The organism is Streptomyces sp. NBC_01450 (assembly GCF_036227505.1).
Taxonomy (GTDB): domain Bacteria; phylum Actinomycetota; class Actinomycetes; order Streptomycetales; family Streptomycetaceae; genus Streptomyces.
Window position 1 is genome coordinate 4329999 of the sequence record NZ_CP109480.1, and the last position, 113579, is coordinate 4443577.

A 113579-nucleotide genomic window follows, 5' to 3' on the forward strand; every position below is an offset into this window, starting at 1 on the left:
GAAGCTCTCACACGGCTTCACCAGACTCTGGCCGACGATCGCCTTCTGCGTCTTCGCGCTCGGCAGCTTCGGTCTGCTGACCCTCGCCCTGCGGAAGCTCGACGTCGGCCCGGCGTACGCGGTGTGGACCGGCATCGGCGCGGCGGGCACCGCCATCTACGGCATGGTCTTCCTCGGCGACCTGGTGTCGACGCTCAAGATCGTCTCCATCAGCTTCGTCATCATCGGCGTCATCGGCCTCCAGCTCTCGGGCTCCGCCCACTGAGGCGTCCCTTCAGGGGCGCGGGGAACCGCGCGACCAGCCACAACGACGCCGCGCCCGCCGACGCACGCTCCCCGGCACCCCGGCACCCCGGTAGACGAGTCATCTCCACTGCCGCGGCAACGCACCCCGCACCAGCTCCGTCACCCCGCCCTCCCCCGGCGGAGCCGCCACACACGACAGCGACAACCGCACCACCAGCTCACAGGCCCCGGCCAACTCACCCACGTCCGCCCTCATCGCCCCGGGCCCGGACAACGCCGCGACGGCCCGATCCCGTACGAGGGCCACGAAGTCGGCCGGCGAGGGCAACGGACCGTCCGCCCTGCGCTGCGCGGGTACCACGGACGACGACGGCACCGCAGAGAGCGTGGGCGACGGCAGCCGCTCGCTCCAGCACCCGGTCAGCATGGCCCGTACGAGCGCGTTGCCCCGAGCCGCCGACATGGTCCACTCGGCGGTCGCGACCAGCCGCTCGCGCGCGTCCGCGTGGGCGGCCAGCGCGCGCTCGACACCGGCGAGATAGCCGTCGGCCTCCCGCCGTACGAGGGCGCGGGCCAGCCCTTCCTTGCTTCCGAACTCGTTGTAGAGCGTCTGGCGGGACACACCGGCCACGGCGGCGACGTCGACCATCCGCACCGTGGACCACGGGCGGTGTGCGAGCGCCGTATAGGCGGCATCCAGAAGGGATTCCCGCGCTGCAGGCATCTTTCGCCTCCCTGGGGGCGAGCGGGCGGCACTGCAGCTCAGATTTGACGCGCGCAGGGGCACTGTCAAGGGTTTGCGGCGGCGTCGAGGGGCGTACGTCGTCCCCCGCACGCCGCGATGATCAACCGGGCCGTACGACCCGCGCCCCGAGGCGCCCCGAGCCCCATGCCCGTACCTATGCTCGTGCCTATGCCCGTGCCCGATGATCCCCCGGGCCGTATGGCTGTGGCGCGAGTGGGCCATATACGGTGCAGTCATGCCCGACTATCGCGATGACCTGCGCCTGGCCCATGTCCTGGCGGACGCCGCCGACGCGGCGACGATGGACCGGTTCAAGGCGCTCGACCTCAAGGTCGAGACCAAGCCGGACATGACGCCGGTGAGCGAGGCGGACAAGGCCGCCGAGGAGCTGATCCGGGGTCATCTCCAGCGGGCACGGCCGCGCGACGCGGTCCTCGGCGAGGAGTACGGCATCGAGGGCACGGGCCCTCGCCGCTGGGTGATCGACCCGATCGACGGCACCAAGAACTACGTCCGCGGGGTGCCCGTCTGGGCCACGCTGATCTCCCTGATGGAGGCGGGCGAGGGCGGCTACCAGCCGGTGGTCGGGGTGGTCTCCGCGCCCGCGCTGGGCCGCCGCTGGTGGGCGGCGAAGGGGCACGGCGCGTTCACCGGCCGCAGCCTGTCCTCGGCCACCCGCCTGAAGGTCTCCCAGGTCTCGCGGATGGCCGACGCGTCCTTCGCGTACTCCTCGCTCTCCGGCTGGGAGGACCAGGGCCGCCTCGACGGCTTCCTGGACCTGACGAAGGCGGTCTGGCGCACGCGCGGGTACGGCGACTTCTGGCCGTACATGATGGTCGCGGAGGGCTCGGTGGACATCTGCGCGGAGCCCGAACTGTCGCTGTGGGACATGGCGGCGAACGCGATCGTGGTGACCGAGGCGGGCGGATCCTTCACCGGCCTCGACGGCCGCCCGGGCCCGCACAGCGGCAACGCGGCCGCGTCGAACGGCACCCTCCACGACGAGCTGCTGGGTTATCTGAACCAGCGGTACTGAGCGGACGAGGTGCCGGGGCTTCTGAACCAGGCGGTACTGAAGAGCCGATGGTGCGCCCTTGTGACCCATGGGCGCCCCCGAAACCATCGCACGCCCTCTTGTTGACCCTCCCTTTAACTGCGACCCTGAGAGTCCCCCCACTTGTGAACTTGTGAATCGCTTCTCTTGGCGCTTCACCAAGGAGGTGGCTCCAGCCCATGCTCGTCCGCGACGCCATGAGCACGGTGGTCCTGACCATCGGCCCGGCACACACTCTCCGCCAGGCGGCCTGCCTGATGTCCTCCCGCCGCGTAGGCGCGGCCGTCGTCCACGACGAGGACTCCTCCGGCCTCGGCATCCTCACCGAACGCGACATCCTCAACTCGATCGCCCTCGGCCAGAACCCCGACACCGAGACCGCAGGCACCCACACCACCACCGACGTCGTCTTCGCCGCTCCCGGCTGGACCCTGGAGGAGGCCGCGGCGGCGATGGCGCACGGTGGCTTCCGACACCTGATCGTGCTCGACGGCCGAGGCCCGGTCGGCATCGTCTCGGTCCGCGACATCATCCGCTGCTGGGCTCCCAAGCGGCAGCGGGTGCCCGCGTAGACCCCCCAGGCGCCGTTTCCGAGACACCGCTCCCCGGGTGCCGCTCCCGGGGCCGGGCCCGCACATGCCGACGGGCCGGATCCCCTCATCACTCAGAGGGATCCGGCCCACCGCCCACGACAAGCGATCCAGTGCTGGTTGTCAGCCGCGCAGGGCCTGGACCGCGGCCTCCAGCCGCTTGCCGAAGTCTTCGTCAGCCTGACGGAAGTTGTTGATCGCACGCTCGGCGATGTCGTCACGGGAGACCTTGGCGATGAAACCCGCCAGGTTCTCGATCAGACGTGCCCGCTCGTCCTGCGACATCAGGCGGTACAGATTGCCCGCCTGCACGAAATCGTCGTCCTCGGAGTGGGACGGCGCCTCGGTGTCACCGGTGTGGCCGGTCACCGCGATCGGCTGCCACAGCGGCCGGTCCGTCTGGAACGGGCCGCCGAAGCTGTTCGGCTCGTAGTTCTTCGCGCCCTTGTGGCGACCGTCGTACAGGGAGCCGTCACGGGAGTTGGTGCGCGCCACGGTGGCGTGCGGGCGGTTCACCGGCAGGTGGTCGGCGTTGATGCCGACGCGGTAGCGGTGCGCGTCTCCGTACGCGAAGAGCCGCCCTTGGAGCATCTTGTCGGGCGAGGGCCCGATACCCGGCACGAAGTGCGCCGGCGAGAAGATGCTCTGCTCGACCTCGGCGAAGATGTTCTCCGGGTTGCGGTTGAGCTCCAGCTTGCCGATCTCGATCGGCGGGTAGTCCTCGTGCGGCCACACCTTGGTGAGGTCGAACGGATTGAAGCGGTAGTCGGCCGCCTCGGCCGCCGGCATGATCTGCACCTGCACGGTCCAGGACGGGAACTCGCCGCGCTCGATGGCCTCGCGCAGATCGCGCTGGTGGGAGTCCGGGTCCTCACCGGCGAGCTTGCCGGCCTCTTCCGGGGTGAGGTTCTTGATGCCCTGGTCGGTCTTGAAGTGGTACTTGACCCAGAAGACCTCGCCGGCCTCGTTGTTCCACTGGTACGTGTGCGAGCCGTACCCGTTGAGATGCCGGTAGGAGGCCGGAATCCCCCGGTCACCGAAGAGCCAGGTCACCTGGTGCGTGCTCTCGGGACTGAGGCCCCAGAAATCCCACACATTGTCGGCCTCCTGCGAACCGGTGTACGGGTCGCGCTTCTGCGTGTGGATGAAGTCGGGGAACTTGATGGCGTCCTTGATGAAGAACACCGGGGTGTTGTTGCCGACGAGGTCGTAGTTGCCCTCCTCGGTGTAGAACTTCAGCGCGAAGCCGCGGGGGTCACGGACCGCGTCCGCGGAGCCGAGGTTGCCGGCCACCGTCGAGAACCGCAGGAAGGTCTCGGTCTGCTTGCCCACCTCGGAGAGGAACCCGGCACGGGTGTACCGGGTGACATCCGCGGTGACCGTGAAGGTGCCGTAGGCGGCGGCGCCACGGGCGTGCACGACGCGCTCCGGGATGCGCTCGCGGTTGAAGTGGGCGAGCTTCTCGAGAAGCAGCTGGTCCTGAACGAGCACCGGGCCGCCGACGCCCGCGGTCTCGCTGTTCTGGTTGTCGGCCACCGGCGCGCCGGCCTCCGTCGTAAGCGGTCCCTGCGTCACGTACGCCTCCTGCGTCATTCCGGACCGGTCCTACCCGGCCCTGCCCCCCTGGCCAATATCGAACTCGATCCTACAATGGACAATGTCTAAGTCAAGCACCCATCCAAATTCACACCTATTCAGAATCTGGTCCCCATGCTGTTAAGCTGGCCTGTATGAGTGACCTGTTGGAACGACTGCGCGGACGCGGATGGCGAATGACCGCGCAGCGGCGTGTCGTGGCCGAGGTCCTCGACGGCGATCACGTCCATCTGACGGCCGACGAGGTCCATGCGCGGGCCGTCGCCAAGCTGCCCGAGATCTCCCGGGCGACCGTCTACAACACGTTGGGCGAGCTGGTCTCGCTCGGCGAGGTGCTGGAAGTCGCGACGGACAAGCGCGCCAAGCGCTACGACCCGAACGCGCACCGTCCGCACCACCACCTGGTCTGCGCCCAGTGCGGCTCGATCCGCGACGTCCACCCGAGCGGCAACCCGCTCGCCGACCTCCCCGACTCGGAGCGCTTCGGCTTCACGGTCTCGGGTGTAGAGGTGACCTACCGGGGCCTGTGCCCCAACTGCGCGTCAGCCTGACCTACCTGAGCACCCGAAGCCCCGGCGTCCACGTGGACGCCGGGGCTTCGTACTACCGGTTCCCCGGTTCCCGAAAACGCCGAAGGGCCCAGATCTCAATGATCTGGGCCCTTCGCCTTCAAGTAGCGGGGACAGGATTTGAACCTGCGACCTCTGGGTTATGAGCCCAGCGAGCTACCGAGCTGCTCCACCCCGCGTCGATGAACTGAACATTACGTCACCCGGGTGGACCAGCGCAAATCACATAGCTCCTACCCCTCCGACACCCACCTGCGGAGTCTTGCGGGGGCTGGGGCGGAGCCCCACGGGAGACCGGGGAGGCCGACCCGCACGGGGTGCAGGGGCGCAGCCCCGCCGGGGTGCAGGGGCGGAGCCCCGCCGGGGGACCGGGGGCGGAGCCCCCGGGGATGGGACGGGTAGGGGCGGCGGGGGCGAGGACAAGTCGAGGCCAGCCCCCACCACCCACCATCACCAGCTCACGCGGACAACTCCTGCCGCAACGCATCCCGCAACCGAGCCGCCCGCTCAGCCACCTCCGCAGGCCCCAGCGCAACCGCCCGATCAGCCCACCGCTGCCCCTCCGCAAGCTCCCCCCGTCGCGCATACACGAGCGCAAGCCGAAGCGCCGCCCGCCCATGCCCCGCATCCGCCGCCCGCGTCCACCACAACGCGGCCTCCGGCTCGCTCCCCTCCCGAGCCAGCAGCAGCCCCAGATTGAAGGCCCCGTTCCGAGACCCGGCCTCCGCGGCCGACCGGTACCACCGAGCCGCCTCCACCACATCGCCCCGAGCCGCGGCGAGCATCCCGACCCGCACCTGCGCCCGCCGATGCCCCTGGGAGGCAGCCCGCTCGTACCACTCCTCGCACTCGCTCTTCTCCTGCGCCGGCTCCCCGAGCTCATGCGCGGGCGCCGGCGGCCGCCGAGCGTCGAGCACGGCGGCCAGCCGGTACGCGGCCTCCGCGCTGCCGCCCCCCGCCGCACACCTCAGATGCCGCTCCGCCTCCAGCTCGTTCCCGTCCCGCAGCCGCGCGATCCCGACCTGCAGCGCCGCCTCGGTGTGCCCGGCGGCAGCCGCCCGCTCGTACCACCGCAGCGCCGCCTCCTCGTCGTCCTCGGTCCCCCGCCCCGCATGCAGGATCCCGAGATTGAACGCGGCGTCCACGCTCCCGGCCTCTGCGGCCTTGGAGAACCACGGCTCGGCCCCGGCCGAGTCCCCGACCTGAAGCAGCAGGATCGCCAGCGCGTTCGCGGCCTCACGGTGCCCCGCGTACGCGGCCCGCCGGTACCACTGCTCGGCCTGCACGGTCCGCCCCTGCTCGGCACAGAGCAGCCCGAGGTTGTACGCGCCGTTCACATCACCGGCGTCCATGGCGGCCCGGTACCACCGCTCCGCGGTCTGCGTCTCACCGCGCTCGGCGTGCAGCGCCCCCAGTGCGTTCGCGGCGTTCCCGTCCCCGTCCTGGGCGGCCCGCAGCCACCACACGGCCGCGCTCTCCGTGTCCCCCGCGTCCCGCAGCAGGAACCCGAGCGCGCAGGCGGCCCGCGCCTCTCCGTCCTTGGCGGACGTCAGATACCAGCGTCCGGCCTCCTTGAGGTGCCCCCGCTTCTCCAGGATCGCCCCGAGGTGCAGCGCGGCCCGCCGGTGCCCTCGCGCGGCGGCCTGTCGGTACCACTGCTCGGCCTCTTCACCGGCGGCTCCTATGACCCCGATGACACCGTTGTCGCCCCTGCCCTCGCCCGCGTCCGCGGCTTTGCGGTCGAGCCTGCGCGCAAGCCGGTACGCGGCCTCGCGGTGCCCCCGCTCGGCGGCCGCCCGCATCCACTGCTCGGCGCCGACGTCACTGCGGTGCTCCAGCAGATCGGCGAGCGCGTACGCCCCGAGGGCATGCCCCTGCTCGGCGGACTGGCGCAGCCAGTACTCGGCGGCGGGCTCGTCGCCCCGCTCCCGGTGATAGCGCCCGAGCGCGTGCGCGGCGGCGGCGGACCCGGCGACGGCGGCGATCCGCCACCACCCGGCGGCCTCGTCGGCGTACCCGCGCTGGTGCAGGAGGACACCAAGGTTGTTGGCGGCCGCGCGGTCACCGGCAGCGGTGGCCGCGCGCAACTGAGGCTCGGCTCCGTCGAGATCACCGCGGCGCAGCAGCATCGCTCCGAGGACGCTCATCGCCTCGGTGTCGCCGGCCTCGGCGGCGAGCCGCTGACGTGCTTCCTCCGCAGCCTCGCCGGTTTCGTCCCGGTCTGAAGACTGCACAAAACGCCCTGTCTCCAACAGAGTTGCCTTGTCCCCCATAACGTCCATCGTCGCACCACCTGCAACCTGGGTACACCTGGTATACCGCAGTCAGTGAGGTCACTTCAGCGTTTTGTCGACATGCCCACAGAGAGACAAGTCAAACACAATTTTCCCAACTCCCCACGGATGGCGCAGTCTTCGGCGCGTCGCCCATGGTGGCCGCACGCACCCCGCGCACGCGTCCTTCTCAGGTCGTCATACGGGTGCAGTACACGTGTGCGCACACAGCGAAGGCCCGGATCCTGTGAGGATCCGGGCCTTCGCTTTTCAGTAGCGGGGACAGGATTTGAACCTGCGACCTCTGGGTTATGAGCCCAGCGAGCTACCGAGCTGCTCCACCCCGCGTCGTTGTGTTGCAACCGTACCACGGCGCGGAGGTGGGCTCTGACCAGCGGCTGATCCAGGAACCGGACCAGCCGCCGGACCACCCGTCGGGTCAGCCGCCGCCCGAGCTCGTACCGCCACTGGGGCTGCTGCTCGGACTACTGCTCGGACTGCTGCCGCCACTTGGACTCGGACTACTGCTCGGACTGCTGCCCTTGTCGCTGCTCTTGCTGCCGCCGCTGCCGGTGCCGGTGCTCTTGTCGGCCTTGGTCTGAGCGTCCTCGGCCCGCTTCAGCGCGTCCTGAAGATCCTTCTGCGCCTGGCCGTACGCCGTCCAGTCACCCTTCTTGAGGGCGTCCTGCCCCTGGTCGAAGGCCTTCTGTGCGTCGTTGAGCGCCTGCTGGACCGTCGGGTTGCTCGATGTCGGCGGTGGGGTGTTCCCCGTGTCCGCCGGTGGACTGGTCGTACTGTCCGTTCCGAAGATCTTGTTGAGCGCCTGGTCGAGCGTGTCCTCGAAGGCGGTGTTGCCTCCGTAGGTCACCAACACCTTGCGCAACAAGGGGTACTTGAGGTCGCCACCGCGTACGTAGACGGGCTCCACGTAGAGCAGTCCTCCGTCGAGCGGAACCGTCAGCAGATTGCCGTACTCGACTTCCGAGTCCCCACCCTTCAGAAGTCTGATCGACTCGGCGATGTCCTGTTGGGAGTTGAACTGGCTCTGGACCTGTTTGGGTCCGTCGACGGGTTCGCTCGTCGGCAGTTTCAGGATTCTGATCTTGCCGTAGTCACTGGTGCCCGCCTCGGAGTCGACCGACATGAAGGCGCTCAGGTTGTCCCGGCCGTTCGGAGTGAACGTCGTCGTCAGCGAGAACGTCTGCGCGTTCTGGTCGGGCATCTGCATGCTCAGGTAGTACGGCGGCACCGCGTTGCCCGACTTGTTGGTCGGGTCGTCGGGGACCTGCCACACCTCACTGCCGCTGAGGAACGTCTGCGCGTCCTTCACGTGGTAGCGGGTGAGCAGCTCGCGCTGGACCTTGAACAGGTCCTGCGGGTAGCGCAGATGGTCCATGAGCGACTGCGAGATGGCCGTCTTCGGCTCCACCGTGTTCGGGAACGCCTTCATCCAGGTCTTGAGGACCGGGTCCTTGGTGTCCCACTGGTAGAGCTTGACCTCGCCGGTGTACGCGTCGACGGTCGCCTTCACCGAGTTGCGGATGTAGTTGACCTGGTTCTGCTGGGCCACCACCGCGCGCTGATTGTTGGTCGCGGTGAGTGAGTCCGCCGTCGTGTCGCCCAGGGTGGTGCGCGAGGCGTACGGGTAGCCGTTGGTCGTGGTGTAGGCGTCGACGATCCACTGGATCTTGCCGTCGACCACGGCCGGGTAGGCGTCACCGTCGATGGTCAGCCAGGGGGCCACCGCCTCGACGCGGTCCTTGGGAGTGCGGTTGTAGAGGATCCGGGAACCCTCGCCGATCGCGCCCGAGTAGAGGATCTGCGGCTCGCCGAACGCCACGGCGTACGCGGCCCGGTTGACCGGGCTGGAGAGGCTGACCCCGCTCTCGCCCTTGTAGCTGGTGGTCTTCTCACCGCTGTCGTCGGAGTAGTCGATCTCCTTCTGGGGACCGCCGACGATCGAGTACTGCGTGGTCTTCTCGCCGTAGTAGACCCGCTGCTCGTACGTCCCCAGGTCGCCCTTGGACGGCAGGTCGGACTCGGTGAAGACGGGCCGGCCACCGGAGGTCGCCGTGGTGCCCTTGGCGGCCACCACGCCGTATCCGTGCGTGTAGCGGAAGTGGTCGTTGATCCAGTTGTTCTTCGGAATGCCGTCCAGGTTCAGCTCGCGCAGACCGATGACCGTGTCCTGGTCCTTGCCGTCCTTGCTGTACCGGTCGACGTCCAGGTTGGTCGGGAACGCGTAGTAGTTCTTCATCTGCTGCAGCTGCTGGAACGTCGGCGAGACGATGTTCGGGTCCAGCAGACGGATGCTCGCCGTGGTGTCGGCGTCGTCGCGCTGCTTGGTCTTGTCCTTGGTGTCGCTCTTGCCCGCGTACTCCGAGACCTGGGTGCCGTCGATGCCGTAGGCCTCGCGGGTCGCCTTCAGGTTCTTCTCGACGTACGGCGCTTCCTTGGCCTGCTCGTTCGGCTGGACCTGGAACTTCTGGACGATCGCCGGGTAGAGACCGCCGATGAGGATCGCCGAGAGCACCATCAGGCCGAAGCCGATGACGGGCAGCTGCCAGGTGCGCCGCCACAGGGTGGCGAAGAACAACAGCGCGCAGATGACGGCGATGCAGAACAGGATCGTCTTGGCGGGCAGGTACGCGTTGGCGTCGACGTACCTGAGACCCGTCCAGTTGCCGGTCGCCTTGAAGTCGCTGGACTTCACGGCCAGTCCGTAGCGGTCGAGCCAGTAGGCGACCGCCTTCAGGGCGACGAAGATGCCCAGCAGCACCGACAGGTGCCCGGTCGCCGCGGCCGTGGCGCGCGCGCCCGGGGAGGTGACCCTGAGCCCCCCGTAGAGGTAGTGCGTGAGCGCGGCGGCGATCAGCGAGAGCACGGCGGCGGCGAAGCCGAAGCCGAGCAGGAAGCGGTACCAGGGCAGGTCGAAGGCATAGAAGGAGACGTCGAGGTGGAACTGGGGGTCCTTCTGGTGGAAGGGGACCCCGTTCACCCACATCAGCCACGTACGCCACTGGCCCGACGCCGACGCGCCGGCGATCAGCCCCACCAGGGAGGTGATGCCGAGCAGCAGCCACCTCTTGTAGGGCGCGATCCCCATCCGGTACCGGTCGAGGCTCTGCTGCTCCATCGACATCGCGCTCAGCGGCGGTCGCAGCCGGTGCGCCAGCCAGATGTTCACGCCGACCGAGGCCGCCATGATCAGGCCGAAGACGAAGAAGAGCCCGATCTTGGTCCACAGGGTGGTCGTGAAGACGGACGAGTAGTGAACCGACCGATACCAGAGCCAGTCCGTCCAGAACCCCGCGAACATGACGAACGCCATGGCCAGCACAGCCAGCACGCCCAGTGTCATGAGCAGGGTCCGGGCACGCCGGGACGGTCGGCCCACTCTGATCCGTGGCCCCGTCGGGCCTCCGCCGCGGTCCGGCATCTGGAAAGCCAAGGTGCGCACCTCGAAGTTCGCTGTCGATCCGTCAGGTCCCCGCGAACGCGGACCATCCGTCAGGCTCCGTGATCGTGGGGCCTCATCTATGCAACTTACTCACGCTTTACTCGGTTCCCGGATCCGGGTACGAACGAGGCAGGATTGTGACCATGTCCAACACTCCCATGGCAGCGAGCCCCCTCACCCGGGCCGTACTCGAGATCGACGAGTACGCCTCCGGCCTCGGCTGGGACCAGCCCGCTCGCCTCTTCGCCCTCGTAGACACCGCGCGGCTGCGGGCCCAGGAGCCCGCCCTCGCGGCCCAGCTCGGCCTGCAGGACGCGCCCGAGACCACCGGCCTCACCCCCATCGAGCAGGACGAGATCCCTGCCGACAAGCCGCTGGACGAGTTCCTCGGCACCATCGCCTGGCCCGACGCCGTGGTCGGCTGCGCCCTCACCGTGGAGCGGCTGATGCTGCCGCCGTCCGCGGAGGCCTCCGTCCCGGAGGGCCTGAGCGACAAGAAGCTCGCCAAGTGGGTCGCCGAGCACCCGGACCGCCAGGAGGTCCGCATGACGGTCGGCGTCCTGCGTGACGGCACCCGCGACTCGGCGCTGCGTCTGCGCGAGAAGGACGCGCCGACCGAGGTCCTCACGGGCGCGGGCCTGGTGCCGGGCCTCGCGGAGGCCCTGTCGGCGACGTTCGCGGACTGACGTCCTCGTGTACGTGGATGGGGGCGCCCCGGACTTCCGGGGCGCCCCCATCGCGACGTACGGCCCATGCCTTGCGCCGTTGGTCCGTCCCTCAGCCCTTGGTGGTGCACTTCGGCAGGTCGGCGGTCTTGCCGGAGCTGATGTCCTTCAGGGCGTTCATCGCGTCGTCGATGGTGTTGACCTTGACGAGGGTGAGCCCCTGGGGGGTGTCCTTGGCGGCGGCCGCGCAGTTGTCCTTGGGCGTCAGGAAGTACTGGGCGCCCTTCTCGCGCGCACCGATCGTCTTCAGCTCGATGCCGCCGATCGGACCGATGGTCCCGTTGTCGTCGATGGTGCCGGTGCCGGCCACGAACTTGCCGCCGGTGAGGTTGCCCGGGGTCAGCTTGTCCACGATGCCGAGCGCGAACATCAGCCCGGCGCTGGGACCGCCGACGTCGGCGAGCTTGATGTCGATACTGAACGGGAACGTGTGATCGGTCCCGGCGGAGATGCCGACGATGGCGCGGGACGCGCCACTGTCGCTGGACTTCGCCGTGGTGATGGTCACATCCGTGGTCGCGGTGGCCGTCTTGCCCGCCTTCTCGGCGGCGGCCTGCTCCTTGGCGGGCACCACCGTGAAGACGACCTTCTCGCCGGGCTTGTGCTTGGTGACCAGCTTGGCGACGTCGTCGGGCGCCTTGACGGCCGTACCGTCGACGCTCTTGATGACGTCACCGGCGTGCAGCCGCCCCTCGGCCGGGGAGTCCTTGACGACGGTCGACACGATCACCCAGGACTTCACCGGGACGCCCAGCTCCTTCAGGGCGGCCACCTTGGCGCTCTCCTGGGACTGGCTGAACTCCTCGGCGTTCTCCTGCGTCGACTGCTGCTCGGTCTTGCCGTCCGGGTAGAGGGTGTCGTGCGGCACGACCTTGTTGTCATGCCCGAGCCACCCGTAAACGGCCTCTACAAGGTTCATGTTGTAGTCGGCGCTGGTGACCCGGACAGTGGTCATGTTCAGGTGCCCGGTGGTCGGGTACGTCTTGTGCCCGGAGATCTGCAGCACCGGCTCGCCGTCGTGGTCGCCCAGCGTGTTCACCGTCGGCCCCGGTGACATCTCCGAGTACGGCACTTTGATGAACACTCCCGCGCACAGGAGCGCGATCAGGATCAGAGTGGAGGCGAGCATCGTCGCGGTGCGGCGTGGCATGTCACGACAGTACGGGACGGTGCTGTCAGCGCACTGTCCGGGCCGTCCGTACGGGGCCGGGGCGGCCCCTCAGGGCCCCGGCCTCAGACCGCGTCGGAGTGCGACTTCTCCCCGCCACCGGGCCGCACCATGACGGCCTCGGACCGCTCCATGGCCGCACGGAAGCGCGCGTACCCCTCGAGCTCGATGCCGTCTCCCGCCGTCTTGCGGTTCCGGCCGGCCCAACTGCCCCACAGTCCTGCACCGATCGCGGCCAAAAGCGGAATCAGCAACCAGGCGAGCGACGCCATGCCGACCTCCCAACCCCACAAGCGACCGCAACTGACTGATCAGCAGATTAACCATCCGCCTTGTTAACGCTCACGCCCGGGGGTCGGTTACGCAACCGGAGCAAAGGTGAGAACTCGGTGAGGCCGGACTCACACGTCCGGCCGACTCCCTCAACAGGTTCCGACCCGCCCTCCCGTCGCCCGACCACCACCCCTCAACGACGGCGCTACGCGCCGACCCACTCCTCGGTGCCGTCGGAGAACTTCTGATGCTTCCAGATGGGCACCTCGTGCTTGAGGTCGTCGATCAGCTTGCGACACGCCTCGAAGGCCTCCCCGCGGTGCGGACACGACACCGCGACGATCACCGCGAGATCACCGACGGCCAGGTCACCGACCCGGTGCACGGCGGCCAGCGCCCGCACCGGATACTCGGCGACCACCTTCTCGGCGATCCGCCGCATCTCGGCCTCCGCACTGGGGTGACACGAATACCCCAGCCCGTCGACGTCGGCACCCCCGTCGTGGTTGCGCACGGTCCCCACGAAGAACGCGGTCCCCCCGGCGGCGTCGTCCCCGACGGCCCGGAAGACCTCATCCAAGGAGAGCGGTTCGTCCCGGATCGCCAACAACCGAATCGGATCCTGCGCGCCCTGCTCACCCGGATGCTCAAAGGTAGGTGCCATACGCCCATCGTGCCGCACCCCACGGCACCCACGAAATACGCCGATCACCCCGCACACGCGCGTGACCTTTCGGAGCCTCCTACAGAAGGCCGAAAGCCGTTCAGGCCTACGCGGGGGTCTGGGAGCGGAGCCCCCAGGACAGAGGCGCCCGCACCCGCACGTACCCGCCAAAAACTCAGATCCGCCGCCGAGCCTTCCGAGCCCGCCGAACCAACGCAGCCGTACCCAGAAGAGCGACCGTCGCCCCCGCGGCCCCCGCCGCCGTCGCGTCCTTCCGCCCCAGCCGCCGCCCAGCCACCGTGTGCCGCCCGGCAACCTCCTCCAGCAGCTCCGCGAGAACCTCCTCATTGGTCCACTGCGGCCGCCACCCGGCGTCATGCATCCGGCTCCCACTCACCACCCAGGGGTACATCGTGTACGCGAGATCCCCGGCGGGCGAAGGAGTGAGCCCAATCCGGTGAAGTCGCGCGGCGGCCCCCAGTGCGACGGCGGACGGCAGTTCCATTCGCCGGATCCCGCTGAGCTCCTCGACCTCCTCCTGCTCCAGCCACCCGTCGCACCCGACGGCCAGCTCCCCCTCCACCTTCTCCAGGACGGCGTACTCCAGAGCACTGCACAGATCCTCGACGTGGCAGAACTGCCAGGCAGGCCGTGACCCCGCCACCACAAGCAGCCGAGGAGACTCGAAGTACCTGGTCAGCGCGGTGTCGGTACCACCACCGACCAGGACCCCCGGCCGTACGACGGTGACATTGAGTCCCGGATGCGCGCGCGGCGCCCGCCGGGCGAGCCGCTCGATCTCCAGCAGGTCCCCGACCCCCGTGGCCTCGGCGGTCGCCCGCAGTTCGGCGTCTTCGGAGAGCGGCAGTTCGTTGTCCGGCAGCGCCCCGTAGACCATCGCGGAGGTGCACAGCACGACCCGATGCACCCCGGCCGCGGCGGCGGCCGTCAGCACGGTCTGCGTCCCCCGGACGTTGTACGCCGTGCGCGCCGCCGCGTCCGTCTCCAGGTCGAGGTCGAGCGCGAGATGCACCACGACGTCCGCCCCGCGCAGCTTCTCGGCGATCGCGGGGTCCCGGACGTCAAGAATCTGCCACTGGGCACCCTCGCACTCGCCGCGACGCTCGTCGATGGCGATGACCTGCTTGATCTCCTCGCTGGCGGCAAGCCGCTCGGTCAGCATCGCGCCCACGCCGGACGCGGCGCCGGTGACCGCGACGACGGGCCCGCGCAAGGGCGAGCTGGTTGAGTGGTTTCGCGCTGCGCGAACCTGTGGATCTGGGGAACTCACCGGGCGTCTCCAGCGGTTGTCTTCAGTAACGGACGCGCGTGACGCGTCCGTACCAGGTGGCATCCATCCTGCCGCAGGCCGAGAGTCGGCGAAGCACCGAGGCCCGATCGGGCTCGGGTGTCTACGCTGGGTGGTGTTGTCGGGCAGCCGCCGTCGGAACGAACCGGCGGCCTTACCAGCCGAGGAATCCCGTGAGTGACACCCCATTCGGATTCGGCCTTCCGCCGGAGGAGCCGGAGAACGGCGACGAGGGCAAGGAGAAGGACCAGCAGAGCGGCGGTGGTCAGGGACCGTTCGGTTTCGGGCTGCCCGGAGCCGGAGGCCCCGGCGCCGACAATCCGCTCGCAGCGATGTTCGGTTCCATGAACCCCAACGACCTGGGGGCCGCGTTCCAGCAGCTGGGCCAGATGCTCTCGTACGAGGGCGGCCCGGTGAACTGGGACATGGCCAAGCAGATCGCCCGCCAGACGGTCTCCCAGGGCACTTCTGACGGCACCAAGGACGCGAGCGTCGGCCCCGCCGAGCGCACCGCGGTTCAGGATGCCGTACGCCTGGCCGACCTGTGGCTGGACGACGCGACGTCCCTGCCGTCCGGCGCCGCCTCCGCCGTGGCCTGGAGCCGCGCGGAGTGGGTCGAGGCGACCCTTCCCGTGTGGAAGGAGCTCGTCGACCCGGTCGCCGAGCGGGTCGGCGCGGCGATGGGCGATGTCCTGCCGGAGGAGATGCAGGCCATGGCGGGCCCGCTCATCGGCATGATGCGCTCCATGGGCGGCGCCATGTTCGGCACACAGATCGGGCAGGCCGTCGGCGTACTCGCGGGCGAGGTCGTCGGCTCGACCGACATCGGGCTGCCGCTCGGCCCGGCCGGCAAGGCCGCGCTGCTGCCGCTGAACATCGCGTCGTTCGGCAAGGACCTGGGCGTCCCCCAGGAGGAGGTGCGGCTCTACCTCGCCCTGCGTGAGGCCGCCCACCAGCGTCTCTTCTCGCACGTACCGTGGCTGCGCTCGCACCTGTTCGGCGCGGTCGAGGGCTACGCGCGCGGGATCAAGGTCGACACGGCCAAGCTGGAGGACGTGGTCGGCCAGCTCGACCCGCAGAACCCGGAGCAGCTGCAGGACGCCCTCCAGCAGGGCATGTTCCAGCCGGAGGACACGCCGGAGCAGAAGGTCGCGCTGGCCCGTCTGGAGACGGCGCTCGCGCTCGTCGAGGGCTGGGTGGACGCGGTCGTACACGCGGCCGCGAAGCCGCGTCTGTCCTCCGCGGACGCGCTGCGCGAGACGCTGCGCCGCCGCCGTGCCACGGGCGGACCCGCCGAGCAGACGTTCGCCACACTGATCGGACTGGAGCTGCGCCCGCGCCGGCTGCGGGACGCCTCGCGCCTGTGGGCCTCGCTCACCGACGCGCGCGGTGTCGACGGCCGCGACGGCCTGTGGGCCCACCCGGACATGCTGCCGACCGCGTCCGACCTCGACGACCCGGACGGCTTCGTGCACCGTGAGCAGCTGGACTTCTCCGAGCTCGACAAGATGCTCGGCGAGGCGGCGAGCGGCTCCGCCGACAAGCCGAACCTGAAGAAGGACGACGCTCCCAAGGACGACGACAAGGGCGACGGCACCGAGTGACCCTCCACGACGACGCGGTCCTCGTACTGAAGAAGTACGAGGACCAGGAAGAGCTGCGCCAGGTCTACCTGGACCATCTGTCCGAGCACTCCGACGGCATGTGGAAGTCCTGTACGGCGGGGCACGTCACGGCGAGCGCGCTGGTCATCGACCCCGCTGGCGGCCGCGTCCTGCTGACACTGCACCGCAAACTGCGGATGTGGCTGCAGATGGGCGGGCACTGCGAGCCGGGCGATCCGACGCTGGAGGCGGCCGCCCTGCGGGAGGCGACCGAGGAGTCGGGGATCGAGGGTCTGACCCTGCTGCCGGGCGGCCCCGTGACGCTGGACCGGCATGCCATCCCGGCGCCCTGCAACTGGCACCTGGACGTCCAGTACGCCGCGCTCGCCCCGGCCGAGGCCCTGGCGGCGATCAGCGAGGAGTCCCTGGAGCTGCGCTGGTTCCCCTACGAGGAGGTCGCGGACGTGGCGGACGCCTCGGTCGTACGGCTCCTGGAAGCAACCCGCGCACGGCTCTCGGCCTGAGGCATGCGTAAGGGGCGGCCGCCATGGCGATCGCCCCTTACGTTTGTTTCCCGGACCGTCACCCGGTCACCTGACCGTCGCACGACCGACTGGCCGTAGGCCGGTCAGCTCCAGACGTTGCCCTGGTTCTGCGCCCGGGCCCCCTGCTGCCCCATGCCGTACTGGGCACGCAGCCCCTGGCCGATCACCGCGTTCTGCGGCGGCAGCAACTCGCTGGGCTGGACGAGCGCGAAGCCCTTGCCCAGGAAACTGAGCTCCCACCCCTCACCGGTGCTGCCGCGGCGCCGCCACACCCCGGAGGAGTGCGTCTGAGCCTGCATCTGGACGCGCAGGCCGGTGGACCAGGCGACGATCGCGTCGGCGTCACAGTTGACGTACTTGTCCGGCGTGACCTGCATCATCAGCGGCATCCCCGAGGTCATCAGGGCGACCTTGCCACGGCCGGTGATGTTGAGCTGGTACTTGCCGGAGCCGGAGATGCCGTACTGGCTGTCCACGGCGATGACCTCGTGGTGCAGCGAGGAGTCCATCGCCAGGACGTAGCTGCTGTCGACGGTCAGACCGTCCTGCTCCACGTCGACCACGTGCACGTGCTGGGCGAGATTGGCCAGATAGACCGTCCCCTGCCCGTGGCACCGCATCAGGTCGAGGCCCTCACCGGTGTACGCGCGCGCACGGTGCTGGCTGTTGTTCTGGTACTCGGCGTCGAACTCCACGAGCCCCTGGTACGCGACCATGGTGCCCTTGCGAGCGAGGATGTCGTCGTGACCCTCCATGACGACCCTCAGCATCTGCGAGTTCTGCAGGCTGTAGCGCTCCTGGGTCTGCTGCTCGTTGTAGCCGAAAAGCGGGCTCTGCATGATGTCGTGCTCCCCCTCAGCCCCGGATCCGGAGGCGGTCGGTGCTGTCCTCGCTGGGCTGGACGACGACGATGCCCTGCCCGGAGAACGCCATCTGGTACGCCTCGCCGCTGCCGCGTCCGATCAGCGACTGCGCCTTGAAGCTGCGCTTGCCCTTCACCTTGAGGTTCGGGGACCAGGCGACGAGCGCGTCCGGGTCGACGTACGTCTCGTCCTCGCCGCCGCCGCAGTCGACCACGATCGGCGTGCCGCGGGAGGTCAGTGCGACCCAGCCCTGGCCGGAGATCTTGGTGTTCCACAGGCCCTGTCCGGCGAACTTGGCGAGCCCCTTCACCCGCTCGACGCCCCAGGTGAGGTGCGCGTCGAAGGCGAGCAGATTGGTGGCGTTGACGGAGATCGCGTCCCCGTTGAGGTTGATCACGACGACGTTCGCCCCGTAGTCGGCCAAATAGAGCAGGCCGTCGCCGGTGCACTTCATGAGGGGCGCGCCCTCACCGGTCATCCAGTCCCGCGCGATCTGGCGTACCGCGGGCGGGTTGGGCTCGTACTGGACGAACCCCTCGTAGGCGACCATCGAGCCCACGCGCGCGAAGAGGTCGCTTCCGGTCTGCATGGCGACCTTCAGCATGTGGTTGCCGTGGTTTTCCATACGGGCGGTGACGGGTGCCGGGGCAAAGCCCGCGAGTGGCTGGTTCATGACGGGCTCCCTCAGACCTCGTACGGCTGGACGACGATGAAATTGCCGGGCGCGCCGCGGAACTGGAGGTTCACGCTCTCCCCGGTGTCGCCGGGGTAGGCGTTGCGGCGCATCCGTACCTGGCTGGACACGATCACCTGGGAGGCCGCGGACCAGGCGACGACGGCGTTGCAGTCGGCGAAGGTCGTCGGCGTCACGGGCAGCACGACGGGAGCGCCGTGCGTCTTCACGACGATCGTTCCGGTCCCCTGGAACTGCATGGTGAACAGCGCGCCTCCGGGGATGCCGTGCCCCTCGATGCGCCGGACCTCGTACTGGAGGGACTCGTCGAAGGCGAGGACGCTCTCCGCGGAGACACAGATCGCGTCGCCCTGGAGTTCGATGGGGTGCACGTGGGTGGCGTTCTCGGCGAGGAACACCTGCCCCTGGCCGGTACAGCGCATGAGCTGCATCTCCTGGCCGGTCGCGTTGCCCACGATCCGCCCGGCGAAGCCGGCGCCCTTGTAGCTGAAGTCGACCTTGCCCTGGTAGAGCACCATGCTGCCCTGGCGGGCCAGCACGGGCTGGCCGCCGATACCGAGGTCCACGCGGATGAGCTTCTTGTTCTGCTGGGTCCACCGCTGCCCGGTGGGCGTCTCCTTGTAGGCCCCCAGCGCGGCGGCCACACCGGCACCACTCTGCGGGGCGCCCTGCGGAACACCGTACGGGGAGGGCGCGCCGGGCTGACCCGGGTACTGACCGGGCGCCTGACCCGGAACCTGGCCGTACGGCTGCTGCTGGCCGTAGCCCGGAGGCGGACCGGGCGGACCAGGCGGACCGGGCGGCTGGACATACGGCGCGGGGCCCGGCGGCGGCACGGGGCCGCCCGGTGGGGTGTGCAGCGGGGCGATGATGGTCGGCGCGGCGTGCACCGAGGGTGTGGCGGGCTGCGGCGTGAACCCCTGTGCGGCGGGCTGCGGCGCGGGGACGGGAGCCGGAGCCGGGGCGCCGAACGCGGGGGGCGCGGTGGCCTGAGCGGGCGGAGCGAAGGACGGTGCGGCGGCGGCCTGCGGCTCCTGCGCGGCGGGCTGCTCCTCGGCGACCTCACCACCGAAGTTCTTGAGCAGCGCGTCGAGGCCGCCGTCGAAGCCCTGCCCCACGGCGGCGAACCGCCAGACGTCCTTCAGGTAGAAGTCGCCCAGCATCACGGCACGCTCGGTGGAGAACTCCGCACCGGTGAACGAATACCGGGCCACCTCCTCACCGCCCGCGACAACACGGAGGTACCCGGGGGCGATCTGCGACATCTGCCCGGCGCCGTCGATCGTCGCCGTGAACGACAGCTTCTGGATCTGCGCCGGGATCCGGTCGAGCGTGACGCGGAAGGACTCCGTGTCACCCGACTGGGCGCCAAGGAGCTGGATGGATTCTTCGGGTGTCTTCGGCTGGTTGAAGAAGACGAAGTACCGGTCGTCCGAGAGCCTTTCGTCGGCGTCCAGACCGAAGCAGCTGATGTCGAAGGTCAGTCCGGGACCGGTGATCTGCACACCTACGTACAGATCCGTGCCCGCGGTGAGGTCACTGATCCTGGCCTTGTGGCCGCGTTGGAATTCCCTGGCCATGCGTAACGACCGTCCCCCATCCCGAGTGCGATTGCGTCGCGTCAGGCTAACGGGAAACTCTGGGAGTGAACGCCGCCGGTACAGACCCGGTACACAATCGCCCCTCGGCGGGGACGGTGCGTCGCCGCCCGCCCGCTACTCGTCGCTCGCCACGGGCAGATGGGGCAGCCGTTCGGCCGCGACCACCCCTTCGAGATAGCCGCGGGCACGCTCCGTACGCGGATACGCCTCCAGCAGCCGCCAGAAACGGGGCCCGTGACCGGGCACCAGAAGGTGTGCGAGTTCGTGGACGAGGACGTAGTCGACGACGTACTCGGGCATGCCCTGCAGGCGGTGCGAAAGACGGATACTGCCCTCCGCCGGGGTGCACGAACCCCAGCGCGTGTTCTGATTGGTGACCCAGCGGACCGAGGCGGGGCGGGCCCGGCCGTCGAAGTACTGCTCCGACAGCCGCGCGGCGCGCTCGGTCAGCTCGGCGTCGCCGAGCACCCGTTTGCTCTCCTGGGCGGCCAGCTTGTCGAGCATGACGCTGACCCAGCGCTGTTCCTCCGCCTCGGACATACGGGCGGGGATGAGCACGACGGTGCGGTCGCCCTCGCGGTACGCGGAGACCGTTCTGCGCCGGCGCGCGCTCCTGCGAACCTCGATCGGGCTCGCCCCCGAGCCGCTTGGCGGCGGGCTCGTCGTGCTGCGCTGTGGTTTTGCGGCGCGGTGCAGTGGGTCGGCGGGCACGCCCCGACGTTACCCGCTGCACATGGGGGAAGTCCCGTCCCCTGGACGGTTCGATGCCGATCCGCACTCCGTGCGCTTGATTCATACGACGAACACCACCGCCTGTGGACAACTTTCGGCACGGTTCGGCCGCGCCGGGCATGCTGGCATTCGATCGGCGGACCCGGGACGGACCCCGCCGACACACGGGGATGCCCTATGGGTACGGGGGGTCGGTCATGCATCCGATGGTGAAGCCCGCGCTGCGGCGCGGCTGGCGGGATCTCAACACCGTGCAGTTCGGTATGGCACCCGCGCACGCGATGGTGCTGGGCCCGGTGGACACGGCGACAGGCAGCTTCCTCGACCTCCTCAACGGAACGCGCGGGCTGCCGCTCCTTCGCGACCTGGGACGCGCGATGGGCCTGCCCGACGGTCACGTCGACGCACTTGTGGAGCGGCTGGCCCGCTCCGGTCTGCTGGACGACGCGACCGGCGGTGGCCCGGCCGCGGACGCCCTGCGCGGGAAGAAGGCAGTCCTGGACCGGCTCCGTCCCGACCTCGCGTCCTTGTCCCTCGTCACCCGCTCGCCGGGCGACGCGATGAAGCATCTGGCCGCCCGCCACTCCCTGCGCGTGCAGGTGCGGGGCGCCGGCCGGGTGGGAGTCGTCCTGGCCTCTCTACTGGCCGGCGCGGGTGTGGGCCAGGTAGAGGTCCGCGACGTCGGCAGCGTCGAACCCTGGGACGTGGCACCGGGCGGACTGCCTCCGGCCTCCATCGGCGAGCGCCGGGAGGAAGCCGCCCGGCGGGCGGTGCGCCGAGCGGCGCCGGATCGCCCACCACGGCCCGCCGAAGGCGAGGAGCTCGGTTTCTCCCTGGTGATCCTCGCGCCCCGGGACGGCCTGGCGGTGCACGCCCCCGATCCCGCCACCGCCGAACCCCTGATCGCCTCCGGCACACCCCATCTGTACGCGGGAGTCGTGGAGGGAACGGGGGTCGTCGGCCCCTTGGTGCTGCCCGGTGAGACCGGCTGCGCGGGCTGTCTGGACCAGGAGCGCGTCGACCGGGATCCGACCTGGCCACGCCTGATCGCCCAGTGGCGCTCCGGCACCTCGCACCAGGTCCCGGCGTGCGACCTCGCTCTGGCGACCGGCATCGCGGGACTCGCGGCGGGACACGCGCTCGCCTTCCTCGACGGACGGCTCCCCTCCAGCGCCGGGGCACGCTGGGAGTCCTCCGCGCCGGGCTTCGACTGGCACGCGAAGCCGGTGTGGCCGCATCCCGCATGCCCGTGCGGCGCCGCGGAGAAAAGTAAGAAGGGGGAACGCGCCGCCGAGGACGGGCAACCGCACGAGACAATGGCGGGGCAACAGCCGCATGCGGCACGGCTGTCTGGGACTTGGAGGGCGCATGTCTGATCTTCCCCGGAAGGCGGTCACCCGTACTGCCAAACTCGCCGCGCTACCGCTCGGCTTCGCCGGGCGAGCGACCTGGGGGCTGGGCAAGAGGATCGGCGGGAAGTCCGCGGAGATCGTCGGCCGCGAGCTGCAGCAGCGCACGGCGGAGCAGCTCTTCAAGGTCCTCGGCGAGTTGAAGGGGGGTGCCATGAAGTTCGGGCAGGCACTGTCCGTCTTCGAGTCGGCACTGCCCGAGGAGGTCGCGGGGCCCTATCGCGCGGCACTGACGAAGCTCCAGGAGGCGGCGCCGCCGATGCCGACGCGCACGGTGCACTCCGTTCTGCGGGAGCGCCTCGGTGAGGACTGGTCCGAGCTGTTCCTGGAGTTCGAGGACAAGCCGTCCGCGGCGGCCTCTATCGGCCAGGTGCACCGGGCGGTGTGGCACGACGGACGCGAGGTCGCCGTCAAGGTGCAGTACCCGGGGGCGGGCGAGGCCCTGCTGTCCGATCTGACCCAGCTCAGCCGATTCGCCAGGCTCCTGGGTCCGCTGATCCCCGGCATGGACATCAAGCCGCTCATCACGGAGCTGCGCGACCGGGTGTCCGAGGAACTCGACTACGCACTGGAGGCAGAGGCCCAGCAGACGCATGCCACGGAGTTCACGGGCGATCCGGACGTGCTCGTCCCGGCGGTGGTCCACCAGTGCGACCAGGTCCTGGTGACCGAGTGGATCGACGGGATACCGCTGTCGGAGGTGATCACCGACGGCACCCAGGAGCAGCGGGACCGTGCGGGCCAGCTGCTGGCCCGGTTCCTCTTCTCGGGCCCCGCCCGCACCGGACTGCTGCACGCCGATCCGCACCCGGGCAACTTCCGTCTCCTGCCGGACGAGAAGAGCGGCTGGCGGTTGGGCGTCCTGGACTTCGGCACGGTCGACCGTCTTCCCGGCGGTCTGCCCTCGACGATCGGCTACTCCCTCCGGATGACTCTCGAGGGCGAGGCCGAAGCGGTCTACCAGTTGCTGCGTGAGGAGGGCTTCGTCAAGGAGTCCATAGAGCTCGAACCCGACGCGGTCATGGACTATCTCCTCCCGATCATCGAACCGGCCCAGGCCGACGAGTTCACCTTCACCCGCGGCTGGATGCGCAGTCAGGCCGCCCGCATCGCCGACCCCCGCTCCCCCGCCCACCAGCTGGGCAGGCTCCTCAACCTGCCACCGTCGTACCTCCTGATACACCGTGTGACCCTGAGCACCATCGGAGTCCTGTGCCAGCTCGGTGCGACGGTCCGGCTCCGTGACGAACTGGAGGAATGGCTGCCGGGTTTCGTACCGGGAGAGGACCCGACGGATGAGCTGCTGGACGAGGAGGGATCAGCGGCCGGAGCATGACTCGGGCCGCCTTCGAGCGGCGGACGTGGCGCGCCCGTGGCCTACCACCAGGCCGAGTCCAGCCGTCCCTCGATCGCCCTGAGGTTGCTGCGGGCGCAGTTGTCGCAGAAGTAGTGGTGGGTGCCGTTCTCCTTGGAGCAGGTCCACGTCAGCGGGGGGCCGTCGGCCGGGGCGCCACAGCGGGCGCACACGGTGCGCGGGGCCTCGGCCGTGTCGGGCCGCGGCATGGAGCCGGTGCTGTCACTGTCCCCGGGAAGACTCGTCACTCGGCGACGATAACGCCGTGGCCGTGGGTTCGCCCGGCACAACGCACCGCGGGGGCCGGTCCGTTCGGACCGACCCCCGCGAGGATCTGCTCACTGATACTGCCGCGACTGCCTTCGGCTAGTGCATGACCGCCATGGCCAGCGCGCGCCGGGCACGCAGGGAAGCGCGCTCGGCCCGACGCTGCATCCGACGGGCGGAGGCCAGGCGCGCGGCCAGGCGTTCCCGGTCGGCCTCGTGCAGTCGCTCGTGCATATGCGCACGAGCCAGGGCTTCTGGGATGAGTTGCATCTCGCGGGTCCTGTTCTGACGCGAGTCGTTCGCGCCGGTGGTGGTGAAGTCTGGGATGGCGGAGCCTGCGGGCTCGCTGGTGGACGGCTTCATCGGGGCCTGTTTCTTGGGGTCGTGCGTCAGGGGGCGATCGATCGTTCCTGCGGTGTTCATGCCGTGACCGGGTTCTTGCGCGGGCGGCCACGCGGCCGCTTCCGGGCCACGACAACACCCTGGACGAAGAGCTCGCCGCCCCAGACACCCCAGGGCTCGCGCCGCTCCTTGGCGCCGGCGAGGCAGGCCTCGATCAGCGGGCAGGTGCGGCAGAGGGACTTGGCGTACTCGACATCGGCCGGCGACTCGGCGAAGAAGACCTCCGGGTCGTAGGAGCGGCAGGGGACGGGTACGCCGAGGTTCTCGATGGCGTCGTCGAGCGCGGTGAGCGCAGTGAGCGGGATCAAGGTGGGGTCCTCCGTGAGGCCGGGCGGGGGGATCGTTTCGGAAGGCGGTACGGACGGGGCGTGCGCTTCGAGTTGCACGGTTCGTCTTCCTCGTCTGGTCGTGCCGGCCGGGTTGGCCGGTTGGCGGCTGGTACCGGGTTCTTTTCTTGTCCCGAGGCCCCTTCGCTCTGCCGTCCCCGATCGGGGACAAACAGAAGGGCCGCGGATCCCGGGTGGGGTTCCGCGGCCCTGAAGGCGCCGGCCTGATGGAGAATCAGGCTGGATCACTCCAGGGTTCAGGCCCACGGAAGGCCCACATCGTGTGGTGGTGCTTCGTCTGCTTCAGGGATCCGGCACCGGTTGCCGCGAAGGCATAGGCCTGGGCCTCTGCCACTACTGCCGCTTCCAGTGCCTTCATCGGTCGCTCATTGCGCTCACGGATGGGAAGAACCGCGAGAGACAGAGGGGAGGCCGGCCGGACGGCAGTGATGCCGGACAGACCGGTGCCCAGGTTCGAGACGCCGAGCAGGCACGTGGAGACGACCGAGCGATCGGTCACTTTGGCGGTGCTGATGGAGCTGATGTTGATGCTGATCACTGGAATCGCCTCCTCTCGGCGTCTTGGGGGACTGGGGGTGAGCCAGTCCGACGGCTATTAAGTACAGCACGGAACCAGGGCCTCGGAGAAGGCCGCTGCTGCCGTGGTTAAGAACCTATGGGGATTGCTGGGGCATGCGCAAACTATTTTTTCGACGAGTTTGCATCAGCCGCCCTCGCCACCGTCTGCAGGCTCTTGACCAGCGCAGATGGCCAGAACATCGGCCCCGAACCGGTTGAACTTGCGCACGCCGACCCCAGGGATCCGCGCCAGCTCACCCTCGTCGTCCGGCGCGGCCTCGGCGATCGCCATGAGTGTCTTGTCGGTGAAGACACAGAACGCGGGCTGCCCACTTCGCTGTGCCTGAACCGCCCGCCACTCGCGCAGCCGCTCGTAGAGGCCTTCGTCCATGTCGGAGGGGCAATCCTCACACCGCATCAGTTTCATCTCGCCGGCGTCGGTCAGCGTGCGGCCGCAGACCCGGCAGCGGGCCGGGGTCCGGCTCGTCCGCCGTACGACCGTGCCTCCACTGCTTCCGATGCCGCGCTCGATGCCTCCTGAACCGCCGCCGGCGCTGTGGCCCGCGGTGGCGACGGAGCCGGGGCGCAGTCCGTCGAGGAAGCGGCTGGGTCGGCGGTTGGGTCTGCCGCCGGGTGAGCGGGACAGGGCCCAGGAGACCAGGAGGTGTTCTCTGGCGCGGGTGACTCCGACGTAGAGGAGGCGGCGCTCTTCCTCGATCTGCTCGTCGGTCTTTGCGTAGGTGATCGGCATCATGCCCTCGGCGACGCCGACGAGGAAGACGACGTCCCACTCCAGCCCCTTGGCGGAGTGCAGGGAGGCGAGGGTGACGCCCTGGACCGTCGGGGCGTGCTGGGCGCTCGCGCGCTCGTCGAGCTCGGCCACCAGGTCGCCGAGGGTGGCGCCCTGTTGGGCGGCGGCGAAGTCCTGGGCGAGATGGACGAGGGCGGCCAGTGATTCCCAGCGCTCTCTGACGGCGCCGGATCCGGCCGGCGGTTGGCTGGTCCAGCCCTCGCCGGAGAGCACCGCGCGGACCTGGGAGGGCAGGTCGACGACGTCGTCGAGGAGGGAGTCATTGGCGCCGAAGCGGGCGGCCGCACGCAGGGCGGCGCCTGCTTTGCGCACCTCAGGGCGGTCGAAGAACCGCTCGGCGCCGCGCAGCTGATAGGGCACTCCGGCGTCGGCGAGGGCCTGTTCGTAGATCTCGGACTGGGAGTTCGTGCGAAAGAGGATGGCGATCTCGCCCGCGGGGATGCCGGAGGCGATGAGGTCGCGGATGCGGCGGGCGGCGCCCTCGGCCTCGGCGGGTTCGTCCGTGTATTCGGCGTAGACGGGCTCGGGACCCGGGGCGCGTTGGGAGATCAGTTCCAGGCGGTGGTCGGCGGCCCGGCCGCGAGCCTGGGAGAGAAGGCCGTTGGCGAGGTGCACCACCTGGGGTGAGGAGCGGTAGTCGCGGACGAGCTTGACGACGGTGGCTCCGGGGTGGCGGGTGCGGAAATCGAGAAGGTGGTCGGGAGTTGCACCGGTGAACGAATAGATCGTCTGGCTGGCGTCGCCGACGACGCAGAGGCTGTCGCGCTCGCCGAGCCACAGTTCCAGGAGTCGCTGCTGGAGGGGGCTGACGTCCTGGTACTCGTCGACCACGAAGTGCTGGTACTGGGAGCGGACCTGTTCGGCGATGTCGTGCCGGTCCTGGAGGATCGCGACGGTCAGCAGCAGGACGTCCTCGAAGTCGATGACGGCGCGGTCGCGCTTGAGGTCCTCGTACGTGGCGTAGAGCTGGGCGATCTCGGCCGGGTCACGGGGGGACTGACGGCCTGTCTTGGCCGCGACGGCCGCGTAGTCGGCGGGGACGGTCTGGGTGACCTTGGACCATTCGATCTCGGCGGTGACATCGCGCAGCTCTCCCCGGTCGAGGCGGATGCGGCAGGCGGCAGCCGCGTCAGCGACGAGCTGGATCTTGCGGTCGATGAGCCTGGGCAGGCTGCCACCGACTGCTTTCGGCCAGAAGTACCGGAGTTGGCGCAGGGCGGCGGAGTGGAAGGTGCGGGCCTGGACACCACCGGCGCCGAGCTGGCGGAGCCGGCCGCGCATCTCACCGGCGGCCCGGTTGGTGAAGGTGACGGCGAGCACACTGGAGGGCTGGAGGATCCCGGCACGCACCCCGTAGGCGATGCGATGGGTGATCGCTCGCGTCTTGCCCGTGCCGGCACCTGCCAGCACGCACACCGGACCGTGCAGGGCGGTGGCGACCTCGCGCTGCTCGGGGTCGAGCCCGTCGAGCACCGCGTCGGCCGTGTCCGGTACCTGCGGGAAGAGGGTGGAGTGCGTTGCTGCTGTCACCCCGCCATGCTGCCAGGTCGGCGGGGACGGATGAGCCGGTTGTCCACAGGGAGGCCTCTGCAGTCGTACTAATGCGGCAGGCGCGGAGGGTGCTCGTGCTCACGCGGCGGGTGCGGGAGGGTGCTCTTGCTCACGCGGCGGCCGCCAGACGCGCTCGTGTACCGGGCCGGGGTACCCGGGGGCGGGAATGGTGGCCCGCTCGCGTACGTTCCACCTCTGCGACAACGCACCCCCAGCAGCAGAGGAGCGCGAGACACATGCCGGGCACTGTGACGATGTACAGCACCACGTGGTGCGGCTACTGCACGCGACTGAAGGGCCAGATGGACCGCGCGGGCATCGCGTACAACGAGATCAACATCGAGCAGGACCCGGAGTCCGCGGCCTTCGTGGAGAAGGCGAATGGCGGAAACCAGACGGTTCCGACCGTGCTGTTCGCGGATGGCTCGACGCTCACCAACCCTTCGCTGGCGCAGGTCAAGCAGAAGATCGGCGCGTAAGCGGTTCACCATCGGTGCGGCCCCGGCGGTTTCCGGGGGCGGTGACAGGGGCGGTCCTTGAGTCTGACTCAAGGACCGCCCCTGTTGTGTGACTTGCGCCACTCGCGCGAGTGGTGTGGCGTGCGTCGGTCAGGCGGCTGCCGCTCCCGGGCGCGGCAGGGGCTTGCCGTACCAGAGTTCGATCAGGCGGGCGGCGATGGAGATGCCGAACGGAGGCAGCACCTCGCCGGACTCGAAGGCGCTGCGCAGGTCCTCGCGGGAGAACCAGCGGGCCTCGTGGATCTCCTCGCCATCGACGTTGATCTCGGACGAGGTGGCGCGGGCCATGAAGCCGAGCATGAGGCTGGAGGGGAAGGGCCAGGGCTGGCTGGCGACGTACTCGACCTCGCCGACCGTGACGCCCGCCTCCTCGAAGACCTCGCGGCGCACGGACTGCTCGATGGACTCGCCGGGTTCGACGAAGCCGGCGAGCGTGGAGAAGCGCCCTTCGGGCCAGTGCACCTGGCGGCCGAGCAGGATGCGGTCCTCGTCGTCCGTCACCGCCATGATCACGGCCGGGTCGGTGCGCGGGTAGTGCTCGGCGCCGCAGGCGGGGCAGCGGCGGATGTGTCCGGCCGCCGCGATCACGGTGCGCTCGCCGCAGCGTGAGCAGAAGCGGTGCAGCCGCTGCCAGTTCTCCAGGGCGACGGCGTGCACCATCAGGCCCGCGTCGCGGGGGGAGAGCAGGAGTCCCGCCTCACGCAGGCCTGCCGAGCGGGCGGACTGGTCGATGCGGCCGGGCAGTGCGTCCTTCTGGAGTGCGAAATAGCTCACACCGTCGTCGTCCGTGCCGAGGAAGTAGCGGTGTGCCTCGGTGAGCGGGGCCTCGAAGGAGGGGGTCATGACGAGTTCGGTGGTGCCGTCCGCCGTCTCGTCGATGAGCACCTGGCCGCCGGAGACCACGAAGACGCAGGTGGTGGGGTGGCTCCAGGCCGCCGCGAGCCAGGCCTCGTCGAGCCGGTGGTGGGCGGCCCGGTCGATGCCGCTCGGGGCGGTGAGCGAGATGGGACGGTCGGCGGTTCGGTCGGTCCAGGTGGTCACGGGTGCTTCCAACTCCCCCGGTGGAACGGTTATTTCGGCGGGCGGTTCAGCAGGGCGGGTGCGAAGGGCGCTGTTCGGGGTGACGGCGGGCCTTTCAGGAAGGGCGGAGACGGGCCTTTTCAGTGTGCCTCGCGCCAGTTCTCGGCCAGGTCGCCCCAGAGGTAGGCGCTGGTTTCGACGCCCTTCAGGAGGAGGTCGAGTTCGACCTTCTCGTTGGGGGCGTGCCAGCCGTCGGAGGGGACGGAGATGCCCAGGAAGAGCACGGGGGCGCCGAGGACTTCCTGGAGGTCGGCCGCGGGTCCCGAGCCGCCCTCGCGGGTGAAGCGGATCGGCTGTTCGAAGGCACGGCCCATGGCGCGGACGACGGACTGCAGGGCGGGGTGGTCCAGCGGTGTGAGACAGGGGCGGGTGGCGGCCCCGAACGTGATCTCGTGCCGGATGCCGGCGGGCACCTGGTCGGCGGCCCAGGCGCGGACGGCCTTCTCGATGTGGTCCGGGTCCTGGCCGGCGACCAGTCGGAAGGAGAGTTTCACGGTGGCCGAGGACGGGATGATCGTCTTGCTGCCGGGGCCTTGGTAGCCGCCGCCGATGCCGTTGACCTCGGCGGTCGGGCGGGCCCAGATGCGCTCCAGGGTGGTGTGACCGGCCTCTCCATACGTGGCCGTCGACTTGGCCGTGCTCAGCCAGCGCTCCTCGTCGAAGGGCAGCTCGGCGAGGAGCTCACGCTCGCGTTCGGTGAGTTCGGTGATGCCTTCGTAGAAGCCGGGGACGGCCACGCGCGCGTGCTCGTCGTGGAGGGCCGCGACGAGGCGGGCGGCGGCGGTGGCCGGGTTGGGCACGGCGCCGCCGAAGGAGCCGGAGTGGATGTCCTGCTGCGGGCCGTGCAGCTCGATCTCGCACTCGGCGAGGCCGCGCATGCCGGTGCACACGGTGGGGGTGTCCTCGGACCACATGCCGGTGTCGGAGACGATCACCGCGTCGGCGGCGAGCCGGTCGGCGTGGCGTTCGACGAGGTCGCGGAAGTGCGGGGAGCCGGACTCCTCCTCGCCCTCGATCAGGAGCTTGAGGTTCACGGCCGGGGCGCTGCGTCCGGTGGCGGCGAGGTGGGCACGGACGCCGAGTGTGTGGAAGAACACTTGGCCCTTGTCGTCGGCGGCACCGCGCGCGTGGAGGCGGTTTCCGCGGATCACCGGCTCGAAGGGGTCGGTGTCCCAGCCGTCCTCGCGGGCGGCGGGCTGTACGTCGTGGTGTCCGTAGACGAGGACCGTGGGGGCCCCGGGGTCCTCGGCCGGCCATTCGGCGAAGACGGCGGGGGCGCCCTCGGTCGCCCAGACCTCCGTGGTCGGGAAGCCGGTCTCCTGAAGCTTGGCGGCGAGCCAGTCGGCGCTGCGTGCCACGTCCGCGGCATGGTCGGGCTGGGCCGACACCGAGGGGATGCGCAGCCACTCGGCGAGGTCGTCGAGGAAGGCCGTGCGGTGGTTCTGGATGTACGTGCGGACGGTGCTGACGGCGTTGTCAACGGGCTTGCTCATGCTCACGAGCCTATCCGCCCACAAAGACATCTTCGTCCGGTGGCTCTCCGGGAGACGCTTCCTGTGGGTCCGCTGGGGCCTGTGTGAGCAGGCGTTCCAGTGCGGCGCGGTCCGGCAGCTCGTCCGGGTGGACCACCTCACCGCTGCGGACGTAGAGGAACGCGGCCTTGACGGAGTCCAGGGGCACGCCTTGCTGTTCGGCCCAGGCGAGGCGGTACAGGGCGAGCTGGAGGGGGTCGGCGGTGCCGGTGCGGCTGGTCTTCCAGTCGACGATCTCGTACGTCGTGCCGGCGCCGTCCTCCGCCCGGTAGACGGCGTCGATCCGGCCCCGTACGACACGTCCCGCGATGGCGAGCTGGAACGGCGCCTCGACGCGGTGGGGGGTGCGGTGCGCGTAGGCAGTGCGTTCGAAGGCGTCCTTGAGCTCCTCCAGGTCGCGTTCGTCGGCGATCTCGGCGTCGCTGCCGGGGAGCTCCTCCGGGTCCAGCATCGGCAGCCGCAGTTCTTCGAAGCGTGACTCCAGCCAGGCGTGGAAGCGCGTCCCGCGGCGCGCGGCGGGCTGCGGGGGGCGCGGCATCGGGCGCGCGAGCTCCTGAGCGAAGCCGTCCGGGTCGGCGGCCAGGCGCACGAGCTGCGTCACGGTGAGCGAGGCCGGCAGGGGTACGTCGGTGACGCTCGCGCGGGCGCGCAGGAGCTCGCCGGTCAGGGCGTCGAGGTCACGGTCCCAGGAGGCGAGTGTGCGGGCCTCCTCCGGGGTGAGACGCGCGGGTTCCTCGGGATGCGAACGAGCCCCCGGAGCCGGCGCCTGGTGCGGGACCGTCGGGCGCTCCTGCGGGGGTCCCGTCGGCCGGTCCTCGGGACGGTCGGTGGACCAGGAGTCCCAGTCGGATTCGTCGCCGTCGGGGAAGTCGTCGTCCCCGTAGGGCATCTCTCCGTAGGCGGAGTCGTCGTCCTCGGGCGGGGGTGGCCAGTCCGGATCGTCGTACCGGGAGGGGTCGTGCTCGGTCGTGTGCCGGGCTCCCTCCGCCCCGGGACGGGGCTCTTCGTGGGACGCCACACGCTCCAGGTGGGCGAGTACGGTCTCGGCGGCGGCGCGGCGCCGGGCCAGTGCCGCGTCGTCGAGCGGGAGCGGCCAGGCGTGGTCGGCGGCCGCCTGGCGCAGGGCGGGGTTCTCCTCGTCCTCGGCGGGCTCCTCGGCCCAGACCTCGATCTCGCCGTGTCCGGCGGCGCAGTGCTCGTAGAGGGCGTCCAGGAAGTCCGAGGGGCCGCGCGGCTTCTTCTGGGAGGGTCCCCACCAGTGGCCGGAGCCGAGGAGGAGTGAGCGGGGGCGGGTGAAGGTGACGTAGCCGAGGCGGAGCTCTTCGGTGTGCTGGTGGTCCTTCATGGCCTCGTGGAAGGCCTTGATGCCCTTCGCGTCCCAGCTCTCGATGTCGGGGAGGGTGTCGGCGTCGCCGCGCAGCTCGTGCGGCAGGACCTTGCCCTGGGCGGTCCATTTCTCGCGGCCCTGGCTGCTGGGGAAGGTACCGGTGACAAGGCCGGGGACCGCCACGACGTCCCACTCCAGGCCCTTGGACTTGTGCGCGGTGAGCACCTTGACGGTGTTCTCGCCGCCGGGCAGGGCGTTGTCGAGGCCCTTCTCGTACTGGGCGGCGGTGCGCAGGAAACCGAGGAAGGCCAGCAAAGTGGCCTCGCCGTCGCCCGCGGCGAAGGACGCGGCGACGTCGAGGAAGTTCGACAGGGTCTCGCGGCGGCGGGCCGCCAGCGCGTGCGGGGACGCGGAGAGCTCGACCTCGAGGCCGGTGACGGCGAGCACCCGGTGCAGGACGTCCATCAGGGGGTCGGCGAGCGAGCGGCGCAGGTCGCGCAGTTCGGCGGCGAGCCGTGCGAACCGCACCCGGGCGTCCGGCGAGAAGGGCAGACCGTCGTCGTCCCCTTCGGCCTCGATGGGCATCTCCAGGAACGTGTCGAGGGCGTCGGCGAGCGATATCACCTCGGCCGGGTCGACCCCCTCCACGGCCGCGGCGAGCCGGCGGTCCGGGTCCTCGTCGGCGCCCACACGCGCGTGGGACACGAGCAGGCGGGCGCGCCGCCCCAGGAGGGCGAGGTCGCGCGGGCCGATCCGCCAGCGCGGGCCGGTGAGCAGGCGGACCAGGGAGGCGTTCGCCCCGGGGTCCTGGAGGACTTCACAGACGGCGACGAGGTCGGCGACCTCGGGCAGGTGCAGCAGCCCGGACAGGCCCACCACCTCGACCGGGATGTCGCGGGCGACGAGCGCGCCCTGGATCTCGGCGAAGTCGCCCGCCGTGCGGCACAGGACGGCGATCTCGCCGGGTGCCGTTCCGGTGCGTACGAGGTGGGCGATCGAGTCGGCGAGCCAGTCGATCTCCTCGGCGTGGGTGCGTAGCAGTGCGCAGTGGACCTGCCCGTCGTGCTCCGCTCCTGGGGCCGGGCGGAGGGCCTCCACGCCCGCGTGCATGGCGCGCAGGGGCTCCGCGAGGCCGTTGGCGAGGTCGAGGAGGCGGCCGCCGCTGCGGCGGTTCTCGCTGAGTGCCTGGCGGGCCGCGGGGCGGCCGTCGGCATGTGCGAAGTGTTCGGGGAAGTCGTCGAGGTTGGCGACAGAGGCGCCGCGCCAGCCGTAGATGGCCTGGCAGGGGTCGCCGACCGCGGTCACCGGGTGGCCGGTGCCGCCGCCGAAGAGGCCGGCGAGCAGGATGCGCTGGGCCACCGAGGTGTCCTGGTACTCGTCCAGCAGCACCACCCGGAACTCGTCGCGGAGGATTTCCCCGACCTCGGGGCGGGTGCGGGCCAGAGTGGCGGAGAGGGCGATCTGGTCGCCGAAGTCGAGGAGGTCGCGCTCGCGCTTGGCCGCGCGGTAGCGGCCCACCAGCTCGGCGAGTTCGCGCCGGGCCGCGGCGGCCTCGGGGACCTTCCGCAGATCGGCGTTGGTGAGTTTGGCGCCCTCCAGGGAGCGCAGCAGCTCGGCGTCGTAGGCGCGCAGGTCCTCGGGTCGTACGAGGTGTTCGGCGAGCTCGGAGTCGAGGGTGAGGAGGTCGCCGACGAGGTCGGGGAAGGAGCGGGTCAGCGCCGGGTACGGTCCCGGGGCCTCGCGCAGTACGCGGGCGGCGAGCTGGTAGCGGGTGGCGTCGGCGAGCAGGCGGGAGGTGGGTTCGAGTCCGATGCGCAGGCCGTGGTCGGTCAGCAGGCGGCCCGCGAACGCGTGGTAGGTGGAGATCACCGGCTCGCCCGGCGGGTTGTCGGGGTCGATCACGTCCGGGTCGGTGACTCCGGCCTTGATCAGCGCCTTGCGGACGCGCTCGGCGAGTTCACCCGCCGCCTTGTTGGTGAACGTCAGGCCGAGGACCTGCTCGGGGGCGACCTGTCCGGTGCCGACGAGCCACACCACCCGTGCCGCCATCACCGTGGTCTTGCCCGATCCGGCTCCGGCCACGATCACCTGCGGAGCGGGCGGTGCGGTGATGCAGACCGTCTGCTCCGGGGTGAACGGGATGCCGAGGAGCTCCTTGAGCTGCTCGGGGTCGGTGATACGGGCGGGCATGTCGGAGAGGCTAGCGGCGCCCACTGACAGCGGAGGCCACATCGGCCGCCGGGACGAAAGAAGTGCTGGTCAACACGTGTGGTGCCGTACATCACTCGCTGACGTCGCGTCCTCTTGGGCCCCTCACTCGACCACGTGGCGTCCCTCGGGTCGAGCGCTGCACGATGCCCGGAAAGCGCAGTGTGTGCAGTGTTGTCCCGTGGCCGGCGAGAACCGTTCGTCGAGGACCTTCCCGGCCGCGGTGGCCAGCAGGTCGCCGACCCACTCGCCTTCCAGGGGCTCCTGGGCCTGCATCTTGGGGAGCGTCTCGCCGCCGTTCTTCTTGGCGGCTCCCTGGCGCAGCTGCACGAGTTCCGCGCCGCCGGGCTCGGGACGTACACCGTCGAAGGCGTCGTCGACGGCGCCCTCCCGGACGGCGAGCTGATAGACGGCGAGCTGCGGGTGGTGCGCCACCTCGGCGGCGCTGGGCGCGTGTTTGCCGGTCTTGAAGTCGACCACGTAGGCGCGGCCCTCGGTGTCCGTCTCCACGCGGTCCATGGAGCCGCGGATGCGCACTTCGTAGTCGCCTGCCCCCAGGGTCACGTCGAAGTCGTGCTCGCTGGCCACCGGCACGCGTCCCGCGCGGACGCCGTTTGAGTCGACGTGCCATTTCAGGAAGCGTTCGAGCGCCACGCGCGCGTGCTCCTTCTCCTGCGCGGACTTCCAGGGCGCGTCGAAGGCGAGCGCGTTCCACACGGAGTCCAGGCGTTCCATGAGGACGGCGAGGTCGGCGGGGGTGCGTCCGGAGGCGACCTCGTCGGCGAGGACGTGCACCACGTTGCCGAAGCCCTGGGCGGCGGTCGCGGGCGCGTCCGCCTTCACCTCACGGCCCAGGAACCACTGCAGGGCGCAGGTGTTGGCGAGCTGGTCGAGGGCGCTTCCGGAGAGCACGACGGGCTGGTCGCGGTCGCGCAGCGGCACCTTGCTCTCGGTCGGCTCGTACATGCCCCACCAGCGGTAGGGGTGCGCGGACGGCACGAGGGGGCGGCCGTCCTCGTCGCCGAGGGCGGCGAGCTTGGCCAGGCGGTGGGCCGCGGCCTGCCGGAGGGTGTCCGAGACGCGTGGGTCGACCGTGGTGGCGCGCAGTTCGGCGACCAGGGCGGCGACGGACAGTGGGCGGCGGGGGCGGCCGGTGACGTCCCTGGGCTCGACGCCGAGTTCGGTGAGGAAGCGGGAGGGCTGGTCGCCGTCGTCGGCGGGCGCCTTCACGGCGGTGACGATCAGGCGTTCACGCGCGCGCGTGGCGGCCACGTAGAACAGACGGCGCTCTTCGGAGAGGAGCGCTCCGGGGGTGAGGGGTTCGGCGAGGCCGTCGCGTCCGATCCGGTCGGCCTCCAGCAGGGAGCCGCGGCGGCGCAGGTCCGGCCACAGGCCTTCCTGGACGCCCGCGACGACGACGAGGCGCCACTCCAGGCCCTTGGAGCGGTGCGCGGTCATCAGGCGTACGGCGGCGGGGCGCAGCGCCCTGCGGGTGAGTGTGTCGGCGGCGATGTCCTGGGCCTCGATCTCCTCGAGGAAGTTGAGGGCGCCGCGCCCGCCGGTGCGTTCCTCGGCGCGCGCCGCGGTCGCGAACAGCGCGCAGACGGCGTCGAGGTCGCGGTCGGCGTTGCGCCCGGCCGCGCCGCCGCGTCGGGCGGCCCGCTCCAGGCGCTGCGGCCAGGGTGTCCCCTCCCAGAGGTCCCAGAGCGCCTCCTCGGCCGTCCCGCCGCCCGCCAGGCGCTCTCGCGCCTTGCGCAGCAGCGCACCGAGGCGCTGGGCTCCCCGGGCGTACGCCGGGTCGTGCGCGACGAGCCGCTCCGGCTCGGCCAATGCGCGGGCGAGCAGTTCGTCGGACGGCGGCGGTACGTGGTTGCCCGCGGCGCGCTCCTCCTCGCGCAGCGCGCGGCCCAGGCGCCGCAGATCGGCCGCGTCCATGCTCGCGAGGGGCGAGGCGAGCAGGGTGAGCGCGGTTTCGGTGTCCAGCCAGGGCGCGGCCTGCGCGTCGGCATCCTCAGGTACGTCGCTCTCGGCGCCCGGGGGCAAGGTCGTCCCCGACTCGGCGCGCGCCACCGCCCGCAGTGCCGTCAGCAAAGGCGTCACCGCCGGTTCGTGCCGCAGTGGCAGGTCGTCGCCGTCGATGTCGAGCGGCACGCCCGCCGCGGTGAGGGCCCGCCTGATCGTCGGGATCGTGCGTGAGCCGGCGCGCACCAGGACGGCCATGTCGCCCCAGGGGACGCCGTCCTCCAGATGGGCTCGGCGCAGGATGTCCGCGATGTTGTCCAGCTCCGTGCCCGCCGTCGGGTACGTGTAGACCTCGACGGCGCCGCCGTCCCGTACCGGCGACAGCTCGCGGTGTGCGCGTACCTTCTCCGCCGGAAGGCGGGTCAGCGGCATGCGCTGGGTGATCAGGCGGGTGGCGTTGAGCAGGGCGGCGCCCGAGCGGCGGGAGGTGCGCAGCACCTCGACCGGCGCGGGGCGGCCGTCCACGCGCGGGAAGGCGTCGGGGAAGTCCAGGATGCCGTTCACATCCGCGCCCCGGAAGGTGTAGATCGACTGGTCGGGGTCGCCGAAGGCGACCAGGGTGCGGCCGCCGCCGGCGAGGGCCTGGAGCAGCCGGACCTGCGCGGGGTCGGTGTCCTGGTACTCGTCCACGTAGACGGCGTCGTACTGCGCGGCGAGGCGTTCGGCGACGCCCGGACGCCCGGCGAGCAGCACCGCACGGTGGACGAGCTCCGCGTAGTCGAGCACTCCTTGGAGGTCGAGAACGTCCAGGTACTCGGCGAGGAAGGCGGCCGCCGCGCCCCAGTCGGGGCGGCCGATGCGCCGGGCGAACGCGGTCAGGGCGTCGGGGCTCAGGCCCAGTTCGCGGCTGCGGGCCAGTACCGCGCGGACCTCGTCGGCGAAGCCGCGCGTGGTCAGGCAGGCGCGCAGTTCGTCCGGCCAGCGGACGTGGGCGAGGCCGAGCCGCTCCAGGTCGGGCTGGCCCGCGAGCAGCTCGCGCACCGCCACGTCCTGTTCGGGTCCGGACAGCAGCCGCAGGGGCTCCACGAACAGGTCGCTGTCCTGGTGGGCGCGGACCAGGGCGTAGCAGAACGAGTGGAAGGTGGTGGCCCGGGGCGCGCGGGCGGCCCCTATGCGCAGCGCCATGCGGTCGCGCAGCTCGACGGCCGCCTTGCGGCTGAACGTCAGCACCAGGATGCGTTCCGGGTCGCCGCCCCGCGCGACCCGGGCCGCCACGGACTCGACGAGCGTGGTCGTCTTGCCGGTGCCGGGGCCCGCCAGCACGAGCAGCGGGCCCGCACCATGGTCAACCACCGCGTGCTGCTCTGCGTCCAGACGAGGGGGACCCACTCGAACCGGCGCGCTGCGCACCAGTCGGTACGCGCCGCGGGTCCCCTGTCGCACCTGAGGGTGCGGCAGGCGCCTGGTGGAAGAAGAGGAGCTCACGTGGTTCGCCGGTCCTGGTTGTGCTGGTGGGAGGGGCACCGCGTGTTCAGGGCGGTGGCCGCGGGGTGAGAGGGATGCGTGCCGTCGACGCTACGCCGGTGAGCCCCAGGGAAGGAGGGCTTCCCCTTCTTCCCTCACACCACGTGCGTCCCCCGGCCCTCGAACGTACGGCATGTCACGGACGTGCCCCGTTTCCCCCGTACGGGCCACAGGCTCCCCCTCCACCCGTCCGATGGCGGAAGCTGTCAGGTGTGACCCTGCGCGCGTTCGCCGCCGTCCCATCGTGCCCGTCTCATGTCGATGCGCGGCAGATGTCCCTCGGAGGCTCTGCTCGCCTCCTTCAGGGGTGTGCCCTCGTCGCGGTAGCGGCCCAGCGCCTCGAGTTCATGGCCCGGGAGCAGCGCGCCGTCCGCGCGGACGACCCGCCACCACGGGACCGCTCCTCCGTAGAGGGCCATCACCCGGCCCACCTGACGCGGTCCGCCCTCCTGAAGCCACTCGGCGACGTCCCCGTACGTCATGACGTGCCCGGACGGGATCGACTCGGCGACCTCAAGGACCCGCTCCGCGTACTCCGGCAGGGCATCCGTCGGAAGGCTCTCCTCGCTCATCCGTCCCATCCTGCCCCATCCCACCGACAGTGCGACGGCGCGGTGACTGTGGGTATCCCTCGCCACGAAGGCGCACTTCGGGCAGACTGTGCGCCCCCGTATTTGCACCCTGATGCCCCCGTGTGTCGGTGGGGCATGCCACCATCGTGCGGGCGGTGACTGGTGATACGAGATCAAGAAGAGACGATGAGGCAGCAGGGCGTGCACCCCGAAGACGCGGAGAGCACCTCCGCGGCTTCGTCGCGCCCGGACGCCGGCGACACCGACCCGAAGGACCCGGGCGAGGCGGCGGACGAGCCCACCACGGCAGTGGACGAAGAACCCGTTCCTGACACTCACGGAAGCGCCCAGCAGCGGCTCGATCCGGAGGACGGCTGCGGCGACGACGTCCACAACGACGAGGTCGAGGGCGACGAACCGCTGCTGCCCGCGCGCGTGCACCGCCCGTCCGATCTGATGCGGCTCATGGTCGGCGTCCTCGCCATCGCCGTACTGCTGGCCATCGCCGGGTTCGCGCACGGCACCACCTCGGGGCTCGAACAGGACATCAACAAGGGCACCGGCCAGGCACCCGATCTGCTGATCAAGATCGCGGGTCTGGCATCGAGCATCGCGATCCTCCTGGTGCCGGTCGCCTTCGCGATCGAGCGACTGATCAAGCGGGACGGGCTGCGCATCGCCGACGGCGTCCTGGCCGCGGTCCTCGCGCACGGAGTGACACTCGCCACGGACCTGTGGGTCGCCAAGGCCGCCCCGAGCTCCATCCAGGAGGCGCTCACCCAGCCCTCGCCGGGTGACATCCATGCCCTGACCGACCCTGTGCACGGCTATCTGGCGCCGGTCATCGCGTACATGACGGCCGTCGGGATGTCCCGCAGACCGCGCTGGCGCGCGGTGCTGTGGGTGGTGCTGCTCCTCGACGCCTTCTCCATGCTGGTCACCGGTTACACCACGCCGTTCTCGATCATCCTGACGGTGCTGATCGGCTGGAGCGTCGCCTACGGGACGCTGTACGCGGTCGGCTCACCGAATGTGCGTCCGACCGGGCGGACGCTGATGGCGGGCCTGCGGCACGTCGGCTTCCACCCCGTCAGCGCGGCCCGCGAGGACACACCGGACACCTCGGAGAACGGCGACCGCGGCCGACGCTACTTCGTCACCCTGGAGGACGGCCCGCCCCTGGACGTCACGGTGGTCGACCGTGAGCAGCAGGCGCAGGGATTCTTCTACCGGGTGTGGCGCAACCTGACGCTGCGCGGCCTCGCCACCCGCCGCAGTCTCCAGTCGCTGCGCCAGGCCCTGGAGCAGGAGGCGCTCCTCGCGTACGCGGCCATCGCGGCCGGGGCCAACGCCCCGAAGCTGATCGCGACCTCCGAGCTCGGCCCGGACGCCGTGATGCTCGTCTACGAGCACACCGGCGGCCGCACGCTGGACTCGCTGCCCGACGAGCTCATCACCGACGATCTCCTGCGCGACACCTGGCACCAGGTGCAGGCTCTGCAGTCGCGACGCATCGCACACCGCAGGCTCGCGGGTGACGCGATCTTGGTGGATCGTTCCGGCTTGGTGATCCTCACCGATCTGCGCGGCGGTGAGATCGCGGCCGGCGATCTGCTGCTGCGCATGGACATCGCCCAGTTGCTGACCACGCTGGGACTGCGCGTCGGCGCCAAGCGCACGGTGGCGTCCGCCGTGGGCGTGCTCGGCCCGGACGCGATCGCCAACTGTCTGCCCCTGCTGCAGCCCATCGCGCTGACCCGCTCCACGCGCGCGACACTGCGAAAACTGGCCCGGGAACGCGCACAGCGCGAGCGCGACGCGGTCCTGGAGGCCTCCCGCCAGAACAAGCTCGCCCGTGCGGAGCAGGTCCAGCACACCGAGGCCGCGGTGGAGAAGCCCGACAAGAAGGCCGTACGCGCGGAACAGCGCGCCGAGAAGCGAGCGATCGACGAGGCACTGGACGAAGCGCGTGAGGAGGATCTCCTCACCCAGATCCGCCACCAGGTGCTGCTGATCCGCCCGCAGGCGCCGGTCGAACCGGCCCGCCTGGAGCGGGTACGGCCGCGCACGCTGATCAGTTTCATCGCCGGTGCCATCGGCGGGTACTTCCTGCTGACACAGCTCACCCACATCGAGTTCGTGACCCTCTTCGACAACGCCCAGTGGGGCTGGGTCGCCGCGGCCGTGCTGTTCTCCGCGCTGAGCTACTTCGCGGCGGCGATGGCCCTGCTCGGCTTCGTCCCGGAGCGGGTGCCGTTCATGCGGGCCGTCGCGGCGCAGGTCGCCGGCTCGTTCGTGAAGATCGTGGCGCCCGCCGCGGTCGGCGGTGTGGCCCTCAACACGCGCTTCCTGCAGCGTGCCGGGGTGCGGCCGGGGCTCGCGGTGGCGAGCGTCGGCGCGTCCCAGCTGTTCGGGCTCGGCTGCCACATCCTGATGCTGCTCTCCTTCGGCTATCTGACCGGCACCGAGAAGACTCCGTCCCTGTCGCCCTCCCGCACGGTCATCGCCGGTCTGCTGACGGTCGCCGTACTGGTGCTGGTCGTGACGTCGGTGCCGTTCCTGCGCAAATTCGTCAGCACGCGCGTGAGGTCGCTGTTCGCGGGCGTCGTACCGCGCATGCTCGACGTGCTGCAGCGACCCCAGAAGCTGATCACCGGCATCGGCGGCATGCTGCTGCTGACCGCCTGCTTCGTGATGTGCCTGGACGCGTCGATCCGCGCCTTCGGCCACGAGCAGCCCACCACGCTCAGCCTCGCCAGCGTCGCCGTCGTCTTCCTCGCCGGTAACGCGCTCGGCTCCGCGGCGCCGACCCCCGGCGGTGTCGGCGCGGTCGAGGCGACCCTCACGGTCGGTCTGATCGCCGTGGGCCTCCCCAAGGAGGTCGCCGCCCCCGCGGTGCTGCTGTACCGGCTGCTGACACTGTGGCTTCCGGTGCTCCCGGGCTGGCTGTTCTTCAACCACCTGACCCGCAAGGGCGCCCTCTAGAGCCCCGTGCGGGCCCTCCCTTACGAGCCCCCGCACGCCCTCACCCGCACGGCCCGCGCCCCGAGCGCCCCGCCCCGCACGACCGCAGGATGGGAGCATGCCGAACCCGTCTCCGCCGCGCGCCGCTGCCCTGGCCCTCTCCATCGCTGTGCTGTCCGCCGTGCTGACGGGCTGCAGCGACAACTCGAAGAGCGAGGACCTGACGGCCCAGAAGCTGAGCTGGAAGGACTGCCCGGCCCCCTCCGAGTCCGAGGGCGGCGGCAACGCCCCCTCTCCCCTGCCGGGCGGCACACAGTGGCAGTGCGCCACCATGAAAGCCCCCCTCGACTGGGCCGACCCCAAGGGCGCCACCATCGGCATCGCGCTGATCCGGGCACGGACGAGCGGCGACCAGAGCAAGCGCATCGGCTCCCTCATCTTCAACTTCGGCGGCCCCGGCGGCTCCGGCGTCACCACGCTGCCCGCCTTCGGCGAGGACTACACGAAGCTGCGCACCCGCTACGACCTGGTGAGCTTCGACCCACGCGGAGTCGGTCGCAGCGCGGGGGTGAAGTGCGAGGACGACAGCCAGCTCGACGTGTTCTTCCAGCAGGACGCCACCCCCGACGACCCAGCCGAGCAGAAGAACCTCCTCAACAACACCAAGGCGTTCAACGCGGCCTGCGAGAAGAACTCGGGCCGGACCCTCCCCCATGTGCCCACCACCGACGCGGCCCGCGACATGGACCTCATGCGCCAAGTGCTCGGCGACGCCAAACTGCACTACTTCGGCATCTCGTACGGCACCGAACTCGGCGGCGTCTACGCCCACTTGTTCCCCAAGCACGTGGGGCGTGCCGTCTTCGACGCGGTCGTCGACCCGAGGCAGAACCCGGAGCAGAGTGCGCTCGGGCAGGCCAGGGGCTTCCAGCTCGCGCTCGACAACTTCGCGGCCGACTGCACCTCGAAGACCGAGCCCTGCCCGATCGGCGACACCCCGCAGGACGTCAAGGACCGCATCGCCAAGCTCCTGAAAGACCTGGACAGCAAGCCCATCCCCGGTGTCTTCCCGCGCCAGCTCACCCAGACCGAGGCCACCAACGGCATCGCCCAGGCGCTGTACTCCAAGGACTTCTGGGAGTACCTGACGGAGGGCCTCGACCAGGCGTACAGCGGAGACGGCAAGGTACTGATGCTGCTGTCCGACTCGATGAACGGGCGCAACAAGAACGGCCAGTACAGCAACCTCGTCGCGGCCAACATCTCCATCAACTGCGTCGACGAGAAACCGCGGTACACGGTCTCCGACGTGCAAGCCGCACTGCCGGCGTTCCGGGCCGCCTCACCGCTGTTCGGCGACTTCCTGGCCTGGGGCATGCTCAGCTGCACCGACTGGGCCGTCCCGGGCGCCGCCGACCACCCGGACGTCAGTGCCGTCGGCGCGGCGCCGATCCTCGTGGTCGGCAACACCGGCGACCCGGCCACGCCGTATCAGGGCGCGAAGAAGATGGTGGACGCGCTCGGCAAGGGCGTCGGCGTCGAATTGACCTACAAGGGCCAGGGCCACGGCGCGTACGACAGCGGGAACAAGTGCGTGCACGACGCGGTGAACGGCTATCTGCTGAACGGGACCGTACCGCCCGCCGGAACCGTCTGCGCCTAGCACCAACCCCCATCCGTACTCATAAAACCGCAGGTCAAAGGGTTATCCACAGGCCTCCACGGCGTCGGCCGCAGGCGCCTACCATGGCCTGCATGTGATCCGCGGCATCCGGCGGACCACGGGCGAGGGGGGAAGTTCATGACGCGTTTCGCACGGTGGACGGCCGCGGCGGCCGCCGCGTTGCTGGTGGCGGGCTGCGGCGGCGGCTCGTCCGGGGGCGGTGAGGACGAGGGGAAGAACAGCGGCCGGCCCTCAGCCGGGGCGCCTTCTTCCGACACCGCCTCGGGGCTGCCCTCCTCGCTCACCTCGCAGAAGCTCGACTGGGGCCGCTGCAAGGGCTCCTCCGCGCCGGGCAGCGGCTGGCAGTGCGCGACGCTCAAGGTGCCGCTGGACTACGCGAAGCCGGACGGCGAGACGATCGGCCTGGCGCTGATCCGCTCGAAGGCGACCGGCGGCCAGAGCAAGCGCATCGGCTCGCTCCTGTTCAACTTCGGCGGTCCCGGCGGCTCGGGTGTCTCCACGATGCCGTCGTACGAGAGTGCCGTCGGCCCGCTCCACGAGCGCTACGACCTGGTGAGCTGGGACCCGCGCGGCGTCGCCGCCAGCGAGGGCGTGCGCTGTCGCAGCGACAAGGCGATCCAGGCAGCCGAGTCGGTGGACGCCACCCCGGACGACGCGGCCGAGGAGACCGCGTACTTCAAGGACGCCGCCGACTTCGGCAAGGGCTGCGCGAAGGCCGCCGGGAAGCTGCTGTCGCACGTCTCCACGACCGACACGGCCCGCGACATGGACCTGATGCGCCAGGTCCTCGGCGACGGGACGATGCACTACCTCGGCTTTTCGTACGGGACCGAACTCGGCGGCGTGTACGCCCATTTGTTCCCCAAGAACGTGGGCCGTCTGGTGCTGGACGCCGTCGTCGACCCGAGCGCCGACACGGTCGGCCACGCCAAGAACCAGACCCTGGGCTTCCAGCGCGCCCTGGACGACTACCTCAAGTCCACCGGCCAGGACCCCAAGCAGGGCTCCCAGAAGATCGTGGACCTGTTGAACCGGATCGACGCGAACCCCCTGCCGACGGCCGACGGCCGCAAGCTCACCCAGTCACTGGCGCTCACCGGCATCGTCCTGCCCCTGTACAGCAAGGAGGGCTGGCCTCGCCTGACCAGCGCGCTCAACGGCGCCGAGGACGGTGACGGTTCGGAGCTGCTGGCCCTCGCCGACAGCTACAACGATCGCGACTCCTCGGGGCACTACGGCACGACGACCCATTCCCAACGGGTCATATCGTGCTTGGACGACAAGCAGCGGCCGACTCCCGCGGAGACGAAGAAGCTGCTGCCCGAGTTCGAGAAGATCTCGCCCGTCTTCGGAGACTTCATGGGCTGGGACACGGCGGGTTGGTGCCACGACTGGCCGGTGGCCGGCCAGTACGACAACCCGGAGGTCAGCGCGCCGGGAGCCGCACCCATCCTGATCGTCGGCAACACCGGGGACCCCGCGACTCCGTACGAGGGCGCCCGCAGGATGGCCGACGAGCTGGGCAAGGGCGTCGGAGTGGAGCTCACCTGGAAGGGCGAGGGCCATGGGGCCTACGCGAGTGGGAGCGACTGTGTCGACTCCACGGTGAACAGCTATCTGCTGGACGGGACGGTGCCGAAGGACGGGAAGGTCTGCGCCTCGTAGTGGCGGGTGCGGCGGAGGGGCGCGGGCCTGTGCCCGGGCCCACCCGACGAGCGGACGACCGCCCAACGGCGGCCCACCCGACGGACACCCGGGCAAGGGGCTCACGGCCGATGAACACCCGGCCCGCGAGTGAGAGGTCAGCGGAAAGGGGCCCGGCACACGCGGTGCCGGGCCCCTCCCGAAAAGCCGTACGCCTGGTACACCGGCGCCTAGTACACCGGCTTCTCCGGCTCGATCTGGTTGACCCAGCCGATCACGCCGCCGCCGACGTGCACCGCGTCCGAGAAGCCCGCGGACTTCAGCACCGCGAGGACCTCCGCGCTGCGGACACCCGTCTTGCAGTGCAGAACGATCTTCTTGTCCTGCGGAAGGGTCTCCAGGGCGGTGCCCATGAGGAACTCGTTCTTCGGGATCAGCTTGGCGCCGGGGATCGAGACGATCTCGTACTCGTTGATCTCGCGGACGTCGATGATCTCGATGTTCTCGCCGTCGTCGATCCACTCCTTGAGCTGCTTGGGAGTGATCGTCGAGCCGGCCGCCGCCTCCTGGGCCTCCTCGGACACGACGCCGCAGAAGGCCTCGTAGTCGATGAGCTCGGTGACGGTGGGGTTCTCGCCGCAGACCGCGCAGTTCGGGTCCTTGCGGACCTTGACCTGGCGGTACTGCATCTCGAGGGCGTCGTAGATCATCAGGCGGCCGACGAGCGGCTCACCGATGCCCGCGAGGAGCTTGATCGCCTCGTTGACCTGGATGGAGCCGATGGACGCGCACAGCACACCCAGGACGCCGCCCTCGGCGCAGGAGGGGACCATGCCCGGCGGCGGGGGCTCCGGGTAGAGGCAGCGGTAGCAGGGACCGTGCTCGGACCAGAAGACGGAGGCCTGACCGTCGAAGCGGTAGATCGAGCCCCACACGTACGGCTTGTTGAGCAGCACGCATGCGTCGTTGACCAGGTAGCGGGTCGCGAAGTTGTCCGTGCCGTCGACGATCAGGTCGTACTGGCTGAAGATGTCCATCACGTTCTCGGCCTCGAGCCGCTCTTCGTGAAGGACCACGTTCACGTACGGGTTGATGCCCAGCACAGAGTCACGGGCCGATTCGGCCTTGGAGCGGCCGATGTCCGCCTGGCTGTGGATGATCTGGCGCTGCAGGTTCGACTCGTCGACCTCGTCGAACTCCACGATGCCGAGCGTGCCCACGCCCGCGGCGGCCAGGTACATCAGCGCCGGCGATCCGAGGCCGCCGGCGCCCACACACAGCACCTTGGCGTTCTTCAGCCGCTTCTGCCCGTCCATGCCCACGTCGGGGATGATCAGGTGGCGGGAGTACCTGCGGACCTCGTCTACGGTGAGCTCAGCAGCTGGCTCAACCAGGGGTGGCAGCGACACGGGGACTCCGTTGGTCGGTCAATCACTACAGTTGTTCTCGCTGTAACACTGCCACGCCCTTCTTCATTCCGAGACACCCGTTCCGATCCGCGAGACGATGTCGTCCCAGTAGCCGGGCATCGTCTCCCAGGGGTCGGCCCGTCCGCCGTGATCCGTGCTGTCGGTGAAGTAGATCGTGCCGGCGCCCTGCCAGCGGGCGATACGCAACGCCTCGTCGAGATGACCGCGCGGTACCCCGTGCACGAAGTGGCAGAAGCGCTCGGGCGGATAGTCGGCGGTCCACTCGGCGACCTGCGACCAGCGGTAGTCGCTCCAGGCGCCGGAGAAGGTCACCAGCTGGTCGGCGCTTTCGGCATAGCCGGGGCAGGGGTGGGTGCCGTGACCGAAGACGAGGTGGGCGTCGTCGAGGAGCGCGCGGAGCGTGGTGGCCGCCCGGCGGACCTCGGGCAGCGCGGCGCGCTCGGTGGGGCAGCGGTGCAGGAGGAACCCGCCGACCCGGTACCAGTCGACATACCTCTGTGCGTCGGAGATCACCTCGGCGAAAGCGCGTGCGCCGTACGTCACATCGAGGTGCCCCAGGACACGCACGCCCGCGGTGCGGAGTCGGCCGGCGGCCTCCAGGCAGTGCGGGTCGGGGCGGATGCCGGGACCGCCCGCCACGTTCAGGACCGCCCAGTGCACGGGGGCGCCGGGGCGGGTGAGTTCGCCCCATTGCGCCGGAGCGACGAGGGGGTGCGCATAGCCGGGGACACCGAGGCCGACCTGTAAGTCCGTGCTCGCGGTGCCCGCCGCGGCGCTGGTCAGATGCGGCATGCCGCCTCCATCCAGATGTCGGCGAGGGATTCCTCGAGGTTGATCCTGGGCCGCCAGCCGAGCCGGTCGCGTGCGGTGCGCACATCGGCCTGCTGCCAGCTGCCGCAGCCGTCCGGGTAGGGGTACGCGACCGGGGCCCCGTGATCCGGTTCGGCGCGGGGGTGGCCGATGGACGGCCTCATGGGTCCGGGCGGGCCGTCGAGTTCGTGCAGCGTGCCTCCGTACCCGGCCACGCGGGCGAGGACGGCGGCGGCGTCACGCAGGCGGACGGCGCGGCCCGAGCCGATGTTGATGACGCCCTGCGCGGCGGAGAGCGAGGCGGCGTGCACGGCGCGGGCGACATCGCGGACATCGATGAAGTCCCGCTGGACGCCGAGTCCGCCGAGCTTGAGTTCGCCGTCGCCGGACTGCATGGCGCGGCGCAGGGCCTCGGCGAGGCGACCGAGCGGGGATCCGGCGGGGGTGCCGGGGCCCGCGGGAGAGAAGACGCGCAGGACGACGGCGTCGAGGCCGGCGCCGAGGACCAGTTCGGTGGCGGCGAGCTTGCTGACGCCGTACGGGCCGCCGGGGCGCGGCACCGCGTCCTCGGCCGTGGAGGAGCCGGGCTGGCTCGGCCCATATTCGGCGCCGCAGCCGAGCTGCACCAGGCGGGCGCCGCAACCGCTGCGGCGCAGGGCCTCGCAGACGGTGGCGACGGCGACGGTGTTGTGCCGGGTCAGTTCGCGGGCGCCGCCGCGGGTGGCGCCCGCGCAGTTGATGACGACCCCGGGATGCACCGCGTCCAGGAAGCGGGTGAGGGCGCCGGGGCTGCCCGAGGCGAGGTCGAACCGTACGTCGGCGTCGTCGCCCCGGCCGAGCGCGGTGAGCTGCACGGCCGGGTCGGCGAGCAGCCTGTCGGCGACGAAACGGCCCAGGTACCCGTTGGCTCCGATCAGCAGGACTCTCATCGGGCGGCTCCCGGGGCGGATTCTCCGGTTCGGGAGGTGATCATCTGGCGTTCTCCTTCGGGGTGGTGCCGTGGGTCGGACGGAGCGCCCGCGGTGTCGGCCCCGCGGGAAGGTGCGCCCGGCGCGAGGGCTGGACCCTCGGGCGCCGGTCGCGGCTCATGGCGTCCCGCCCGGTGCGGCGTGGGCCGAGGCCCGGGTGAGGGTGCGGGTCGCGTGGATCAGGAGGAGGAGGGCGGCCGCGCCGCACACCAGGGTCGGGACGGCACCCGGACCCCAGGTGTCGGCGACGGTCTCGACAGGGGTGGCCACGAACGAGCAGCCGGGGAGGCGGGCCGCGAAGACCGTGGCGAGGGCGGTCACTTCCGCCGCGCCCGCGGCACCGAGGACGACGGCCGGGGCGTGGGTGAAGCCGCGCGTCGTGAGCAGGCGCGCGAGCAGGAGCAGCGCACCGAGGGCACCCGCTCCGGCGTACGCGCCGGGTCCGTCGTACACGCCTGGCGCGCTCGGTACCTGCCTGCACAGCGCGAGCAGCGTGCCGAGGGCGCAGAGGAACAAGGCGAACACCCCCAGGAGCAGGGGCCGCACGGAGACGGCGAACTCCTCCAGGCCTCGGCTCGCGGTCAGTTTGCGGCGGGCGCGCACGGTGAAGAGGTGCGCGCACCAGGCCGCGGGCGCACATGCCAGGGCGAGGGCCAGCACGGGTGCGGTGGTCGGGGGCCAGGGGCCGTCGGGGCCGCCTTCCACACCGGCGCTCAGCAGTCCGTCGCCGAGCAGGGCGTACGCGATCAGCCAGCAGGTCCAGGCGCGCGTGCCGCTCGTCGTGCGGTACGTGGTGCTGAGGGGGCCCCGGCGGAGGGCGCCGCGCAGGCCGAGTGTCACGGCGAGGGTGCCGGCCGCGGCGACCGCGAGGCGCAGCTGCCCTTCGGTGAGCCGCAGCCCGGTCACGGTCGCCGCGCACAGGGTGCCCGGCAGCAGGGCGAGCGCCGCCCAGCCGGCACGCGCGCCGGGGTGTTCCGGGGCCGCCGGCCGCGGCGCCGGGTCCGCGTCGCGGGCCACGCGCGCGTACATCTCCTCGGCGAGCGAGAACACGTCCCGGTGCCGGAACCGTGCGGCGGTGCGATCGGTCACGCCGTGCGCCTCGAGGCCCGCCGCGATCTCCAGGGGGTCGACGGCGCGCTCGCAGAGTTCACGGTGCCGGTGCATCAGCGCCCTGACGGGGTCCACGGCACCGCGGCGCCCGCCGCCGACGGCCTTGCGCGCACTCCCCGAGGCGCCCTCCGAGGCATCCCCCGAGCCGCCGCTCGCACCACCCGAGCCGTCCCGTACGAGTTCGCTCATCACGCGCCCTCCCCCGCGGGCAGCGGAGCCGTGGCGCGCACCGGGGCCCCCGCCGCCCAGCGCGGGCGGCCTGTGGCCATGAGGCGGGCCTCGGTCCAGCGGCCGAGTACATGGGCCTCGGCCGGCACGCCGAACGGCAGGGGGTCCCCCGCGTCGTCCACGACGAATCGCCGGACCGGGGAGCGCGAGACGATCTCCAGGTAGATGCCGTGAAATGCCGCGATGTTCTGCTCGACCGTGAAGAGTTCGAGGGCTCGCGCGCGGGCCGCCGCGCCCAGGCGTGCGCGCCGTTCGGGGTCGCGCAGCAGCGCCACGCACGCCTCGGCGAGCGCCCGCGGATTGCGCGGTGGCACCACCAGCCCCGTACCGCCGATGACTTCGACGACCGCGCCGACGTCCGTGGACACGGTGGCGCGGCCGCAGAACATGGCCTCGACCAGGCTGATCGGGAAGCCCTCGACGACGCTGGAGAGGACGACCACGGCGCCCGACGCGTACGCCTCCGCGAGGCTCGGGACCTCCGGCCCGCCGGTCTCCTCGAAGGACACCGGGTTGTCGCCGACCGCGTGCAGGCCCTCCGCCTCGTCGGGGAAGAGCTGGGCGGCCAGCGCTTTGCAGTGGGCCAGGTACAGCGCGCCCTCCGGCCCGTCGGCGGGCGCCCCGACGATCCGCAGCCGGGTCTTCGGCGCCTCCTTGCGGATCTCGGCGAAGGAGTGCAGCAGTGAGATCAGGTCCTTGGCCGGTTCGATGCGGCCGACCCAGACCAGGGTGTCCGGGTCCGCGCAGCCGGAGCCATCGGTCCGCTCGCCCACCTCGGCGAAGCGGGCGGCCTCCATGCCGGGGTAGACGGTGCGCAGTTTGGCGCGGTCGGCGCCACAGCGCTCCTGCCAGCGGCGCGCGTGGGTGTTGCCGGGTGTGATGAGCGCGGCCCGGCGGTAGACCTCGCCGGCCAGCGCGCCGTGGAAGGCGGCGAGCAGCGCCCGTACCGCGGGGGACTCCTCGGCGGTGGAGGAGGCGAGGTAGTGCGCCCGCAGCTGCACGCCGTACTCCGTGACCAGCAGCGGCACTCCGGCGAAGTGCAGGGCGAGCAGGCCGGGCAGGGCGGCCTCGCCGCCGGCCGCCGCGTGGCAGAGGTCGACCGAGCCGAGCCCGTCGGCCTCGTACCAGTCCAGCGAGAGGGGGCGCAGGGCCCGCTCGATGTGAGCGGCGACGGACAGCAGGTCGGGCACGCGCGCGGTACGCGCGGCGCGCAGTGCGCCGGGCGCACGACAGGCGCGCTCCAAGGCGCGTACCGCGCTCTCGGAGCGCAGCGCCCCGACCAGCCCGCCCTCGTCACGGGCCAGTTCCGCGAGCCCGTACAGCGCACTGCCGAAACGGTCCGCCTCCACGCCGCCAGAGGCGTCCGTACCGCCAGAGGCCTCCGAGCCGTCGAGGACCGCCGGTGCGGCGCACACCGCCGCCGCCAACTCCCCGAAGCACTCGGCGAACCGTCGGCGCGCCCGTCGCCCGAGTACCACGCCGTCGTCCTCGGCCATCCACAGCGGAGCCGTCCGCACCCGGCTGACCTGCGGTGGCAGCCGCACCCAGCCCTCGTCCTCCTGCCGCTCGCTGCGGCTGAGCGCGTAGATGTCGAACTCGTGCTGCCCGAGCCCGCGCACGAGCCGGTCGCACCAGAGTCCGGCGTCACCGCTCACATACGGATAGCCACCCTCCGTAAGCAGTCCGATGCGCACCAGTGCACCCCCGATCTCCCTATGGGGAGCCGCCGTTGACCCGGCGGCTCGCAGCGGGAAGAACGTATGCGGACATGACGGTGGCGCGACGGACGGTTGTCCATCGCGCCACCAAAAGGGGTGAACGGTCGTAACTTTCCCGTGCGGGTCGCGTTCCGTCGCGCTACGAGATCAACCAGTCACGTTGCATCACACCGCCGTCAGCTGCCTCCGGGCCGTCCGTCGCTGCGCCGCGACCTCCGGATCCAGCGCCGGTACGGCGGCCAGCAGCTGCTTGGTGTACGGGTCGCGCGGCGACTCGTACACCTCGTCGGCGGGCCCGTACTCGACGATCCGGCCGCGCCGCATCACCGCGACCCGGTCGCTGACCTGGCGGACCACCGCGAGGTCGTGCGCCACGAACACCAGCGCGAGCCCGAGTTCCCGCTGCAGTTCGGCGAGCAGGGCGATCACCTGGGCCTGGGTGGTGACGTCGAGCGCGGAGACCGGTTCGTCGCAGACGATGACGCGTGGGTCGGCGGCGAGCGCCCGGGCGATGCCGACGCGCTGGCGCTGTCCGCCGCTGAACTCGTGCGGATAGCGGTCGTAGTGCGCCGCTTCGAGCCCCACGCGCTCCAACAGTTCCCGTACGCGCCCGCGAATGCGCCCCTCGTCCCTCCCCCACTCTCGGCTTCGCTCGAGCGGGGGCACCCCCATCCCCCGCGCGCGCAGCGGATCGGCGATCGACTCGCCCACGCTGCGACGCGGGTTGAGGGAGGAGACGGGATCCTGGAAGACCATCTGGACGTCCGGGCGCACGCCTCCGCCGGGCTTGATCTCCCCCGCCGTCGGCTCCAGCAGCCCCACGAGCATCCGTCCCAGGGTGGTCTTGCCGCTGCCGCTCTCGCCCACGATCCCGAGGGTCTCGCCCCGGTGGATCGTCAGCGAGACGTCGTCGACGGCCGCGAACGCCCGCTTCCCGCGCCCGAATTCGCGCCGCAGACCGCTCGCCTCGAGAACGACCTCCTCCGTCGCCTCGGAGGCGGTGCGCGGCGCGTCCACGCGGGGCACCGCACCGAGGAGTTCCTGGGTGTACGCCTGCGCGGGCGCCCCCAGGACCGTGCCGACGAGGCCGTGCTCGACCGCTCGCCCGTGCCGCATGACCAGGATCTCGTCGACGCTCTCGGCGGCGACGCCCACGTCGTGCGTGACGAGGAGCAGGCCCATGCCGGTCTCCTCGCGCAGGGTGTGCAGCAGGTCGAGGATCTGGGCCTGGACGGTCACGTCGAGGGCCGTGGTCGGCTCGTCGGCGATCAGCAGGTCGGGTTCGCAGGCCAACGCCATCGCGATCAGCGCACGCTGGCGCATGCCGCCGCTGAACTCGTGCGGGCGCGAGCGCGCCCGGCGCGCGGCGTCCGGGATGCCGACGCGGTCGAGCACCTCTGCGGCACGCGCGCGTGCGGCCCGCCGGGAGGCCTTCACATGTACCCGGTACACCTCGGCGATCTGGTCGCCGACCGCGTAGTACGGGTCGAGGGACGACAGGGGGTCCTGGAAGACCATGGCGGCCTTCCCGCCGCGCAGCCGCCGCAGTTCGGCGTCGGACGCCTCCTGTACGTCGATGCCGGCCACGCGCACCGAGCCGCCGACGTCGGCTCCCGTGCCGCGGTGCAGCCCCAGGAGGGCCGAGGCGACCGTGGACTTGCCCGAGCCGGACTCACCGACCAGGCCCAGCGCGGCGCCCTTCTCCAGCCGGAAGGACAGGCCGTCGACGGCGCGCAGCGATCCGAACCCGACCGTCAGGTCGGTGACTTCCACCAAGCTCATACGAGCACCACCCGTCGGTCGGCCACCGCGTACAGCACGTCCGCGACGGCGTTGGCGATGACTACGAAGAAGCCGATGACCAGGACCATGCCGACGACCACCGGCAGGTCGACGACGTTCACCGCGTGCACCAGCGCCTGGCCGATGCCGGGCAGTCCGAAGAGCGTCTCGGTGAGCACCGCGCCGCCGACCGCCGAGCCGACGTTGTTGGCGTTCAGCGCGATGATCGGCGCGAACGCCCCGCGCAGCGCGTGCCGCCCGATGATCGACCGCTCGCCGACGCCGTACGCCCGGAAGGTCCGGATGTGGTCCTCGGCGAGGGTCTCCAGCATCGCGGCCCTGGTCAGCCGGGCGAACGCGGCGGCCTCGATGAGGGCGAGGGAGAGCCAGGGCAGCAGCAGGTTCCAGGCCCACTGTTCGGGGTCGTCGGTGAGGCTGACGTACTGCGGGAAGGGCAGCAGTTGCAGCTGGCCGCAGACGACGATCATGAGCACCAGGCCGATCACGAAGACCGGCGTGGCGACGCCCGCGAGGGTGATGCCGGTCAGCACGCGCTCGGTGAGCCGGCCGCGCCGCCACGCGGAGAGGATGCCGGTGCCGACGCCGAGGACCAGCCACAGCACCATCGCGCCGAACACGAGGGACAGGCTGACCGGCAGCTTCGCCAGGATCAGCTGGGTGACCTGGGTGTCGCCCTGGTACGACAGGCCGAGGCAGGGCGCCGAGCAGTGCTCCACCGAGGTGCCGGTGGAGTAGTCCTGGCCGACGAGGATGCCCTGCAGGAAGTGCCAGTAGCGCACGTACAGCGGGTCGTCGAGCCTCAACTGCTGGGCCACCTGGTGCACTTGTTCCGGAGAGCAGCGCGGGCCGCAGGTGATCTGGGCGACGTTGCCGGGAGTGGCGTAGAAGACGACGTAGACGATCACCGAGATGGCGAGCAGGGTGATCACGGTGCCGACGGCGCGGCGCAGGACGAATCCTCCGAAGCCGCTCATGCCTTGGCCTCCTTATCGGCGTTCGCGTCCGCCGTGGCCTTACTGGCGCTCGCGTCCGCCGTGGCCTTCTGGGCGTTCGCGTCCGCCTTGGCCTCCCGCTTGCGGCCCGTGCCCACGCGCAGGCGCGAGGCCGCGCGCGGGTCGAGGGCCGTACGGACGCCGTCGCCCAGGACGGTCAGGGACAGCACGGTCACCAGGAGCGCCCCGGCGGGCAGCAGCAGGTATTGCGGGGCCGCCTGGTACCAGACGTCGGCGGCCGTGAGCATCTGCCCCCAGGACGGCATCGGGGGCTTCACTCCGACGCCGAGGAAGGACAGCGCGGCCTCGGCGGAGATGTTCATCGGCACGAGGAGCGCGGCATAGGTGATGACGGGGGCGGCCAGTCCGGGCAGGAGTTCGCGGCGGGCGATACGCCAGGTGTTCCAGCCGCTGAGCCGCGCGGCAAAGACGTAGTCCAGCCCCTTGAGGGTGAGGGTCTGGGCGCGCACGATCTTCGCGGTGTTGCCCCAGGCGATCAGGCCGATGACGAGCGCGACCAGCAAGGGCCGCGGGAAGCTGCTGGGCACGATCGCCAGCAGGGCCAGCGACATGATCATCAACGGCATCGCGACGAAGATGTCGGTGATCCGGCTCAACAGTTGATCGATCCATCGGTTGCCGAGTGCGGCCGCGACGCCCACCACGACGCCGACGAGGACCTGTACGACGGTCGCCCCCAGCGCGACTCCCAGCGAGACCCGGGCGCCGTACACGAGCCGGGCGAAGAGGTCGCGGCCGGTCTGCGGTTCGACGCCGAGCCAGTGGTCGCCGCTGACGCCGCCGAACGAGCCCACCGGAACGCCGCCGCGCGCGGAGTCGATCAGCGACGGATGGTAGGTGGTCGGGTCCTGGCCCTCGATCGCCGTGAGCAGCGGCGCGGCGAGCGCGAGCAGGACGAGCAGCGCGACGACGGCCGCCGCGACGAGGGCGGCGCGCTGCGTGCGCAGCCGCCGCCAGAACTGACGGGCCCCCGAGGCCCCCGGGACGGACGCGAGGTCCGTCCCGGGGGCCTGAGAGGCGACGATTGCCTCGCTCACGGCGCTACTTCACCGCGACCTGGGAGATGTCCAGCACGCCGGTCCAGTCGCTGATCACGATGTTCTTGACCGCGCTGCCGTACAGACGCTTGTAGACGGGGTGGAACAGCGGCACGGTCAGGGCCTGCTCGCCGATCTTCTTGTCCAGCGCGCCCCAGCGCTCGGCGGCCTCGTCAAGATTCGTCAACTTGTTGATCGCGTCGATCTCGTCGTTGACGGACTTGTCGTCGAGGAAGCCGGTGTTGAAGTTCGCGCCGTCCTTGACGATCTGACGGCCGTCGAAGATCGGGGCCAGGAAGGGGCCGCCGGAGGGCCAGTCGGCACCCCAGTGGGCGAGGAAGAAGCCCGGCTCGCTCTTGACGCCGTGGATCTTGTCCTTGTAGTCGTTGATCTCCAGGCCCTGGAGCTTGACCGTGATCCCGGCCTTCTTGAGGGCGTCCTGGAGGGCGGTCGCGATCTCCGGGCTGGTCTCGAAGTCCTTGTCGTTGGAGTGCGTGAGGGTGACGGTGATCCCGTTCGGGTGACCGGCCTCCTTCAGCAGTTCCTTGGCCTTGGCCGGGTTGCCCGACGCGCCCGCCGGGAAGTGGTTGTAGGGCGTGTAGCCGAAGGACTTCTGGTTCGGCAGGTAGGTGGTCGCGGCCTCGGCCAGCGACGAACCGCCCGCCGCGTTGATCACCGACGAACGGTCGACGGCGTACGCGATCGCCTGCCGCACCTTCGGGTCGTCGAACGGCTTCACCTTCGGGTTGAAGGCGATGTAGTTGGTGTAACCGAAGTGCCCGGTGCCGACGCGCGCCGCCAGCGCCTTGTCACCCGTCACCTTGGCGAGCTCGGCCGGGCCGAGGTTGGTGTCCGTGGTGACGGCCGCGGCGTCCGCGCCCTGCGACGCGGACAGCCGCTGGTTGATCACGGAGGAGTCCAGACCCGACCGTACGTCGATCTTGTCCGGGTAGGCCTTGCGCTCGGCGTCGGTCGCCGCGGACCAGTACGTGTTGCGCGCCAGGGTGATCCGCTCGCCGTCGTTCTCGTTCTTGACGACCTTGTACGGGCCGGAGGAGACCGGGTGCTCCTCGTACTTCGTGCCCTTGTCCTTGGCCTTCGGGACCGGCGTGAACTGGGTCTGCGTGGCGAGGTAGGGGAACTCGCCCTCGGGCTTGTTCAGGTGGAAGACGATGGTCAGGTCGTCCGGGGTCTCGATCGAGGCGAGGCCCTTCTTGTCCTTGTACGGCCCCTGGTAGTCGGCGCCACCGATGAGCCAGTCCCGCAGGTAGGGCGCGCCGCCGGAGAGCTCGGCCGCGAAGGAGCGCTCGATGCCGTACTTGATGTCGGCGGAGGTGATCGGCGTGCCGTCCTCGTACTTGAGGCCCTTCTTCAGGGTGTACGTCCACACGGTCGCGTTCTTGCTCGGGCGTCCGGTGTCGGTGGCGAGGTCGGGGACGACCTTGGCGCCGGCGGCGCCGCTCTCTCGGTTGCGCGTGGTCAGCGTACGGAAGACGAGGGAAGGGACGTTGCCGCCGCCGGAGGTGTAGAGGCGCGCCGGGTCGAAGTCCTCCTGCGGGCCCGCGTTGAGGACGGTGAGCGTGCCCCCCTTCTGCGGCTTGGAGTCGCCACCGGCGCCCTTGGCATCGTTGTCCTTCGGCCCGCAGGCGGCCGCGCCCGCTGCCACGACCAGGGTGACGGATGCCGCGGCCACGCGGCGAGCTATGACGGACGGTTGACGCATCGGAAGACGACCTCTCGAATGATGAGACAGATTGACGAGGAGTGAGACGGAAATGAACGGACGTCTACCCCGGCGTCAGGTCGTCAAAAAAGGTCGCAAGGTCGCAAAACAGGTGACCGATACGGTCATTTACCGTCACGACGGAAGCGGAAGCACGACGCACACGCCAGGGGCGGGCGTCAGCGACAGTGGATGTCTGCGACGCAGAGCGCGGTCACGCCAATCAGCGCCAGCTCGATGGCGGCGCGACGGACGGCATGACTAGACCACATGCGCAAAAATATGAACGAACTTTCGGAGCATGTCAACGTGGCCCCAGTGGCCCCCGTGACCCCTCCGTCAACTCCCCGGGTAGGGCCAGGGGTTGGCCCGACAGTGGATTCCGTCATGGTCGAGGAACTTGGTCTGCTGCTGCATGACGGGCGCGAGCTCGCCGTCCTTGTCGCAGGTGACATGGCCGTATCCGAGACGGTGGCCGACCTCATGGTTGATGAGCATCTGCCGGTAGGGGTGAATCGCGTCACCATAGGTCTTGGAGCCCTGCGCCCAGCGGTACGCGTTGATCATCACGCGCTCGGTGGAGGCCGAGTCGCACGACACGTTGTCCTCGGTCGTGTCCAGCCCGGACTTGGCGCACCACTCGGCGGTGGTGCCGGGGCTGGCCAGGGTGATCACGAAGTCGGGCTTGCCGGAGGAGATCCGCTCGAAGGTACGGGCGCCGTTGTGGGCCCAACTCCGTTTGTCGTTCAGCGTCTTCTGCACGGCCTGGGCGAAGAGGGCGGCATCGAGGCCGAGACCCCGCTCCACGTCCACCCGGTAGGTGTACTTCTGCCCCTTGCCGGGCGCCTTGGCGAACCCGGGGACGGCTTCGAACTTCCCCGAGGCCTCGAGGGTGGCACCGAGTGCGTACTTCACACCCATCTTCTGGTCGTACGTCAGCGGTGTCGCGCTCGGCGTCACGGACGGGGCCGACCCGGCGCCCCCGGGCGAGGCGGACGCGCGGGTGTCCACTCCGCCGCCGGCGGACTGCGTCTGTGCGGTGGCGTCGTGGCGGCCGGTGGCCACCTGCCCGGCCACCACGACGGCGAGCACGGTGGTGACGGCGGCCGCGGCGATTCCGGTGAACGCCCGCCCCTTGACGCTCTTGCCGCTGCCCGCCTCCTCGGCCCCCGGCTCCTGGCTCCCGGACCTGCCCCCGCTCTCGTCGAAGGCGTCGACATAAGCCTGCCGGGGCCCCGGGCCGGGCCCGAGTCCGGCATCGGCCTCCTGCCGCTGCCGGGGGATGCGCGGCCCGGGTCCCCCCTGAGGCACACCCTGCGGCCCGACCTGGGGCGCACCCTGTGGCATGACCTGAGGCCCGCCGTACGCGGCCCCCGCCGCCCGCGGGCCACCCCTGAACTCGCCCCAGCCCCCGCCGGGTTCACGCTGCTCGGGGTGTCCCGCACGCGCCTGGGGCACACCACGGGCGGGGGTGCCGTCCGGCAGCCGAGGCACATCACGAACAGGCGCGTTGCCGGACATACGGGGTATGCCGTGCGCCGGGGTCCCGTTCGGATAGCGCGGGACACCATGCGCGGGAGTCCCGTCCGGGTAGCGCGGTACACCGCGGGCCGGAGTCCCGTCCTGAAAACGAGGAACACCCTGCGCCGGAGTACCGTCCTGGAAAGGCGGCACACCCTGCGCCGGAGTCCCGTTCGTCATGCGCGGGATGCCGTGGGCCGGTGTGCCGTCCTGAGGACGGGGAGCACCGGGGATCGAAGTGCCGCCCGGCGCGGGGCGTCGAGGTCCCGGTGGTTGTGGGCCGAGAGGGCCGCGCGTGGCCCCCTGCGGCGAGGGCGCCGCCGGACCCGCACCCGGCACCGCCCCTTGCCCCGTACCTGGCACCGACCCTTGAGCCGTGCCCGGTGCGGCGCCGGGTGCCGGAATCCTCGGCATCTCCCCCGTGTCGCTCTTGCCTGCCCGCCCCCGGCGACTGTGACGTCCCACGCCCCGCCTCAGCTCCCCGCGTCGGTGCCGGCCGGGGAGGTCAACTCGCCCGTTTCCGCGAGGAGTTCGCGGAACGCCGAGGCCACCGTCTCCGGGTACTCCATCATCGCCACATGCCCCGCGTCCGGCAGGGACAGCAGCCGGGAGTCACGGAAGGCGCGCGTCGCGCGCTGGGCCATACGGTACGCGACGAGCTGGTCCCGGCCGCCGTAGACGAGCAACGTCGGCGCGAGCACCCGCTCCGCCTGGCGCCACAGCCCGTGCTGGCCGCCCAGCGTGTACGCGTTCACGAGGCCACGCGTCGAACGTGTCATGGCGTCCCAGAAGTAGGGCAGGGCGAGCCGCCGCTCCATCTCCTCGACCGCGTGGCGGAACCCCTCGGGCGTCACCATGCCGGGATCGCCGTAACAGAGCGCCAGGACCCCGCGGACGCGCTGCTCGGCGCTCCACTCCTTGGTGAACCTGGTGAACAGCCGCGCCACACCCGGCACCGAGAGCAGCACGGTCGGCCACGCGCTGCGCTGGGCGCGGATCTCCGGGAGCGCGGGCGAGATCAGGGTGAGCGTCTCGACCAGATCGGGACGTACGGCGGCGACACGCGTCGCGACCGCTCCGCCGAGCGAGTTCCCGAAGAGGTGCACGGGGCCGCGCTCGGCCGCGTCGAGATAACGGATGACCGCGCGGGCGTGCCCGGTGACCGAGTAGTTGCCGTCGTCCGGCGGCGGCGAGTCCCCGAAGCCGGGCAGATCGAGGGCCTCGCTGTCCACGAGCCCGTCGAGCAGCGGCATCAGCGCCGACCAGTTCTGCGAGGAACCGCCCAGCCCATGGACGTACAGCGCGGGCGGCAGTCCCTCGCGCGCGGGCGGTCGCGAACGCACGGTCAGGGTGATCCCCGGCAGACCGACCGACCGCAGGCGCTCCCCCTCCGCGACCCGGACGGTCCCGACCCTCGGCGTGACGGTGGTGGCCAGCGCGGCGGGCAGCTCGGTCGAAGACATGCGGCAATGTTACGAGACGATCACGCAGTGGTTCATGTGTTCGCTGTCACAGCTCGTACGCGGATCGTCTAGCGCCTCGATCGGGTGTCTCCTAGGCTTCGATCGAGGGCACTCGTACGTACATCAAGATCCGTACATCAGGAGCGCACTCGCACCGCTCGGGAAGAGGAACCATGACAGTCGACCCGACAGACCCCGAGACCTTCAACGACCGGTTCCAGGAGATCCCTGGCCCGGAAGCCCCCGAGGCGGACCTCGCCGAGCAGCTCAGCGAACTGGATCCGGCGGACGACTTCGACCCGGAACCCCCCGGTGACCCCCTCAACGCCAATGAGGCCGACCTCGCCGAGCAGGCCAGGGTCGTCCGGCTCAACGAGGACGACTACAGGGGATGACCACATGTGACCGGACCCCGCTGACCAGCGGTATCCGGCGTAGTGTTGCGCCCTTCTCACCCCGTTCGTCACCCTCTGTGTCGTTATCGAACGCGTCCGGTCCGTGAAATTCTGCGCTCGCACCGCGCACAGCGGGGTTACCGAAAAGTACGATGGCGGCGCGGCGCACACCGCATGTGGACAATTTTGGGAGGCGGCGTGACAGCCATCGAGCAGACAGAGGCGGCACGCCCGCGGGGCACTCGCCTGCCGCGCCGTGCCCGACGCAACCAGCTCCTCGGCGCCGCCCAGGAAGTGTTCGTTGCACAGGGGTATCACTCGGCCGCCATGGACGACATCGCCGAGCGCGCGGGCGTCAGCAAGCCGGTTCTCTACCAGCACTTCCCGGGCAAGCTCGACCTGTACCTCGCACTGCTCGACCAGCACTGCGAGTCCCTGCTGCAGGCGGTACGGACGGCGCTCGCGTCCACCACGGACAACTCGCTGCGCGTCCGCGCCACGATGGACGCCTACTTCGCGTACGTCGAGGACGACGGCGGCGCCTTCCGGCTCGTCTTCGAGTCCGACCTGACGAACGAGCCCGCGGTCCGCGAGCGCGTCGACAAGGTCACGCACGAGTGCGCGGAGGCGATCTGCGACGTCATCGCGGAGGACACCGGTCTCTCGCGCGCCGAGTCGATGCTCCTCGCCTCGGGCCTGGGCGGCCTCGCCCAGGTGGTGGCCCGTTCCTGGCTGCACAGCGACCGCAGCGTCCCCCGCGACCAGGCGGTGCAACTGCTGACGTCACTGGCCTGGCGGGGCATCGCGGGTTTCCCGCTGCACGGCACCGATCACCACTGACGCAGGCCGGACCGCCGCTTTGTTCCCGTCCGCTGTTCGCTCTTGGCGTTCTCGGCCGGAACGTGCACGTCCCCTCACCGGGCTAATGTGTGCAGCGTACGGCGCGGACAGACGCGCACATGACTGACCGTCGGAGGGACAAAGCCGTGGAGGTCAAGATCGGCGTGCAGCACGCGCCCCGCGAGATCGTTCTGGAGAGCGGTGAGACCCCGGAAGAGGTCGAGCGCGCGGTGTCCGAGGCTCTGGCCGGCAAGTCGCCGCTGCTGAGCCTCGTGGACGACCACGGCCGCAAGGTCCTGGTTCCGGCCGACCGCCTCGCGTACGTGGAGCTCGGCGAGCCCACGCAGCGCAAGGTGGGGTTCAGCGCGCTGTAGTTCAGGCGAGCGGAAGCAGAAGGGGCCCGGTGACACTGTCACCGGGCCCCTTCGCACGTACGGAACCGCGCCTTCCGCGCAGCCCTCCGCGCACGTCGTGTCGGGCCCGTACACGTGGTCTCACCACCACGGATGGAGCACAGAACATCCACAGGGGAGGATTGCGTTCCGCGCCTCAGGGGTAAACCCGCTACGACCGATTTGCACCGGCCGTGCGGGAGGGACCCTCACCATGTTCTTGGAAGCGCTCGGCGCCGCGATGCTCGGTCTCGCGCTGGCCTGGGGGGCGGCGTACCGACTGCCGCACCGACTGCCGAGCCGCGGCCTGGTCCTGTCGACCGGTGCCGCCGGAGCCCTGTTCGGGGCCTTCCTGACGCACACGGCGCTGGGCTCCGGCCACTTCCTGGTCATCCTCGCCGGCGCCGCGATCGTCTCCGCCGCGCTGCTGTCGCTCCTGCTGCGCCCCGCGGAAAGATTTCGCCGCCGCTCCGCGACGGCGTGACCGAAGCGGGCGACGGCGAAACCCCTGAGACCGACGGGCCTCGAGACGATCGAGGAGACCGGGGAAACCAGGGAGACGGGGGAGACGGGGTCTAGGCCGCCAGGCCCAGTGCCGCCATCCGCTTCGTGTGGGCCTCGGTGATCCGCGAGAACATCCGGCCGACCTCCGCGAGGTCGAACCCGTCCGCCACACCGCCCACGAGCATCGTCGAGAGCGCGTCGCGGTCCGCGACGACCCGCTGCGACTGCGACAGCGCCTCGCCCATCAGCCGACGCGCCCACAGCGCGAGCCGACCGCCCACGCGCGGGTCCGCGTCGATGGCGGCGCGCACCTTCTCGACGGCGAAGCTCGCGTGCCCGGTGTCGTCGAGAACGCTGAGTACGAGCCCGCGCGTGTCGGCGTCGAGGCGCGCGGCGACCTCCCGGTAGAAGTCACTGGCGATCGAGTCGCCGACGAACGCCTTGACGAGGCCTTCCAGCCAGTCCGAGGGAGCCGTCTGCCGGTGGAAACCGTCGAGCGCGGCGACGAACGGCTCCATCGCCTGCGTCGGCTCCGCGCCGACCGCGGCGAGCCGGTCCCGCAACCGCTCGAAGTGGTGGAACTCGGCCGACGCCATCTTCGCCAGCTCCGCCTTGTCACTGAGCGTCGGCGCCAGCTTGGCGTCCTCCGCGAGCCGCTCGAACGCCGCCAACTCGCCGTACGCGAGCGCTCCGAGCAGGTCCACGACCGCGGCGCGGTACTGGGGGTCGGCGGCGGCCGTGTCCCAGTTCTGCGCGGCGACTCCGGTGGCCGCGGGGGTGGTCTTGTCGGTGGCCTCGGCGGACGGGTCAGCGGCGTTGTCAGGCGTCGTCATGAAGCGCACAATAGCCCGCTCGACGCAACAGGGAAGTCCCTGATCAATCAGTGTGACGACGACTACGTGACCAAACCGGCCATCGCATATGCGCGATTCCGGGGTATGGTGGTAATGCGCCCGGCGAGTATTCGACGGGCCGCACGAATGAGGATGCCCGGTCGGTGGCCCGATCGGCTCCGACCCGACAGCCCTCCTCGTCCGTACGGCACATTGCGTACGACATCCGGAGGGAACCCTCAGCGGCACGAGAGCTCGAGCGTCGGCAGTGGTCCCATGCCACTCGGCCCGCCCGTCAAGTGCGGTCGACGTCCCCGGCACGGTCCCCGACACGACCCCCGCGCTCGCCTCGCACCGCGTACACAGAAGAGGCAGCACCCTGACTACGACTTTCCGAGAGCTCGGAATCCTTCCCGAGACGGCCGAAGCCCTTGAAGCCGTCGGCATCATCACCCCCTTCCCCATCCAGGAGATGACGCTCCCCGTAGCCCTCTCGGGCTCCGACGTCATCGGCCAGGCCAAGACCGGCACCGGCAAGACGCTGGGCTTCGGCCTCCCGCTCCTCGAGCGTGTCACCGTCCCCGCGGACGTCGAGGCGGGCCGGGCCCAGCCCGAGCAGCTCACCGACGCCCCGCAGGCCCTCGTCGTCGTCCCGACGCGCGAGCTGTGCACCCAGGTGACCAACGACCTGCTGACCGCCGGCAAGGTCCGCAACGTACGCGTTCTCGCCATCTACGGCGGCCGGGCGTACGAGCCGCAGGTCGAGGCCCTCAAGAAGGGCGTCGACGTCATCGTCGGCACCCCGGGCCGACTGCTGGACCTCGCGGGCCAGAAGAAGCTCAACCTCAAGCACATCAAGGCGCTCGTCCTCGACGAGGCCGACGAGATGCTCGACCTGGGCTTCCTGCCCGACGTCGAGAAGATCATGAACATGCTGCCGGCCCGCCGTCAGACCATGCTGTTCTCGGCGACCATGCCGGGTGCGGTCATCGGTCTCGCGCGCCGCTACATGTCGCAGCCCACGCACATCCGCGCCACGGCGCCGGACGACGAGGGCGCGACGGTCCGCAACACCGCGCAGTTCATCTACCGCGCGCACAACATGGACAAGCCCGAGCTGGTCGCACGCATACTGCAGGCCGACGGTCGCGGGCTCGCGATGGTGTTCTGCCGCACCAAGCGGACGGCGGCGGACCTCGCCGACCAGCTGCAGCAGCGCGGCTTCGCCTCCGGCGCGGTCCACGGCGACCTCGGCCAGGGCGCCCGCGAGCAGGCACTGCGCGCGTTCCGTAACGGCAAGGTCGACGTCCTCGTCTGCACCGACGTCGCCGCGCGCGGCATCGACGTCGAGGGTGTCACCCACGTCATCAACTACCAGTCCCCCGAGGACGAGAAGACGTACCTGCACCGCATCGGCCGTACGGGCCGCGCGGGCGCCAAGGGCATCGCGATCACGCTCGTCGACTGGGACGACATCCCGCGCTGGCAGCTCATCAACAAGGCGCTGGACCTCGGCTTCAACAACCCGCCGGAGACGTACTCCACGTCCCCGCACCTCTTCGAGGAACTGAACATCCCGGCCGGCACCAAGGGTGTCCTGCCGCGTTCCGAGCGCACCCGCGCCGGACTCGCGGCCGAGGAGGTCGAGGACCTCGGCGAGACCGGCGGGCGTGGCGGTCCGCGCGGCCGCGGTGGCCGTTCGTCGGCGCCGGCGCCCGTGGAGCAGGAGCGTGAGCGCCCGGCGCGCACCCCGCGCCGCCGTCGCCGTACGCGCAACGGAGCCGCCCTGGAGGAGACGTCCACGACGCCGACTCCGGAGGTGACCACCGAGCCCGCCGCCGCGGAGGCCACCGAGCCCCGCACCCCGCGCCGCCGACGCCGTACGCGCAACGGAGCGGCGGAGACGGTGGCGGCTGCCGCCACGGTCACCGAGCCGTCGGCGACCGTGAGCGAGGCCCCGCAGACCGCGGAGACCGTGGTCGACACGGCCGAGGGCGCGGTCGAGGCCGCGCCGGAGGCGGTCGCGAAGCCGCGTCGCCGCCGGGCCCGTAAGACGGCGGAGGCCGCCCCTGCCGAGGCCGAGACCGTGGCCGTCGTCGCGGAATCCGCGCCCGTCGTGGAAGCCGTCGCCGAGGACGTCACGGAGGCTCCGGCCAAGCCGCGCCGCCGTACCCGCAAGGCCGCGGAGGCCGCCGAGGCCGTGCTCGACACGGCCGAGGGCACGGTCGAGGCCGCGCCGGAGGCCCCCGTCACCAAGCCGCGGCGTACGCGGGCCAAGGCCACGGCCGAGGCACCCGCCGAAGCGGCCGTGGACAGCGCGGAAACGGTGGCGGCCAAGCCCGTCCGCCGCCGCACGCGCAAGGCCGTCGCCGAGACCGCCGAGGCGGCGATTCCCGCCCAGTCGGCCGCCGTTGACGAGCCCGAGGCCAAGCCGCGCCGCCGTACCCGCAAGGCCGCGGAGCCCGCGGAGGTCGCGGTCGCCACGGCTGAGGGTGTTGCCGAGGCGCCGGTCACCAAGCCGCGCCGTACGCGTAAGGCGGCGGTGGCCGCGGTGGACACGGTCGAGGCGACCGTCGAGGCCGCGCCGGAGGCCCCCGTCACCAAGCCGCGGCGTACGCGGGCCAAGGCCACGGCCGAGGCACCCGCCGAAGCGGCCGTGGACAGCGCGGAAACGGTGGCGGCCAAGCCCGTCCGCCGCCGCACGCGCAAGGCCGTCGCCGAGACCGCCGAGGCGGCGATTCCCGCCCAGTCGGCCGCCGTTGACGAGCCCGAGGCCAAGCCGCGTCGGCGCACCCGCAAGGCCGCGGTCGCCGCGGAACCCGCGGTCGCCACGGAAGCGTCGCCGGAGGTGGCGACACCGCGTCGCCGCACGCGCAAGGCGGCGGCTGCCGCGGAGCCCGCGGAGAGCTGATCCCAAGCCCGATGGCCCGGTCCCACGTGCAGTGGGGCCGGGCCATCGGCGTTCTCCAGACCGGGTGGGTGAGGGCTGGGCGCGCAGTTCCCCGCGTCCCTGGGGCACGGGGCGAAGCCCCGCCCGATAGCCTCGGGGTATGAGCAGGCCCCCCTCCTTCGCCCCGCCCGCCGGTGTCCGCGCCTACCGTCTCCGCACCGCCCGCGGCGAGTTCGCCGCGCTCGACGCCGCGCCGCAGGCGCAGCCGAAGGGAACCGTGCTGCTGCTGCCGGGGTTCACCGGCAGCAAGGAAGACTTCATCGCGCTGCACGAGCCGCTCGCGGCGCGCGGGTACCGTACCGTCGCCGTGGACGGCCGCGGACAGTACGAGAGCGATGGACCCGAGCACGACGAAACGGCTTACGCGCAGGCCGAGTTGGCGAAGGACGTGCTCGCGCAGGCGGCGGCCGTCGGCACCCCCGTGCACCTCGTCGGCCACTCCCTCGGCGGACTGGTCGCCCGTGCCGCCGTCCTGCTCGACCCGGCTCCCTTCGCCTCACTCACCCTCATGGCCTCGGGCCCCGCCCAGATCTCCACCTCCCAGCAACAACGCGTCAAACTGCTCCGGGACGCCCTTGCCGTGATGGGCATGGCCGAGGTGTGGGACGCCATCCAGGCGATGGAACCGCCGGAGGAGACCGACACCGGCAGTCTCGACGGGGGGCTGGACGACCGTGAGGACCTGCGGCGCCGCTGGCTGGCCACGCGACCGGCCCAGCTGATCGCGACGGGCCGTCAGCTGTGTACGGAGCCCGACCGCGTCGCCGAGCTGGCCGCCGTACGCCTGCCCAAGCATGTGCTGTCCGGCGCGTTCGACGACACCTGGCCGGTGCCGCTCCTGGACGACATGGCCGTACGGCTCAAGGCCCGGCGCACGGTCGTACGCGGAGCCGAGCACTCCCCGAACACGGACCAGCCCGAGCAGACGGCTCTGGCCCTCGCCAAGTTCTGGGACCAGACGGAGCAGTGATCCGGGCGGAGGGGTAGTCAGGAAGTCCGGGCCGGGTAGCTAGTGCCGCGGCAGGCAACGTTTGCCCGTCAAGGAGCGGCGTCCGGTGCGCGCTCTCGGCGTGCCGGCCGGAAGTCCTCGTACTGGACGTACTTGGGCTTTCGGCCGGTGCGGCGAGAGGGCGTGCCGGGCGTCGCGACGGGGCGAACGTTGCCTGCCGCGGCACTAGTACCGCGGCACTAGTACTGCGCCTGCAGGTGCTCCCAGAAGCCGTCCCGGAGCGCGCGGCGCAGGTCCGCCTGGCCCCGCAGGGAGTACTGCAGCAGCCCCTCGGCCTCGACCAGCAGATCCTGGTCGACCGAGCCGGGCAGGTAGGGGTGGCCGGGCAGCAGCTCCACCAGCGCCTCGCGCCCCCGCGCGGCCAGCCACTTCGCGGCGATCTGGGCGCCCACGAACCGCACGTCCTCGCGGGTGGGCCGGCTCGCCGCCGTCGGGTCGTAGGTGGCGGAGGTGCGGCGGGACACGTAGGGCTTGAAGAACTCGAGGTCGAACGTGCGCTGACTGTCGACCTCCCACAGCAGCGGCTCGGCCTGGTTGCGGCCCTCGGGCGCCTCGATGCCCCAGAGGTGGACCCGCGCGCCGTACCCCTGCGCCGCTTCGACCGCCGACACCAGGTCCTCGTCGCCGCCGAGCAGCGCGGCGTCGCTGATGGCGCGGTGCCGGGCGAGGGACTCCAGGTCGGAGCGGATGAGGGAATCGACGCCCTTTTGCTGGTTGTTGGCGTTGAGGTTGCCCAACCGGACCTTCACGTCCGGGAGTTCGGCGATCGACTGCTGTTCCGCGGTGTGGATGCGGCGGCGCGCGCCGTCGTACCAGTAGACGCGCAGCAGCCTGCTGTCGGCGAAGATCGTGCGGGCCTTGTCGATGAGCGCCTCGATGAGGCCCTCGGCGTCGAGGTCGAAGGCGCGGCGGTCCTCGGTCCCGGCGACGAGCCGCCCCGCGGCCGCGTACAGATATCCGGCGTCGACGAAGATCGCGTGGGTCGAGGGCGTCTTCGCCACCTCGGCAAGCATGCGCTGGAGCAGCTCGTTCGTGCGGTCGATGCGGGCGCCGAGCGCCGCGTGGTCGTCGTTCATCGCCTCCATTGTCCCGGCGGTCACGCTGCGAATACAACCGGCCCCGTTCAGTCTCCTTCAGACTTCTTACCCGACAGTAATTAGGTTCTCGAAAAATTTCCTTAGCGTAGGGAATGTTTGTAACACGCACCCCGTTGAATACGAACGGAAGCAGGGGTACCGACGCCTCGCACACCACACAAGTAGTTCTCCTCAGGAGGATGACCAGACGAAGGGAGAAGCCCATGCGCTTCGAAATCATGCGACTCGACGATGTCGACGGCACGCCCGTGGACAGCACTGTCGTAGACGCCGCCTCCGTCAACCGGATCGTTCAGCAGGCCGCCGCCATCGGGCAGCGACTGTGGATCCGCCCGGCCGAATCGTCCGCTTCATAACAGTTCGGAGCAGTCCAGGCCGGTATTGGAGCAGTTCACCACTGGGCGGACGCCTTCAGATTTCAAAGCCCCGTACGGCACGATGCCGTACGGGGCTTTGCGCGTTCTCACAGGCTCACGGTCAGCCCGCCCGGATCACCTGGGTGACCCCGTTGATGATCTGCTGCACGGCGATCGCGGACAGCATCATGCCCGCGAGCCGGGTCACCAGCACGACACCGCCGTCCTTGATGACACGGATGATCAGCAGCGAGTAGCGCATGACCAGCCACAGGACGACATGGATGGCGAGGATCGCGGTCCACACGGACACCTGGGTGGCGAAGGTGTCGGCCTTCTGGACCGCGAGGATCACCGACACGATCGCCCCGGGGCCCGCGAGCAGCGGCATGCCGAGCGGTACGAGGGCGACGTTGACGTCCTTGGTCTGCTGGGGCTCGTCGGTCTTGCCGGTCAGCAGGTCGAGGGCGATCAACAGGAGCAGCAGCCCGCCCGCGATCATCAGCGCGGGCACGGACACATGCAGGTAGTCGAGGATCTGGTGGCCGAGCAGACCGAAGACGACGATCACCCCGCCGGCCACGCAGACGGCCTGGAAGGCCATCCGTTTCTGCACCTTGGCGGGGCGTCCCGCCGTGAGCGCGAGGAAGATCGGGGTGATCCCGGGGGGATCCATGATGACGAACAGGGTGAGGAAGAGGGAGCCGAAGACGGCGACGTCGAACATGAGTGAGTGAGGCCTTGCGAAGGTATGGAAGGCGGCACGGCGAGGTCGGCCGTTGCCGCCGGGGAAGGGTGTTCCGCCGGGCGGAACAGAGGCACACGACGGACGGCGTCGGGTGCCGGGAGGAAACCGGGGTGTGCGGGCGAGCCTCAGGCTCCGCCGGTACCCGGCACGGGGAACGCCCCGGTCGCCCGCCGGGTGATCTCGCCGTACACCTCGGGGTCGGTGGTGAACTCCCCGAGCACGCACGTCTTGCGGCTGCCGTGGTAGTCGCTGGACCCGGTGGCGAGCAGCCCCAGGTCGGCGGCGAGGCCGCGCAGCCGGGCGCGGGTGGCCGGCTCGTGGTCCATGTGGTCCACCTCGATGCCGTCGAGCCCGGCGGCGGCGAGGTCCGCGATCGCGGACTCCGGCACGGTCCGGCCGCGCTTGGCGGCGGCCGGGTGCGCGAAGACGGTCACGCCGCCCGCGGCCTTGACGAGGCGGATCGCCTCGAAGGGGTCGGTCTCGTGCTTGGGGACGTAGGCCCGCCCGCCGTCGGCCAGCCAGTCCTGGGTGAAGGCGTCGGAGACGCTGTCCACGACCCCCAGCTCGACCAGCGCGGAGGCGACGTGCGGCCGCCCGACGGAACCCTCGCCCGCGATGCGCGCGACCCGCTCCCAGGTGACCGGTACGCCGAGCTCCTGGAGCTTGGCGACCATGGCCCGGGCGCGCGGCACGCGGTCGTCGCGCACCAGCTCGCGCTCGGCGAGCAGCCCGGGCTCCTCGGGGTCGAAGAGGTAGGCCAGCATGTGCATGCTGACGCCGTCGAGGCGGCAGGAGAGCTCGGCGCCCGTGACGAGGGTCAGCCCCTCGGGCAGCGCGGCCAGTGCCTCGGCGTACCCGCGGCTGGTGTCGTGGTCGGTCAGCGCGACGACGTCGAGACCGGCGATGCCGGCGTTGCGCACCAGTTCGGCGGGGGTGTCCGTACCGTCGGACGCGGTGGAGTGGGTGTGCAGGTCGATACGCACGACGCGGACTCCAGGCGGTGACGGGGTGGACGGGACCGCTCAAGGATAACGGGATTCCAGAGCACCGCCGTCACACCCGCACCCAGCGAGCACCCCCTACGCGCACGCTGTGAGCACGCCGTGATGCCGGCACTCCGTCAGGGACGCGGGGAACCGCGCGAGCACCCCGGCAGGGGCGCGGGGAACCGCGCGAGCACCCCGGCAGGGGCGCGGGGAACTGCGCGCTCAGCCCAGAACGACCCGCACGCCACCACCCACCCGAGGCACCCACCCAAGGCACCCACCCTAGGCACCCGCACCACGGCGGAGCGCTACGGCTCCAGAATGCGCGGCGACAACGCCCCGCACGGCAGCAGATCCATCTCCGCCCCCGCATCCCGCAGATCCGTCAGCACCAGCTCGTCGTACATCAGCAGCCCCGACTGCTCGGGCCACACCACCGCCCACACCCACAGCCCCAGCGCCTCGCCCGCGAAGACGGCACGGTCGTCGGGGCTGCCGGCCACATGCCAGAGCGGGGTCGGGCGGCCGGCGGCGAGGACCTTCGCCTGCGGCGGTTTCTCGACGCTCATGTACGGCCCCGGGTCGGGTCCTTCGATGCCCGCGTAGCGCGCGCCGAGGCCGACGCCGAGCTCCTCGGCGACGATGATCAGCTCCCCGATGCCGCCGAGCGGTCCGGGGCCCGAGCAGGCCACGGCCGTCGCACGCCCCCCGCTGCGATCGTCACCGGCGAACGCCGCGCCGGTGAACAGCCAGCCGACCGGCAGCGGCCACGGCATCCACACCGGCACCTGGGCACGGTGCACCACCACACCGAGGGCCTCGACGCTGGGCGGGATCACGGGCTGCAGCGGATGCACGGTTCCGTGCACATCGCACTGCCAGGAGTCGGCAAAAAGGCCGGGAGCCCTGACCCGGCCACCACACTTCGGGCAACTGGGTTCGCCCCTCATAGAGCCCCACGGTCCTCCCCGTCTTTCGCCGCGTCAAGGACGATCACCCGTCCGGAGTGTGCCGGTCACCCGATGGAACTAGATGCAGCTTGCATTAATTAGCACTTCTAACTTATTATGTGTATACGCCAACGATCTGGCCACCGATCCACGGCCACCGATCTCTCCACACGCAGTCGAGGAGCGAGCATGATCAACAGCACGGGAGGCCCCGCCGAAGGGGACACATTCGACGCCGGCGCGGGCAGCATCCTGCGACAGCCGAAGGCCGTCTGGGCGACCGCCGGCGCATCCGTCGTCGCCTTCATGGGCATCGGGCTCGTCGACCCGATCCTGCCGTCCATCGCCAAGGGCCTGGACGCCACCCCGAGCCAGGTCTCGCTGCTCTTCACCTCGTACTTCCTGATCACCGCGGTCGCGATGCTGGTGACCGGCTTCGTCTCCAGCCGCATCGGCGGCAAGAAGACCCTGCTGCTCGGCCTCGCGCTCGTCGTGGTCTTCGCGGGGCTCGCCGGCACGTCCGGCTCGGTCGGCGAACTCGTCGGCTTCCGGGCCGGCTGGGGCCTGGGCAACGCACTGTTCGTGTCCACCGCCCTCGCCGTCATCGTCGGCGCGGCGGCGGGCGGCAGCGCCGCGGCGATCCTGCTCTACGAGTCCGCGCTCGGCCTCGGCATGGCGTGCGGACCGCTGCTGGGCGCGCTGCTCGGCAACGCCAGCTGGCGCTACCCGTTCTTCGGCACCGCGTTCCTGATGGCGGTCGGCTTCCTGTGCATCACGGCGTTCCTGAAGGAGCAGCCGAAGCCCGCGAAGAAGACCTCACTGCTCGACCCGCTCAAGGCGCTCGGCCACCCCGGCCTCGCCTCGGCGGCCGTGTCGGCGTTCTTCTACAACTACACGTTCTTCACCGTGCTGGCCTTCACCCCGTTCGTGCTGAACATGACCCCCTACAAGTCGGGCGCCGTGTTCTTCTGCTGGGGCCTGCTGCTCGCCGTGTTCTCGGTGATCGTGGCGCCGCGGATGCAGGCACGGTTCGGCTCGCTCAAGGTGCTGGGCGGCTCCCTGGTCCTGCTCGCCGCCGACGTGCTCGTGCTCGGGTACGGCGACCACACCACGGCCGTGGTCTGCACGATCCTGTCGGGCGCCTTCATCGGCGTGAACAACACCGTCTACACCGAGCTGGCGCTCGGCGTCTCGGACGCCCCGCGCCCGGTGGCGAGCGCCGGCTACAACTTCGTCCGGTGGTTCGCCGCCGCGGCCGCGCCCTACTTCGCGCCGAAGATCGAGGAGTGGAGCGACATCCACATCCCGTTCGTGGTCGCCGCGGTCACCGCGGCGGTCGGCGCGGTCGTGGTCTTCGTACGACGCGACGCGCTCTCCCACGAGGCCGAGGAGCTCCAGCCGAAGCACGCCGCCGAGGACAGTGTGACCGTGTTTGCCAACTGACCGTTTTCGGCCAGGAAACTGACCTTCCCTCAGGTCGGCGGAAAAGGACGGGCCAGAAGTACTCAGTCCAGCGGAACGGACCTGCGCAACGGATCACGCAGGTCCGTTCCGCCGTTCAGCCAGCGTTCCTGGAGGGCCCCGGCGCCGTGCACGCGCTTCCACGCGGCCTCGTTCGGCGTCATCGGGAGCAGCGGCAAAAACCGTACGGGATCGGCCGGCGCGTCCAGCTCCAGGTCCTCCACCAGGCCGCCGGACTCCGCGACCAGGACCGAGGTGAACGGCGCGCCGGGCCACAGCGCCCCGCCCACGTCGAGCGAGGCACCGGGGGCCACGATCAGCCCCTCGACCTGCGGGGACGCGGCGAGCACGGCGAGCGGGCGGAGCACCTTGTCGGTGTCGGCGACCCCCAGGCGGACGGACAGGATCAGCTCCGCGCGCGGGCCCTTCACCGGGTCGGCGAGGACCGCCGTGGGGTCCGCCATGGGCTGGGCGGACATACCGAGCGTGGCGTAGCGGACGACGTCACCCTCTGTGAAGCGCAGCACCTCGATGCGGTCGGTGCCGAGGAAGGTGACCGCGGCCCGGGCGTCGGGTTCGCCCAGCGCGGAGCGCAGCCGGGCCTCGACCAAAGGAAGAACATCAGCCATGAGCCGAGCATAGAACTCGTCAGTAACGGGCAAAGCGGCGGCTTGACGCTTCAGTGCGCTGATAGTCTTGGCCGCCGGTCGGGGCAGCACGCTGGAGGCACCGCCCAGGCCCTTAAGGCACTGGGGGAGTCGCTCTCAAGCCCCGACACACTGAGACTGACTGCCTTCCCCACGGGGGGAGACAGCTCCCCCAAGGGGGATGGATCGTCCCTCACGGGGGACCGGCCGGAGGAGGTGGGGCTGCAATGGACCGAAGTCGACCAGGCAGTACCACCCGCTCTTCCGGTCGCTGAAGTTCTGTAGCTGGTTCCAGCCGCTTCCTGGCTCCCGTAGCTCTGTCGGCTGCTTCCTCCTGCAAACGTGTGCATACGTGTCAGCGTTGTCCCGGTGCACCACGGAAGAGCGCTTCGTTCCCACCTGATCCATCCGATCTGTCTGATCTGAATCAGTAGCGAAGCTGCCACCGCGACGGTGCGGTGCTCCCCGCTTTGTGGACGTGCCAAACATCCGCAGTCAGGACGTCCCCATTCCGGGTAGTTTCAACCGTCGTCGGTCGCCTCCGTTGCGAAGGAGCCCGTCATGTCGATGATTCGTGACCTGCGTGCCGCGGTCCGCCCCCGTCCCTCGCTGCGCAAGGACAGTGGCTCGTACGACCACACCCGCGCCCCCGGGACCAACTCCGCCGTGGTCGACTGCGCGGTCTACCGCGACGGCACCCGCGTCCGGACCCCCGAGCCGCTGACGCCCCAGGAGGCGATGCGGCTGGTGCACCGCGACGGCGGCTTCGTGTGGATCGGGCTGCACGAGCCCACCGAGGCCGAGTTCGCCGGTATCGCGGGCGAGTTCGGACTGCACCCGCTGGCCGTCGAGGACGCCGTCCAGGCCCACCAGCGGCCCAAGCTGGAGCGCTACGACGACTCCCTGTTCACCGTCTTCAAGACCATCCACTACGTCGAGCACGACGAACTCACCGCCACCAGCGAGATCGTGGAGACCGGCGAGGTCATGTGCTTCACCGGGCGGGACTTCTTCATCACCGTCCGGCACGGCGGGCAGGGCTCGCTGCGGGCGCTGCGGCACCGGCTGCAGGACGACCCCGAGCTGCTCGCCAAGGGTCCCTCCGCCGTGCTGCACGCCATCGCCGACCACGTCGTCGACGGGTACATCGCGGTCGCGGACGCCGTGCAGGACGACATCGACGAGGTGGAGACCGAGGTCTTCTCGCCGGGCCGCAAGGGCACCCCGCGCGGCACGGACGCCGGCCGCATCTACCAACTCAAGCGCGAGGTGCTGGAGTTCAAGCGGGCCGTCTCCCCGCTGCTGCGCCCCATGCAGCTGCTGAGCGAGCGCCCGATGCGGCTGATCGACCCGGACATCCAGAAGTACTTCCGTGACGTCGCCGACCACCTCGCCCGCGTCCAGGAGCAGGTCCTCGGCTTCGACGAGCTGCTCAACTCCATCCTCCAGGCCAACCTCGCGCAGGCGTCCGTCACGCAGAACGAGGACATGCGCAAGATCACTTCCTGGGCCGCGATCATCGCCGTACCGACGATGGTCTGTGGGGTGTACGGCATGAACTTCGACTACATGCCGGAGCTGCACTGGAAGTTCGGCTACCCGCTGGTGCTCGCCGCCACGGTCGGGATGTGTCTGTCGATCCACCGGATCCTGAAGCGCAACGGCTGGCTCTGAGCGCGCCGGGTGACCGCCCAGCAGCCCTGGATAGGCTGGGGTCATGACGGAACAGCTGCTCGACCGGGCCCTCGTCGAGGAGGCCACGAAGAAGTCCGGGCTGATCTGGGTACGCGGCAGCGGCGCGTCGACGCACGAAGCGCCGGGCGCCGAGGCGCCCACCCGGGCCCTGTGGCACGTGTGGCACGACGGCGCGGCCTGCCTGGTCGGTGACGGGCCGGGTGAGCAGCCGCTGCCCGGGCTCGTCGACGGGGGCGACGCGGTCGTCACCGTACGCAGCAAGGACAAGGGCGGGCGGCTGGTCGCGTGGACCGCGAAGGTGGTCGAGCTCGCGCCCGGCTCCCCCGCGTGGGAGGCGACGGTCGCCGAGCTCAAGGGCAAGCGCCTGAACGCGCCCGACGGCGAGGAGATGCCCGCCCGCTGGGCCCGCGAGTGCCGGGTGCTGCGCCTGGAGCCCCAGGCGGGCACCCACCCGCTGCCGGACGGCTCGCTGGCCGCCGCGCCGCTGCCGACGCCGGCGACCACCCGGCAGCCGATCCCGGCCGCCGTGCCCCGCCTCCTGTTCAGGAAGCGGGGACGTCGCAGGTAGGACTACGACGTCGGCAGCTGCTGACCGTAGTCCACGGTCTCGTCCTTGGCGGGTTCCGCCAGGGCGAAGTCCTTGCCCCAGTCACTGAGGCTGAGCGTGCCCGCGTCCCCCGCGCGGACCAGGAGCAGCGGGTACGGGGTTCCCTTCAGGGAGACGTCCAGGGTGCCGCCCGCGCCCTTGTCGCCGGTGATGCGGATGGTGCGGACGCCGGACTGCTCGTGGTGGCCGTCCGTGGCGAGGGAGCCGTGCAGGGTCAGCAGACCGTCGAGCAGGACGTCCTTGTCCGTGAAGCTGATGAAGCGCTTGTAGGCCGGGTCGCCGCTCGGGACCTTCACGTACTTGCCGTCGAGCTTGTCGGCGGCCGCGGTGTCCGCCGAGGAGGTGGCACCGCTCTTGCCGCCCTGGTGGTTCCAGAACTCGGCGCCGGCCTTGAGGAAGAGGTGCCGGCCGACCCGGAGCAGATGGAAGCTCGCGCCCTCCGAGGTGACCGAACCGGTGCCACCGTCGGTCTTCAGCCGCATGTCGAGCTTGTACGTACGCCCGTTCGACACCACGGTCCCGGCGAGTCTCACCGTCTCGGCGGACGTGGCGGCCTTGCGCGTCTTCGACTGGATCTCGGTGGCGGACAGCTTCCCCACGCCGTTCGTGCCCGCGTCCGGATCCTCACTACCGCACCCCGTCAGCCCCGTCCCCGTCACGACCAGTGCGCACATCGCGCCCACCAGTACGGCCCTGCGGGTACGGCCCTGGGAAATCGCAGTCACAGGTGGGGCTGCCTTTCATACGGGTGTCCATGCGGGTGTCCATACGCGTGTCCGCGCGCATGTCCGTGCGGGTGCCCATGCCGGGGTGGCCGTGCCGGGTGTCCCCAACGGCGTACGGCAGCGTACCGGTGCCGCGCGTGCCCGGCGGAGCCAGTCCGTCCGGACCGCTCACCAGGGCGTATCCGACCGGGACGGGCTAGCCTGAAGCCCACCTGAGCGGACACGTCGGGACCAAACGCGCGTACGGAGAAAGCCGGCAAGCGTCCGGAGCAACACGGAGAAAGCAACACGGAAAGAAGGAGGCGCGGGCATGGCCGCAAGCGCCCCCCGGATCTTCGTCTCGCACCTCGCCGGTGTCGCCGTCTTCGATCCCAGCGGCGACCTGGTGGGCCGCGTGCGGGACCTGGTCGCCATGCTCCGTGTCGGACGCCGCCCGCCCCGGCTGCTCGGGCTGGTCGTGGAACTCTCCACCCGGCGGCGCATCTTCCTGCCCATGACCCGTGTCATCGGCATCGAGTCCGGCCAGGTCATCACCACCGGTGTCCTGAACGTGCGCCGCTTCGAACAGCGGCCCACCGAGCGGCTCGTCTTCGGCGAACTGCTCGACCGACGGGTCCGGCTCGTCGAGACCGACGAGGAGGTGACCGTGCTCGACGTGTCCGTCCAGCAGCGGCCGGCCCGCCGGGAGTGGGAGATCGGCCGCGTCTTCGTGCGCAGGGGCCGCAGCGGGACCTTCCGGCGCACCAAGGGCGAGACGATGACCGTCGACTGGTCCGCCGTCACCGGGTTCTCGCTGGAGGAGCACGGACAGGGCGCCGAGAGCCTCCTCGCCACCTTCGAGCAGCTGCGCGCGGCCGACCTGGCCAACGTCCTGCACCACCTGTCGCCGAAACGACGCGGGGAGGTGGCCGCCGCCCTGGCCGACGACCGCCTCGCCGACGTCCTGGAGGAGCTCCCCGAGGACGACCAGATCGAGATCCTGGGCAAGCTCAAGGAGGAGCGCGCCGCCGACGTCCTGGAGGCGATGGACCCCGACGACGCGGCCGACCTGCTCGCCGAACTCCCCGAGGCCGACGTGGAACGGCTGCTGACGCTGATGCGGCCCGACGAGGCGGCCGACGTACGACGGCTGATGGCGTACGAGGAGCGGACCGCCGGCGGCCTGATGACGACCGAGCCCATCGTGCTGCGGCCCGACGCCACGGTCGCCGACGCGCTCGCCCGGGTCCGCAACCCCGACCTGTCCCCCGCGCTCGCCGCCCAGGTGTACGTGTGCCGCCCGCCGGACGAGACGCCGACCGGGAAGTACCTCGGCACGGTGCACTTCCAGCGGCTGCTGCGCGATCCGCCGTACACGCTGGTCAGTTCGATACTCGACGACGATCTGCAGACCCTCGCGCCGGACGCGGCGCTGCCCGTCGTCGCCGGGTTCTTCGCCACGTACGACATGGTCGCGGCGCCCGTCGTCGACGAGAGCGGCTCGCTGCTCGGCGCGGTGACCGTGGACGACGTACTGGACCACATGCTGCCGGAGGACTGGCGCGAGACCGAGTTCCATCTGCGCGAGGACGACCCCCAGGACGAACACCTGGACGAACCTCAGGACGGGCGCCTGCGCGAACTCGAGGACGACCGCGAGGACGACCGGGGAGACGACGAGGAAGACGACCAGGAAGGCGATCAGGAAGACGCCCGTGAAGGCGTGGACGAAGGGGGGCGCGATGGGACCTGACCGTGAGACCCGCGAACGGGCCGCTACCGGGGCGACCGCCGCCACCCGGCCCCGCACCCGCCTCGACCAGCCGCTGCCGCCGCGCCGCCGGCTGGTGCCCGAGTGGGACCCCGAGGCGTTCGGGCGGCTGTCGGAGCGGATCGCGCGCTTCCTCGGCACCGGACGGTTCATCGTCTGGATGACGGTCGTCATCATCCTGTGGCTGGTGTGGAACATCGCGGCGCCGCGTCATCTGCGCTTCGACCCGTATCCGTTCATCTTCCTGACCCTGTTGCTCTCGCTGCAGGCCTCCTACGCCGCCCCGCTGATCCTCCTCGCGCAGAACCGCCAGGACGACCGCGACCGGGTCAACCTCGAACAGGACCGCAAGCAGAACGAGCGGTCGATCGCGGACACCGAGTACCTCACGCGGGAGATCGCCGCCCTGCGCATGGGCCTCGGCGAGGTCGCCACCCGCGACTGGATCCGCTCCGAATTCCAGGACCTGATCAAGGAGCTGGAGGAACACCGCTCCGACGGCCGCGTCGTATTCCGGGCAGAACGGCCGCCACGACGTGACGTAGACGACCGCTGACGGGGCTTTCCGGGCCCGGGGCCGGGCACCGTACCATCGTCCTATGGCTACGGAAGACGCGGTGCGCGAAGCACTGGCGACGGTGAACGACCCCGAGATCCAGCGACCCATCACCGAGCTGGGGATGGTCAAATCGGTGGAGATCGGTGCGGATGGCGCGGTCGCGGTCACCGTGTATCTGACCGTCTCCGGCTGCCCGATGCGTGAGACCATCACGAAGAACGTGACGGAGGCGGTCTCGGCGGTCGAGGGCGTCACCCGCGTCGACGTGACCCTGGACGTGATGAGCGACGAGCAGCGCAAGGAGCTGGCGACCGCGCTGCGCGGCGGGCAGGCCGAGCGCGAGGTGCCCTTCGCCAAGCCGGGCTCGCTCACCCGCGTGTACGCGGTCGCCTCCGGCAAGGGCGGCGTCGGCAAGTCCTCGGTGACCGTGAACCTCGCGGCGGCGATGGCTGCCGACGGCCTCAAGGTCGGCGTCGTCGACGCGGACATCTACGGCCACTCGGTGCCCCGCATGCTCGGCGCCGACGGCCGTCCGACCCAGGTCGAGAACATGATCATGCCGCCGTCCGCGCACGGCGTGAAGGTCATCTCCATCGGCATGTTCACCCCGGGCAACGCACCGGTCGTCTGGCGCGGACCGATGCTCCACCGCGCCCTCCAGCAGTTCCTGGCGGACGTCTTCTGGGGCGACCTGGACGTCCTGCTCCTGGACCTCCCGCCGGGCACGGGCGACATCGCGATCTCGGTGGCCCAGCTGGTCCCGAACGCGGAGATCCTGGTCGTCACCACCCCGCAGCAGGCGGCGGCCGAGGTCGCCGAGCGGGCCGGCTCCATCGCCGTCCAGACCCACCAGAAGATCGTGGGCGTGGTCGAGAACATGTCGGGCCTGCCCTGTCCGCACTGCGGCGAGATGGTCGACGTCTTCGGCACGGGCGGCGGTCAGAGCGTCGCCGACGGCCTGACCCGCACCACCGGCGCGAGCGTTCCCGTCCTCGGCTCCATCCCGATCGACGTCCGCCTGCGCGAGGGCGGCGACGAGGGCAAGCCGGTCGTCCTGACCGACCCGGACTCCCCCGCGGGCTCCGCCCTGCGCGCCATCGCCGGCAAGCTCGGCGGCCGCCAGCGAGGCCTGTCCGGCATGTCCCTGGGCATCACCCCGAGGAACAAGTTCTAGCCCGTTCCCCGGCAGCACGTAGACAGGGGCGCCCCGCTGAGGAGCGCCCCAAAGGGGCGCGGGGAACTGCGCGACCAGCCAGAACCGGCCCGCAGCCGCCGAACGAGCCGAAGTCCCACATCGGCCCGCGTCCTCGTCCCCCTCCCGGAGGGCAGGGCACCGTCACCCGTACGCCGCGATGTCCTTGATCATGGCGAAGCCCAGCCCGTACGCGCTCATCCCCCGGCCGTACGCCCCCACGTGGACCCCAATCTGGGTGGAACCCGCGAGGACCCAGCCGAACTCCAACTCGCGGTAGTGGAACGGCGTGGGGACGCCGTCCACGGGGAGGGACAGCGAGGACCAGTCGGGCCCCGCGAGGTCGTCCGCGAGGGCCCACGCCGTCTCGGTCTGCTGGTCCAGCCAGTCGTCCCGCCGGGTGTGGTCCATCTGGCCGGGCCAGGTGAAGGACAGCAGCCCCACCCCGGCCAGCCAGGCCGCCGAGGACACCGACGTGGCCTCAAGGAGCCCCGTCCCGTCCGCGCTGCGGCGCGAGGGACTCGCGGCGACGGTCACCACGACCGCGAACCGCTCCTTGTCCTCCGTCGACTCGCCGCGCACCGAGGGCTCTTCCCCGTGCCCGATCGAACCGTGCTCGACGGCACCGTCCGCCGACGTACCGACCTGCATCAGCCAGCGCGGCCCCGTGAAGGCCTCGTCGAGGCCGTACCACGGGAAGGGCGCCAGCAGGTAGCCGTCGGCCGTGCGGCGGGCGAAGGGGACCTGCTGTCCGCCTTCCGCGGCCGGCGCCTGCGTGCCTACCCGACTTGTCGTCTCCATCTGCCCGGACGCCTCCTTGCTCTCGTCGGACCGGGCGGCCCGCCCCCCTCGGGCGTCCTCAGCAGTCCGCACAACAACTGGGCAGCATAGCCACACCGCTTCGAGCAGCAGGGAAAGCACCCCGCGCGTGAGGCGCGCACGCGCCGTTTTCAGGCCGTGTCAGACGTCCGCGGGACGGCTCAGGTGGCGTCGGCGTCGAACGGCGGGCGCTCGTCCGGGTCGCTCTGCTCGGGCTTCTTCGTCATGTCGATCGAACCGCCGGACGAAGCGGAGGACGAGGACGGGGACGGGGAAGACGAGGAGGACGAGTCCGTGTCGCGGCTGTGGACCGCGTCCGTGACCTCGGCCATCTCCTTCTTCAGATCGAAGCCGTTGCGGATCTCCTTGAGCCCCAGCTCGTCGTTGTCCAGCTGCTTGCGGATGAACGTCTTGGGGTTGAGGTCCTCGAATTCGAAGTCCTTGAACTCCGGTCCGAGTTCCTCACGGATGTCCGCCTTGGCGCTCTCCGAGAACTCACGGATCTTGCGGATGGTGCGGGTGACGTCCTGAATCATCTTCGGGAGCTTTTCCGGACCGAAGACGAGCACGGCAAGGACAACGAGCGTCACCAGCTCGAGCGGTCCTATGTCATTGAACACCTGAAGCTCCTTGCGATGTCCTCAGTCCTCGGGCCCTCGGGGTTCTTCCGTGGTCCGGGCCGGGTCCACGGTACCCGTCGATCCCGTCCGTCCGGAACTGTCCCGGGGCTTCAGGGTTCGTGTACACGACGAGTTTCCCCGGATGTTCGCCGCTCAGAACGGGCTTCGGGTCGCTCCTGTGAAGTTCATGTCAGTTGCTGTCCATAGAGATCAGCCGCCGCTCGCGGAGCCGAGGACCAGGGTGACGGTCCGCTGTGAGCCGCCCCGCCTGAGGGTCAGCCGGAGCCGGTCGCCGGGACGGTGGGCGCGGGTCTTCACGATCAGCTCCTCGCCGGAGTGGACGGGCTGTCCGTCGACCTCGGTGATGACGTCGCCGGCCTTGATGCCCGCCTTGGCCCCGGGGCCGTCCGCGGTGACCGGCGCGCCGCCGCCGGCCTTCGTCCCGACCCGGGCGCCGTCACCCGTGTAGTCCATGTCGAGCATGACCCCGATCACCGGGTGGGTCGCCCTGCCGGTGTTGATCAGCTCCTCGGCGACGCGCTTGGCCTGGTTGACGGGGATGGCGAAGCCCAGCCCGATGGAACCGGCCTGACCGCCCTGGACGTCGGTGCCGCTGTCGGCGGAGCGGATGGCGCTGTTGATGCCGATGACGCGGGCCCGGGAGTCGAGGAGGGGGCCGCCGGAGTTGCCGGGGTTGATGGGCGCGTCGGTCTGCAGCGCGTCGACGTACGAGACGTCGCTCCCGTCGCCCTTCTCGCCGCCCGCCGTGATGGGCCGCTCCTTGGCGCTGATGATCCCGGAGGTGACGGTGTTGGCGAGGTCGAAGGGCGCGCCGATGGCGACGACGGGGTCGCCCACCTGGACGCTGTCGGAGTTGCCCAGGGGCATCGGCCGGAGCCCACCGACCCCCGACACCTTGACCACGGCGAGGTCGTAGCCGCTGTCGTGCCCGACGACGGTCGCCTTGGCGCTCTGGCCGCCGCTGAACGTCACGGTTATCTCGCCGCCGCTGCCGGCCGGCTGGACCACGTGGTTGTTGGTGAGGATGTGACCCCGGGTGTCGAGCACGAACCCGGTGCCGGTGTCCTCTTCGCTCGACCCGCGCACATGCAGGGTGACCACGCTGGGCAGCGCGCGGGCCGCTATTCCGGCCACGCTGTCCGGGGCCCGCCCGGACGGCTCCTCGGCGGCTTGCGGCAGCGTGATGTCACCGACCCCGCCGTTGCGCTCCAGATAGGCCCCTACGGCGCCGCCGACGCCTCCGGAGACGACGGCGAGCAGCACGGCCCCGAGAGCCAGCGCCTTCTTCGCCCGCTTACGTCGTTGAGTCTTCGTCTCGACAGCCGCCCCGGTCTGCTGGAGCGGTCCGGGCGCTGCCCAGGGGTCGTAGTTCTGCCATGGGGTGGGCGCGGGGTGGTGGGTGCCCGTGTACGGGGCCGGGGGCGGGCCCGGAGGCATCGCGGTGCCGTGCGCGGAGGTCGCCGCCGGGTGCTGGACGAGCGGGGCGGGCGCCCAGGGGCCCGGCTCGCCGTAGGGCGGGGTGCTGTAGGGGTCGGGGTCGTGCAGGGGCCGGGGACGGTCCACGGGGGCCTGCTGCGCCGGTACGGCGGCGCCCGGGGCCTGGCCTGCGGGCACCACGTCGGCAGGACCACCGGCCGCGGACGGCTCCGCACCCGGCACGCTCTCTCGAAGAGCCGCCGCGGGACGCGCCAACTCGAAGTCACCGTCGCCGGTGTCGCTCCCGGCAATGGACCCCGATGGGACGACGTCGGGAGCGGCCGTGCCCGACGAGACGGCGTCCGACGAGGCCGCGGCCGTCGACGGCCGGTCCAGTTCGTAGTCCCCGTCGGACTCGAAGACGCCCTCGACCGGACCCACCGCGCCGGCCCCCGGCGGAACCGGGCGGGGTCGACTCCACCACTTCGCCTTCGTGGGCTTCCCCTCGTTCATGCTCTCCCCACACCTGGCCCGCGGCACAACACACCGACGGTCACCGCAGATTGCCGACTCCGCGTCCGGGAATCCCTCCGGCGGACGCGGTCCACCCTGGGATTCAACCAGGTTCCGGGGCCGGGGCGCAGAGGGCCGGTCAGTGGGCGGTACGGGAGGAGGGGGACGGGGAGGAAGAGGGGGACGGGGTGATGACCGGCGCGGCGAGCAGGCCCGGAGTCGTGAGGCCGGGCGGCGTGAGACCGGGCGGCGTCGACCAGGAGGTCCGCGCGATCGGCTGGGCCTCGGTGAGCGGATGTATGAGCGGGGACATCGCGGCGGCACCGGCCACCACGGGGGTGGTCAGCGTGTGCATGACGTCCTCTGCCCGGATCTCCGGAGCGGGGACCCCGGGGAGCAGAGGCGCGGACACCGAGGTCGGTACCGCGGGCGCCGCGCCGAGCGCACGCTCGCCCTGGGCGAGCAGCGGCCCGTCGGAGCGGCGGCGCTGAGTCTCGGGAGCCGTCGCGCCCCCCGAGCCCGGCGTACGCACCGGTGTCACATTGCTTCCGCCGGAACCGCCGCGCGCGTCCGTGGTGTCGGCCGGCACTCCGGTCGACACCCCGCCGAGCGCGACCGCGGCCAGCGACACCGCACCGGCCGCGGCGACCGCGAAGCGCAGCCCGCGCGAGGCCGATCTGTCGGTCTCGTGACGGCTGACGTCATGAATGCGGAAACCGCGTCCGGGGGCGGGGGGCAGCACGTCGCCGTGCGGCGCCGCGGGCACGTACCCGAAAGCCTCTCCGCGCACTCCGAAGACACCGGTCACCGGGGCACCGGAGGCGAGTCTTCCGCCGAATCCGCCCCCGCCGAACGGTGAGCCGTCACCGCCGTCGAAGTCACCTCCCCCGGGAAGTCCCTGGAGACGGGCCAGGAAGCTCTCGGAGGGGGGCGGAGGGGCGACTTCCGCGAACACGTTCTTCAGTCGGCGCTGGGCGTCCGCCTCGGCCTTGCACTTCGCACAGGTGACGAGGTGGGCCAGGACGCGCTCGCGCGACTCGTGACCGAGCTCCCCGTCCACCAGGGCGGAGAGTCGGTCCCCAAGATGCTGGTCGGCTACACGCCGCTCCGTAGGGTTGGGCCGGGATCCACTCACGCGGTCGCGCCCCCTCCTCCCAGCGCGGGAACTCCCGTGATCGCGAAGCCGCGGCGCTCGGCACGGGCCTCGGGAGACCGGTGCGCGAGGGCCTTGCGCAGCTGCGAACGGCCACGGTGGATCCGGCTGCGGACCGTACCGAGCTTGACGCCCAGGGTCGCGGCGATCTCCTCGTAGGAGAGTCCCTCGATGTCGCACAGGACGACCGCGGCGCGGAACTCGGGCGCGAGGGTGTCCAGCGCCTGCTGGACGTCCGCGTCGAAGTGCGCGTCGTTGAAGACCTGCTGCGGGGAGGGCTCGCGGCTGGGCAGGCGCTCGGCCGCGTCGTCACCGAGGGCGTCGAAGCGGATGCGCTGCTTGCGGCGCACCATGTCGAGGAAGAGGTTCGTGGTGATGCGGTGCAGCCAGCCCTCGAAGGTGCCGGGGGTGTAGGTCGACAGGGAGCGGAAGACGCGGACGAAGACCTCCTGGGTGAGGTCCTCGGCGTCGTGCTGGTTGCCCGTCAGGCGGTAGGCGAGCCGGTAGACCCGGCCGCTGTGCGTGCTGACGATCTCCTCCCAGGTGGGCGGAGTCCACGCCTGCGGCTCCGCGTCGGTGGTGAACGTCGCGGTCTGCGCCGGGGCAGCAGCATGGAACTTGTCAGCGATGTCGGTCACGGATTTCGGCTCACCCGTCGATCTGAGGAGGCGCCGTAGCACCCCGCCCCGATCCACAGGCACAGCCGCACCTCCCCTGTCGGCTCTGGTGGTGTCCAGCGGAGCCCCTACCATAGCCACCTCGCCCGTTAGCTCCGGATAAGCGGTTTTACGCGAATTTGATACGCGCTCATATGGCCGCGTCAGCACGTGATCGCCACCCCGCTCCACACCCCGTTCCACGTACCGATCCATCGACTTTCCCCCGCTCTGTTTCCGCACCCCTCTAAACGCCTGGTCCCATCTGCGGGTTCCCGGCACCAACGGATACAGTCACGCCCAGGCAATCACGGGGACAGGGAGAGGGTCATTACCGGCAACCGGCAGACGAGCTGGGCGTTCGCCGACGCCTTTGTCGCCGAGGACGAAGCGCTGCGCTGGGCCCGCGACCGGGCCCACGAGGCAGGGCTGCGCCCGGTGTCGCCCGGCACGGGCGCCGCGCTGCGGTTGCTCGCCGCCACCGTGGACGCGAAAGCGGTGGCGGAGATCGGGACCGGGACCGGCGTCTCCGGAATTCATCTGCTGCACGGCATGCGGCCGGACGGGGTACTGACCACCGTCGATCCGGAACCGGACCGCCAGCAGTTCGCCCGGCAGGCCTTCCGCGCGGCCGGCTTCGCCAGCAACCGCGCCCGCTTCATCCCGGGCCGCGCGCTGGACGTCCTGCCGCGGCTCGCGGACGCCGGCTACGACCTCGTCTTCTGCGACGGCGACCGTCTGGAGTGCCTGGACTACCTCGCTGAATCGTTGCGTCTGCTGCGCCCGGGCGGGCTGGTCGTCTTCGAGGGTGTCTTCGCGGACGGCCGCACGGTCGAATCGGGACCGCAGCCCGCCGAGGTCGGCCGGCTGCGCGAACTGCTGCGCGCGGTGCGTGAGAGCCAGGACCTGGTGCCCTCGCTGCTGCCGGTGGGCGACGGGTTGCTGTGCGGGGTCAAGCGCTGACCGCACGCTCGGCCAGCACCGGGAATACATCTCTGACCTGCATCGATATACATGGGGTACGACGCTGACGCACCCCGGGAAAACCACCGCCCCGGCACCGAATACGATGCCGGGGCAGCTGAAAAGGTATGGTCGCGTTCCGCGTCAGCCGACGACCTTCTTGAGGGCGTCGCCGAGCGCGTCAGCCTCGTCAGGGGTCAGCTCGACGACGAGCCGACCGCCGCCTTCGAGCGGAACGCGCATGACGATGCCCCGCCCCTCCTTGGTCACCTCGAGCGGGCCATCGCCCGTCCGCGGCTTCATGGCCGCCATGCTCGTTCCCCTTCCTGAAACCAGCTCATCGTCGCCGACGGCCCCTTGAAGGGCACGCACGTCCCCTCATAGGACACACGTCACCGGCATCGAACACATTGCTTCCAGGCCATTATCCCGCATCTCAGGACCCGATGACCAACATCAGTCGGCATCGCTTGCGCAACGCGCTTGAGCAAAACCACTCAATTCGGCGATGTGGCTGCGATACTGCGCCGCCGCATCGACTTCCACGGCACGGAATTCTTTGACGCAGGTCACATGTCCGCTCCACGCCCCGGACCGTGATCTCCGCCATGCTGTCCTCGTACCCAGGACGTACCGGCCGGTACGTCGGAGCCGCGACACCGGAGGGGACCCACCATGGCCGACACCGTGCTCTACGAGGTGAGCGACGGACTCGCGACGATCACGCTGAACCGCCCCGAGGCGATGAACGCGATGAACACAGAGACCAAGGTCGCCCTCCGGGACGCCGCGCAGGCCGCCGCGGCGGACGACGGCGTGCGGGCGATCCTGCTCACCGCCGCCGGTGACCGCGCGTTCTGCGTCGGGCAGGACCTCAAGGAGCACATCGGGCTGCTGGCCGCCGACAAGGAGTCGGGGTCGCGGCACACGATGACCACCGTGCGCGATCACTACAACCCGATCGTGCGCGCCCTCACCGGCGCCCGGAAGCCCGTGGTGGCCGCGGTGAACGGCGTCGCCGCGGGGGCCGGGTTCGGCTTCGCCCTCTGCGCGGACTACCGGATCGTCGCCGACACCGCCGCCTTCAACACGTCCTTCGCCGGGGTCGCGCTGACCGCCGACTCGGGCATGTCGTGGACCCTGCCGCGGGTGATCGGCCCGGGCCGCGCCGCCGACCTGCTGCTCTTCCCGCGCAGCATCACCGCGCAGGAGGCCTACGAGCTGGGGATCGCCAACCGGCTCGTCCCGGCGTCCGAGCTGCGCGGCGAGGCGGAGAAGGTGGCGCGGGCGCTGGCGGCGGGACCGACGGTCGCGTATGCGGCGCTGAAGGAGGCCGTGGCCTATGGGCTCACCCACTCCTTGGACGAGACCCTTGAGAAGGAGGACGAGCTGCAGGCGCGGGCCGGGGCGTCCGAGGACCATGTGATCGCGGTGCAGGCGTTCGTCAACAAGGAGAAGCCGAAGTACTTGGGGCGGTAACGCTTCGCTGGATTCGGCGGGCGGAGGTCGGTACGGGAACTGCGGGCCGTCTGTGGCCGGTCGCGCAGTTCCCCGCGCCCCTCAGGGGGCGCTCCTGGCCGCGCAATCCTCCAAGTGGTCGTTCACCAGCCCGCAGGCCTGCATGAGCGCGTAGGCCGTGGTCGGGCCCACGAAGCGGATGCCACGCTTCTTGAGGGTCTTGGAGAGGGCCGTCGACTCGTCGGTGACGGCCGGGACGTCGGCCAGCCGCTTCGGCGCCGGGCGGGTGGCCGGGTCCGGGGCGAAGGACCAGATCAGCTCGTCCAGCTCGCCCGGCGCCCAGTCGGCCAGCACACGCGCGTTGGCGACGGTCGCCTCGATCTTGGCGCGGTTGCGGATGATGCCCGCGTCGCCGAGGAGGCGCTCCTTGTCGGCGTCCGTGAACGCGGCCACCGAGGCGATCTTGAAGTCGGCGAAGGCGGACCGGAAACCCTCCCTGCGGCGCAGGATGGTGATCCAGGACAGCCCCGACTGGAAGGCCTCCAGGCAGAGTCGCTCGTACAGCGCGTCGTCGCCGTGGACCGGGCGGCCCCACTCCTCGTCGTGGTACGAGACGTAGTCCTCGGTGGACAGGGCCCAGGGGCAGCGCAGCGCGCCGTCGGGCCCGGCGAGCGCGTCACTCACTGCTGCTCCCCCTCGGCCGGCTTGCGCAGCGACGTGGTCGCGGTGGCGCGGGCGCCGGCCAGCGCGGCCTCCAGGTCGGCGATCCGGGCGTCACGCTCGGCGAGCTCGGCACCGAGCCGGCCGAGGGCGTCGTCCACGTCCGCCATGCGGTAGCCGCGGGCGGCGAGCGGGAAGCGCACGGACTCCACGTCCGCGCGGTTCACCGGCCGGTCCTGCGGCAGCGGGTCCACCAGCCGATCGGGCTCGGCGTCGGGAAGGGGGGCGCTCTCGCCGCCGCCCACCACGGACAGTGTCACCGCGGCGACCACGACGGCGAGCGCGACGACCAGGAACAAGAACATGAACATCGCTGAGGTCCCCACGCTCTGGTGCCGACGCTTGGGCGCCGGCGCGAAAGTACTGAAGCTGCTGAAAATGTCTGACGAGTGCCGAAGCCGTCCGGCGCTGAAAGTGTCAGGGTCCGATCGTGCCATGCGAGTCTGACAGTTAAGGTCGCAGGCGGCTAAGCAGCCGGACTTACCAGGAGAGGTCACAGGGGATGCTCAGGCTGGGCAGACACGAATTCGACCCGCACGAGCCGGTGATCATGGCCATCGTGAACCGGACCCCGGACTCCTTCTACGACCAGGGAGCCACCTTCCGCGACGAGCCCGCGCTCGCTCGCGTGGAACAGGCGGTGGCCGAGGGCGCCGCCATCATCGACGTCGGCGGGGTCAAGGCCGGGCCCGGGGAAGAGGTGACCGCCGAGGAGGAGGCGCGCCGTACGGTCGGTTTCGTCGCCGAGGTGCGGCGGCGGTTCCCGGACGTGATCATCAGCGTCGACACCTGGCGGCACGAGGTCGGGGAGGCGGTCTGCGAGGCGGGGGCGGATCTGCTCAACGACGCGTGGGGTGGCGTGGATCCCCGGCTCGCGGAGGTGGCCGCGCGGTACGGGGTGGGGCTGGTGTGCACCCATGCCGGGGGCGCCGAGCCTCGTACGCGGCCGCATCGGATCGCCTACGACGACGTCATGGCCGACATCCTGCGGGTGACCGTGGGACTGGCCGAGCGGGCGCTGTCCCTGGGCGTGCCCCGGGAGTCCGTGCTGATCGACCCCGGGCACGACTTCGGGAAGAACACGCGGCACAGCCTGGAGGCGACCCGACGGCTGGGCGAGATGGTGGAGACGGGGTGGCCCGTGCTTGTCTCCCTCTCCAACAAGGACTTCGTCGGGGAGACGCTCGACAAGCCGGTGAAGGAGCGGGTGGTGGGGACGCTGGCCACGACGGCGGTGTCGGCGTGGCTGGGGGCGCAGGTGTATCGCGTCCACGAGGTCGCCGAGACCCGTCAGGTCCTGGACATGGTGGCGTCGATCGCGGGCCACCGTCCTCCGACGGTGGCCCGCCGGGGTCTGGCGTGACTTACCTCGTCCTCGAACGCCGGGCGGGCTGAAAGCCTTCAGGCGCGCGGGGAACCTCGGGCCGCTAGCGGCCCGCCTCCTTCGAGACCAGGGCGACCGCCTCTTCCACGTCGTCCGTGAGGTGGAAGAGGAGGAGGTCCTTTTCGGAGGCCTTGCCCTGGGCGATCAGGGTGTTCTTGAGCCAGTCGACGAGACCGCCCCAGTACGCCGTGCCGAAGAGGACGATCGGGAAGCGGGTGACCTTCTGGGTCTGGACGAGGGTGAGGGCCTCGAAGAGTTCGTCGAGGGTGCCGAGGCCGCCGGGCAGGACCACGAAGCCCTGGGCGTACTTGACGAACATCATCTTGCGGACGAAGAAGTACCGGAAGTTGAGGCCGATGTCGACGTAGGGGTTGAGGCCCTGTTCGAAGGGGAGCTCGATCCCGAGGCCGACGGAGATGCCCCTGGCCTCGCAGGCGCCCTTGTTGGCGGCCTCCATGGACCCGGGGCCGCCACCGGTGATGACGGCGAAACCCGCTTCGACCAGGCCGCGGCCGAGGGCGACTCCCGCCTCGTACTCGGGCGAGTCCACCGGCGTCCGGGCGGAGCCGAAGACGCTGATCGCGGGCGGGAGTTCGGCGAGCGTGCCGAAGCCTTCGATGAATTCCGACTGGATGCGCAGGACCCGCCAGGGGTCCGTGTGCACCCAGTCGGAGGGGCCGCCCGCGTCCAGCAGCCGCTGGTCCGTGGTGCTCGACTGGACCTGGTCCCGCCTGCGCAGCACCGGCCCCAGTCGCTGCTCCTCCGGTGGCCGCTTCTTGCCCTCGGGGTTGCCAGTAGCCATGTGTGCTCCCTCCGCCTGCAAGTGGTTCAGCCCCAGGGTAGATCTACGCGGGTTACGGAGGGGGGACATGCGTATGTCCGCCGTGCGCCAGGGCGGTTCGGGCCCGCCTCAGGACGTCAGCCAGGCCCGCAGGCGCTCCTCCGCCTCCGGGATCTCCGACGCCCGCACCCGCTCGTCCACCTTGTGGGCGAGGAGCGGCGCGCCGGGCCCGTAGTTCACCGCGGGCACGCCGAGCGCGCTGAAGCGGGCGACGTCCGTCCAGCCGAACTTGGGGCGGGCCTCTCCGCCGACGGCCGCCAGGAAGGCCGCGGCGGCCGGGTGGGTCAGGCCGGGCCGGGCCCCGCCGGAGTGGTCGTCGACGATGAACTCGTCGATGTCGCAGTCGGCGAAGAAGTCGCGGACGAAGGCCTCGGCCTCCGCCTCGCTGCGGTCGGGCGCGTAGCGGAAGTTGACGACGACGGTGCAGGCGTCGGGGATGACGTTGGTGGCCACGCCCCCCTCGACCCGGACGGCGTTGAGACCTTCGTGGAACCGGAGGCCGTCCACGACCGGCGTGCGCGGCTCGTAGGCGGCGAGCTTGGCGAGGATCGGGGCCGCCGCGTGGATCGCGTTGGAGCCCATCCACGCGCGCGCGGAGTGAGCGCGTTCCCCCTTGGTCTTCAGGAACACCCTGAGCGTGCCCTGGCAGCCGCCCTCCACCTGGCCGTCCGTCGGTTCCAGGAGGATCGCGAAGTCGCCCGCCAGCCAGTCGGGGTGGGCCTCGGCGACGTGCTTCAGGCCGTTGAGGTGGGCGGCGACCTCTTCGTTGTCGTAGAACACGAAGGTGAGGTCGCGGTTGGGTGCGGGAACCGTGGCCGCGATGCGCAGCTGTACCGCGACCCCGGACTTCATGTCGCAGGTGCCGCAGCCCCACAGGACGCCGTCCTCGTCGAGGCGGGAGGGCACGTTGCCGGCGATGGGGACCGTGTCGATGTGGCCGGCGAGGATCACGCGCTCGGGCCGCCCCAGGTTCGTACGCGCCACGACGTTGTTGCCGTACCGGTCGACCGTCAGATGCGGCAGGGCGCGCAGCGCGCCCTCGATGGCGTCCGCGAGCGGCTTCTCGTTGCCGCTCTCCGACGGGAAGTCGACGAGACGCGCGGTGAGCTCGGCGGCGTCCAGCGTGAGGTCAAGGGTGGTGTCGGCCATGCCCTCGACCCTAACGCCCCGTGGCCGGCCCGCTGCCGCACCTGCGTTGTCCACAAGCTCACACCTCACCGACAGTCGCCTCCAGTACCTTGTACGCGTGCCAGAGCCGTCCCCCACTCCTGTCCGGCGCGGCCGCCTCTTCCGTTTCGGGGCGGCCGTCACAGTTCTGCTCGCCCTCGCGGGGTACCTCGCGGTGCAGTACCTCACGGGAGGGACAGGTGCGCCACGCTGCAGAGTCGTCTCGGGCAAGAGCGATGGCGCGTCGTACGAGTTCACCCCGGAGCAGGCGGTGAACGCGGCGACGATCTCGGCCGTCGGCACCACTCGCGGGCTGCCCGAGCGCGCCGTGGCCATCGCGCTCGCGACCGCGCTCCAGGAGTCGGGGCTGCGCAACATCCAGCACGGCGACCGTGACTCGCTCGGTCTGTTCCAGCAGCGCCCCTCGCAGGGCTGGGGGACGACGAAGCAGATCATGGACCCGACGTACGCGGCCGGCATGTTCTACGAACACCTGGCCAAGGTGCCGGGCTATACGCGGCTGCCGCTCACCGACGCCGCGCAGCGCGTCCAGCGCAGCGGCTATCCGCAGGCGTACGCGAAGCACGAGCCGGACGCGACGCTGCTGGCCGCGGCCCTGACCGGCCACGCGGCGGCCACGCTGACCTGCGAGGGCGGCCCGGGCGCGACCCCGGTCGGCGGCCCGGACTCGGTGCGCGCCGCGCTCGTACGGGACTTCGGGCACGAGGTGCTGCAGGAGGCGGGAGCCGATGTGAGCACCGCGGGCTCCTCCGCCGCCCCGACGGCGTCCCCGTCGCTCTCCCCGACGCCCTCCTCGTCACTCTCCCCCTCGCCGACCGTCTCCGGCCGGACCGTGACCGTGCCCGTGCGCAAGGACCCCACCGGCAGGTCCACCGTCCGCCAGCGTGGCTGGGAGCTGGCGCACTGGGCGGTGGCCAACTCCTCGGCGCTGCACATCCAACGGGTCTCCTACGCGGGACGGGAGTGGACGGCCGGGGAAAGGCGAGGCGAGTGGCGTGCGGCGGACGCCAAGGGCGGCTCGACGACGCAGTCCGCCGCCGAGGTCCGCATCGTCACTGCGCAGTAGTACGGGTCTTCACCCGTGCGGGGGATGCCCGGCGCGGCGCGGTGCCGCTGCGCCCAGGTTTTCGCGTGCTCACTTCAGAATGCGCCGGATCCCTTGGAAACAAAGGGCCGTAAGGATTCGGCAGACTTTCCGAACCGGACGCACTTTGCCCGTTTTTATCCACAACTGATAATGCGACGCATTGCCAATTCTTTACATTGGGCCACCGCAACCTTCGCGGGTCTCGAGCGGTAGTCACTGCGTCCGAGCCCGGAACGATCAACGGGTCGCCCGACAGCCGGTCGGCGGCCGGTCGGTCAACTCCCGGGCACGGGTGGACACTTCACCGTTCTCTTCCGTCTAAGGAGCATCATGTCCCTCCCCCTGACCCGCCGGATCGCCCGTGCCGCGCTGCTCATCGCAGCGGGAGCGGCGCCCGTGGTCGGTGCGGCCGGCTCCGCCAGCGCGGTGGCCGAACTCCCGGCCACCCCCAGCCTCGGCGGGCTGACCGCTCTGGACGGGGCGCACGTCGGCAGCACGGTCGACGGTGCGACGCAGAGCGTCACCGGGCTCGCGGGCACGACCGGTGGCAACGCCCTCAAGAAGGCCGTCCCGGCCGCGGGCAAGACCGGTGGCAGCGTCGCCAGGACGGCGACGCCGGCCGCGCAGAAGGTGGCCGGGGACGCGGCGGGACAGGCCGGGGGTCTGCTCGGTGACACCGCGAAGACCGCCGGTGGCGGTCTTCCGACGGACGCGGTGGCCAAAGGTGGTCTGCCGACGGGGCAGCTGCCGCTGAAGGGGCTGCCGATCGGCTAGGCGCCGGGCCGTACGGATCTTGTACGGCTGCTGTACGGCGAAGGGGTCCAGGGAGTTTCCCTGGACCCCTTCGCGTGTGTCGATTCCTGGCGTGCGGGCCGGTGGGGGCTGATCGCGCCCACGCGGCGGAGCCGCAAATGTCACAGCCCCGCGCCCCTGAAGGGGCGCTGCCTCACCGGGGTGCCTCTAACGGAGCGCCAGGCGCTCTACCGCCGCCGCCACCCGCTCGTCCGTCGCCGTCAGGGCCACGCGGACGAATTTTTCGCCCGCCTCGCCGTAGAAGTCGCCCGGCGCGACGAGAATGCCCAGCTCGGCCAGGTGGGCGACGGTGTCCCAGCAGGACTCGTCGCGGGTGGCCCAGAGGTACAGGCTCGCCTCGCTGTGTTCGATCCGGAAGCCGTGGCGCAGCAGTGCCTCGCGCAGGGCGCTGCGGCGGGCCGCGTAGCGCTCGCGCTGTTCGCGGACGTGGACGTCGTCCGCCAGGGCGGCGACCACCGCGGCCTGGGTCGGCGCGGACGTCATCATGCCGCCGTGCTTGCGGATCTGGAGGAGGTCGCCGAGGACCGCGGGGTCACCGGCGAGGAACGCGGCGCGGTAGCCGGCCAGGTTCGAGCGCTTCGACAGCGAGTGGACCGAGACGATCCCCTCGTACGAGCCGCCGCAGACGTCCGGGTGCAGGACCGAGACCGGGTCGGCCTCCCAGCCCAGCTCGATGTAGCACTCGTCGGAGAACACCAGGATGTCGTGCTCGCGGGCCCACGCGACGATCCGGGTGAGTTCCTGGGCGGAGAGGACCTTGCCCGTCGGGTTCGACGGGGAGTTCAGCCACAGGAGCTTCAGATCGGTCGGGTCCAGCTCCGTGGGGTCGTCGTAGACCACGTAGTCCGCGCGGGCCAGGCGCGCGCCGACCTCGTACGTCGGGTAGGCGAGGCGCGGGTAGGCGACCTTGTCGCCGGGGCCCAGGCCCAGCTGGGTGGGGAGCCAGGCGACGAGCTCCTTGGAGCCGACGACCGGGAGCACATGCCGGTGGGTGACGTCGCGTGCGCCGAGCCGCCGCTCGACCCAGCCGGTGAGCGCGTCGCGCAGTTCGGGCGTGCCCCACACCGTGGGATAGCCCGGCGAGTCCGCGGCCGCGACCAGAGCTTTCTGGATCAGCTCGGGCACCGGGTCGACCGGGGTGCCGACGGACAGGTCGACGATGCCACCCGGATGAGCGGCGGCCGTCGCCTTGAAGGGCTCCAGCTTGTCCCAGGGGAAGACGGGAAGCCGGTCGGAGACTGCGGACACGGGATCGGGCTCACTTTCTCGTTCGTACGACCCGTACACACACGGCCTGCGTGCCTGTGGCCGGTACGGGCTGCTACGGCAAACGCCTCGGCCCCGTACGGCGATCGAGGGAATCGGGCCGTACGGGACCGAGGCGGCGCGTAGGTGCGGCCGCTTACTGGTTCTGCGGCGGCAGCGCTGCGATGAAGGGGTGGTCGCGCTCGATCAGACCGAGCTTGCTGGCGCCGCCGGGCGAGCCGAGCTCGTCGAAGAACTCGACGTTCGCCTTGTAGTAGTCCTTCCACTCTTCGGGAGTGTCGTCCTCGTAGAAGATCGCCTCGACCGGGCACACCGGCTCACAGGCTCCACAGTCGACGCATTCGTCCGGGTGGATGTACAAGGACCGGGAGCCCTCGTAGATGCAGTCGACCGGGCACTCCTCGATGCACGCCTTGTCCTTGACGTCGACACAAGGCTGCGCGATGACGTAGGTCACGCTGTCGTTCCTCCTCGATAGGGCGCTGGCGGGCCTCCATAGGCTCCGCCGCCTGGCGCGCGGGAGCGCGGCGTCGTCGATGCCCGCACCTAGTATCTCCGTTCCGGGGCGTGATCCATACAGGAGGGGTGAACTGACCTGTGGAAATCTCTGCGGCTGGGCGTCTCGAGGTCCGAATCACCGCTGCTGACGTGGGCAAACGTGTCTCTGTTCGGCGGATGATCATAGATATCGAAGGTGCCGCCGAAGGTGAGAAGTTCACCGACACGGTCGGTGTTCTCACATCATGGAACAACGGTGTGCTGCTGATCACACGACGGGGCGGCGAGAGCGTCCGGATTCCGGAGTCCTCGCTGGTCGCGGGCAAGGTCGTACCGGCCGCCCCGGCGCGTCGGCGGGGCCCCGCGGCCTCGTACGAGGAGCTGGCGCGGGTCGCCGCGCGGGCCTGGCAGCCGGTGGAGAGCGAGCGGTTCGGCCACTGGGAGCTGCGGGCGGCCTCCGGGTTCACCCGGCGCGCGAATTCCGTGCTGCCGCTCGGAGACCCGGGCGTGCCGCTCGACGAGGCGCTGACGTACGTACGCGACTGGTACGCGGCCCGTGACCTGCCCGCCTACGTCCAGACCGCGACCGGGGCCGAGGGCGCGCAGGAGCTGCTGTGCGCGGAGCTGGAGGCGCGCGGCTGGGCGCGTGAGGTGAGCGCCGAGCTGTGGATCGGCGCGCTCGCGCCCCTCGCCGACCGTGAGGTCTCCGAGGGCCCCGAGGTCGTCCTCTCCCGTGCGGCCGACGAGGCGTGGCTGGGCCGCTACCAGCGCAAGGGGCTGAGCGAGGTCGCGCTGCGCGTCCTGGGCAGCGGGCCCTCGGTGTGGTTCGCGACGGTGCCCGGCCCGGAGGGGGAGCCTCCGGCCGCGATCGGGCGGTGTGTCGTCGACGGGCGGTGGGCCGGTTTCTCGGCCGTCGAGGTCGACCCCGCCCAGCGGCGCCGGGGCCTCGCCACCGTCGTCATGACCGCGCTCGCCCGCCGTGCCCTGGACGAGGGCGCCTCGGCGGCCTGGCTCCAGGTGGAGACGGACAACGCGGGGGCGCGGGCGCTGTACGCAGGAATGGGCTTCTCCGCGCATCACGCCTACCACCACTACCGCGCGCCTCAGGCATCCGCGGGCGACCGCCGTCCACCGTCGTGAAGGGGTACGAGACCGCCATGCCTTCCCCCCACCCCCCAGAGCCGGAGCGGGCCGCCGACGTCCGCCGGATGTTCGCCGAGGAGGCCCGGTCCGAGCGGCCCGACCTGGCGGCGCTGTGTCTGCTGATCGGGGCGGCGGCGGACGGAACACTGGACGAGGCGGGAGTGGACGCGGCGCAGATCGAACTCGACCGGCTCGCCGGTCAGCTGCCGTTCCGGCCCGGTACGGCACTGTCCTGGGCGAGCGCGCTCGCCGAGCTGCTCGGCGGACGCTGCGGGTTCCGGGGCTCGCCCGGGGACTACCAACGGCTGGAGTCGTCGCTGCTGCACGCGGTGCTGCGACGGCGGCGCGGGCTGCCCATCCTGCTCTCCGTGGTGTGGATGGAGGTGGCCAGGCGGGCCGGCGCGCCGGTGTACGGGGTCGCCCTGCCCGGGCACTTCGTGGTGGGCTTCGGACCGGCCGAGCAACAGGTGCTCGCCGATCCCTTCGACGGGGGGCGGGTGCTGAGCGGCTCCGATGCGGAGCTGCTCGTACAGGGGGCCACCGGTGCGCCTCTCGATCCCTCGGTGCTCGTCCCCGCCCCTCCGCTCGACGTGGTCGTGCGGATCCTGAACAACGTGCGGGCCTGGGCGGCGGCGCGGCCTGAACGGTCGGATGTCGCCCTGTGGGCCGTGGAGTTGTCGCTGGTGCTGCCGTCGCATCCCGCGCGGTTGCGGTACGAGCGGGCTCAGCTGCTGGTGCAGCGGGGGGATTTCCTGGGTGGGGCGGCGGAGTTGGACGCCTACGCCGATGTGGTCGCCGCGGTGGATCCGCCTACGGCGGAGAAGGTTCGGGGGCAGGCTCGGGCGGCTCGGGCGATGTTGAACTGAGTTCGCCCAGGCGCCGTGAAGGGAACTGACTTCGGGTTCTACAGCCAGCCCTTTTCCCGTGCTATCCGGACCGCCTCCGCGCGATTGCGGGCCGCCAGTTTCTGGATCGCTGTGGAGAGGTAGTTGCGGACCGTGCCCTGGGAGAGGTGGAGGGCCGTGGCCAGTTCGGCGTTGGTGGAGCCGTCGGCCGCCGCGCGGAGGATCTCGCGCTCGCGGTCGGTCAGCGGGTTGGCGCCCTCGGCGAGGGCGGCCGCCGCGAGGGTGGGGTCGATGACCCGTTCGCCGGCGAGCACCTTGCGGACCGCCGCGGCGAGTTGGGCGGCCGGGGCGTCCTTGACGAGGAAGGCGTCGGCGCCGGACTCCATGGCGCTGCGCAGATAGCCGGGGCGGCCGAAGGTCGTGAGGATGACCAGTTTGATGCCGGGGAGTTCCTTGTGGACCTCGGCGGCCGCCTCGATGCCCGTCCTGCCCGGCATCTCGATGTCGAGGAGCGCCACGTCCACGTCGTGGGCACGGGCCGCGGCCAGCACCTCGTCACCGCGGGCCACCTGGGCGACCACCTCGATGTCGGGCTCGAGGCCCAGCAACGCGGCGAGCGCCTCGCGGACCATCGACTGGTCCTCGGCGAGCAGGACCTTGATCGTGCGGCTCATGCACCGGATCCTACGGGGTGATCGGCGGCCTCGAAGGGGGCCTGCGTCGGCACCCGTGCGACCAGCCGGAAGCCGTGCCGCACCCGGCCCGCCTCCAGGGCTCCACCCACCTTCTCCAGCCGTTCGGTCAGGCCCGTCAGACCGTTGCCCGGACCGTGGCCCGAACCGCCCGAACCGCCCGAACCGTCGTCCTCCACGCTCAGTTCGAGCACCGGGCCGTCCAGCGTCTGGCGGCGGAGGAGTTCCACGGCGCAGCGCCGGGCCCCACTGTGGCGTACGACATTGGTGACCGCTTCCCGCAGCGCCCAGGCCAGCGCGGACTCGCTCTCCTCGGCGACGTCGGTGAGATCCGGCTCGGCCGGCAGCTCCGCGGTGACGCCCGCGGCCGTCAACGCGACCTGCGCGCCCGCCAGTTCGCCGGACAGCCGGGGCCGCCGGTAGCCGGTGACCGCCTCGCGCACGTCGACGAGGGCCTGCCGGCTGACCTGTTCGATGTCGGCGACCTGCTGGGCCGCCTTGTCGGGGTGGTCGGGGAGCATCCGGCCGGCCAGCTCGCTCTTGAGGGTGATCAGGGAGAGCGAGTGGCCCAGCAGGTCGTGCAGATCGCGGGCCAGGCGCAGCCGCTCCTCGTTCGCGGCCAGTTGGGCGACCGTCGCGCGGGCCTCGCGCAGCGCGATCGTCGTGCGGATCAGTTCGCGGACGCCGGTCATGGCGAACCCGCCGAGGAACGCCGGGATGAGCAGCCCCGCCAGATACGCCTTGCCGCCCGGGACGGTCAGGGCGATCGCCGTCAGCACGGCGGAGACGGCCGGGATGGCCCAGCGCGCCATCCGCAGCGGGAGCACCGCGCCGGACGCGATCGAGACGTACACGAACAGGACGAGCCACTCCCGCCCCAGGGTGCAGGAGAGCAGGGCGGCCTCGGCCGCGAGGACCCCGAGCGAGACGAGCACGAAGGGCGTCGTCTCGCCGCGGCCGGTGCGGAAGACCAGCGCCCCGTACCACCCGACGAAGGCCACCAGGCCGCACCAGCCGAGCACGACGACACCGGTGCTGTGGCCGCCGTGCACCAGGTCGCTGACGGGCGCGCTCAGATAGACGAGCCAGATGCCGGTCCAGACGGCCTTGACCATCATCTGCCTGCGATTCTGCGGGCGTTGCCCGATGCCGACGCTGCTCACGCCTTCAGCGTGTCCTTCCGGTACAGCCATGCCGCGCCGCCCGCGAAGAGGAGGAAGGAGACGGCGAGGATGACGAGGTCCTTCGCGTGCGGGGCGTCGCCCAGCTCGATGGACCGCCCGAGGGCAGCGTACGCGTGCGTGGGCAGCCAGGACGCGATCTTCTGGAGCCAGTCGGGGAAGGTGGTCGTGGGCATCCACAGGCCGCCGAGCACCGAGAGCCCGAAGTACAGGATCATCGTGATCGGGCGGACCGCGTCGCCGCTCGCGAGATAGCCGATGGCCACGCCGAGCGCGGCGAAGACGAGGCTGCCGGCCCAGATCGCGCCGGTGAGCGCGAGCCACTGCCAGGCGTCCAGCCGTACGTGCTTCACGGCGGCGGCGACCGCGAAGACGACCACGATCGACGGCAGGCTGATCACGGCGGCGCTGGCGGTCTTCGCCAGGACATAGCCGCGGCCCGGCAGGGTGGTGAGCCTGAGCTGCCGTACCCAGCCGCTCTCGCGTTCCTTCGCGATGCGTTCGCTGTTGCCCATCAGGACGGCGGTCAGGGCGCCGAAGGAGGCCATGGAGACCATGAAGAAGGTCGGCAGGGTGAGCCCGGTGCCGTCCACCTTGGTGGTGCTGTCTGCGCTGCCCGCGATGAGCAGGAACAGGGCCGAGGGGTAGACCACCGAGAAGAACAGGAACTTCTTGTTGCGCAGGGCTCGGGTGATCTCGAGCTTGATGAGGCTGTTCACCGTGACTTCGCCTCCTCGGCGGCCGTGATGGCGACGAAGGCCTGCTCGAGCCCGAGCCCGGCGACTTCGAGATTGCGGGGGTAGAGGCCGAGCCCGTACAGCGCGTGTACGGTCGCGTCGGCGTCGGAGGACTGGATGCGGACGGTGTGCCCGGAGATGTCGATCGAGGTCAGGAAGGGCAGCGCGCGCAGCGGGGCCTCGTCGATGGGGGCTTCCAGGTCGAAGGCGATACGGCGGGCGCCGGCCTTCGCCTTGATCTCGGCGGCGGTGCCGTCGGCGAGCAGGCGGCCCCGGTGCAGTACGAGGACGCGGTCCGCTATGGCGTCGGCCTCCTCCAGGTAGTGCGTGGCGAACAGGACGGTCCTGCCCTGGTCGGCCTGCTCGCGCATGGTGGCCCAGAAGGCCTGGCGGGCGGAGACGTCCATGCCGGTGGTGGGCTCGTCCAGGACGATCAGGTCGTTGGCGCCGGCCGTGGCGAGCGCGAAGCGGACGCGCTGTTCCTGGCCGCCGGAGAGCTTGTTGACCTTGCGGTCGACCATCTGCGAGATACCCGCGCGGGCCAGCACGTCACTGACCTTGTACGGCTTCGGGTGCAGATCGCAGGCCAGCTTCACCAGCTCGCCGACCGTGACCTCGTCCATCAGGCCGCCGCTCTGCAGCATGGCGCCCACCCGGCCGCCGACGATCGCCTCGCGGGGGCTGGCGCCGAACACCCGGACCGCGCCGGTGTCGGCGTGCTTGAGGCCGAGGAGCAGGTCCAGCGTGGTCGACTTGCCCGCGCCGTTGGGACCCAGCAGGGCGACCGTCTCACCCGGGTGCAGGTCGAGCGTCAGCCCGTCGACGGCCCGTACGTTCCCGTAGCTCTTGCTCACCTGATCGAACCCGACCACCGGGACGGTGGCGGGCGCCGCTGTTGTCGTCATGGGCACCATCGTGGCCGCGAGGGCCCGGTACCCGGCAGTGCCGGCGGTCCTGAGTGCCGCATGACAGATGTCATGCCGTGCGGATCTCCGTGACGCGACGACGGAGCCCCTGCCCGGTGCGGGCAGGGGCTCCGTTCATCCGGACGACCGGAGGTCAGCTCGCTTTGCCGCCGATGACCCCGACGCGCTCCGCCGCCGTCTTGCCGCGCAGGGCCTTGCCCAGTGCGGTGACGACGTCCTGCGGCGTGACAGCGCGCTTCCCGCTCGCGGTCTGGATCTGCACGCCGTCGAAGGTGGCGCCGTACGCCGCCTTGAGCGCCGTGAGGTCGTACGTCTCCACGAGCTTGCCGTTGACGGCCTTGAAGCCGAGGATCTTCGGCAGTGACAGGGCGCCGAACGGGATGCTGTGTGCCGCGTCGGTCTGAATGGTGACGCGGGCGGACATCGCGGGCTCGGCGAACTCCTTCATCATCCGGTCGACCTCGGCGTTCGAGATGGTCGGCTGACGGGTCGTGGTGGCGACCTTCACCGGGGTGCTGGCGTCGGTCTCCACCTGGGCGCGGTACGCGGCCTCGACGGCCTGGGTCGAGGCCGCCACGTCGATGCCCTTGCCCGCCTTGCCGTACACGGCGACGGCCTTGCCGGACTCGAACTTGATGGTGCCGTCACTCGCCGAACCGGAACCGGCCGCGGTGCGCTCCAGCGCGGCCTGCAGCTTCTCCGCGTCGACGGGCATCGCCGGCTCGACGACACGCTGCTGACCGAACAGCGAGCCGATCACGGAGACCGGGTTGTAGTCGCTGCCCGCAGCGGCGCGGACCGTGTCCTGGGCGTTGAACTGGAGCCCGGCCTGGTCCGGCTTGAGCGAGACCGTGGTGCCGTCCACCGACAGCTTGAGCGCCTTGTTCATACGGGCCCCGAAGGCGTCGTCGAGCTTCTTGACGGCCTCGTCGCGGGTGCCGCCGCCGATGTCGACGCCGAGCACCGTGGTGCCCTTGGGGACGTCCGAGCGGTTCATGAGCAGCCCGGCGCCGTAGACGCCACCGCCGATGAACACCACGCCGACGACCAGGAGCGTCAGCTTGCTGCGGCCCTTCTTCTTGGCCGGCTTCTTCGAGGAGGCGGCGGGCTTCGGCTCGGGCGCCTTCGGCGGGGTGTGCGGCAGCGGTCCGTCGGTGTGCGCGCCCGGCCCGAACGGAGAGTTCTGGGTGGCGGGCACGACGGGGATGCCGCTGGTCAGGGTGTGCCCGGAGACGTTGTCCACGGGGCCGCCGTAGCCCTGGCCGCCCGGCTCGGGCGCGGGCTTCTGCGGGGTGAGGATCGCGGTGTCGTCGCTGAGGCCGCCACCGGGGTAGCCCGTGCCGAGGCCGGGCGCGCCGTGCCCGCCGGGACCACCAGGGCCACCGGGCCGCCCTGCGGCCAGGCTGCCCGGAGCCACGCCCGGGCCGGCCGGCGGCACCATCGGTCCGTCGCCGGTGACCGGACCGCCCGTCGGGCCCGCGGGGCCGCCACGGCCGTTGTCCGAGAAGTTCTCCGCGAAGTACGGGAGGTCGTCGCGGCGCGGTTCGCCACCCGGCCCTCCAGGGCCACCCGCCGCTCCGGGACCGCCCGGTCCGCCGGGGCCACCCGGACCGTCGCTTCCTATGGCCGGGAAGGAGGCCGTGTTCCCCAGCGCCGCGGAGACGTCGAAGGAGCCGGTGCCGCCGCCGTGACCGGGGGCCACGGGTCCGGCGCCGGTGGCACCGGGCAGTCCGGCACCGTTCGTACCGCCGCTCCCGGGACGGGGCGCGTTCGCCCCACCCGGCCGGGCACCGCCCGCGCCGCCCAGGGGACCGGCGCCGTTCGCGCCGCCGGGAGCACCCGGCCGCGTACCGCCGGTGCCGTTGCCGCCCGGCGCGCCCGCGCCCTGCGGCGCCGCGGGACCCGCGGGTCCCGAACCGGGAGGCAAGGCCGCCCCATTGGTGGACCCGCCGCCCGAAGCACCGCCCGGCGCACCGGACTTGCGGGGTGCGAACCAGTCGCTGGTCTTGTCCCTGGCCGGAGCACCGCCCGCGGCGGCGGCTTCGGCCGAGGGCTCGGTGGCCGTGGCCGCTGCCACGGGCGCACTCACGGCACGCTGCGCCTCCGCGGGGGCTCCCGCGGGACCGGTGGGCTCGGCGGACGACTCGGCGTCCCCGACCGGTGTGCGCACGACGACCGGCGGGATGGGCCGCGATCCGGGGATGTTGATCCGGATCCGTGTCGTCAGCGTGGTCTCGGTCTTACGTTCCTCCGGCGGGGTGCCGGTGGCCGAACGGCCCGCGTCGGCACCGTTTTCGGAAGCCGTGGGGGTCCCGTAGGGGGGCGTCCCCGACGGGTACGCGGCTCCACCGCGCCCGTTGGGCCCGGAGGACGAACTGTCAGTTTCACGACTCAAGGCAGGTTCTCCCGGTTGGCTCCGCCGCCCGTTTACTCGACCTCATCTCGGGCAGCTCGGCGGCGCGCACCACCATACTGGCCATATTCGGCGCGCAAACCTCGCCCGCCCAGGAAACTCGCACGGGACCCGCACCTGTCCGCTACGGCGAACCGGTACGTCACTTCCCAAGTCGGACGGCGGAGCCGTCCGGTTGCCGCCCCAGACCAAGCGTGGCGCACATCACAGCCACAGCCATCCCACCGAGCAGGAAGAGGTAGGAGCCGAGTCCCGCGCCGAAGAGGAAGTCCCCTTCCGGGCGGGTGGAGGTGAGCAGGACGACCGCGATCATCCAGCCCACGGCGGGCGCGACGGCACCGGCCCGGGAGCCGGTCGCCCGCGATCCGCCCAGGAAGAGCCCGGCCCCGCCGGCCAGGGCGAGCAGCAACCCGCCCGGGAACCAGGCGGCTTGCACCAGCGTCCCGGCGGCCCCGACCACCGCGCCGAGCAGCAACAGGCCCAGGTAGGCCGCGATCCGCCCGGCCGAGGGCCGCTGCAGCGGCTGGGCGAGCGCGCTCCCCCGCTGTCCCGACATGCTCATCACGCGTCCGCCTTTCCCTGCTCGGTCCCCGTAGAGCCCTGCCCGGTCCCCGTAGAGCCCTGCCCGGTCCCCGAACCCTGTCCGATCCCCGCGAAGAGGTCGGTCTCCCGACCGGGTCCCGCGCGCTCCCCGCGCACCAACTCGTAGTACTCGGTGGTGAACAGCGGTTGCGCGAGTGCGTTCGACAGCGCGAACCAGGGTTCGGCCACCTCGATCTGGGTGGCGTGCGCCCGCATCGCGGCGGCCTTCGCGGCGGCGTACGCGGTCCCGTCGATCGCGGTGGTGACCACCGTGTCGTCGACCACGCCGGGTACGTCGTCCACGGCGGCGGACTCCTCGAACGGCAGCCCGGGCAGCGCCTCGCGCAGCCGCCGGAAGCCCTCCTCGGCGACCGTGCGCGGGACGCGGTTCCAGTAGACCTTGGCGATCTCCCAGGACGCGCCGAGGTCCGGGCAGAGGCCGGGGTCGGCGGCCAGCTCGGCGGCGCGCACGGCGACGCGGTGGGCCTGGATGTGGTCCGGGTGCCCGTAGCCCCCGTCGGGGTCATAGGTGACGAGCACCTGGGGGCGCACCTCACGGATCACCCCGACCAGGTACGCGGCGGCCTCGTCGACGTCGGCGGACCAGAAGGCGCCCGCGCGGTGGTTCTTCTCGAGGCCCATCATCCCGGAGTCGCCGAAACGCCCGGGACCGCCGAGAAAGCGGTGATCGGTGACCCCGAGTTCCTTCATGGCGGCGGCCAGCTCGCCGATCCGGTGCGGGCCGAGCCCGCCCTCGCGGTCGGGCGCGAGATACGCCAGCTCGGGCGGGATGACCTCGCCCTCCTCGCCGAGGGTGCAGGTCACCAGCGTCACATGGGCGCCCTCGGCCGCATACCTGGCCATGGTCGCGCCATTGTTGATCGACTCGTCGTCCGGGTGCGCGTGCACCAGGAGCAGACGCCGGTCGGGCAGTTCCGTCATGGAACCCACCCTACGAGGCGCCCGGCCCACCGCCGAGGCGGGCACGGGTCGTGGTGCCGACGCTCCCCGTCAGAACTTGAAGCTGCCGATCATGTCCGCGACGTTCGTCGTCAGATCGCTGATCGTGGGGGCCATCGTCGAAGAGGCGAGATAGAAGCCGAACAGGACACATACCACCGCATGGCCGGCCTTCAACCCGGACTTCCTGACCAGGATGACGACGATGATCGCCAGCAGCACCACCGCCGAAATCGAGAGTGCCACGGCGGCTCACCTCCAAAGATCCCAGGGACATGGGGGGTCGGACATGGGGGTCGGTAAATCCATACAGCGGCCAGCGGGTTCATACCCACACACCGCCAGTGATCATAACTATCCATACGCGCGCATCGATCGGCGCACAGCCGCACAAGGGGGCGCATGGCCAATATGGTCAGGGGATGACCACCGAGCCTCTCTCCTTCCCCCGCCGGTACGCCCGGACGCAGCGCTTCACCCTCGGCGCACCCCGCGCGTTCACCGTCTCCCCAGACGGTTCCCGGGTCGTGTTCCTGAGGTCCTCCTCCGGTACGGACCGGGCGAATCAGCTGTGGGTCCTCGACGCCGCGGAGGGGCAGGAGCGCGTCGCGGCGGACCCGCGGGCACTGCTCGGCGGCGCCACGGAGCGTCTGTCGGCGGCGGAGCGGGCGCGCCGCGAGCGCAGTCGCGAGGGCGGCGCCGGGATCGTCGGCTACGCCACCGACACGGCGGTCGAGCTGGCCTCTTTTGCCTTGTCAGGGCGGCTTTTCACGGCGGAGCTGCGGGCCGGTACGGCACGCGAACTCCGGGTCCCGGGGCCGGTGATCGACCCGCGCCCCTCGCCCGACGGAAGGTTCATCGCGTACGTCCGCGGGGGCGCCCTGCGGGTCATCGGCGCCGAGGGGGAGGACGACCGGGCGCTCGCGGAGCCGGAGTCCGGGGCGGAGCCGGGGATGGTTTCCTATGGATTGGCCGAGTTCATCGCGGCCGAGGAGATGGGTCGTTCACGCGGCTTCTGGTGGTCGCCGGAAGGAGACCGGCTGCTGGTCGCGCGGGTCGACGACGCGCCCGTTCGACGCTGGTGGATTTCCGATCCCGCACAACCGGAGCGCGCTCCGCAGCAGGTCGGCTACCCGGCCGCCGGAACGGACAATGCGGACGTACGGCTCTTCGTGATCGGTCTCGACGGGGCCCGCACGGAGGTGGTCTGGGACCGGGCACGCTACCCGTATCTGGCGCATGTGCACTGGTCAGCGGCGGGCGCGCCGCTGATTCTGGTGCAGGCGCGGGACCAGCGCAGCCAGCTGTTCCTGGCGGTCGACCCGGACACCGGGACGACCCGGATGGTGCACGCCGACGAAGATCGACAATGGCTGGATCTTTTCCCTGGCGTGCCGTGCTGGAGCCCCGCGGGACAGCTCGTGCGGATCGCCGACGAGGGCGGGGCACGGGTACTGGCCTTCGGCGAACGCCCGTTCACGGGTCCGCAGTTGCATGTGCGCGCGGTACTGGACGTCTCGGACGACGATGTGCTGATCTCGGCGTCGGCCGGCGAGGCGGCCACCGCCCCGGAGACGGGCGAGGTGCATGTCTACCGCGTCAACGAGCTCGGTGTCGAGCGTCTCTCCCAGGAACCCGGTGTGCACTCGGCGGTGCGCGGCGGGGGCGTGACCGTACTGGTCTCCTCGGTGCCGGACCGGCCGGGAGCCCAGGTGCGGGTGCTGCGGGACGGAAAGCCGGTGGCGACCGTCCCTTCGTACGCCGAAAGTCCCGGTCTGTCCCCGCGCGTGACCCTCACCGAGGGGGGCGCACGGAAAATTTCATGCGCCCTGCTTATGCCTACTGACTACGACGGTGTCACTCCCCTCCCCGTCCTCATGGACCCCTACGGCGGTCCGCACGGCCCCCGGGTGCTGGCCGCGCACAACGCGCACCTCACCTCGCAGTGGTTCGCCGACCAGGGCTTCGCGGTGGTCGTCGCCGACGGCCGCGGCACCCCCGGCCGCTCCCCCGCCTGGGAGAAGGCGATCCGCGACGACCTCACGCTCACCCTCGACGACCAGATCGACGCGCTGCACGGCCTCGCGGAGAGGTTCCCGCTGGATCTGTCCCGGGTGGCGATCCGGGGCTGGTCGTTCGGCGGCTGGCTCGCGGGGCTCGCCGTGCTGCGTCGCCCCGACGTCTTCCACGCGGGCATCGCGGGCGCCCCGGTCACCGACTGGCGGCTGTACGACACGCACTACACGGAGCGCTACCTCGGTGATCCGTCGGCGGCCGCGGAGGCGTACGCGAAGAGCTCGCTGATCACGGACGACGGGCTGTCCGCGCCCGCCGAGCCGCACCGGCCGCTGATGATCGTGCACGGCCTCGCGGACGACAACGTGGTGGTCGCCCACGCCCTGCGGCTCTCCTCTGCGCTGCTGGCCGCCGGCCGCCCGCACGAGGTGCTGCCCCTGTCCGGCGTCACCCACATGACCCCGCAGGAACAGGTCGCGGAGAACCTGCTGCTGCTCCAGGTGGACTTCCTGCGGCGCGCCCTCAAACTGAGCTGAGCCACGAATCTCCGCAGAGCACCGCAACCATCAATTGAGGAACCCCGACGAAACCCCAGCCACGTCCGCGAGAGCGGCGCCGGCTTAGGCGCAAAGGGGTGTGCGACAGGCCGGGGCGACATGGCGCGCCCCGGCCCGTCTACGGCACCCGCACGGCCGTACGCTGATTACCTTGACGCGTCCGTATATCGGTGCGGCTTCGGCCAAGTTGCCTGCGTGTTAACGACGTTCGTCAGCGTTTGCACGGTTATGTCGCCCGCTCGGGTGGTTCCTCCGGCGGTACGGCCCGCCCCGGCGCGGAGCGCCTGAGGGGTAGCTCCTCGGCGAAATGACAGGCCGAGTCGTGCGCGGCCGGCCCCTCCACGAGGCGGAACTCCGAGGGCACCGCGAGCGCCGGCACCTCCAGCGCGCAACGCTCCTGGGCCTTCCAGCAGCGGGTGCGGAAGCGGCAGCCGGAGGGGATGTTCGCCGGGGAGGGCACGTCTCCGGCGAGGATGATCCGCTCCCGTCGCTCGCGGGCCTCCGGGTCGGGGACGGGCACGGCGGAGAGCAGGGCCTGGGTGTACGGGTGCGTCGGGTGGTCGTAGATCTCGGCGTCCCTGCCGGTCTCGACGATCCGCCCGAGGTACATCACGCCGACCCGGTCGGAGATGTGCCGCACGATGGAGAGGTCGTGCGCGATGAAGACGTAACTCAGGTCGAACTCGTTCTGGAGCCGCTCCATCAGGTTGATCACCTGCGCCTGCACCGAGACGTCGAGCGCGGAGACGGGCTCGTCGGCGACGATGATCTCGGGGCGCAGTGCCAACCCCCGTGCGATGCCGATGCGTTGGCGCTGGCCGCCGGAGAACTGGTGCGGATAGCGGTTGATGTACTCGGGGTTGAGGCCGACCACGTCCAGCAGGTCCTGGACGCGTCTCCTGCGGTCGCCCTTGGGCGCGACCTCGGGGTGGATCTCGTACGGCTCCCCGATGATGTCGCCGACGGTCATGCGCGGGTTGAGCGAGGTGTACGGGTCCTGGAAGACCATCTGGATGTTGCGGCGTACGGCCTTGAGCGCCCTGCCGGACAGCTTGGTGATGTCCTCGCCCTTGTACAGAATCGTCCCGGCCGTCGGCTTCTCCAGGTTGACCAGCATCTTGGCGACCGTCGACTTGCCGCAGCCGGACTCGCCGACGATGCCGAGGGTCTCGCCGCGGCCGAGGTGGAAGTCGACGCCGTCGACGGCCTTCACCGCGCCGATCCGTTTCCTGAAGAGGATCCCCCGGGTGAGCGGATAGTGCTTGACCAGGTCGTGGACCTCCAGGATCGCCTCAGCCATCGAGGCACTCCCGCCAGAAGAAGCAGGCGCTGGTGCGGGTCCCGCCTTCATGGTCCGCCTCTTCACGGTCTGCCCCTTCACGGTCCGCCCCTTCACGCTCCACCTCGAACAGCGGCGGCACCTCGGTGCGGCAGATGTCCTGGGCCATCGGGCAGCGCGGGTTGAAGGCGCAGCCGGGCGGGATGTGCATCAGGTTGGGCGGCAGGCCCTTGATCGCGTAGAGCTCCTGGCCCTTCTGGTCGAGGCGCGGGATCGACTCCAGCAGGCCCTTGGTGTACGGGTGGGCGGGGGCCTTGTAGATGTCGTGGACCGGCGCGGACTCGACGATCCGGCCCGCGTACATGACGGCGATCCGGTCGGCGACGTCCGCGACGACGCCGAGGTCGTGGGTGATGAGGATGAGCCCCATGTCGAGCTCGCGCTGCAGCTCGGCGAGCAGGTCCATGACCTGGGCCTGGACGGTGACGTCGAGGGCGGTGGTCGGCTCGTCGGCGATGATCAGGGCGGGCTCCAGGGCCAGCGCCATGGCGATCATGATGCGCTGGCGCATACCGCCGGAGAACTGGTGCGGATAGTCCCGCACCCGGTCGGCGGCGGCCGGGATGCGCACCCGGTCCATCAGCTCGATCGCCTTGGCGCGGGCGTCCTTGCGGGACATCCCGCGGTGCACGGTGAACATCTCGCCGAGCTGGTCGCCGACGCTGAGCACGGGGTTCAGGGAGGACAGCGCGTCCTGGAAGATCATCGCCATCTCGGCGCCGCGGACCTTGCGCCGCTCGTCCTCCTTGAGCTTCAGCAGGTCCCGGCCCTGGAAGAGGATCTCGCCGCCGGTGATCCGCCCGGGCGGCATGTCGAGGATGCCCATGACGGCCTGCGCGGTGACGGACTTGCCGGAGCCGGACTCGCCGAGGACGGCGAGCGTCTCGCCCTCGTCCACGCCGTAGTCGACCCCGTTGACGGCCTTGGCGACCCCGTCCCGGGTGCGGAACTCCACGTGCAGATCGCGCACTTCGAGCAGCACGGCCGTCACCTCAGCTTCGGGTCGAGGGCGTCGCGCACCGCGTCGCCGAGCATGATGAACGCGAGCACGGTGATCGCGAGGGCGCCGGCGGGCCACAGCAGCATGTGCGGGGCCGTGCGGATGTAGGCGGAGGCCGAGGAGATGTCGATGCCCCAGCTGACCGTGGGGGGCTTCAGGCCGACGCCGAGGTAGGAGAGCGTCGCCTCCAGCGCGATGTAGGTGCCGAGCGCGATGGTGGCGACGACGATGACCGGTGCGACGGCGTTGGGGGTGATGTGCCGCAGCATCAGGCGGGAGTTCGAGGCGCCGAGGGCACGGGCGGCCTGGACGTAGTCGTTGTGCTTGGTGGTGATGACGGAGCCGCGTGCGATGCGGGAGATCTGGGGCCAGCCGAGCAGCACCATGAACCCGATGACCGGCCAGATGGTGTTGCTGGTCACCACGGAGAGCAGGACCAGACCCCCGAGCACCACGGGGATCGCGAAGAAGATGTCGGTGATCCGGGACAGGACCGAGTCGCCCACCCCGCCGAAGAACCCGGCGAGTCCGCCGAGCACCGAGCCGAGGATCGCGACGCCGAGGGTGGCGCAGACGCCGACGCTGATCGACACGCGGGTCCCGTACACCACCCGTGTGTAGACGTCGCAGCCCTGCCCGTCGAACCCGAAGGGGTGCCCCGGCTGCGAGCCCTCCTGGGCCTTGGCGAGGTCGCACTTGAGGGGGTTCTGGGTGGCGATCAGCGAGGGCCACAGGGAGATGACGACCAGGAACACGATGAGGAGCCCGGAGACGATGAAGACGGGGTTGCGCCGCAGATCGCGCCAGGCGTCGGACCACAGGCTTCTGGGCTTCTCCTGGGGCCCCGTGCCCTCCGGTCCTCCTGGGACCTTCTCCAGGGTGGCGCCCTCGCTCGTGGCGAGGTCCATGGCACCGCCCGCGCCGGTCGCGGCGATGGCGCCGTCCCGCTGGTACGGCGGTGGCTGCTCAGGCATAGCGGATCCTCGGGTCGAGTACGGCGTAGAGGAGGTCGACGAGCAGGTTGGCGACCAGGAACACGAGGACGAGGACGGTCACGAAGCCGACCACGGTCTGGGTGTTCTGCCGCACGATCCCCTGGTAGAGCTGGTATCCGACGCCGTGGATGTTGAAGATCCGCTCGGTGACGATCGCGCCGCCCATGAGCGCGCCGATGTCCGTGCCGATGAAGGTGACCACGGGGATCAGCGAGTTGCGCAGCAGGTGCTTGGTGATCACCCGATGCCGGGGCAGGCCCTTGGCGACGGCCGTCCTGACGTAGTCGGACCGCTTGTTCTCGGCGATGGAGGTCCGGGTGAGCCGGGTGACGTAGGCGAGGGAGACGGAGGCGAGGACCAGTCCGGGCACGATCAGTTCGCCGAAGGTGGCGTCCGTGGAGACCGAGGGTCTGATCCAGCCCCACTCGACACCGAAGAGCAGTTGCAAGAGCAATCCGGTGACGAAGGTCGGGATCGAGATGACGACGAGGGTGAGCAGCAGGACACCGGTGTCGACGGGCCGGCCGCGGCGCAGCCCGGTGACGACGCCCAGCAGGATGCCGATGACGATCTCGAAGATGATCGCGACGATCGTCAGCCGGATGGTGACGGGAAAGGCGCTCGCCATCAGCTCGGTGACCGGCTGCCCGTTGAAGGCGGTGCCGAAGTCGCCGGTGAAGACATTGCCCATGTACGTGAGGTATTGCTGCCACAGCGGCTTGTCGAGGCCGAACTCCTTGCGCAGCTGGGCGGCGGTGGCGGGGTCGCACTGCCGCTCGCCGCACAGGCCCGCGATGGGGTCGCCCATCACGTTCACCATCAGGAAGATCAAGAGCGTGGCGCCGATGAAGACCGGGATCATCTGGAGCAGACGCCGGATCACATACCGTCCCATGAGGGCTCCGGAGGTAGTACGGGGCCCACGCCCGGGTTCGCTTCAGCAACCCGGGCGTTCACCCCGTGGACGGCTCAGCTGACCTTGATCTCGTTGTAGACGGGCACGCTGAACTGGTTGAGCGCCACGTTGGAGATCCTGTCCGAGTAGCCCGCGCTGCCGTTCTGGTACCAGAGCGGGATGGCGGCCATGTTGTCCCGTACGACCCCTTCGGCCTGCTGGAAGAGCTGGATGGCCTTGGCCTTGTCGGTCTCGGCGTTCGCCTGGTCGACGAGCTTGTCGAAGTCCTTGTTGGACCACTTGCCGTCGTTGGAGGAGGCGTTCGTGTAGTACAGCGGCTGCAGGAAGTTCTGGATCAGCGGGTAGTCCATCTGCCAGCCGGCCCGGAACGGACCCGGCATCTTGTGCTGCCCGATCTGGTTGCGGAAGTCGGCGAAGGTGCCGATCGGGTTGCCGACGCAGGCCTTGTCGTTGCCCAGCGCGTTGTTGATGGAGTTGCAGACGGCGTCGATCCACTCCTTGTGGGAGCCGGAGTCCGCGTTGTACGAGATCTTGATCTGGCCGCCGGGCAGTCCGCCGCCGTCCTGGATCAGCTTCTTGGCCTGCGCGGGGTCGTACCGGCAGGAGGCGCCGCACAGCCCGTCCTGGAAGCCGCCGGCCTTGCCGAGCACCGGTGAGGTCCAGTCGGAGGCCGGGGTGCGGGTCTTCCGGAAGATCGTGCTGGTGATCTGGTCCCGGTCGATCGCCATGGACAGGCCCTTGCGGACGTTCTCCATGCCGCTCTTGTCCCAGGCCTGGTCGTAGAAGGGGAAGGCGATGGTCTGGATGATGCCGGCCGGGGTGTTGATGTACCGGCCGCCGAGATCGCTCTTCACGTTCTTGAGCTGGGCGGCGGGCACGTCGTCGACGAGGTCGAGGTTGCCCGCCAGCAGGTCGGTGTAGGCGGTGTTGTTGTCGGTGTAGACCTTCAGGTCCACCCCGCCGTTCTGTGCCTTGTCCGTCCCCGGGTACGCGCCCCACTTCCGCAGGGACATCTTCGAGCCCTTGGTGTACGAGTCGACGGTGTAGGGACCGTTGCCGATCGGCTTCTTCAGCCAGGCCGCGTGGTCGCTGAAGAACGCCTTGGGCAGCGGTGCGAAGGCCACGTAGCCGAGGGTGTCGGGGAAGGTCGAGAACTTCTGGTTGAGCTTGACGGTGAAGGTGTGGGCGCCGGTGACCTTCAGCCCCGACAGCGTGTCCGCGCTCTGCGTTCCCGTCTCGGGGTGGACCTTGTCGTAGCCCTCGATGTACCCGAAGAAGTACGCGTTCTTCTGGTTGTTCTTGAGACTGGCCCCGTAGTTCCAGGCGTCCACGAAGGACTGCGCGGTGACGGGCTCTCCGTTGCTGAACGTCCAGCCGTCCTTGACGGTGATCGTGAAGTTCTGCGAGTCCGAGGTGTCGATCTTCTGCGCCAGCATGTTCTGGGCCGCGCCGGTCCTGGCGTCGTACCGCTTCAGCCCCCGGAAGATCATGTCGAGGACCTTGCCGCCCTGCACCTCGTTGGTGTTGGACGGCTCCAGCGGGTTCTGCGGGTCCCCCCAGGAGGAACTGAGGACCCCGGCGCCACCACCTCCTCCACCGCCGCCCCCGCCGCCTCCGCAGGCCGTCACCACGAGAGCCATCGCCGCCGCACCCGCGGCCCATGTGGCGTGCGTCGCTCCACGCATGGAGTGCCTCCCAGAGTGCGCTGCCGCCAGCGCCGCGGCGCTGTTCCATTACCGGCCAATATCGGCCGGTAACGCACATACCGCACATTCAGGCCACCCGTACGTGGTCAGGCGCGCGCCACCAACTCCACCTCGAAGCCGTCCGCGTCCTCCAGATACGCGGCGCAGTGCTCCGGGCCGCCCGCGTGCGGATAGCGGTCCGTGAAGAGAGGGGACCAGCCGTGCCGGGGCGCCTCGGCCACGAGGCCGTCGAGTTCGGTCCGGTCCGCCACGTGGAAGGCCAGGTGGTTCAGGCCGGGGCGCAGCCGGTCGTGGGAGCCCGCCCGCAGCGCGGGCGACTGCTCGAGGACCAGATACGTCTCGCCCCGGCGCCAACTGCGGCCGTGCGGCCACTCCTGGTACGGCTCACAGCCCAGGCGCTCCAGCAGCCATCCCCAGGAGCGGACCGCGCGCCCCAGGTCCGGCACCCACAGTTCGACGTGGTGCAGCATTTCCCCCACCTGTTCTTCCCCCCACCCGAAAAAGCCGGTTCCCGGCACCGCGGTGGCGGTGCCGGGAACCGGCCGGTCGTTCACGGAACGCGTGGCGCTCAGGCCGCGTGCACGACGTCCTTCTCCTCGGCGAAGTGGCACGCCGACTCGTGGGCCGCCGGCGAGTCCACACCCATGAAGACCTCGGGCACCGCAAGGATCGGGGTCTCCGTGGAGCACCGTTCCTGCGCCTTCCAGCAGCGGGTACGGAAGCTGCAGCCCGACGGCGGGTTGGCCGGGGACGGCACGTCACCGGTCAGGATGATCCGGTCGCGGTGCTCACGGGCCTCCGGGTCCGGCACCGGGACCGCCGACAGCAGCGCCTGGGTGTAGGGGTGCGTCGGGTGGTCGTAGATCTGCTCGTCGGTGCCGATCTCCGCCATCTTGCCGAGGTACATCACGCCGACCCGGTCCGAGATGTGCCGGACGATCGACAGGTCGTGCGCGATGAAGAGGTAGGAGAGGTTGAACTCGTCCTGGAGCCGCTCCATCAGGTTGATGACCTGCGCCTGTACCGACACGTCCAGCGCCGAGACCGGCTCGTCGCAGATGATGATCTCGGGGTTGAGCGCGAGACCGCGGGCGATGCCGATGCGCTGACGCTGACCGCCCGAGAACTGGTGCGGGTAGCGGTTGATGTACTCGGGGTTGAGGCCGACCACGTCCAGCAGTTCCTGGACCTTGCGCCGCCGGTCGCCCTT

The 113579-nt window shown here is 70.9% G+C and carries 102 protein-coding genes and 2 tRNA genes (2 of these 104 cut by a window edge); 34 read left to right on the plus strand and 70 right to left on the minus strand.

Going from position 1 to position 113579, the window contains the following annotated elements; translation table 11 throughout:
• A protein-coding gene (locus OG568_RS19250; protein WP_266431638.1) for a DMT family transporter crosses the window boundary here: on the plus strand, nt 1-265 show its 3' portion. The gene continues 59 nt to the left of window position 1, outside the view; the window shows 265 of its 324 coding nt (coding positions 60-324); its start codon lies off the left edge, out of view; its stop codon occupies nt 263-265.
• A 99-nt stretch (nt 266-364) separates the two neighbouring features.
• Here OG568_RS19250 and OG568_RS19255 read toward each other — a convergent pair whose 3' ends face one another.
• A complete protein-coding gene (locus tag OG568_RS19255) occupies nt 365-970 on the minus strand; it encodes a TetR/AcrR family transcriptional regulator (RefSeq protein ID WP_266431640.1) in 606 nt (201 codons plus the stop codon).
• A 256-nt stretch (nt 971-1226) separates the two neighbouring features.
• Here OG568_RS19255 and hisN point away from each other — a divergent pair, with 256 nt between their 5' ends.
• Both hisN and OG568_RS19265 read left to right on the plus strand, forming a co-directional pair.
• Complete coding sequence (gene hisN / locus OG568_RS19260) at nt 1227-2027, plus strand: histidinol-phosphatase (RefSeq protein WP_329532479.1); 801 nt, start codon at nt 1227-1229, stop codon at nt 2025-2027.
• Nucleotides 2028-2224: 197 nt separating this feature from the next.
• Complete coding sequence (locus tag OG568_RS19265; RefSeq protein WP_266431644.1) at nt 2225-2617, plus strand: CBS domain-containing protein; 393 nt, start codon at nt 2225-2227, stop codon at nt 2615-2617.
• Nucleotides 2618-2758: 141 nt separating this feature from the next.
• Here the strand turns inward: OG568_RS19265 and OG568_RS19270 are convergent, their stop codons facing one another.
• The gene (locus OG568_RS19270; protein ID WP_329532480.1) at nt 2759-4228 is read right to left on the minus strand and encodes a catalase; all 1470 of its coding nucleotides are present in this window, start codon (nt 4226-4228) and stop codon (nt 2759-2761) included.
• A gap of 137 nt (nt 4229-4365) precedes the next feature.
• Between OG568_RS19270 and OG568_RS19275 the strand changes: the two genes are divergently transcribed.
• A complete protein-coding gene (locus OG568_RS19275) occupies nt 4366-4782 on the plus strand; it encodes a Fur family transcriptional regulator (protein ID WP_266431648.1) in 417 nt (138 codons plus the stop codon).
• 123 nt (nt 4783-4905) lie between these two features.
• On the opposite strand, the gene OG568_RS19280 is transcribed toward OG568_RS19275, so the two are convergent.
• The 4 genes from OG568_RS19280 to OG568_RS19295 form a co-directional block, all read right to left on the minus strand.
• A tRNA-Met gene (locus OG568_RS19280) sits at nt 4906-4979 on the minus strand.
• Nucleotides 4980-5258: 279 nt separating this feature from the next.
• A complete protein-coding gene (locus OG568_RS19285; RefSeq protein ID WP_329532481.1) occupies nt 5259-7082 on the minus strand; it encodes a tetratricopeptide repeat protein in 1824 nt (607 codons plus the stop codon).
• A gap of 265 nt (nt 7083-7347) precedes the next feature.
• Nucleotides 7348-7421: transfer RNA gene (locus OG568_RS19290), tRNA-Met, on the minus strand.
• A 91-nt stretch (nt 7422-7512) separates the two neighbouring features.
• A complete protein-coding gene (locus OG568_RS19295; RefSeq protein WP_329536390.1) occupies nt 7513-10512 on the minus strand; it encodes a UPF0182 family membrane protein in 3000 nt (999 codons plus the stop codon).
• Nucleotides 10513-10676: 164 nt separating this feature from the next.
• On the opposite strand from OG568_RS19295, the gene OG568_RS19300 reads away from it, so the two are divergent.
• Complete coding sequence (locus OG568_RS19300) at nt 10677-11219, plus strand: PPA1309 family protein (protein WP_266431653.1); 543 nt, start codon at nt 10677-10679, stop codon at nt 11217-11219.
• A 91-nt stretch (nt 11220-11310) separates the two neighbouring features.
• On the opposite strand, the gene OG568_RS19305 is transcribed toward OG568_RS19300, so the two are convergent.
• From OG568_RS19305 to OG568_RS19320, 4 genes are all read right to left on the minus strand, one after another.
• A complete protein-coding gene (locus tag OG568_RS19305; RefSeq protein ID WP_329532482.1) occupies nt 11311-12408 on the minus strand; it encodes a YlbL family protein in 1098 nt (365 codons plus the stop codon).
• A gap of 83 nt (nt 12409-12491) precedes the next feature.
• Complete coding sequence (locus tag OG568_RS19310) at nt 12492-12698, minus strand: hypothetical protein (protein WP_266431949.1); 207 nt, start codon at nt 12696-12698, stop codon at nt 12492-12494.
• Nucleotides 12699-12904: 206 nt separating this feature from the next.
• On the minus strand, nt 12905-13363 hold the full coding sequence (locus OG568_RS19315) for a molybdenum cofactor biosynthesis protein MoaE (RefSeq protein ID WP_266585660.1): 459 nt from the start codon (nt 13361-13363) through the stop codon (nt 12905-12907).
• Nucleotides 13364-13538: 175 nt separating this feature from the next.
• Entirely contained in the window at nt 13539-14654 is a 1116-nt protein-coding gene (locus OG568_RS19320; protein WP_168495357.1) for an SDR family oxidoreductase, read from the minus strand.
• Between the two features lie 191 nt (nt 14655-14845).
• Here OG568_RS19320 and OG568_RS19325 point away from each other — a divergent pair, with 191 nt between their 5' ends.
• Nucleotides 14846-16276 carry a zinc-dependent metalloprotease gene (locus OG568_RS19325; protein ID WP_329532483.1) on the plus strand — a complete coding sequence of 477 codons (1431 nt, stop codon included), beginning with the start codon at nt 14846-14848 and terminating at the stop codon, nt 16274-16276.
• Entirely contained in the window at nt 16273-16800 is a 528-nt protein-coding gene (locus OG568_RS19330; RefSeq protein ID WP_329532484.1) for an NUDIX hydrolase, read from the plus strand. Before OG568_RS19325 ends, OG568_RS19330 begins: the two co-directional genes overlap by 4 nt.
• A gap of 104 nt (nt 16801-16904) precedes the next feature.
• Here OG568_RS19330 and OG568_RS19335 read toward each other — a convergent pair whose 3' ends face one another.
• The 4 genes from OG568_RS19335 to OG568_RS19350 all read right to left on the minus strand — a co-directional run bounded on the left by OG568_RS19335 (nt 16905) and on the right by OG568_RS19350 (nt 20690).
• The gene (locus OG568_RS19335; protein ID WP_329532485.1) at nt 16905-17660 is read right to left on the minus strand and encodes an AIM24 family protein; all 756 of its coding nucleotides are present in this window, start codon (nt 17658-17660) and stop codon (nt 16905-16907) included.
• 16 nt (nt 17661-17676) lie between these two features.
• Complete coding sequence (locus OG568_RS19340; protein ID WP_266431663.1) at nt 17677-18357, minus strand: AIM24 family protein; 681 nt, start codon at nt 18355-18357, stop codon at nt 17677-17679.
• A gap of 11 nt (nt 18358-18368) precedes the next feature.
• Nucleotides 18369-19958, minus strand: coding sequence for a TerD family protein (locus OG568_RS19345; RefSeq protein ID WP_329532486.1), 1590 nt, complete (start codon nt 19956-19958; stop codon nt 18369-18371).
• A gap of 135 nt (nt 19959-20093) precedes the next feature.
• Nucleotides 20094-20690 (minus strand): M48 metallopeptidase family protein, encoded by a 597-nt coding sequence (locus OG568_RS19350; RefSeq protein WP_329532487.1) that lies wholly within the window; start codon nt 20688-20690, stop codon nt 20094-20096.
• A 218-nt stretch (nt 20691-20908) separates the two neighbouring features.
• Between OG568_RS19350 and OG568_RS19355 the strand changes: the two genes are divergently transcribed.
• Nucleotides 20909-22087 (plus strand): TOMM precursor leader peptide-binding protein, encoded by a 1179-nt coding sequence (locus OG568_RS19355; RefSeq protein WP_329532488.1) that lies wholly within the window; start codon nt 20909-20911, stop codon nt 22085-22087.
• Nucleotides 22080-23456, plus strand: coding sequence for an ABC1 kinase family protein (locus OG568_RS19360; RefSeq protein ID WP_266431667.1), 1377 nt, complete (start codon nt 22080-22082; stop codon nt 23454-23456). Before OG568_RS19355 ends, OG568_RS19360 begins: the two co-directional genes overlap by 8 nt.
• A gap of 41 nt (nt 23457-23497) precedes the next feature.
• Here OG568_RS19360 and OG568_RS19365 read toward each other — a convergent pair whose 3' ends face one another.
• From OG568_RS19365 to OG568_RS19385, 5 genes are all read right to left on the minus strand, one after another.
• On the minus strand, nt 23498-23722 hold the full coding sequence (locus tag OG568_RS19365; protein ID WP_443077701.1) for a hypothetical protein: 225 nt from the start codon (nt 23720-23722) through the stop codon (nt 23498-23500).
• 118 nt (nt 23723-23840) lie between these two features.
• Complete coding sequence (locus OG568_RS19370; RefSeq protein WP_266431668.1) at nt 23841-24164, minus strand: hypothetical protein; 324 nt, start codon at nt 24162-24164, stop codon at nt 23841-23843.
• Nucleotides 24161-24529 (minus strand): WhiB family transcriptional regulator, encoded by a 369-nt coding sequence (locus tag OG568_RS19375; RefSeq protein WP_115906056.1) that lies wholly within the window; start codon nt 24527-24529, stop codon nt 24161-24163. Before OG568_RS19375 ends, OG568_RS19370 begins: the two co-directional genes overlap by 4 nt.
• A 175-nt stretch (nt 24530-24704) precedes the next feature.
• Nucleotides 24705-25028 carry a hypothetical protein gene (locus OG568_RS19380; protein ID WP_329532489.1) on the minus strand — a complete coding sequence of 108 codons (324 nt, stop codon included), beginning with the start codon at nt 25026-25028 and terminating at the stop codon, nt 24705-24707.
• Between the two features lie 165 nt (nt 25029-25193).
• On the minus strand, nt 25194-27389 hold the full coding sequence (locus OG568_RS19385) for an ATP-dependent DNA helicase UvrD2 (RefSeq protein WP_329532490.1): 2196 nt from the start codon (nt 27387-27389) through the stop codon (nt 25194-25196).
• Between the two features lie 257 nt (nt 27390-27646).
• On the opposite strand from OG568_RS19385, the gene OG568_RS19390 reads away from it, so the two are divergent.
• Nucleotides 27647-27889: a mycoredoxin gene (locus OG568_RS19390; protein ID WP_054228181.1), complete on the plus strand. Its 243-nt coding sequence runs from the start codon at nt 27647-27649 to the stop codon at nt 27887-27889.
• 129 nt (nt 27890-28018) lie between these two features.
• Here the strand turns inward: OG568_RS19390 and nudC are convergent, their stop codons facing one another.
• The 5 genes from nudC to OG568_RS19415 all read right to left on the minus strand — a co-directional run bounded on the left by nudC (nt 28019) and on the right by OG568_RS19415 (nt 38133).
• A complete protein-coding gene (gene nudC / locus OG568_RS19395) occupies nt 28019-28969 on the minus strand; it encodes an NAD(+) diphosphatase (RefSeq protein WP_329532491.1) in 951 nt (316 codons plus the stop codon).
• 119 nt (nt 28970-29088) lie between these two features.
• The gene (locus OG568_RS19400) at nt 29089-30501 is read right to left on the minus strand and encodes a dipeptidase (RefSeq protein ID WP_329532492.1); all 1413 of its coding nucleotides are present in this window, start codon (nt 30499-30501) and stop codon (nt 29089-29091) included.
• 10 nt (nt 30502-30511) lie between these two features.
• Entirely contained in the window at nt 30512-34057 is a 3546-nt protein-coding gene (locus tag OG568_RS19405; protein ID WP_329532493.1) for a UvrD-helicase domain-containing protein, read from the minus strand.
• Between the two features lie 123 nt (nt 34058-34180).
• On the minus strand, nt 34181-37522 hold the full coding sequence (locus OG568_RS19410; protein WP_329532494.1) for an ATP-dependent helicase: 3342 nt from the start codon (nt 37520-37522) through the stop codon (nt 34181-34183).
• 245 nt (nt 37523-37767) lie between these two features.
• Entirely contained in the window at nt 37768-38133 is a 366-nt protein-coding gene (locus OG568_RS19415; protein ID WP_266585603.1) for an MGMT family protein, read from the minus strand.
• A gap of 186 nt (nt 38134-38319) precedes the next feature.
• Here OG568_RS19415 and OG568_RS19420 point away from each other — a divergent pair, with 186 nt between their 5' ends.
• From OG568_RS19420 to OG568_RS19430, 3 genes are all read left to right on the plus strand, one after another.
• Nucleotides 38320-41118 carry a lysylphosphatidylglycerol synthase domain-containing protein gene (locus OG568_RS19420; protein ID WP_329532495.1) on the plus strand — a complete coding sequence of 933 codons (2799 nt, stop codon included), beginning with the start codon at nt 38320-38322 and terminating at the stop codon, nt 41116-41118.
• A gap of 97 nt (nt 41119-41215) precedes the next feature.
• Entirely contained in the window at nt 41216-42760 is a 1545-nt protein-coding gene (locus OG568_RS19425; RefSeq protein WP_329532496.1) for an alpha/beta hydrolase, read from the plus strand.
• A 138-nt stretch (nt 42761-42898) separates the two neighbouring features.
• The gene (locus OG568_RS19430; protein WP_329532497.1) at nt 42899-44446 is read left to right on the plus strand and encodes an alpha/beta hydrolase; all 1548 of its coding nucleotides are present in this window, start codon (nt 42899-42901) and stop codon (nt 44444-44446) included.
• A gap of 209 nt (nt 44447-44655) precedes the next feature.
• Here the strand turns inward: OG568_RS19430 and moeZ are convergent, their stop codons facing one another.
• From moeZ to OG568_RS19490, 12 genes are all read right to left on the minus strand, one after another.
• Nucleotides 44656-45834 (minus strand): adenylyltransferase/sulfurtransferase MoeZ, encoded by a 1179-nt coding sequence (gene moeZ / locus OG568_RS19435; RefSeq protein ID WP_266431679.1) that lies wholly within the window; start codon nt 45832-45834, stop codon nt 44656-44658.
• Nucleotides 45835-45897: 63 nt separating this feature from the next.
• Nucleotides 45898-46647 (minus strand): spherulation-specific family 4 protein, encoded by a 750-nt coding sequence (locus OG568_RS19440; RefSeq protein ID WP_266436197.1) that lies wholly within the window; start codon nt 46645-46647, stop codon nt 45898-45900.
• Nucleotides 46635-47594 (minus strand): NAD-dependent epimerase/dehydratase family protein, encoded by a 960-nt coding sequence (locus OG568_RS19445; RefSeq protein ID WP_266436199.1) that lies wholly within the window; start codon nt 47592-47594, stop codon nt 46635-46637. Before OG568_RS19445 ends, OG568_RS19440 begins: the two co-directional genes overlap by 13 nt.
• A gap of 156 nt (nt 47595-47750) precedes the next feature.
• On the minus strand, nt 47751-48797 hold the full coding sequence (locus tag OG568_RS19450; protein WP_443077873.1) for a hypothetical protein: 1047 nt from the start codon (nt 48795-48797) through the stop codon (nt 47751-47753).
• 134 nt (nt 48798-48931) lie between these two features.
• On the minus strand, nt 48932-50665 hold the full coding sequence (locus OG568_RS19455; protein WP_329532499.1) for a DUF3492 domain-containing protein: 1734 nt from the start codon (nt 50663-50665) through the stop codon (nt 48932-48934).
• 189 nt (nt 50666-50854) lie between these two features.
• Entirely contained in the window at nt 50855-52471 is a 1617-nt protein-coding gene (locus OG568_RS19460) for an ABC transporter ATP-binding protein (protein WP_329532500.1), read from the minus strand.
• Complete coding sequence (locus OG568_RS19465) at nt 52468-53466, minus strand: ABC transporter permease (RefSeq protein WP_266436205.1); 999 nt, start codon at nt 53464-53466, stop codon at nt 52468-52470. Before OG568_RS19465 ends, OG568_RS19460 begins: the two co-directional genes overlap by 4 nt.
• Nucleotides 53463-54542, minus strand: a complete 1080-nt coding sequence (locus tag OG568_RS19470) for an ABC transporter permease (RefSeq protein ID WP_329532501.1) — start codon at nt 54540-54542, stop codon at nt 53463-53465. The genes OG568_RS19465 and OG568_RS19470 overlap by 4 nt, the downstream gene beginning before the upstream one ends.
• Before the next feature lie 4 nt (nt 54543-54546).
• A complete protein-coding gene (locus tag OG568_RS19475; protein ID WP_329532502.1) occupies nt 54547-56265 on the minus strand; it encodes an ABC transporter substrate-binding protein in 1719 nt (572 codons plus the stop codon).
• A 179-nt stretch (nt 56266-56444) separates the two neighbouring features.
• Nucleotides 56445-56537, minus strand: a complete 93-nt coding sequence (locus tag OG568_RS19480) for an Ms4533A family Cys-rich leader peptide (RefSeq protein ID WP_312639156.1) — start codon at nt 56535-56537, stop codon at nt 56445-56447.
• A 67-nt stretch (nt 56538-56604) separates the two neighbouring features.
• Complete coding sequence (locus tag OG568_RS19485; RefSeq protein WP_443077703.1) at nt 56605-57786, minus strand: DUF3152 domain-containing protein; 1182 nt, start codon at nt 57784-57786, stop codon at nt 56605-56607.
• 473 nt (nt 57787-58259) lie between these two features.
• Nucleotides 58260-59249, minus strand: coding sequence for an alpha/beta fold hydrolase (locus tag OG568_RS19490; RefSeq protein WP_329532504.1), 990 nt, complete (start codon nt 59247-59249; stop codon nt 58260-58262).
• Nucleotides 59250-59422: 173 nt separating this feature from the next.
• Here OG568_RS19490 and OG568_RS19495 point away from each other — a divergent pair, with 173 nt between their 5' ends.
• The 4 genes from OG568_RS19495 (at nt 59423) to OG568_RS19510 (ending at nt 61360) form a co-directional block, all read left to right on the plus strand.
• Nucleotides 59423-59644, plus strand: a complete 222-nt coding sequence (locus OG568_RS19495; RefSeq protein WP_266585575.1) for a hypothetical protein — start codon at nt 59423-59425, stop codon at nt 59642-59644.
• Nucleotides 59645-59842: 198 nt separating this feature from the next.
• The gene (locus OG568_RS19500; RefSeq protein ID WP_148010337.1) at nt 59843-60484 is read left to right on the plus strand and encodes a TetR/AcrR family transcriptional regulator; all 642 of its coding nucleotides are present in this window, start codon (nt 59843-59845) and stop codon (nt 60482-60484) included.
• 146 nt (nt 60485-60630) lie between these two features.
• Nucleotides 60631-60858: a DUF3107 domain-containing protein gene (locus OG568_RS19505; protein ID WP_266438040.1), complete on the plus strand. Its 228-nt coding sequence runs from the start codon at nt 60631-60633 to the stop codon at nt 60856-60858.
• A gap of 232 nt (nt 60859-61090) precedes the next feature.
• Nucleotides 61091-61360, plus strand: a complete 270-nt coding sequence (locus tag OG568_RS19510) for a hypothetical protein (protein ID WP_329532505.1) — start codon at nt 61091-61093, stop codon at nt 61358-61360.
• A 91-nt stretch (nt 61361-61451) separates the two neighbouring features.
• Here the strand turns inward: OG568_RS19510 and OG568_RS19515 are convergent, their stop codons facing one another.
• Nucleotides 61452-62213 carry a ferritin-like fold-containing protein gene (locus OG568_RS19515; RefSeq protein WP_266585573.1) on the minus strand — a complete coding sequence of 254 codons (762 nt, stop codon included), beginning with the start codon at nt 62211-62213 and terminating at the stop codon, nt 61452-61454.
• 472 nt (nt 62214-62685) lie between these two features.
• On the opposite strand from OG568_RS19515, the gene OG568_RS19520 reads away from it, so the two are divergent.
• Together OG568_RS19520 and OG568_RS19525 are read left to right on the plus strand one after the other, a co-directional pair.
• Nucleotides 62686-65124 (plus strand): DEAD/DEAH box helicase, encoded by a 2439-nt coding sequence (locus OG568_RS19520; protein ID WP_329532506.1) that lies wholly within the window; start codon nt 62686-62688, stop codon nt 65122-65124.
• 139 nt (nt 65125-65263) lie between these two features.
• On the plus strand, nt 65264-66133 hold the full coding sequence (locus OG568_RS19525; RefSeq protein ID WP_329532507.1) for an alpha/beta fold hydrolase: 870 nt from the start codon (nt 65264-65266) through the stop codon (nt 66131-66133).
• Nucleotides 66134-66351: 218 nt separating this feature from the next.
• Here OG568_RS19525 and OG568_RS19530 read toward each other — a convergent pair whose 3' ends face one another.
• On the minus strand, nt 66352-67248 hold the full coding sequence (locus OG568_RS19530) for an NYN domain-containing protein (RefSeq protein ID WP_266628344.1): 897 nt from the start codon (nt 67246-67248) through the stop codon (nt 66352-66354).
• A 224-nt stretch (nt 67249-67472) separates the two neighbouring features.
• Between OG568_RS19530 and OG568_RS19535 the strand changes: the two genes are divergently transcribed.
• A complete protein-coding gene (locus OG568_RS19535) occupies nt 67473-67625 on the plus strand; it encodes a hypothetical protein (RefSeq protein ID WP_095936476.1) in 153 nt (50 codons plus the stop codon).
• A gap of 121 nt (nt 67626-67746) precedes the next feature.
• On the opposite strand, the gene OG568_RS19540 is transcribed toward OG568_RS19535, so the two are convergent.
• The 3 genes from OG568_RS19540 to OG568_RS19550 form a co-directional block, all read right to left on the minus strand.
• Entirely contained in the window at nt 67747-68352 is a 606-nt protein-coding gene (locus OG568_RS19540) for a MarC family protein (protein ID WP_266585567.1), read from the minus strand.
• 146 nt (nt 68353-68498) lie between these two features.
• Nucleotides 68499-69356 carry a PHP domain-containing protein gene (locus tag OG568_RS19545; RefSeq protein ID WP_266585565.1) on the minus strand — a complete coding sequence of 286 codons (858 nt, stop codon included), beginning with the start codon at nt 69354-69356 and terminating at the stop codon, nt 68499-68501.
• 311 nt (nt 69357-69667) lie between these two features.
• Nucleotides 69668-70309 (minus strand): DUF6758 family protein, encoded by a 642-nt coding sequence (locus OG568_RS19550; RefSeq protein ID WP_266436238.1) that lies wholly within the window; start codon nt 70307-70309, stop codon nt 69668-69670.
• A gap of 189 nt (nt 70310-70498) precedes the next feature.
• Here OG568_RS19550 and OG568_RS19555 point away from each other — a divergent pair, with 189 nt between their 5' ends.
• Nucleotides 70499-71752, plus strand: coding sequence for an MFS transporter (locus OG568_RS19555; protein ID WP_329532508.1), 1254 nt, complete (start codon nt 70499-70501; stop codon nt 71750-71752).
• A 62-nt stretch (nt 71753-71814) separates the two neighbouring features.
• Here the strand turns inward: OG568_RS19555 and OG568_RS19560 are convergent, their stop codons facing one another.
• Entirely contained in the window at nt 71815-72399 is a 585-nt protein-coding gene (locus OG568_RS19560; protein ID WP_266436242.1) for a suppressor of fused domain protein, read from the minus strand.
• A 579-nt stretch (nt 72400-72978) separates the two neighbouring features.
• Between OG568_RS19560 and OG568_RS19565 the strand changes: the two genes are divergently transcribed.
• Complete coding sequence (locus OG568_RS19565; protein ID WP_329532509.1) at nt 72979-74091, plus strand: magnesium and cobalt transport protein CorA; 1113 nt, start codon at nt 72979-72981, stop codon at nt 74089-74091.
• A gap of 43 nt (nt 74092-74134) precedes the next feature.
• Nucleotides 74135-74680, plus strand: coding sequence for a hypothetical protein (locus OG568_RS19570; protein ID WP_329532510.1), 546 nt, complete (start codon nt 74135-74137; stop codon nt 74678-74680).
• Nucleotides 74681-74682: 2 nt separating this feature from the next.
• On the opposite strand, the gene OG568_RS19575 is transcribed toward OG568_RS19570, so the two are convergent.
• Entirely contained in the window at nt 74683-75444 is a 762-nt protein-coding gene (locus OG568_RS19575; protein ID WP_266436248.1) for a hypothetical protein, read from the minus strand.
• Between the two features lie 310 nt (nt 75445-75754).
• Between OG568_RS19575 and OG568_RS19580 the strand changes: the two genes are divergently transcribed.
• The 3 genes from OG568_RS19580 to OG568_RS19590 are packed head-to-tail and all read left to right on the plus strand — an operon-like array spanning nt 75755 to nt 78927.
• A complete protein-coding gene (locus OG568_RS19580; protein WP_329532511.1) occupies nt 75755-77176 on the plus strand; it encodes a magnesium transporter MgtE N-terminal domain-containing protein in 1422 nt (473 codons plus the stop codon).
• On the plus strand, nt 77166-77750 hold the full coding sequence (locus OG568_RS19585; protein WP_266436252.1) for a DUF1003 domain-containing protein: 585 nt from the start codon (nt 77166-77168) through the stop codon (nt 77748-77750). Before OG568_RS19580 ends, OG568_RS19585 begins: the two co-directional genes overlap by 11 nt.
• A gap of 43 nt (nt 77751-77793) precedes the next feature.
• A complete protein-coding gene (locus OG568_RS19590; RefSeq protein ID WP_266436254.1) occupies nt 77794-78927 on the plus strand; it encodes an Mrp/NBP35 family ATP-binding protein in 1134 nt (377 codons plus the stop codon).
• A gap of 162 nt (nt 78928-79089) precedes the next feature.
• On the opposite strand, the gene OG568_RS19595 is transcribed toward OG568_RS19590, so the two are convergent.
• The 5 genes from OG568_RS19595 to sigE all read right to left on the minus strand — a co-directional run bounded on the left by OG568_RS19595 (nt 79090) and on the right by sigE (nt 84167).
• Nucleotides 79090-79746, minus strand: a complete 657-nt coding sequence (locus OG568_RS19595; protein WP_329532512.1) for a hypothetical protein — start codon at nt 79744-79746, stop codon at nt 79090-79092.
• Between the two features lie 179 nt (nt 79747-79925).
• A complete protein-coding gene (locus OG568_RS19600; protein ID WP_329532513.1) occupies nt 79926-80384 on the minus strand; it encodes a sec-independent translocase in 459 nt (152 codons plus the stop codon).
• Nucleotides 80385-80594: 210 nt separating this feature from the next.
• Nucleotides 80595-82334, minus strand: a complete 1740-nt coding sequence (locus tag OG568_RS19605; RefSeq protein ID WP_329532514.1) for a trypsin-like peptidase domain-containing protein — start codon at nt 82332-82334, stop codon at nt 80595-80597.
• 139 nt (nt 82335-82473) lie between these two features.
• Nucleotides 82474-83469: an anti-sigma factor family protein gene (locus OG568_RS19610; protein WP_329532515.1), complete on the minus strand. Its 996-nt coding sequence runs from the start codon at nt 83467-83469 to the stop codon at nt 82474-82476.
• Nucleotides 83466-84167 carry an RNA polymerase sigma factor SigE gene (gene sigE, locus OG568_RS19615; RefSeq protein WP_266436264.1) on the minus strand — a complete coding sequence of 234 codons (702 nt, stop codon included), beginning with the start codon at nt 84165-84167 and terminating at the stop codon, nt 83466-83468. The genes OG568_RS19610 and sigE overlap by 4 nt, the downstream gene beginning before the upstream one ends.
• A gap of 414 nt (nt 84168-84581) precedes the next feature.
• Between sigE and OG568_RS19620 the strand changes: the two genes are divergently transcribed.
• Complete coding sequence (locus OG568_RS19620; RefSeq protein ID WP_054228219.1) at nt 84582-85106, plus strand: O-methyltransferase; 525 nt, start codon at nt 84582-84584, stop codon at nt 85104-85106.
• A gap of 144 nt (nt 85107-85250) precedes the next feature.
• Here the strand turns inward: OG568_RS19620 and OG568_RS19625 are convergent, their stop codons facing one another.
• Nucleotides 85251-85418 (minus strand): DUF3117 domain-containing protein, encoded by a 168-nt coding sequence (locus tag OG568_RS19625; protein ID WP_003966491.1) that lies wholly within the window; start codon nt 85416-85418, stop codon nt 85251-85253.
• 363 nt (nt 85419-85781) lie between these two features.
• On the opposite strand from OG568_RS19625, the gene OG568_RS19630 reads away from it, so the two are divergent.
• Nucleotides 85782-86585, plus strand: coding sequence for an enoyl-CoA hydratase/isomerase family protein (locus OG568_RS19630; protein ID WP_266585543.1), 804 nt, complete (start codon nt 85782-85784; stop codon nt 86583-86585).
• Nucleotides 86586-86666: 81 nt separating this feature from the next.
• On the opposite strand, the gene OG568_RS19635 is transcribed toward OG568_RS19630, so the two are convergent.
• Entirely contained in the window at nt 86667-87248 is a 582-nt protein-coding gene (locus OG568_RS19635; RefSeq protein WP_323137202.1) for a DNA-3-methyladenine glycosylase I, read from the minus strand.
• Complete coding sequence (locus tag OG568_RS19640) at nt 87245-87595, minus strand: DivIVA domain-containing protein (protein WP_101400503.1); 351 nt, start codon at nt 87593-87595, stop codon at nt 87245-87247. Before OG568_RS19640 ends, OG568_RS19635 begins: the two co-directional genes overlap by 4 nt.
• Nucleotides 87596-87786: 191 nt before the next feature.
• Here OG568_RS19640 and folP point away from each other — a divergent pair, with 191 nt between their 5' ends.
• A complete protein-coding gene (gene folP / locus OG568_RS19645; protein ID WP_329532516.1) occupies nt 87787-88647 on the plus strand; it encodes a dihydropteroate synthase in 861 nt (286 codons plus the stop codon).
• Between the two features lie 64 nt (nt 88648-88711).
• On the opposite strand, the gene OG568_RS19650 is transcribed toward folP, so the two are convergent.
• Both OG568_RS19650 and dapE read right to left on the minus strand, forming a co-directional pair.
• Complete coding sequence (locus tag OG568_RS19650) at nt 88712-89470, minus strand: TIGR00730 family Rossman fold protein (RefSeq protein WP_329532517.1); 759 nt, start codon at nt 89468-89470, stop codon at nt 88712-88714.
• 108 nt (nt 89471-89578) lie between these two features.
• Nucleotides 89579-90658: a succinyl-diaminopimelate desuccinylase gene (gene dapE / locus OG568_RS19655; protein WP_329532518.1), complete on the minus strand. Its 1080-nt coding sequence runs from the start codon at nt 90656-90658 to the stop codon at nt 89579-89581.
• Nucleotides 90659-90755: 97 nt separating this feature from the next.
• On the opposite strand from dapE, the gene OG568_RS19660 reads away from it, so the two are divergent.
• The gene (locus tag OG568_RS19660) at nt 90756-91763 is read left to right on the plus strand and encodes a heavy metal transporter (RefSeq protein WP_329532519.1); all 1008 of its coding nucleotides are present in this window, start codon (nt 90756-90758) and stop codon (nt 91761-91763) included.
• Between the two features lie 351 nt (nt 91764-92114).
• Nucleotides 92115-92558: an ATP-binding protein gene (locus OG568_RS19665; protein ID WP_329532520.1), complete on the plus strand. Its 444-nt coding sequence runs from the start codon at nt 92115-92117 to the stop codon at nt 92556-92558.
• Nucleotides 92559-92744: 186 nt separating this feature from the next.
• On the opposite strand, the gene OG568_RS19670 is transcribed toward OG568_RS19665, so the two are convergent.
• Both OG568_RS19670 and fdxA read right to left on the minus strand, forming a co-directional pair.
• Nucleotides 92745-93845 (minus strand): bifunctional succinyldiaminopimelate transaminase/glutamate-prephenate aminotransferase, encoded by a 1101-nt coding sequence (locus OG568_RS19670; protein WP_329532521.1) that lies wholly within the window; start codon nt 93843-93845, stop codon nt 92745-92747.
• Nucleotides 93846-93999: 154 nt separating this feature from the next.
• Nucleotides 94000-94320 (minus strand): ferredoxin, encoded by a 321-nt coding sequence (fdxA, locus tag OG568_RS19675; RefSeq protein WP_018089397.1) that lies wholly within the window; start codon nt 94318-94320, stop codon nt 94000-94002.
• 140 nt (nt 94321-94460) lie between these two features.
• On the opposite strand from fdxA, the gene OG568_RS19680 reads away from it, so the two are divergent.
• The gene (locus tag OG568_RS19680) at nt 94461-95501 is read left to right on the plus strand and encodes a GNAT family N-acetyltransferase (protein WP_329532522.1); all 1041 of its coding nucleotides are present in this window, start codon (nt 94461-94463) and stop codon (nt 95499-95501) included.
• Between the two features lie 17 nt (nt 95502-95518).
• The gene (locus tag OG568_RS19685) at nt 95519-96370 is read left to right on the plus strand and encodes a transglutaminase-like domain-containing protein (protein WP_266585529.1); all 852 of its coding nucleotides are present in this window, start codon (nt 95519-95521) and stop codon (nt 96368-96370) included.
• Nucleotides 96371-96408: 38 nt separating this feature from the next.
• Here the strand turns inward: OG568_RS19685 and OG568_RS19690 are convergent, their stop codons facing one another.
• The 8 genes from OG568_RS19690 to OG568_RS19725 all read right to left on the minus strand — a co-directional run bounded on the left by OG568_RS19690 (nt 96409) and on the right by OG568_RS19725 (nt 104086).
• A complete protein-coding gene (locus OG568_RS19690; RefSeq protein WP_266585527.1) occupies nt 96409-97023 on the minus strand; it encodes a response regulator transcription factor in 615 nt (204 codons plus the stop codon).
• Entirely contained in the window at nt 97020-98204 is a 1185-nt protein-coding gene (locus OG568_RS19695) for a sensor histidine kinase (RefSeq protein WP_329532523.1), read from the minus strand. The genes OG568_RS19690 and OG568_RS19695 overlap by 4 nt, the downstream gene beginning before the upstream one ends.
• Nucleotides 98201-98941 (minus strand): ABC transporter permease, encoded by a 741-nt coding sequence (locus OG568_RS19700; protein ID WP_212726985.1) that lies wholly within the window; start codon nt 98939-98941, stop codon nt 98201-98203. The genes OG568_RS19695 and OG568_RS19700 overlap by 4 nt, the downstream gene beginning before the upstream one ends.
• Nucleotides 98938-99864, minus strand: a complete 927-nt coding sequence (locus tag OG568_RS19705; protein ID WP_329532524.1) for an ABC transporter ATP-binding protein — start codon at nt 99862-99864, stop codon at nt 98938-98940. Before OG568_RS19705 ends, OG568_RS19700 begins: the two co-directional genes overlap by 4 nt.
• A gap of 154 nt (nt 99865-100018) precedes the next feature.
• Complete coding sequence (locus tag OG568_RS19710; RefSeq protein WP_329532525.1) at nt 100019-102280, minus strand: peptidoglycan binding domain-containing protein; 2262 nt, start codon at nt 102278-102280, stop codon at nt 100019-100021.
• Between the two features lie 160 nt (nt 102281-102440).
• The gene (locus tag OG568_RS19715) at nt 102441-102860 is read right to left on the minus strand and encodes a DUF6113 family protein (RefSeq protein ID WP_266436298.1); all 420 of its coding nucleotides are present in this window, start codon (nt 102858-102860) and stop codon (nt 102441-102443) included.
• Nucleotides 102860-103822: an N-acetyl-1-D-myo-inositol-2-amino-2-deoxy-alpha-D-glucopyranoside deacetylase gene (gene mshB / locus OG568_RS19720; protein ID WP_329532526.1), complete on the minus strand. Its 963-nt coding sequence runs from the start codon at nt 103820-103822 to the stop codon at nt 102860-102862. The genes OG568_RS19715 and mshB overlap by 1 nt, the downstream gene beginning before the upstream one ends.
• Before the next feature lie 69 nt (nt 103823-103891).
• Nucleotides 103892-104086 carry a hypothetical protein gene (locus tag OG568_RS19725; protein ID WP_054228237.1) on the minus strand — a complete coding sequence of 65 codons (195 nt, stop codon included), beginning with the start codon at nt 104084-104086 and terminating at the stop codon, nt 103892-103894.
• Between the two features lie 176 nt (nt 104087-104262).
• Between OG568_RS19725 and OG568_RS19730 the strand changes: the two genes are divergently transcribed.
• Nucleotides 104263-106392 carry a S9 family peptidase gene (locus OG568_RS19730; RefSeq protein ID WP_329532527.1) on the plus strand — a complete coding sequence of 710 codons (2130 nt, stop codon included), beginning with the start codon at nt 104263-104265 and terminating at the stop codon, nt 106390-106392.
• Between the two features lie 247 nt (nt 106393-106639).
• On the opposite strand, the gene OG568_RS19735 is transcribed toward OG568_RS19730, so the two are convergent.
• The 7 genes from OG568_RS19735 to OG568_RS19765 form a co-directional block, all read right to left on the minus strand.
• Nucleotides 106640-107713: an ABC transporter ATP-binding protein gene (locus OG568_RS19735; RefSeq protein ID WP_329532528.1), complete on the minus strand. Its 1074-nt coding sequence runs from the start codon at nt 107711-107713 to the stop codon at nt 106640-106642.
• Nucleotides 107706-108734, minus strand: coding sequence for an ABC transporter ATP-binding protein (locus OG568_RS19740; protein WP_329532529.1), 1029 nt, complete (start codon nt 108732-108734; stop codon nt 107706-107708). The genes OG568_RS19735 and OG568_RS19740 overlap by 8 nt, the downstream gene beginning before the upstream one ends.
• 5 nt (nt 108735-108739) lie before the next feature.
• Nucleotides 108740-109726 carry an ABC transporter permease gene (locus tag OG568_RS19745; RefSeq protein ID WP_266628272.1) on the minus strand — a complete coding sequence of 329 codons (987 nt, stop codon included), beginning with the start codon at nt 109724-109726 and terminating at the stop codon, nt 108740-108742.
• On the minus strand, nt 109719-110642 hold the full coding sequence (locus OG568_RS19750; protein ID WP_329532530.1) for an ABC transporter permease: 924 nt from the start codon (nt 110640-110642) through the stop codon (nt 109719-109721). Before OG568_RS19750 ends, OG568_RS19745 begins: the two co-directional genes overlap by 8 nt.
• Before the next feature lie 74 nt (nt 110643-110716).
• Nucleotides 110717-112348 (minus strand): peptide ABC transporter substrate-binding protein, encoded by a 1632-nt coding sequence (locus OG568_RS19755; RefSeq protein WP_329532531.1) that lies wholly within the window; start codon nt 112346-112348, stop codon nt 110717-110719.
• Nucleotides 112349-112455: 107 nt separating this feature from the next.
• On the minus strand, nt 112456-112839 hold the full coding sequence (locus OG568_RS19760) for a VOC family protein (protein ID WP_329532532.1): 384 nt from the start codon (nt 112837-112839) through the stop codon (nt 112456-112458).
• Nucleotides 112840-112937: 98 nt separating this feature from the next.
• Nucleotides 112938-113579 carry the 3' portion of an ABC transporter ATP-binding protein gene (locus OG568_RS19765; protein ID WP_329532533.1) on the minus strand. Its footprint extends 504 nt past the window's final position, so only the last 642 of its 1146 coding nucleotides appear in the window; its start codon lies off the right edge, out of view; its stop codon occupies nt 112938-112940.

Excerpts from the sequence above, each read along its gene's own strand:
- OG568_RS19305 (WP_329532482.1), bottom strand. The coding sequence starts at position 12,408 with ATGCCACGCCGCACCGCGACGATGCTCGCCTCCACTCTGATCCTGATC.
- mshB (WP_329532526.1), bottom strand. The coding sequence starts at position 103,822 with ATGACGGAACTGCCCGACCGGCGTCTGCTCCTGGTGCACGCGCACCCG.
- OG568_RS19475 (WP_329532502.1), bottom strand. The coding sequence starts at position 56,265 with ATGCGTCAACCGTCCGTCATAGCTCGCCGCGTGGCCGCGGCATCCGTC.
- OG568_RS19685 (WP_266585529.1), top strand. The coding sequence starts at position 95,519 with ATGCCTTCCCCCCACCCCCCAGAGCCGGAGCGGGCCGCCGACGTCCGC.
- OG568_RS19425 (WP_329532496.1), top strand. The coding sequence starts at position 41,216 with ATGCCGAACCCGTCTCCGCCGCGCGCCGCTGCCCTGGCCCTCTCCATC.
- OG568_RS19755 (WP_329532531.1), bottom strand. The coding sequence starts at position 112,348 with ATGCGTGGAGCGACGCACGCCACATGGGCCGCGGGTGCGGCGGCGATG.
- OG568_RS19490 (WP_329532504.1), bottom strand. The coding sequence starts at position 59,249 with ATGTCTTCGACCGAGCTGCCCGCCGCGCTGGCCACCACCGTCACGCCG.
- OG568_RS19595 (WP_329532512.1), bottom strand. The coding sequence starts at position 79,746 with ATGGAGACGACAAGTCGGGTAGGCACGCAGGCGCCGGCCGCGGAAGGC.
- hisN (WP_329532479.1), top strand. The coding sequence starts at position 1,227 with ATGCCCGACTATCGCGATGACCTGCGCCTGGCCCATGTCCTGGCGGAC.
- OG568_RS19730 (WP_329532527.1), top strand. The coding sequence starts at position 104,263 with ATGACCACCGAGCCTCTCTCCTTCCCCCGCCGGTACGCCCGGACGCAG.
- OG568_RS19570 (WP_329532510.1), top strand. The coding sequence starts at position 74,135 with ATGACGGAACAGCTGCTCGACCGGGCCCTCGTCGAGGAGGCCACGAAG.
- OG568_RS19640 (WP_101400503.1), bottom strand. The coding sequence starts at position 87,595 with ATGTTCATGTTCTTGTTCCTGGTCGTCGCGCTCGCCGTCGTGGTCGCC.
- OG568_RS19750 (WP_329532530.1), bottom strand. The coding sequence starts at position 110,642 with ATGGGACGGTATGTGATCCGGCGTCTGCTCCAGATGATCCCGGTCTTC.
- OG568_RS19440 (WP_266436197.1), bottom strand. The coding sequence starts at position 46,647 with ATGCCGCATCTGACCAGCGCCGCGGCGGGCACCGCGAGCACGGACTTA.
- OG568_RS19550 (WP_266436238.1), bottom strand. The coding sequence starts at position 70,309 with ATGAGGGGCGAACCCAGTTGCCCGAAGTGTGGTGGCCGGGTCAGGGCT.
- OG568_RS19690 (WP_266585527.1), bottom strand. The coding sequence starts at position 97,023 with ATGAGCCGCACGATCAAGGTCCTGCTCGCCGAGGACCAGTCGATGGTC.
- OG568_RS19400 (WP_329532492.1), bottom strand. The coding sequence starts at position 30,501 with ATGAGCAAGCCCGTTGACAACGCCGTCAGCACCGTCCGCACGTACATC.
- OG568_RS19465 (WP_266436205.1), bottom strand. The coding sequence starts at position 53,466 with ATGAGCGGCTTCGGAGGATTCGTCCTGCGCCGCGCCGTCGGCACCGTG.
- OG568_RS19430 (WP_329532497.1), top strand. The coding sequence starts at position 42,899 with ATGACGCGTTTCGCACGGTGGACGGCCGCGGCGGCCGCCGCGTTGCTG.
- OG568_RS19735 (WP_329532528.1), bottom strand. The coding sequence starts at position 107,713 with ATGGCTGAGGCGATCCTGGAGGTCCACGACCTGGTCAAGCACTATCCG.
- OG568_RS19285 (WP_329532481.1), bottom strand. The coding sequence starts at position 7,082 with ATGGACGTTATGGGGGACAAGGCAACTCTGTTGGAGACAGGGCGTTTT.
- OG568_RS19450 (WP_443077873.1), bottom strand. The coding sequence starts at position 48,797 with ATGCACCGGCACCGTGAACTCTGCGAGCGCGCCGTCGACCCCCTGGAG.
- OG568_RS19525 (WP_329532507.1), top strand. The coding sequence starts at position 65,264 with ATGAGCAGGCCCCCCTCCTTCGCCCCGCCCGCCGGTGTCCGCGCCTAC.
- OG568_RS19625 (WP_003966491.1), bottom strand. The coding sequence starts at position 85,418 with ATGGCGGCCATGAAGCCGCGGACGGGCGATGGCCCGCTCGAGGTGACC.
- OG568_RS19355 (WP_329532488.1), top strand. The coding sequence starts at position 20,909 with ATGCATCCGATGGTGAAGCCCGCGCTGCGGCGCGGCTGGCGGGATCTC.
- OG568_RS19715 (WP_266436298.1), bottom strand. The coding sequence starts at position 102,860 with ATGAGCATGTCGGGACAGCGGGGGAGCGCGCTCGCCCAGCCGCTGCAG.
- OG568_RS19530 (WP_266628344.1), bottom strand. The coding sequence starts at position 67,248 with ATGAACGACGACCACGCGGCGCTCGGCGCCCGCATCGACCGCACGAAC.
- OG568_RS19370 (WP_266431668.1), bottom strand. The coding sequence starts at position 24,164 with ATGAACACCGCAGGAACGATCGATCGCCCCCTGACGCACGACCCCAAG.
- folP (WP_329532516.1), top strand. The coding sequence starts at position 87,787 with ATGCTCAGGCTGGGCAGACACGAATTCGACCCGCACGAGCCGGTGATC.
- OG568_RS19510 (WP_329532505.1), top strand. The coding sequence starts at position 61,091 with ATGTTCTTGGAAGCGCTCGGCGCCGCGATGCTCGGTCTCGCGCTGGCC.
- OG568_RS19520 (WP_329532506.1), top strand. The coding sequence starts at position 62,686 with ATGACGCTCCCCGTAGCCCTCTCGGGCTCCGACGTCATCGGCCAGGCC.
- OG568_RS19335 (WP_329532485.1), bottom strand. The coding sequence starts at position 17,660 with ATGCAGAGCCCGCTTTTCGGCTACAACGAGCAGCAGACCCAGGAGCGC.
- OG568_RS19560 (WP_266436242.1), bottom strand. The coding sequence starts at position 72,399 with ATGGCTGATGTTCTTCCTTTGGTCGAGGCCCGGCTGCGCTCCGCGCTG.
- OG568_RS19270 (WP_329532480.1), bottom strand. The coding sequence starts at position 4,228 with ATGACGCAGGAGGCGTACGTGACGCAGGGACCGCTTACGACGGAGGCC.
- OG568_RS19265 (WP_266431644.1), top strand. The coding sequence starts at position 2,225 with ATGCTCGTCCGCGACGCCATGAGCACGGTGGTCCTGACCATCGGCCCG.
- OG568_RS19590 (WP_266436254.1), top strand. The coding sequence starts at position 77,794 with ATGGCTACGGAAGACGCGGTGCGCGAAGCACTGGCGACGGTGAACGAC.
- OG568_RS19760 (WP_329532532.1), bottom strand. The coding sequence starts at position 112,839 with ATGCTGCACCACGTCGAACTGTGGGTGCCGGACCTGGGGCGCGCGGTC.
- OG568_RS19565 (WP_329532509.1), top strand. The coding sequence starts at position 72,979 with ATGTCGATGATTCGTGACCTGCGTGCCGCGGTCCGCCCCCGTCCCTCG.
- OG568_RS19445 (WP_266436199.1), bottom strand. The coding sequence starts at position 47,594 with ATGAGAGTCCTGCTGATCGGAGCCAACGGGTACCTGGGCCGTTTCGTC.
- OG568_RS19605 (WP_329532514.1), bottom strand. The coding sequence starts at position 82,334 with ATGAACGAGGGGAAGCCCACGAAGGCGAAGTGGTGGAGTCGACCCCGC.
- OG568_RS19415 (WP_266585603.1), bottom strand. The coding sequence starts at position 38,133 with ATGAGCGAGGAGAGCCTTCCGACGGATGCCCTGCCGGAGTACGCGGAG.
- OG568_RS19580 (WP_329532511.1), top strand. The coding sequence starts at position 75,755 with ATGGCCGCAAGCGCCCCCCGGATCTTCGTCTCGCACCTCGCCGGTGTC.
- OG568_RS19390 (WP_054228181.1), top strand. The coding sequence starts at position 27,647 with ATGCCGGGCACTGTGACGATGTACAGCACCACGTGGTGCGGCTACTGC.
- OG568_RS19540 (WP_266585567.1), bottom strand. The coding sequence starts at position 68,352 with ATGTTCGACGTCGCCGTCTTCGGCTCCCTCTTCCTCACCCTGTTCGTC.
- OG568_RS19485 (WP_443077703.1), bottom strand. The coding sequence starts at position 57,786 with ATGTCCGGCAACGCGCCTGTTCGTGATGTGCCTCGGCTGCCGGACGGC.
- OG568_RS19310 (WP_266431949.1), bottom strand. The coding sequence starts at position 12,698 with ATGGCGTCGCTCGCCTGGTTGCTGATTCCGCTTTTGGCCGCGATCGGT.
- OG568_RS19515 (WP_266585573.1), bottom strand. The coding sequence starts at position 62,213 with ATGACGACGCCTGACAACGCCGCTGACCCGTCCGCCGAGGCCACCGAC.
- OG568_RS19345 (WP_329532486.1), bottom strand. The coding sequence starts at position 19,958 with ATGGCCAGGGAATTCCAACGCGGCCACAAGGCCAGGATCAGTGACCTC.
- OG568_RS19255 (WP_266431640.1), bottom strand. The coding sequence starts at position 970 with ATGCCTGCAGCGCGGGAATCCCTTCTGGATGCCGCCTATACGGCGCTC.
- OG568_RS19480 (WP_312639156.1), bottom strand. The coding sequence starts at position 56,537 with ATGTGGTCTAGTCATGCCGTCCGTCGCGCCGCCATCGAGCTGGCGCTG.
- OG568_RS19300 (WP_266431653.1), top strand. The coding sequence starts at position 10,677 with ATGTCCAACACTCCCATGGCAGCGAGCCCCCTCACCCGGGCCGTACTC.
- dapE (WP_329532518.1), bottom strand. The coding sequence starts at position 90,658 with ATGGCCGACACCACCCTTGACCTCACGCTGGACGCCGCCGAGCTCACC.
- OG568_RS19460 (WP_329532500.1), bottom strand. The coding sequence starts at position 52,471 with ATGAGCTTGGTGGAAGTCACCGACCTGACGGTCGGGTTCGGATCGCTG.
- OG568_RS19360 (WP_266431667.1), top strand. The coding sequence starts at position 22,080 with ATGTCTGATCTTCCCCGGAAGGCGGTCACCCGTACTGCCAAACTCGCC.
- OG568_RS19340 (WP_266431663.1), bottom strand. The coding sequence starts at position 18,357 with ATGAACCAGCCACTCGCGGGCTTTGCCCCGGCACCCGTCACCGCCCGT.
- OG568_RS19420 (WP_329532495.1), top strand. The coding sequence starts at position 38,320 with ATGAGGCAGCAGGGCGTGCACCCCGAAGACGCGGAGAGCACCTCCGCG.
- OG568_RS19585 (WP_266436252.1), top strand. The coding sequence starts at position 77,166 with ATGGGACCTGACCGTGAGACCCGCGAACGGGCCGCTACCGGGGCGACC.
- OG568_RS19705 (WP_329532524.1), bottom strand. The coding sequence starts at position 99,864 with ATGACGACAACAGCGGCGCCCGCCACCGTCCCGGTGGTCGGGTTCGAT.
- OG568_RS19555 (WP_329532508.1), top strand. The coding sequence starts at position 70,499 with ATGATCAACAGCACGGGAGGCCCCGCCGAAGGGGACACATTCGACGCC.
- OG568_RS19405 (WP_329532493.1), bottom strand. The coding sequence starts at position 34,057 with ATGCCCGCCCGTATCACCGACCCCGAGCAGCTCAAGGAGCTCCTCGGC.
- OG568_RS19535 (WP_095936476.1), top strand. The coding sequence starts at position 67,473 with ATGCGCTTCGAAATCATGCGACTCGACGATGTCGACGGCACGCCCGTG.
- OG568_RS19650 (WP_329532517.1), bottom strand. The coding sequence starts at position 89,470 with ATGGCTACTGGCAACCCCGAGGGCAAGAAGCGGCCACCGGAGGAGCAG.
- OG568_RS19745 (WP_266628272.1), bottom strand. The coding sequence starts at position 109,726 with ATGCCTGAGCAGCCACCGCCGTACCAGCGGGACGGCGCCATCGCCGCG.
- OG568_RS19275 (WP_266431648.1), top strand. The coding sequence starts at position 4,366 with ATGAGTGACCTGTTGGAACGACTGCGCGGACGCGGATGGCGAATGACC.
- OG568_RS19630 (WP_266585543.1), top strand. The coding sequence starts at position 85,782 with ATGGCCGACACCGTGCTCTACGAGGTGAGCGACGGACTCGCGACGATC.
- OG568_RS19295 (WP_329536390.1), bottom strand. The coding sequence starts at position 10,512 with ATGCCGGACCGCGGCGGAGGCCCGACGGGGCCACGGATCAGAGTGGGC.
- OG568_RS19315 (WP_266585660.1), bottom strand. The coding sequence starts at position 13,363 with ATGGCACCTACCTTTGAGCATCCGGGTGAGCAGGGCGCGCAGGATCCG.
- OG568_RS19665 (WP_329532520.1), top strand. The coding sequence starts at position 92,115 with ATGTCCCTCCCCCTGACCCGCCGGATCGCCCGTGCCGCGCTGCTCATC.
- OG568_RS19495 (WP_266585575.1), top strand. The coding sequence starts at position 59,423 with ATGACAGTCGACCCGACAGACCCCGAGACCTTCAACGACCGGTTCCAG.